This is a genomic window from Saccharopolyspora sp. NPDC003752 (assembly GCF_053605825.1).
The window spans coordinates 1-113,552 of the sequence record NZ_JBSGJZ010000006.1; the positions used below are offsets into that span (position 1 = coordinate 1).

The 113,552-nt window shown below is 71.0% G+C and carries 106 protein-coding genes, 1 tRNA gene and 2 pseudogenes (1 of these 109 running past the window's edge); 54 read left to right on the top strand and 55 right to left on the bottom strand.

Annotation, left to right across the window (positions count from 1 at the left end; translation table 11 throughout):
- Both ACWEV3_RS09600 and ACWEV3_RS09605 read right to left on the bottom strand, forming a co-directional pair.
- Positions 1-152, bottom strand: a pseudogene (locus tag ACWEV3_RS09600) (IS5/IS1182 family transposase); the annotation flags it as partial.
- 256 nt (positions 153-408) lie between these two features.
- On the bottom strand, positions 409-1,047 hold the full coding sequence (locus tag ACWEV3_RS09605) for a DUF6474 family protein (RefSeq protein ID WP_452613441.1): 639 nt from the start codon (positions 1,045-1,047) through the stop codon (positions 409-411).
- A 97-nt stretch (positions 1,048-1,144) separates the two neighbouring features.
- Here ACWEV3_RS09605 and ACWEV3_RS09610 point away from each other — a divergent pair, with 97 nt between their 5' ends.
- Positions 1,145-2,773 (top strand): TM0106 family RecB-like putative nuclease, encoded by a 1,629-nt coding sequence (locus ACWEV3_RS09610; protein WP_452613442.1) that lies wholly within the window; start codon positions 1,145-1,147, stop codon positions 2,771-2,773.
- A gap of 167 nt (positions 2,774-2,940) precedes the next feature.
- Here ACWEV3_RS09610 and ACWEV3_RS09615 read toward each other — a convergent pair whose 3' ends face one another.
- Positions 2,941-3,141 carry a hypothetical protein gene (locus ACWEV3_RS09615; protein ID WP_452613443.1) on the bottom strand — a complete coding sequence of 67 codons (201 nt, stop codon included), beginning with the start codon at positions 3,139-3,141 and terminating at the stop codon, positions 2,941-2,943.
- 81 nt (positions 3,142-3,222) lie between these two features.
- Positions 3,223-3,390, bottom strand: a complete 168-nt coding sequence (locus ACWEV3_RS09620) for a hypothetical protein (protein WP_452613444.1) — start codon at positions 3,388-3,390, stop codon at positions 3,223-3,225.
- Between the two features lie 209 nt (positions 3,391-3,599).
- On the opposite strand from ACWEV3_RS09620, the gene ACWEV3_RS09625 reads away from it, so the two are divergent.
- Positions 3,600-4,457 (top strand): helix-turn-helix domain-containing protein, encoded by an 858-nt coding sequence (locus ACWEV3_RS09625; RefSeq protein ID WP_452613445.1) that lies wholly within the window; start codon positions 3,600-3,602, stop codon positions 4,455-4,457.
- A 16-nt stretch (positions 4,458-4,473) separates the two neighbouring features.
- Complete coding sequence (locus ACWEV3_RS09630) at positions 4,474-4,671, top strand: DUF397 domain-containing protein (RefSeq protein ID WP_452613446.1); 198 nt, start codon at positions 4,474-4,476, stop codon at positions 4,669-4,671.
- 90 nt (positions 4,672-4,761) lie between these two features.
- Here the strand turns inward: ACWEV3_RS09630 and ACWEV3_RS09635 are convergent, their stop codons facing one another.
- The 4 genes from ACWEV3_RS09635 to ACWEV3_RS09650 all read right to left on the bottom strand — a co-directional run bounded on the left by ACWEV3_RS09635 (position 4,762) and on the right by ACWEV3_RS09650 (position 8,132).
- A complete protein-coding gene (locus tag ACWEV3_RS09635; protein ID WP_452613447.1) occupies positions 4,762-5,847 on the bottom strand; it encodes an NAD(P)-dependent alcohol dehydrogenase in 1,086 nt (361 codons plus the stop codon).
- Positions 5,848-5,947: 100 nt separating this feature from the next.
- A complete protein-coding gene (locus ACWEV3_RS09640) occupies positions 5,948-6,706 on the bottom strand; it encodes an SDR family NAD(P)-dependent oxidoreductase (protein ID WP_452613448.1) in 759 nt (252 codons plus the stop codon).
- A gap of 104 nt (positions 6,707-6,810) precedes the next feature.
- Positions 6,811-6,933 carry a hypothetical protein gene (locus ACWEV3_RS09645; protein WP_358568070.1) on the bottom strand — a complete coding sequence of 41 codons (123 nt, stop codon included), beginning with the start codon at positions 6,931-6,933 and terminating at the stop codon, positions 6,811-6,813.
- A 236-nt stretch (positions 6,934-7,169) separates the two neighbouring features.
- Positions 7,170-8,132, bottom strand: a complete 963-nt coding sequence (locus ACWEV3_RS09650) for an aldo/keto reductase (protein WP_452613449.1) — start codon at positions 8,130-8,132, stop codon at positions 7,170-7,172.
- A 156-nt stretch (positions 8,133-8,288) separates the two neighbouring features.
- Here ACWEV3_RS09650 and ACWEV3_RS09655 point away from each other — a divergent pair, with 156 nt between their 5' ends.
- Positions 8,289-9,599 (top strand): UDP-glucose dehydrogenase family protein, encoded by a 1,311-nt coding sequence (locus ACWEV3_RS09655; RefSeq protein ID WP_452613704.1) that lies wholly within the window; start codon positions 8,289-8,291, stop codon positions 9,597-9,599.
- A gap of 248 nt (positions 9,600-9,847) precedes the next feature.
- Entirely contained in the window at positions 9,848-11,650 is a 1,803-nt protein-coding gene (locus ACWEV3_RS09660; RefSeq protein ID WP_452613450.1) for a gamma-glutamyltransferase family protein, read from the top strand.
- Positions 11,651-11,768: 118 nt separating this feature from the next.
- On the opposite strand, the gene ACWEV3_RS09665 is transcribed toward ACWEV3_RS09660, so the two are convergent.
- The 3 genes from ACWEV3_RS09665 to ACWEV3_RS09675 all read right to left on the bottom strand — a co-directional run bounded on the left by ACWEV3_RS09665 (position 11,769) and on the right by ACWEV3_RS09675 (position 15,534).
- Positions 11,769-12,914, bottom strand: a complete 1,146-nt coding sequence (locus ACWEV3_RS09665; RefSeq protein ID WP_452613451.1) for a glycerate kinase family protein — start codon at positions 12,912-12,914, stop codon at positions 11,769-11,771.
- Between the two features lie 25 nt (positions 12,915-12,939).
- Positions 12,940-14,442, bottom strand: coding sequence for an SLC13 family permease (locus ACWEV3_RS09670; RefSeq protein ID WP_452613452.1), 1,503 nt, complete (start codon positions 14,440-14,442; stop codon positions 12,940-12,942).
- Positions 14,443-14,634: 192 nt separating this feature from the next.
- A complete protein-coding gene (locus ACWEV3_RS09675; RefSeq protein WP_452613453.1) occupies positions 14,635-15,534 on the bottom strand; it encodes a DMT family transporter in 900 nt (299 codons plus the stop codon).
- A 333-nt stretch (positions 15,535-15,867) separates the two neighbouring features.
- On the opposite strand from ACWEV3_RS09675, the gene ACWEV3_RS09680 reads away from it, so the two are divergent.
- On the top strand, positions 15,868-16,986 hold the full coding sequence (locus ACWEV3_RS09680) for a baeRF11 domain-containing protein (protein ID WP_452613454.1): 1,119 nt from the start codon (positions 15,868-15,870) through the stop codon (positions 16,984-16,986).
- A 102-nt stretch (positions 16,987-17,088) separates the two neighbouring features.
- Here the strand turns inward: ACWEV3_RS09680 and ACWEV3_RS09685 are convergent, their stop codons facing one another.
- From ACWEV3_RS09685 to ACWEV3_RS09695, 3 genes are read right to left on the bottom strand one after another with little or no spacing between them, the layout of a single operon-like run.
- Positions 17,089-17,751, bottom strand: coding sequence for a response regulator transcription factor (locus ACWEV3_RS09685; RefSeq protein ID WP_452613455.1), 663 nt, complete (start codon positions 17,749-17,751; stop codon positions 17,089-17,091).
- Entirely contained in the window at positions 17,748-19,238 is a 1,491-nt protein-coding gene (locus ACWEV3_RS09690; RefSeq protein WP_452613456.1) for a sensor histidine kinase, read from the bottom strand. The genes ACWEV3_RS09685 and ACWEV3_RS09690 overlap by 4 nt, the downstream gene beginning before the upstream one ends.
- A complete protein-coding gene (locus ACWEV3_RS09695; protein ID WP_358568050.1) occupies positions 19,216-19,464 on the bottom strand; it encodes a hypothetical protein in 249 nt (82 codons plus the stop codon). The genes ACWEV3_RS09690 and ACWEV3_RS09695 overlap by 23 nt, the downstream gene beginning before the upstream one ends.
- A 229-nt stretch (positions 19,465-19,693) precedes the next feature.
- On the opposite strand from ACWEV3_RS09695, the gene ACWEV3_RS09700 reads away from it, so the two are divergent.
- Positions 19,694-22,936: a glycosyltransferase gene (locus tag ACWEV3_RS09700; RefSeq protein WP_452613457.1), complete on the top strand. Its 3,243-nt coding sequence runs from the start codon at positions 19,694-19,696 to the stop codon at positions 22,934-22,936.
- Positions 22,937-23,057: 121 nt separating this feature from the next.
- Here ACWEV3_RS09700 and ACWEV3_RS09705 read toward each other — a convergent pair whose 3' ends face one another.
- Complete coding sequence (locus tag ACWEV3_RS09705; RefSeq protein WP_452613458.1) at positions 23,058-24,506, bottom strand: hypothetical protein; 1,449 nt, start codon at positions 24,504-24,506, stop codon at positions 23,058-23,060.
- A gap of 216 nt (positions 24,507-24,722) precedes the next feature.
- Here ACWEV3_RS09705 and ACWEV3_RS09710 point away from each other — a divergent pair, with 216 nt between their 5' ends.
- Together ACWEV3_RS09710 and msrA are read left to right on the top strand one after the other, a co-directional pair.
- Positions 24,723-26,528 carry an acyltransferase family protein gene (locus ACWEV3_RS09710; RefSeq protein WP_452613459.1) on the top strand — a complete coding sequence of 602 codons (1,806 nt, stop codon included), beginning with the start codon at positions 24,723-24,725 and terminating at the stop codon, positions 26,526-26,528.
- Positions 26,529-26,549: 21 nt separating this feature from the next.
- Positions 26,550-27,218 carry a peptide-methionine (S)-S-oxide reductase MsrA gene (gene msrA / locus ACWEV3_RS09715; RefSeq protein ID WP_452613460.1) on the top strand — a complete coding sequence of 223 codons (669 nt, stop codon included), beginning with the start codon at positions 26,550-26,552 and terminating at the stop codon, positions 27,216-27,218.
- Between the two features lie 66 nt (positions 27,219-27,284).
- Here msrA and ACWEV3_RS09720 read toward each other — a convergent pair whose 3' ends face one another.
- Positions 27,285-28,331 carry an alpha-hydroxy acid oxidase gene (locus ACWEV3_RS09720; RefSeq protein ID WP_452613461.1) on the bottom strand — a complete coding sequence of 349 codons (1,047 nt, stop codon included), beginning with the start codon at positions 28,329-28,331 and terminating at the stop codon, positions 27,285-27,287.
- Between the two features lie 264 nt (positions 28,332-28,595).
- Between ACWEV3_RS09720 and ACWEV3_RS09725 the strand changes: the two genes are divergently transcribed.
- The gene (locus ACWEV3_RS09725; protein WP_358568033.1) at positions 28,596-28,805 is read left to right on the top strand and encodes a dodecin; all 210 of its coding nucleotides are present in this window, start codon (positions 28,596-28,598) and stop codon (positions 28,803-28,805) included.
- A gap of 59 nt (positions 28,806-28,864) precedes the next feature.
- On the opposite strand, the gene ACWEV3_RS09730 is transcribed toward ACWEV3_RS09725, so the two are convergent.
- The gene (locus ACWEV3_RS09730) at positions 28,865-29,791 is read right to left on the bottom strand and encodes an NADP-dependent oxidoreductase (RefSeq protein WP_452613462.1); all 927 of its coding nucleotides are present in this window, start codon (positions 29,789-29,791) and stop codon (positions 28,865-28,867) included.
- 73 nt (positions 29,792-29,864) lie between these two features.
- On the opposite strand from ACWEV3_RS09730, the gene ACWEV3_RS09735 reads away from it, so the two are divergent.
- Positions 29,865-30,248 carry a winged helix-turn-helix transcriptional regulator gene (locus ACWEV3_RS09735; protein ID WP_452613463.1) on the top strand — a complete coding sequence of 128 codons (384 nt, stop codon included), beginning with the start codon at positions 29,865-29,867 and terminating at the stop codon, positions 30,246-30,248.
- 378 nt (positions 30,249-30,626) lie between these two features.
- Here the strand turns inward: ACWEV3_RS09735 and ACWEV3_RS09740 are convergent.
- Positions 30,627-30,699 (bottom strand) — tRNA-Gly (locus tag ACWEV3_RS09740).
- Between the two features lie 72 nt (positions 30,700-30,771).
- A complete protein-coding gene (locus ACWEV3_RS09745; RefSeq protein WP_452613464.1) occupies positions 30,772-31,182 on the bottom strand; it encodes a PPOX class F420-dependent oxidoreductase in 411 nt (136 codons plus the stop codon).
- Between the two features lie 113 nt (positions 31,183-31,295).
- Between ACWEV3_RS09745 and ACWEV3_RS09750 the strand changes: the two genes are divergently transcribed.
- The 10 genes and pseudogenes from ACWEV3_RS09750 (at position 31,296) to ACWEV3_RS09795 (ending at position 41,856) form a co-directional block, all read left to right on the top strand.
- Positions 31,296-31,895 carry an RNA polymerase sigma factor gene (locus ACWEV3_RS09750; protein WP_452613465.1) on the top strand — a complete coding sequence of 200 codons (600 nt, stop codon included), beginning with the start codon at positions 31,296-31,298 and terminating at the stop codon, positions 31,893-31,895.
- Positions 31,896-32,079: 184 nt separating this feature from the next.
- Positions 32,080-32,517, top strand: a complete 438-nt coding sequence (locus ACWEV3_RS09755; RefSeq protein ID WP_358568024.1) for a DUF983 domain-containing protein — start codon at positions 32,080-32,082, stop codon at positions 32,515-32,517.
- A gap of 78 nt (positions 32,518-32,595) precedes the next feature.
- Positions 32,596-33,447, top strand: a complete 852-nt coding sequence (locus tag ACWEV3_RS09760; RefSeq protein ID WP_452613466.1) for an Fpg/Nei family DNA glycosylase — start codon at positions 32,596-32,598, stop codon at positions 33,445-33,447.
- A gap of 158 nt (positions 33,448-33,605) precedes the next feature.
- Positions 33,606-34,868: a GAF domain-containing sensor histidine kinase gene (locus ACWEV3_RS09765; protein ID WP_452613705.1), complete on the top strand. Its 1,263-nt coding sequence runs from the start codon at positions 33,606-33,608 to the stop codon at positions 34,866-34,868.
- Between the two features lie 9 nt (positions 34,869-34,877).
- Entirely contained in the window at positions 34,878-35,786 is a 909-nt protein-coding gene (locus ACWEV3_RS09770; RefSeq protein ID WP_452613467.1) for a S49 family peptidase, read from the top strand.
- Between the two features lie 484 nt (positions 35,787-36,270).
- Complete coding sequence (locus ACWEV3_RS09775; protein ID WP_452613706.1) at positions 36,271-37,047, top strand: LytR/AlgR family response regulator transcription factor; 777 nt, start codon at positions 36,271-36,273, stop codon at positions 37,045-37,047.
- 16 nt (positions 37,048-37,063) lie between these two features.
- A complete protein-coding gene (locus tag ACWEV3_RS09780) occupies positions 37,064-37,471 on the top strand; it encodes a hypothetical protein (protein ID WP_452613468.1) in 408 nt (135 codons plus the stop codon).
- A gap of 48 nt (positions 37,472-37,519) precedes the next feature.
- The gene (locus ACWEV3_RS09785; protein WP_452613469.1) at positions 37,520-39,262 is read left to right on the top strand and encodes a sodium/solute symporter; all 1,743 of its coding nucleotides are present in this window, start codon (positions 37,520-37,522) and stop codon (positions 39,260-39,262) included.
- Between the two features lie 324 nt (positions 39,263-39,586).
- Positions 39,587-39,913, top strand: a pseudogene (locus ACWEV3_RS09790) (DUF485 domain-containing protein); the annotation flags it as partial.
- 419 nt (positions 39,914-40,332) lie between these two features.
- Complete coding sequence (locus tag ACWEV3_RS09795) at positions 40,333-41,856, top strand: solute symporter family protein (protein ID WP_452613707.1); 1,524 nt, start codon at positions 40,333-40,335, stop codon at positions 41,854-41,856.
- Positions 41,857-41,934: 78 nt separating this feature from the next.
- On the opposite strand, the gene ACWEV3_RS09800 is transcribed toward ACWEV3_RS09795, so the two are convergent.
- The gene (locus ACWEV3_RS09800; RefSeq protein ID WP_452613470.1) at positions 41,935-42,153 is read right to left on the bottom strand and encodes a hypothetical protein; all 219 of its coding nucleotides are present in this window, start codon (positions 42,151-42,153) and stop codon (positions 41,935-41,937) included.
- A 240-nt stretch (positions 42,154-42,393) separates the two neighbouring features.
- Between ACWEV3_RS09800 and ACWEV3_RS09805 the strand changes: the two genes are divergently transcribed.
- From ACWEV3_RS09805 to ACWEV3_RS09820, 4 genes are all read left to right on the top strand, one after another.
- On the top strand, positions 42,394-42,753 hold the full coding sequence (locus ACWEV3_RS09805) for a rhodanese-like domain-containing protein (RefSeq protein ID WP_397527370.1): 360 nt from the start codon (positions 42,394-42,396) through the stop codon (positions 42,751-42,753).
- A gap of 32 nt (positions 42,754-42,785) precedes the next feature.
- Complete coding sequence (locus tag ACWEV3_RS09810; protein ID WP_452613471.1) at positions 42,786-43,670, top strand: DUF4328 domain-containing protein; 885 nt, start codon at positions 42,786-42,788, stop codon at positions 43,668-43,670.
- Positions 43,671-43,849: 179 nt separating this feature from the next.
- Positions 43,850-44,701 (top strand): glycerophosphodiester phosphodiesterase, encoded by an 852-nt coding sequence (locus tag ACWEV3_RS09815; protein WP_452613472.1) that lies wholly within the window; start codon positions 43,850-43,852, stop codon positions 44,699-44,701.
- A 21-nt stretch (positions 44,702-44,722) separates the two neighbouring features.
- On the top strand, positions 44,723-45,673 hold the full coding sequence (locus tag ACWEV3_RS09820; protein WP_452613473.1) for a DUF5926 family protein: 951 nt from the start codon (positions 44,723-44,725) through the stop codon (positions 45,671-45,673).
- 78 nt (positions 45,674-45,751) lie between these two features.
- Here ACWEV3_RS09820 and ACWEV3_RS09825 read toward each other — a convergent pair whose 3' ends face one another.
- Positions 45,752-46,087 (bottom strand): winged helix-turn-helix transcriptional regulator, encoded by a 336-nt coding sequence (locus tag ACWEV3_RS09825; protein WP_452613474.1) that lies wholly within the window; start codon positions 46,085-46,087, stop codon positions 45,752-45,754.
- Between the two features lie 136 nt (positions 46,088-46,223).
- Between ACWEV3_RS09825 and ACWEV3_RS09830 the strand changes: the two genes are divergently transcribed.
- The 3 genes from ACWEV3_RS09830 (at position 46,224) to ACWEV3_RS09840 (ending at position 48,321) form a co-directional block, all read left to right on the top strand.
- Entirely contained in the window at positions 46,224-47,126 is a 903-nt protein-coding gene (locus ACWEV3_RS09830) for an NAD(P)-dependent oxidoreductase (RefSeq protein ID WP_452613708.1), read from the top strand.
- 194 nt (positions 47,127-47,320) lie between these two features.
- Complete coding sequence (locus ACWEV3_RS09835; RefSeq protein ID WP_235883265.1) at positions 47,321-47,821, top strand: SigE family RNA polymerase sigma factor; 501 nt, start codon at positions 47,321-47,323, stop codon at positions 47,819-47,821.
- Positions 47,818-48,321, top strand: a complete 504-nt coding sequence (locus tag ACWEV3_RS09840) for a hypothetical protein (RefSeq protein ID WP_452613475.1) — start codon at positions 47,818-47,820, stop codon at positions 48,319-48,321. Before ACWEV3_RS09835 ends, ACWEV3_RS09840 begins: the two co-directional genes overlap by 4 nt.
- A gap of 9 nt (positions 48,322-48,330) precedes the next feature.
- Here the strand turns inward: ACWEV3_RS09840 and ACWEV3_RS09845 are convergent, their stop codons facing one another.
- The 3 genes from ACWEV3_RS09845 to ACWEV3_RS09855 all read right to left on the bottom strand — a co-directional run bounded on the left by ACWEV3_RS09845 (position 48,331) and on the right by ACWEV3_RS09855 (position 51,367).
- Positions 48,331-48,891, bottom strand: coding sequence for a ferritin (locus ACWEV3_RS09845; RefSeq protein ID WP_452613476.1), 561 nt, complete (start codon positions 48,889-48,891; stop codon positions 48,331-48,333).
- 297 nt (positions 48,892-49,188) lie between these two features.
- Positions 49,189-50,391: an arginine deiminase gene (arcA, locus tag ACWEV3_RS09850; RefSeq protein ID WP_452613477.1), complete on the bottom strand. Its 1,203-nt coding sequence runs from the start codon at positions 50,389-50,391 to the stop codon at positions 49,189-49,191.
- 166 nt (positions 50,392-50,557) lie between these two features.
- Positions 50,558-51,367: a CPBP family intramembrane glutamic endopeptidase gene (locus ACWEV3_RS09855; protein WP_452613478.1), complete on the bottom strand. Its 810-nt coding sequence runs from the start codon at positions 51,365-51,367 to the stop codon at positions 50,558-50,560.
- A gap of 112 nt (positions 51,368-51,479) precedes the next feature.
- Between ACWEV3_RS09855 and ACWEV3_RS09860 the strand changes: the two genes are divergently transcribed.
- A complete protein-coding gene (locus ACWEV3_RS09860; RefSeq protein ID WP_452613479.1) occupies positions 51,480-51,830 on the top strand; it encodes a hypothetical protein in 351 nt (116 codons plus the stop codon).
- A 166-nt stretch (positions 51,831-51,996) separates the two neighbouring features.
- Here ACWEV3_RS09860 and ACWEV3_RS09865 read toward each other — a convergent pair whose 3' ends face one another.
- A complete protein-coding gene (locus tag ACWEV3_RS09865; protein ID WP_397527376.1) occupies positions 51,997-52,776 on the bottom strand; it encodes a DUF2470 domain-containing protein in 780 nt (259 codons plus the stop codon).
- Positions 52,777-53,071: 295 nt separating this feature from the next.
- On the opposite strand from ACWEV3_RS09865, the gene ACWEV3_RS09870 reads away from it, so the two are divergent.
- The 4 genes from ACWEV3_RS09870 to ACWEV3_RS09885 all read left to right on the top strand — a co-directional run bounded on the left by ACWEV3_RS09870 (position 53,072) and on the right by ACWEV3_RS09885 (position 56,916).
- The gene (locus ACWEV3_RS09870) at positions 53,072-53,938 is read left to right on the top strand and encodes a hypothetical protein (RefSeq protein ID WP_452613480.1); all 867 of its coding nucleotides are present in this window, start codon (positions 53,072-53,074) and stop codon (positions 53,936-53,938) included.
- Positions 53,935-55,140, top strand: coding sequence for a fumarylacetoacetate hydrolase family protein (locus ACWEV3_RS09875; protein WP_452613481.1), 1,206 nt, complete (start codon positions 53,935-53,937; stop codon positions 55,138-55,140). The genes ACWEV3_RS09870 and ACWEV3_RS09875 overlap by 4 nt, the downstream gene beginning before the upstream one ends.
- Positions 55,141-55,180: 40 nt before the next feature.
- On the top strand, positions 55,181-55,837 hold the full coding sequence (locus ACWEV3_RS09880) for an IclR family transcriptional regulator (protein WP_452613709.1): 657 nt from the start codon (positions 55,181-55,183) through the stop codon (positions 55,835-55,837).
- 374 nt (positions 55,838-56,211) lie between these two features.
- Entirely contained in the window at positions 56,212-56,916 is a 705-nt protein-coding gene (locus ACWEV3_RS09885) for a CAAX protease (RefSeq protein ID WP_452613482.1), read from the top strand.
- 180 nt (positions 56,917-57,096) lie between these two features.
- Here ACWEV3_RS09885 and ACWEV3_RS09890 read toward each other — a convergent pair whose 3' ends face one another.
- Complete coding sequence (locus ACWEV3_RS09890; protein ID WP_452613483.1) at positions 57,097-58,257, bottom strand: trans-sulfuration enzyme family protein; 1,161 nt, start codon at positions 58,255-58,257, stop codon at positions 57,097-57,099.
- A gap of 64 nt (positions 58,258-58,321) precedes the next feature.
- Here ACWEV3_RS09890 and ACWEV3_RS09895 point away from each other — a divergent pair, with 64 nt between their 5' ends.
- Positions 58,322-59,758 (top strand): aminotransferase-like domain-containing protein, encoded by a 1,437-nt coding sequence (locus tag ACWEV3_RS09895; RefSeq protein ID WP_452613484.1) that lies wholly within the window; start codon positions 58,322-58,324, stop codon positions 59,756-59,758.
- On the opposite strand, the gene ACWEV3_RS09900 is transcribed toward ACWEV3_RS09895, so the two are convergent.
- The 5 genes from ACWEV3_RS09900 to ACWEV3_RS09920 form a co-directional block, all read right to left on the bottom strand.
- Complete coding sequence (locus ACWEV3_RS09900; protein ID WP_452613485.1) at positions 59,710-61,266, bottom strand: ArnT family glycosyltransferase; 1,557 nt, start codon at positions 61,264-61,266, stop codon at positions 59,710-59,712. The genes ACWEV3_RS09895 and ACWEV3_RS09900 overlap by 49 nt on opposite strands.
- 198 nt (positions 61,267-61,464) lie before the next feature.
- Positions 61,465-62,685: a hypothetical protein gene (locus ACWEV3_RS09905; protein WP_452613486.1), complete on the bottom strand. Its 1,221-nt coding sequence runs from the start codon at positions 62,683-62,685 to the stop codon at positions 61,465-61,467.
- Positions 62,682-63,407: an ABC transporter ATP-binding protein gene (locus ACWEV3_RS09910; protein WP_452613487.1), complete on the bottom strand. Its 726-nt coding sequence runs from the start codon at positions 63,405-63,407 to the stop codon at positions 62,682-62,684. Before ACWEV3_RS09910 ends, ACWEV3_RS09905 begins: the two co-directional genes overlap by 4 nt.
- A 3-nt stretch (positions 63,408-63,410) precedes the next feature.
- A complete protein-coding gene (locus tag ACWEV3_RS09915; protein WP_452613488.1) occupies positions 63,411-64,214 on the bottom strand; it encodes an anti-sigma factor family protein in 804 nt (267 codons plus the stop codon).
- Positions 64,211-64,750, bottom strand: coding sequence for an RNA polymerase sigma factor (locus tag ACWEV3_RS09920; protein WP_452613489.1), 540 nt, complete (start codon positions 64,748-64,750; stop codon positions 64,211-64,213). Before ACWEV3_RS09920 ends, ACWEV3_RS09915 begins: the two co-directional genes overlap by 4 nt.
- A 219-nt stretch (positions 64,751-64,969) precedes the next feature.
- On the opposite strand from ACWEV3_RS09920, the gene ACWEV3_RS09925 reads away from it, so the two are divergent.
- From ACWEV3_RS09925 to ACWEV3_RS09940, 4 genes are all read left to right on the top strand, one after another.
- The gene (locus ACWEV3_RS09925; protein ID WP_452613490.1) at positions 64,970-66,475 is read left to right on the top strand and encodes a cytochrome ubiquinol oxidase subunit I; all 1,506 of its coding nucleotides are present in this window, start codon (positions 64,970-64,972) and stop codon (positions 66,473-66,475) included.
- 15 nt (positions 66,476-66,490) lie between these two features.
- Positions 66,491-67,504, top strand: coding sequence for a cytochrome d ubiquinol oxidase subunit II (cydB, locus tag ACWEV3_RS09930; RefSeq protein WP_452613491.1), 1,014 nt, complete (start codon positions 66,491-66,493; stop codon positions 67,502-67,504).
- A gap of 98 nt (positions 67,505-67,602) precedes the next feature.
- Entirely contained in the window at positions 67,603-71,133 is a 3,531-nt protein-coding gene (cydD, locus tag ACWEV3_RS09935; protein ID WP_452613492.1) for a thiol reductant ABC exporter subunit CydD, read from the top strand.
- Between the two features lie 320 nt (positions 71,134-71,453).
- Positions 71,454-72,611: a GAF domain-containing protein gene (locus ACWEV3_RS09940; protein WP_452613493.1), complete on the top strand. Its 1,158-nt coding sequence runs from the start codon at positions 71,454-71,456 to the stop codon at positions 72,609-72,611.
- Positions 72,612-72,615: 4 nt separating this feature from the next.
- Here ACWEV3_RS09940 and ACWEV3_RS09945 read toward each other — a convergent pair whose 3' ends face one another.
- The 6 genes from ACWEV3_RS09945 to ACWEV3_RS09970 form a co-directional block, all read right to left on the bottom strand.
- Complete coding sequence (locus tag ACWEV3_RS09945) at positions 72,616-73,395, bottom strand: NAD(P)-binding domain-containing protein (protein WP_452613494.1); 780 nt, start codon at positions 73,393-73,395, stop codon at positions 72,616-72,618.
- 40 nt (positions 73,396-73,435) lie between these two features.
- A complete protein-coding gene (locus tag ACWEV3_RS09950; protein ID WP_452613495.1) occupies positions 73,436-74,857 on the bottom strand; it encodes an L-lactate permease in 1,422 nt (473 codons plus the stop codon).
- Between the two features lie 85 nt (positions 74,858-74,942).
- Positions 74,943-75,626, bottom strand: a complete 684-nt coding sequence (locus ACWEV3_RS09955; protein ID WP_452613710.1) for a helix-turn-helix domain-containing protein — start codon at positions 75,624-75,626, stop codon at positions 74,943-74,945.
- A 126-nt stretch (positions 75,627-75,752) separates the two neighbouring features.
- Positions 75,753-76,394, bottom strand: a complete 642-nt coding sequence (locus ACWEV3_RS09960; protein ID WP_165967919.1) for a response regulator — start codon at positions 76,392-76,394, stop codon at positions 75,753-75,755.
- A gap of 70 nt (positions 76,395-76,464) precedes the next feature.
- Entirely contained in the window at positions 76,465-76,977 is a 513-nt protein-coding gene (locus ACWEV3_RS09965; RefSeq protein ID WP_452613496.1) for a DoxX family protein, read from the bottom strand.
- 104 nt (positions 76,978-77,081) lie between these two features.
- Positions 77,082-77,693: a macro domain-containing protein gene (locus tag ACWEV3_RS09970; protein WP_358567929.1), complete on the bottom strand. Its 612-nt coding sequence runs from the start codon at positions 77,691-77,693 to the stop codon at positions 77,082-77,084.
- A gap of 205 nt (positions 77,694-77,898) precedes the next feature.
- Here ACWEV3_RS09970 and pheA point away from each other — a divergent pair, with 205 nt between their 5' ends.
- Together pheA and ACWEV3_RS09980 are read left to right on the top strand one after the other, a co-directional pair.
- Positions 77,899-78,822 carry a prephenate dehydratase gene (gene pheA, locus ACWEV3_RS09975; protein WP_452613497.1) on the top strand — a complete coding sequence of 308 codons (924 nt, stop codon included), beginning with the start codon at positions 77,899-77,901 and terminating at the stop codon, positions 78,820-78,822.
- The gene (locus tag ACWEV3_RS09980) at positions 78,819-79,466 is read left to right on the top strand and encodes a histidine phosphatase family protein (protein ID WP_452613498.1); all 648 of its coding nucleotides are present in this window, start codon (positions 78,819-78,821) and stop codon (positions 79,464-79,466) included. Before pheA ends, ACWEV3_RS09980 begins: the two co-directional genes overlap by 4 nt.
- 128 nt (positions 79,467-79,594) lie before the next feature.
- Here ACWEV3_RS09980 and ACWEV3_RS09985 read toward each other — a convergent pair whose 3' ends face one another.
- Positions 79,595-79,945, bottom strand: a complete 351-nt coding sequence (locus ACWEV3_RS09985) for a metallopeptidase family protein (RefSeq protein WP_452613499.1) — start codon at positions 79,943-79,945, stop codon at positions 79,595-79,597.
- Positions 79,946-79,970: 25 nt separating this feature from the next.
- A complete protein-coding gene (locus tag ACWEV3_RS09990; RefSeq protein ID WP_452613500.1) occupies positions 79,971-80,972 on the bottom strand; it encodes a septum formation family protein in 1,002 nt (333 codons plus the stop codon).
- 138 nt (positions 80,973-81,110) lie between these two features.
- Here ACWEV3_RS09990 and ACWEV3_RS09995 point away from each other — a divergent pair, with 138 nt between their 5' ends.
- The 3 genes from ACWEV3_RS09995 to serS all read left to right on the top strand — a co-directional run bounded on the left by ACWEV3_RS09995 (position 81,111) and on the right by serS (position 84,336).
- Positions 81,111-81,782: a hypothetical protein gene (locus ACWEV3_RS09995; RefSeq protein ID WP_452613501.1), complete on the top strand. Its 672-nt coding sequence runs from the start codon at positions 81,111-81,113 to the stop codon at positions 81,780-81,782.
- Between the two features lie 3 nt (positions 81,783-81,785).
- Positions 81,786-82,955, top strand: a complete 1,170-nt coding sequence (locus tag ACWEV3_RS10000; protein ID WP_452613502.1) for a glutathionylspermidine synthase family protein — start codon at positions 81,786-81,788, stop codon at positions 82,953-82,955.
- Positions 82,956-83,073: 118 nt separating this feature from the next.
- Positions 83,074-84,336: a serine--tRNA ligase gene (serS, locus tag ACWEV3_RS10005; RefSeq protein ID WP_452613503.1), complete on the top strand. Its 1,263-nt coding sequence runs from the start codon at positions 83,074-83,076 to the stop codon at positions 84,334-84,336.
- 101 nt (positions 84,337-84,437) lie between these two features.
- Here serS and ACWEV3_RS10010 read toward each other — a convergent pair whose 3' ends face one another.
- Entirely contained in the window at positions 84,438-85,073 is a 636-nt protein-coding gene (locus tag ACWEV3_RS10010; protein WP_452613504.1) for an endonuclease, read from the bottom strand.
- Between the two features lie 96 nt (positions 85,074-85,169).
- On the opposite strand from ACWEV3_RS10010, the gene ACWEV3_RS10015 reads away from it, so the two are divergent.
- Positions 85,170-85,760, top strand: coding sequence for a helix-turn-helix domain-containing protein (locus tag ACWEV3_RS10015; protein WP_452613505.1), 591 nt, complete (start codon positions 85,170-85,172; stop codon positions 85,758-85,760).
- Here the strand turns inward: ACWEV3_RS10015 and ACWEV3_RS10020 are convergent, their stop codons facing one another.
- Both ACWEV3_RS10020 and ACWEV3_RS10025 read right to left on the bottom strand, forming a co-directional pair.
- Positions 85,761-86,318, bottom strand: coding sequence for a hypothetical protein (locus ACWEV3_RS10020; RefSeq protein WP_452613506.1), 558 nt, complete (start codon positions 86,316-86,318; stop codon positions 85,761-85,763).
- Positions 86,319-86,363: 45 nt separating this feature from the next.
- Positions 86,364-87,236 carry an LLM class flavin-dependent oxidoreductase gene (locus ACWEV3_RS10025; RefSeq protein WP_452613507.1) on the bottom strand — a complete coding sequence of 291 codons (873 nt, stop codon included), beginning with the start codon at positions 87,234-87,236 and terminating at the stop codon, positions 86,364-86,366.
- A 126-nt stretch (positions 87,237-87,362) separates the two neighbouring features.
- Here ACWEV3_RS10025 and ACWEV3_RS10030 point away from each other — a divergent pair, with 126 nt between their 5' ends.
- The gene (locus ACWEV3_RS10030; RefSeq protein WP_452613508.1) at positions 87,363-88,175 is read left to right on the top strand and encodes an HAD family hydrolase; all 813 of its coding nucleotides are present in this window, start codon (positions 87,363-87,365) and stop codon (positions 88,173-88,175) included.
- A gap of 31 nt (positions 88,176-88,206) precedes the next feature.
- Here the strand turns inward: ACWEV3_RS10030 and ACWEV3_RS10035 are convergent, their stop codons facing one another.
- Positions 88,207-89,238, bottom strand: coding sequence for a peptidoglycan recognition protein family protein (locus ACWEV3_RS10035; protein WP_452613509.1), 1,032 nt, complete (start codon positions 89,236-89,238; stop codon positions 88,207-88,209).
- Between the two features lie 486 nt (positions 89,239-89,724).
- Positions 89,725-90,966 carry a glycosyltransferase 87 family protein gene (locus ACWEV3_RS10040; protein ID WP_452613510.1) on the bottom strand — a complete coding sequence of 414 codons (1,242 nt, stop codon included), beginning with the start codon at positions 90,964-90,966 and terminating at the stop codon, positions 89,725-89,727.
- Positions 90,967-91,251: 285 nt separating this feature from the next.
- On the opposite strand from ACWEV3_RS10040, the gene glf reads away from it, so the two are divergent.
- The 6 genes from glf to ACWEV3_RS10070 all read left to right on the top strand — a co-directional run bounded on the left by glf (position 91,252) and on the right by ACWEV3_RS10070 (position 98,300).
- Positions 91,252-92,442, top strand: coding sequence for a UDP-galactopyranose mutase (gene glf / locus ACWEV3_RS10045; RefSeq protein WP_452613511.1), 1,191 nt, complete (start codon positions 91,252-91,254; stop codon positions 92,440-92,442).
- Position 92,443: 1 nt separating this feature from the next.
- Positions 92,444-94,405 (top strand): glycosyltransferase, encoded by a 1,962-nt coding sequence (locus ACWEV3_RS10050; protein ID WP_452613512.1) that lies wholly within the window; start codon positions 92,444-92,446, stop codon positions 94,403-94,405.
- 22 nt (positions 94,406-94,427) lie between these two features.
- Complete coding sequence (locus ACWEV3_RS10055; RefSeq protein WP_397527406.1) at positions 94,428-95,000, top strand: phosphatase PAP2 family protein; 573 nt, start codon at positions 94,428-94,430, stop codon at positions 94,998-95,000.
- A 280-nt stretch (positions 95,001-95,280) separates the two neighbouring features.
- Entirely contained in the window at positions 95,281-96,297 is a 1,017-nt protein-coding gene (locus ACWEV3_RS10060) for a decaprenyl-phosphate phosphoribosyltransferase (RefSeq protein ID WP_452613711.1), read from the top strand.
- A gap of 190 nt (positions 96,298-96,487) precedes the next feature.
- A complete protein-coding gene (locus ACWEV3_RS10065; protein ID WP_452613513.1) occupies positions 96,488-98,074 on the top strand; it encodes an alkaline phosphatase D family protein in 1,587 nt (528 codons plus the stop codon).
- A 7-nt stretch (positions 98,075-98,081) separates the two neighbouring features.
- The gene (locus tag ACWEV3_RS10070; RefSeq protein ID WP_452613514.1) at positions 98,082-98,300 is read left to right on the top strand and encodes a hypothetical protein; all 219 of its coding nucleotides are present in this window, start codon (positions 98,082-98,084) and stop codon (positions 98,298-98,300) included.
- 41 nt (positions 98,301-98,341) lie between these two features.
- Here ACWEV3_RS10070 and ACWEV3_RS10075 read toward each other — a convergent pair whose 3' ends face one another.
- On the bottom strand, positions 98,342-99,166 hold the full coding sequence (locus tag ACWEV3_RS10075) for a helix-turn-helix transcriptional regulator (RefSeq protein ID WP_452613515.1): 825 nt from the start codon (positions 99,164-99,166) through the stop codon (positions 98,342-98,344).
- A 100-nt stretch (positions 99,167-99,266) separates the two neighbouring features.
- Here ACWEV3_RS10075 and ACWEV3_RS10080 point away from each other — a divergent pair, with 100 nt between their 5' ends.
- Both ACWEV3_RS10080 and ACWEV3_RS10085 read left to right on the top strand, forming a co-directional pair.
- A complete protein-coding gene (locus ACWEV3_RS10080) occupies positions 99,267-100,037 on the top strand; it encodes an SDR family oxidoreductase (RefSeq protein WP_452613516.1) in 771 nt (256 codons plus the stop codon).
- A gap of 20 nt (positions 100,038-100,057) precedes the next feature.
- Positions 100,058-100,822, top strand: a complete 765-nt coding sequence (locus tag ACWEV3_RS10085; RefSeq protein WP_452613517.1) for an SDR family NAD(P)-dependent oxidoreductase — start codon at positions 100,058-100,060, stop codon at positions 100,820-100,822.
- Between the two features lie 20 nt (positions 100,823-100,842).
- Here ACWEV3_RS10085 and ACWEV3_RS10090 read toward each other — a convergent pair whose 3' ends face one another.
- The 6 genes from ACWEV3_RS10090 to ACWEV3_RS10115 all read right to left on the bottom strand — a co-directional run bounded on the left by ACWEV3_RS10090 (position 100,843) and on the right by ACWEV3_RS10115 (position 107,714).
- A complete protein-coding gene (locus ACWEV3_RS10090) occupies positions 100,843-101,112 on the bottom strand; it encodes a hypothetical protein (protein WP_452613518.1) in 270 nt (89 codons plus the stop codon).
- A 137-nt stretch (positions 101,113-101,249) separates the two neighbouring features.
- The gene (locus ACWEV3_RS10095; protein WP_452613519.1) at positions 101,250-101,402 is read right to left on the bottom strand and encodes a hypothetical protein; all 153 of its coding nucleotides are present in this window, start codon (positions 101,400-101,402) and stop codon (positions 101,250-101,252) included.
- 98 nt (positions 101,403-101,500) lie between these two features.
- The gene (locus ACWEV3_RS10100; RefSeq protein ID WP_452613520.1) at positions 101,501-102,769 is read right to left on the bottom strand and encodes an NAD(P)/FAD-dependent oxidoreductase; all 1,269 of its coding nucleotides are present in this window, start codon (positions 102,767-102,769) and stop codon (positions 101,501-101,503) included.
- Positions 102,766-103,173 carry a GtrA family protein gene (locus ACWEV3_RS10105; protein WP_363899998.1) on the bottom strand — a complete coding sequence of 136 codons (408 nt, stop codon included), beginning with the start codon at positions 103,171-103,173 and terminating at the stop codon, positions 102,766-102,768. The genes ACWEV3_RS10100 and ACWEV3_RS10105 overlap by 4 nt, the downstream gene beginning before the upstream one ends.
- On the bottom strand, positions 103,160-104,173 hold the full coding sequence (locus ACWEV3_RS10110; protein WP_452613521.1) for a glycosyltransferase: 1,014 nt from the start codon (positions 104,171-104,173) through the stop codon (positions 103,160-103,162). The genes ACWEV3_RS10105 and ACWEV3_RS10110 overlap by 14 nt, the downstream gene beginning before the upstream one ends.
- Positions 104,174-104,540: 367 nt before the next feature.
- The gene (locus ACWEV3_RS10115) at positions 104,541-107,714 is read right to left on the bottom strand and encodes an arabinosyltransferase domain-containing protein (protein ID WP_452613522.1); all 3,174 of its coding nucleotides are present in this window, start codon (positions 107,712-107,714) and stop codon (positions 104,541-104,543) included.
- A gap of 187 nt (positions 107,715-107,901) precedes the next feature.
- Here ACWEV3_RS10115 and ACWEV3_RS10120 point away from each other — a divergent pair, with 187 nt between their 5' ends.
- On the top strand, positions 107,902-109,377 hold the full coding sequence (locus ACWEV3_RS10120; RefSeq protein ID WP_452613523.1) for a hypothetical protein: 1,476 nt from the start codon (positions 107,902-107,904) through the stop codon (positions 109,375-109,377).
- A 184-nt stretch (positions 109,378-109,561) separates the two neighbouring features.
- On the opposite strand, the gene ACWEV3_RS10125 is transcribed toward ACWEV3_RS10120, so the two are convergent.
- From ACWEV3_RS10125 to ACWEV3_RS10140, 4 genes are all read right to left on the bottom strand, one after another.
- The gene (locus ACWEV3_RS10125; RefSeq protein ID WP_452613524.1) at positions 109,562-110,863 is read right to left on the bottom strand and encodes a hypothetical protein; all 1,302 of its coding nucleotides are present in this window, start codon (positions 110,861-110,863) and stop codon (positions 109,562-109,564) included.
- Between the two features lie 317 nt (positions 110,864-111,180).
- Positions 111,181-112,011 carry a hypothetical protein gene (locus ACWEV3_RS10130; protein WP_452613525.1) on the bottom strand — a complete coding sequence of 277 codons (831 nt, stop codon included), beginning with the start codon at positions 112,009-112,011 and terminating at the stop codon, positions 111,181-111,183.
- Positions 112,012-112,282: 271 nt separating this feature from the next.
- Complete coding sequence (locus ACWEV3_RS10135) at positions 112,283-113,044, bottom strand: decaprenylphospho-beta-D-erythro-pentofuranosid-2-ulose 2-reductase (RefSeq protein ID WP_452613526.1); 762 nt, start codon at positions 113,042-113,044, stop codon at positions 112,283-112,285.
- Positions 113,041-113,552, bottom strand: partial view of an FAD-binding protein gene (locus ACWEV3_RS10140; protein WP_452613527.1) — the 3' portion only. 850 nt of this gene lie beyond the right edge of the window; the window shows 512 of its 1,362 coding nt (coding positions 851-1,362); its start codon lies off the right edge, out of view — the gene reads right to left on this strand; the stop codon is at positions 113,041-113,043. The genes ACWEV3_RS10135 and ACWEV3_RS10140 overlap by 4 nt, the downstream gene beginning before the upstream one ends.

Consider the following 113,552-nt stretch of genomic DNA (forward strand, 5'->3'; position numbering starts at 1 on the left):
TTGCGCAGGTGGGCCAGTGTCAGCAGCGCCTGCTGGTGTGCGGGAAGTTTGCGCCAGCGGGAACCGATCTTCTGGTGATGCGCCCGCAGCGCCTCGGCGACATACCGCAGGGTCGTGCTGGACAGATCGATCGCCGAGGGATACAACAACACGCGAGGCTCCTGGTGGCTCCTGGGTTGATCTTGGTCGACGATCCATCTACCAGGAGCTTCACCATTTCCCCCGCAGCGACACGCCTTCCCGCCCACCTCACCTGCAAAGATCAGGATGAAAAAGGCTCAATGGAAATCAGAGGTTCGATTTCCATTGAAATTGCGGAAGGTGACCCGAGCGGGGGTCACCCGCATCCACGCCCAAGCCCCGCGCATGCCGGGAGCCGGAACAGGCTTGCGCGATGCGGCAGGGGGTTCAGCGCCGGGGCCTGGCGACGCCGAAGCGGCTGAGCAGGTCGTCCTCGATCCGCCCGAGCTCCGCGTCGACCGCGCGGTGCGCGGACTTCCGCCGCTGCGCGGGCATCCGCTCCGCGGCCCGCACGGCGCTCGTCAGCTGCGCCAGCCGCGTCGCCGTCCGCTCCGCGTACTGCTCCGCGACGGCAGCCTCCTCGCCGCTCGCCGACTGCTCGCGGAGCTCGCGCAGCGCTTCGCCGTCGCCGGCGATCCGCGCGTGCAGCGCCGCGCCCCGGCCGGTGAAGCTGCCCAGCTGGTCCACCGGCACGCCGAGCCGATGCGCACGCATCCGCTCGTAGCGCTCGCGCGCCACCGACACCGCGTGGATCGCGAACGGCGCGATCACCGGGCCGACCACCTTGGCCACCCCGATGATCTTCTTGGCGTTGCCCGGGGTGATGCGCCCGTGCTCGCCCTTCTCGATCGCCTTGGCGGCCTTCTTGTCCGCCTTCTTCGCCGCCTTGACGGCCTTGCGGGAGCCCTTCGTGCCCGTCTTCCGGACCCCGCGTCCGGTCGTGCGCTTCCTCACCGCGGCCGACACCTCCCCGTCCTGCGCTGGCGTTGCGATCACCTTAAGACCGGACCTCGGGCGGCACGACATCGAGCTGCGCCCGTTCGGGCACGGTGGGTAGTCGCCTCAGGGACGTGTCACCGGGGTGATGGGCGCGTCTGTCGGAGCGACGGCATACGCTTCACACGTGAAGGAGAAGGTGCTGCTCGACGCGGGCGTCGTAACACGGTGCCGTCGACGCGTGCACCTCGAGAACGATCCGGCGCAGGACGAACCGCCAGCGCAGATGGATCTGGGCATCGAGCAGCGCATCGCCGATGCCCAGGAACACCGCCGGTACGTCGCGAAACTGCTGGGCAACGCGTTCGGCGAGGACTGGGTGGAGATCCCGCGCGGGGCCGCAGCCGGTCGCGAGGAGCTGACGCTCGCCGCGATGCGCGCAGGCACGCCCTACATCTCCGCCGCCCAGCTGCCCGCCGACCCCACCGGCGGCCGTCGCGGCTCGGTCGACCTGCTGGTGCGCAGCGGCGACGGTTACGTTCCGGTGCTGGTGGTGCGCCACAAGATCACCGATCCGGGCAGCGGTGCCCGGGTGTCGCCGATCGACCGGCCGGTGCCGGCGGCCGCCCGCATCGACCAGGCCCGCAAGGTGCGGGCGCAGCCCCGCGACCAGTTGCGCCTGGCGCACGCCCTGCGGCTGCTGGAGGCGTGCGGGATGAGCGCGGCGCCGAACCTCGGCGGCGTGATCGGCGTCGAGGCCGACGTGGTGGTCTGGCACTACCTGGACGTGCCGAACTGGCCTGGCGGCCGCACCGCGATCGCCGAGTACGAGGCGCGGTTCGCCGATCGCCTGGCGGTGGCCTCGGCGGCCGCCGCGGAGGCGGAGCCGCTCGCGCTGCCTTCGCGGATCAACGAGTGCAAGGGCTGCCCGTGGTGGCCGACCTGCGAGGCCCAGCTGCGCGAGGGCCGGGACGTCAGCCTGGTCGTGCGCGGCGAGGACGCGGTTGCGCTGCGCGAGGTCGGCGTGTCCACAGTGGATGAGCTGGCCGCGATGCCGCTTTCGGAGGCGGAATCGCTGCCGCTGACCGGGGTCCGCAACACCGACGCGATCCTGCTCGCCAAGGCGTGGCTGCGGAACCTGCCGCTGGTGCGGCGCGTCCGCGACCTGTCGGTGCCGCGCGCGGACGTGGAAGTCGACGTGGACATGGAGAGCTACGCCGACGCCGGGGCCTACCTGTGGGGCTGCTGGCTGTCCGGCGCGGACATCGGCGAGGAGCCCGGCTACCGGGCGTTCGTCAGCTGGGAACCGCTGCCGTCCGACGACGAGGCGCGGTCCTTCGCGGAGTTCTGGACGTGGTTCGGCTCGGTGCGCCGCCGCGCGTACGAGCGGGGCCTGAGCTTCCGCGCCTACTGCTACAACGAGCTCGCGGAGAACCGCTGGATGCTCGCCTCGGCCGAGCGGTTCGCCGGCAAGCCGGGCGTGCCCTCGGTGGCCGAGGTGCGCGAGTTCATCGGCTCGGCCGAGTGGGTCGACCTGTTCGCGTCGGTGCGGGAGCAGTTCCTGTGCCCGAACGGCAAGGGCCTGAAGGTGATCGCGCCGAGCGCGGGGTTCGGCTGGCGGGACGCGGAGGCCAGCGGCGAGAACTCGATGCGCTGGTACCGCGACGCGGTGGGCCTCGGCGGCGGTGTGCAGGTGCTGTCCCAGCGCGACCGGATCCTCGACTACAACGAGGACGACGTCCGGGCGACCTGGACGATCCGCCGCTGGATGACCTCCGAAGCATCCAACGAGATCCCCTACGCAGCCGACCTCTGACGGCTTCGGTGCGGTAGTCCGCAATTTCCATTGAAATCGAACCTTCGATTTCAATGGAAATTGCGGCGGAACCTGGATCGGGGCGGTGGGCCGGACAGGGGGAGGGGTTGCCCGGCCCACCTCGACGGTCTGGCGCCTGAGGTCGGGGAGGGGGCGTCAGACCGGGTTCAGGGATGCGGCCGCAGGTGGTGTCGGCCGGTGGTCGCGACTTCGCGTTGTCGTTCCGCCTCGACGGCTTCGATCAGCTGCCAGACGTTCAACGCGCCATCGCCCGCACCGGCGTGCTGCGCGCGCGGAGCGCGGACCAGCAGCATGCTCGCGATCAGCACGTTGACCAGGACCAGAGTGCTCACCTGAAGCCAGAACATGGGTTCTCCTTGCCTTGAAGTTGACGTTTCCGCTGCTCAATGCCCGTGAGTGTTTTGGGGTGCCATAGCGCCCCAAAACACTCACGGACCCGGGGCCCACCGGGCGCTGATGCGCCGCCAGCAGTCCATGCAGGTGTCCTCGTTGATCCACTCCAGCTCCCGTGGCAGCCGCTGCACCTGCCACGCTTCGACCTCCACGCCGCAGAAGGAAGTCACCGCCGCATGCGGCCCGGCCCGCTTCGCGGTCACGCCGAACGCATGCCGCCCAACCCCCACCGGCCGCCAAAACCAATCCACCAGGGCAAATTCCGACATCGCATCCTCCGAGTCAAAGGACCGACAACCGCTTCTCGAGATCTGATCATGGCATTGAGGAACGGTCATGGTTACCGGTAACCGATACTGTTCGTCACATTGTGTGATCCATTGATCGAGACCGGTGCGGCAAGATTCGATCCATGTCTGAGAGCCCGACTGCACGTCGCCGAGCCCAGGGCCAAGCCCTGCGCGAACTTCGAGAGGCCGCCGGAAAGTCCGCAAAGGACGCTGCCGACGAGCTGGAGTGCTCCGAGTCGAAGATCAGGAAGATCGAGCTCGGAGACGTGCCTACCAAGCGGGCCGAACTCGATGCGCTGCTCCGGTTCTACGAGGCATCGCAGGAAGACGTCGACGAGGTCAAAACACTTGCGAAGGGCGCGAATCAGCGCGGTTGGTGGCAGGCCTACCGGGGTGCCGTGCCGCGATGGTTCCGCCGCTACGTCGGACTTGAATCAGCAGCCGTCGAGATCCGGACTTTCGAAACCGAGTTGATTCCGGGGCTGCTGCAAACCGAGGCCTACGCAACGGCCATCATCGAGGCCTTGAACCCGGAACTCTCCGACGACGAACGCGATCGCCAGGTCAAAGTGCGCGCGGAGCGGCAAGAACGGTTGCTGGCCGACGGGCAGACCCGGCTCTTGGCGGTGATCAGCGAAGGAGCGATCCGACGTGTCGTCGGCGGCCCCGAGATCATGGGCGAACAGCTTCGCTTCCTGCTCAAAGTCAGGCGGCCCGCGCAGCTTGAGGTCCAAGTCGTCCCGCACGAAGCAGGTGCTCACCCGGCGACCGGCTTCCCGTTCGTCCTACTCAGGTTCCCGAACGACGCAGCACCGACGCTCGCCTACACGGAGAGCCTCACATCCGCCGCTTATCACGATCGCCAATCGGACGTTGACACTTATACCCTCACCTTTGACCGCTTGCGGGCCGCAGCCCTGAGCCCAGCCGACAGCTCGGCCCTCATCGAGCAGGCGGTCAGGGAGTTGCAGAGCGACTAGCGGAAAGGGGCGCGGTATGGACGAGTTAGACCGCGTCGTTTGGCGGAAGAGCAGCCGAAGCGGGGGAAACGGTGGCAACTGCGTCGAGGTCGGTTTTGTGCCCGGTTCGATCGGCGTTCGGGATTCGAAGGACCGCGACGGCGGTCGGTTGACCGTCTCGCCCGCTCAGTGGCGTGCCTTCCTACTCGCGCTCGCCAACGATCGGATCGGTTGATGTGGGGGCGCCTCGGCCGTATTGACGCTGGTCAGTGACCGTGTGTGCTTTGTGTTGCCATAGCAGCACAAAACACACACGGTCCCAGGGCTACGGGACGATGACCGCCCGGCCCTTGATCTGGCCGTGGTGGAAGCGCTCGTAGACCTCCGGCGTCTCGTCGAGGCCGAAGGTCTCCACGTGCGCCCGCAGCGCGCCCTGCCGCGCCAGGTCGAAGACCTCGATCAGCTCCGCGCGGGAGCCCCAGTACGGCGACGCCACCGAAACCTCGTGCGGCAGCAGGCCGAAACCGACCGGCAGCGGCGCTCCGGCGATCCCGACGATGGTGATGTCGCCTTCCACCGCGACCGACTGCGCCGCGATCTGCACCGTCGGCGCGATGCCGACGAAGTCCAGCACCACGTCCGCGCCCGACCTGCCGGTCAGCTCGCGCACGCGCTGCGCCGCGTTCTCGTCCGAGCGGGCCACGTCGTGCGCGCCGACCTCGCGGGCCAGCGCCAGCTTGTCGTCGGCCACGTCCAGCGCGATCACCCGCGCCCCGGTGGTGGCGCGCAGGATCTGCACCGCGAGGTGCCCGAGGCCGCCGGCGCCGATGACCACCGCGGTGCTGCCGCCGACCAGCTTCGGCAGCGATCGCTTGATCGCGTGGTACGGGGTGAGCCCGGCGTCGGTCAGCGGCGCGGCCTGCACCGGGTCCAGCCCGTCCAGCGGGACCAGGTGCCGGACGTCGTCCACCAGCAGGTACTCGGCCATCGCGCCGGGACTGCCGAGGCCGGGCGGGCGGATGCCCAGCTCGGCGGCGCGGGTGCAGTAGTTCTCCTTGCCCTGCGCGCACTTCCAGCACACCCCGCAGCCCCACGGCCCGTACACCGCGACGGAGTCGCCCTCGGCGACGCCCCGCACGCCCGCCCCGAGCTCGGCGACGGTGCCGACGCCTTCGTGCCCGAGGGTGAGCGGCAGGTCGAACGGCAGCTTGTCGGCGGGCCAGCTCATCACCCCGATGTCGGAGTGGCACATCCCGGCGGCGGCCACCTTCAGCAGCACCTGCCCGGGGCCCGGCTCGGGTTTCGGGACCTCGACGACCACCGGCGCCTCCCCGACCTGCTGGTACTGCACGGCTTTCATGACCCCGCCCATGACCGAGCTCCCTTCGGCGTTCACCTGAACGGTGCTCATCCTCCGGCGGATCGGCTCCCGGCGCACCTCTCGGTGCGCAACGGGTCGTGAGTGCTTTTGGCCGCCATGGCAACCAAAAGCACTCACGACCCCCTGGTCGTTACCGCGGCGCCATCCGCAGGGCACCGTCCATCCGGATGACCTCGCCGTTGAGGTAGTCGTGCTCGACGATGTCCAGCGCGAGCTTCGCGAAGTCCTCCGGCGTGGCCAGGCGCTTCGGGAACGGCACGCTCTCGGCCAGCCCGGTGCGGAACTCCTCGCTGATGGTCGCCAGCATCGGCGTGTCCACGATGCCCGGCGCGATGGTCATGACCCGGATGCCCGACGACGCCAGGTCGCGCGCGGCCGGCAGCGTCAGGCTCGCCACGCCGCCCTTGGACGCCGAGTACGCGGCCTGGCCGATCTGCCCGTCGAAGGCGGCGACGGAGGCGGTGTTGATCACCACGCCGCGCTGGCCGTGCTCGCCGGGGTCGGTCTGGCCGATCGCCGCGGCGGCCAGCCGCAGCACGTTGAAGGTGCCGATCAGGTTGATCTCGATGACCTTGCGGAACAGGTCGAAGTCGTGCGGGCCCTTGCGGCCGACGATCCGCGCCGACGGCCCGATGCCCGCGCAGTTCACCACGATCCGCAGCGGAACCCCGGCACCGGCGGCCTGGTCGACGGCGGTCTGCACCTGGTCCGCGTCGGTGACGTCGGCGGCCGTGTAGGTGACCCCGTCAACGACCGGCGCGTTGGCCACCGAGTCCGGCAAGTCCACCGCGAAGACCTGCGCGCCGCGCGAGGCGAGCGCTCGTGCGGTGGCCGCGCCAAGGCCGGAAGCCCCGCCGGTGACGATCGCCGCGGTGTCGGTGATCAGCATCTGCTCGTTCCTTTGCGTTCGTTGCTGGTGTCCCGGCATGTCTAACACCTGGGAACGGTCGTGCCCAGCACCTGACGCGGAACGGACAGGCGGCGAACCCGCGCTCAGTGATGGCGGCGCACCCGTCGTTGCGAACTCATCTCGACGAACGCCAGCAGCGCGACCAGCGGCAGCGCGGCCAGCAACGCGAGGCCGGCGAACAGTGTGGCGATCCCGATCAGCTCCATGTTCAGAGCCTGGTCCGCTGGCCGGGCCCGCCGCGTCTGCCACCGGTGCGATTCTCGGGTCCGTCCGAGCGAAAAGCCGGTCACCGACGGTGTCGGAAGCCCCGCGAAGTCGTGGCTGGAGCGCGATTCCGCGAGAAATCGACGTTCACCCGATGGCGGCCGGCTTCTCGCGAAACCGTCCACCACCTGCGGAAACGAAGGCGGTGGTGACGGAGCGCCACCACCGTCGTCAGGACCTAGCGCTCGGTGGGCGGGCAGATCGCGTCGATGGCGTCCAGATCGGACTGGGTGGGGCGCCAGGCGCCCGCCACCGCGTTCGCCTGCACCTGCTCCGGCGTCGTGGCGCCGGTGATCACCGAGCCCACCACCTCCTGCGCCGCCAGCCAGCCGACCGCCACCGCGGTCATCGGGATGCCGCGCTCCTCCGCGAAGGCGCGCAGCTGCTCGATGCGCTCCCACGGGGCGTCGGCGAGCATCTGGTTCCGGTTCGCCAGCCGGCTGCCCTCCGGCGGCTCCTGGTCCTGCCGGTACTTGCCGGTGAGCAGCCCGTTGGCCAGCGGGAAGTACGGGATGATCCCGACGCCGAACCGCTTGCAGGCCGGCACGACCTCGCGTTCGGCCTCCCGCGCCAGCAGCGAGTAGTGGTTCTGCGCCGACACCGGTGCGGCCAGCCCGGCCGAGGACGCCGTCCACGACGTGTCGGCGAGCTCCCAGCCCGCGAGGTTGCAGTGCCCGACGTAGCGGATCTTGCCCTCGCGCACCAGGTCGTCCAGCACCGAGAGGGTTTCGTCGATCGGCGTCAGCCGGTCCGGCCGGTGCAGCTGGTACAGGTCGATCCAGTCGGTGCCCAGCCGCCGCAGCGACGACTCGACGGCGCGCCGCACGTAGCGGCGGGAACCGCGCGCCGCGAAGTCGGGCCCGTTGCCGCCCTGCATGTCCATGCCGAACTTGGTGGCGATGATCGCGTGCTCGCGGCGGCCGGACAGCGCCTGCCCGAGCAGCTCCTCGCTGCGCCCGCGGGGCGAGCCGTACACGTCGGCCACGTCGAAGAAGGTGATCCCGGCGTCGAGCGCGGTGTCCACCACGGCTCGAACACCGGACAGGGATTCGGTGGCCGTGCCGGGGCGGCCGAGGTTGTTGCAACCCAGACCGACCGCGCTGACCACCAGGCCGGATTCGCCCAAACGTCGCTGCTCCACGGCCGGTGAGCCTAAACGCCGGTTCACCGGCACGTCACGCAGGACGTACGGCGCGTGAACGTTTGGCGATCCAGGTTCCGCTGTGCGGGCGATGTGCCACGATGCCGAAGGGGCCCGCGACCGAACGGTCGTGCGAGGTGAAGGGGTGTGGGGACTGTGTTCGCCCGTCGAATCGTCGTTGTTGGCACCGGGTACGTCGGCTTGACGACCGGCGCGTGCCTGGCGTCGCTGGGGCACCGGGTGGTGTGCAGCGATGTGAACGCCGCGAAGGTCGAGCAGCTCTCCCGCGGCGAGGTGCGGATCCACGAGCCCGGGCTGGCCGAGCTGGTGCAGGAGGGCATCGCGGCCGGGCGGCTGGAGTTCGTGGTGGGTTCGGCGGCCGCCGTCGCCGAGGCCGAGGTGGTCTTCCTGTGCGTGCCGACGCCGATGGGGGCCGGCGGCAAGGCGGACCTGGCCGTCGTGGAGGCGGTGGCGCACGAGGTGCGCGAGCTGCTGCCCGCGGGATGCGTGCTGGTCACGAAGTCGACGGTGCCGGTGGGCACGTCGGCGCGGCTGCGCGAGCTGGTCGGCCGCGAGGACGTCGCGGTGGTCAGCAACCCGGAGTTCCTGCGCGAGGGCTCGGCGGTGCACGACTTCCTGAACCCCGACCGCATCGTGGTCGGCTCGGACACCCAGGACGCGGCCGAGCGGGTGGCCGCCCTGTACGCGCGGCTCGGCGCCCCGACGGTGCTCACGGACGCGGCGAGCGCGGAGATGGTGAAGTACGCGGCGAACTGCTTCCTGGCGACCAAGCTCTCGTACGTGAACGCGATCGCGGAGCTCTGCGAGCGGCTGGGCGCGGACATCTCGGACGTCACCGAGGGAATGGGCTACGACCGCCGGATCGGGCAGTCGTTCCTGCAGCCGGGGCCGGGCTGGGGCGGTTCGTGCCTGCCGAAGGACACCGCGGCGCTGCTGCAGGTGGCGGAGGCCGTCGACTTCGAATTCCCGCTGCTGCAGGCGACGATCTCGTCCAACACCCGGCAGCGCGAGCGGATGGTGGCGAAGGTCGCCGACGCCTGCGGCGGCTCCCTCGACGGGGTGCGGCTCGGGCTGCTGGGCCTGACGTTCAAGGCCGGCACCGACGACCTGCGCGATTCGCCGGCGCTGGAAGTGGCGCGGCTGCTGGCGGAGCGCGGCGCGGAGCTGGTCGCCTACGACCCGGGGCTGCGCGGCGACGAGCCGGCGCTGCCGCCGGAGGTGGAGCTGGTGGACGACCCGTACCAGGCGGCGAAGGAGGCCGCGGCGCTGGTGCTGCTGACGGAGTGGCAGGAGTTCCGGACGCTGGACTGGAACCGAGTGGCCGAGGCATTGCGCGGCCCGGTGGTGGTCGACACCCGGAACCACCTCGACCCGGACGTCCTGCGCCGAGCGGGCCTGTCCTGGCGAGGCGTCGGCCGAACCCCGGTCGCGGGCGCGCCCGCCTGAGAGCTTCCCGGTTTCAGGCGTCGATCCAGGATGGTGCGCGGGGCGTGGCTGGCTGAGGCGTAGGGCGCCGGTTTCGCGCGAAACCGCCAGCGGTGCCGGGAACCGGGCGAGCCGGGCGGAGCCATTCTGGAACGACCATCGGGAGCCCTCCTGCCCGGCTCGGGCCTCGGGCGGCTGGTGCTGGGCGCGGGGGATGCCCTCGCTTCGACTATCGCTCGGACGGGTGGCGTCCGCTTAAGGTGGTTGACGTGTTTACGACTCGCCCGGAACTCGCCGGCACGCACGGGATGGTCGCTTCCACGCACTGGCTCGCCTCCGCGGCGGGCATGGCGGTGCTGGAGGACGACGGGAACGCCTTCGACGCCGCGGTCGCCGCCGGGTTCGTCCTGCAGGTCGTGGAACCCCACCTCAACGGCCCGGGCGGTGAGGTCCCCGCGCTGTTCACCACCGCCGACGACCCGCGCCCCCGCGCGCTCTGCGGCCAGGGCCCGGCGCCCGCCGCGGCGACCATCGGCCACTACCGCGACGAGCTCGGCCTAGAACTGGTGCCCGGCACCGGATTCCTGGCCACCACCGTGCCGGGCGCCTGGGACGGCTGGCTGCTGTTGCTGCGCGATCACGGCACCAAGCCGCTGCGCGACGTGCTGAAGTACGCCATCGGATACGCCCGCGACGGGTTCCCGATCGTGGAGCGGATCAGCACGACCATCGACACCGTCCGCGCGATGTTCACCGAGCACTGGCCCAGCTCGGCCCAGCTCTGGCTGACCGACGGCGCCGCGCCGAAGCCCGGCAGCGTGCTCAAGAACCCGGTGCTGGCCGACACGTGGGAGCGGCTGCTGGCCGAGGGCGAGGCGGCCGGGCCCGGCCGCGAGGCACAGATCGACGCGGCCCGCCGCGCCTGGTCGCACGGCTTCGTCGCGGAGGCCGTCGAGAAGTTCGTGCGCACGCCGCACCGCGACAACTCCGGGCGGGACCACGCGGGCGTCATCACCGCGCAGGACATGGCCGAGTTCGAGGCGGGCTACGAAACCCCGCTCACCGTCGACCTCCCCGGCGACTGGACCCTGGCGAAGTTCGGCATCTGGTCCCAGGGCCCCGCGCTGGCGCAGCAGCTGCGCCTCCTGGAGGGCGACCGGATCAACTACGTCGACGGCGTCGCCGACGCGGACACCGTGCACGTCGCGGTCGAGGCCGCCAAGCTCGCCTTCGCCGACCGCGAGGCCTGGTACGGCGACTCCGCCGACCCCGGCGTCCTCGCCGACCTGGTGTCCCGCGACTACGCCGCCGCCCGCCGAGCGCTGATCGGCGACCGCGCCTCGCTGGAGCTGCGCCCCGGCTCGCCGGGCGGTCGCGACGCGATCCTGGCCGCGCACGTCGCCGAGGGGCGCGGCGTGGACGGCGAGAAGGACCCGAGCGGCGTCGGCATCGGCGAGCCCACGGTGTCGGCGACCGGTGAAAGCCGCGGCGACACGGTGCACATCGACGTGGTCGACCGGTGGGGCAACCTGATCTCGGCGACGCCGTCCGGCGGTTGGCTGCAGTCCTCGCCGACCATCCCCGAGCTGGGCTTCTGCCTCGGCAGCCGGGCGCAGATGTTCTGGCTGGACGAGGGCCTGCCGAACTCGCTGGCGCCGGGCAAGCGGCCCCGGATCACGCTGAGCCCGTCGCTGGCGCTGCGCGGCGGCGTGCCGACCATGGCCTTCGGCACCCCCGGCGGCGACCAGCAGGACCAGTGGCAGCTGTGCTTCTGGCTGGCGCACGTCCACGGTGGACTGAACCTGCAGGCGGCGATCGACGCGCCGGCCTGGCACACCGGCGCGTTCCCCGGCTCGTTCTACCCGCGCGCCTGGGAGCCCGGCCGGGTCGTCGCGGAGTCGCGGCTCGGCGCGGAAACCCTCGCCGAGCTCCGCCGCCGCGGCCACGACGTGCTCGACGCCGGGCCGTGGGCGCTCGGCCGCCTGTCGGCGGTCTCGCGGGACCCGGACTCCGGCCTGCTGCGCGCGGCGGCGAACGCCCGCGGGGCCCAGGGCTACGCCGCCGGCCGCTGACGCCGGGCCGCTGACGCCGGGTCGCGGCACCAGGGATCCGCAATTTCCATTGAAATCGAAGGTTCAATTTCAATGGAAATTGCGGGCCGGGGAAGGTGACGTGCCGATCGACCCCGCGTCAGGCCGCTCGTAAGGTGCGGCCGACGAGGAGCATGCGGAGGGTTCGGGCGGTGGCGTCCGCGATGAGCTCCGGGGCGCGGGTGATCGCGTCCGCCAGGTCCACCGGTTCCGTCAGGATGCCGGTGATCGCGTCGATCCCGTGGTCGTAGCTGGCGTCCGCGCCGGGGCCGATGGTGCCGCACAGGGCGATCACCGGCTTGCCGTGCCGCTTCGCCCGCCGCGCCACCTCGGTCGGGATCTTGCCGAGCGCGGTGGACGCGTCGATCGCGCCCTCGGCCGTGATCACCAGGTCGGCGGCCCGCAGCCGCTGGTCCAGGTCGCTGCTCTCGAGGAACACGTCGAACCGCGAGGCCAGCCGCGCCCCGAGCACTCCCGCCAGCCCGGCGCCGAGCCCGCCCGAGGCGCCGCCGCCGGGCAGGTCGGTGAACCGGGTTCCGCTGTGCCGGCGCAGAACTTCCGCCCAGATCTGCATCGCGGCGGCGAGCTGCTCGACGCGTTCCGGCGCGGCGCCCTTCTGCGGCCCGTAGCGGCGCGCGACGCTGTCCGGCCCGCACAGCACGTTCGTCGGGTTCACCGCGACCACGAGCTCCACTTCGGACAGTCTCGGGTCCAGCCCGGTCGCGTCGAGCCGCCGGGCGCGGACCAGTTCCGCGCCGCCGTCGCCGATCTCCGCCCCGTCGGTGTCCAGCACGCGAACGCCGAGCGCCCGCAGCGCACCGGAGCCGCCATCGCAGGTCCCGGAGTCGCCGCAGCCGATGACGATCTTCTTCACGCCCGCGTCGAGCGCGGCGGCGATCAGCTCGCCGACGCCGCGGCTGGTCGTCGCGCCGGGATCGCGCCGGCCCGGCGGCACCAGGGAAAGCCCGGCGGCGGCGGCCATTTCCACGAATCCGGTGTCGCCGACCAGCGCGAAGTGCGACTCCACCGGTTCGCCGACCGGGCCGGTGGCGGTGACCGGCACCAGCTCGCCGTCGGTCGACCGGGCCAGCAGCCGCGCCGATCCCTCGCCGCCGTCGATCAGCGGGATGGTGTCGATGGCCGCGGCGGGCACCACCCGGCGGATGCCGGCGCGGATCCCGTCGGCGACGGCCTCGGCGTCCAGGCACTCCTTGAACCCGCTCGGGGCGACGGCGAAGCGCAGCATGATGTTCTCCTCCACTGTGGACTTGTCAGGTGAGCGGCAGGCCGAGAGCCGGCCAGACGAACAGGGCGAACAGCACGACGAGCGCGCCCAGCACGGGGCCGAGCAGGGCGGACAGCTTGAGCAGGTCGCGCGGGGTGCAGGCGTGGTCGAGCCGGGCGAACATCGCGACCGGCTTGGCCGAGGACGGCAGCGTGTGGCAGAAACCCGCCGCCGCGGTCGAGGCGAAGGCCAGCGCGACCGGGTTCATGCCGACCGCGAAGGCGGCGGGCACGATCAGCGGGATCAGCACCGCCGACCGCGCCGACCGCGACTGCACCAGCAGGTGCGCGGCGACGCTCAACGCGACGACGGCGATCAGCACGGCGCCGGTGCTGTCGCCGACGAGCGCGTTCGCGGCGACCCAACCGGCGGCCCCGGACTCGGTCAGCGCCGCGCCGAGCGCCGTGGTGGCGGCCATGAAGAGCAGCAGCGACCAGGGAATTTCGGAGATCGCGGCACCGATGCGCACCGTCCCGAACCGCGGCGAGGCGATCAGCAGCGCCCCGGCCAGCGCGATCAGCGCGGGCGACAGGCCGTGCAGCGGCTCGGTGCTCCAGAGCAGCACGACGGTGCCGAGCAGGCCGATGGCGCGGATCTCGGTGCGTCGCATCTGCGGCGGCACGTCGAGCTGCTCGCGCAGCGCGGCGGCGTCGACCCGCAGCCGCGCCCGGCGCTCCGCGCGGCCGGTGAACAGCAGCAGCACCAGCTCAGCGGCCAGGTGCGAGCTGACCACGGCGAACGGCAGTCCCCACAGCAGCCACTGGCCGAAGCCGATGCCCGTGCCGATCGTGCTGTCCAGGACCTGGCTGGTGATCAGGTGCGCCCCGGCGCCGACCAGCGTCGCGATCGCCGATAGCAGCACGACGGTCGGGAACAGCACGACGAGGGCCCGGACCAGGCGCGGCTGGTGCGCGAACGCGTCCGCCAGCGCGAGGAAGATGGGCAGCACCAGCGCCGCGCGCCCGCTCGTACTCGGCACCAGCAGCGCGGTGATCACCAGGCCCGCGGTGATCAGGTGCACCAGGCCGCGCGCCGCTCGGGCGCGGCCGACCAGCGCGATCGCCAGCCTGGCGGGCAGGCCGGTCCGGTTGATCCCGGCGGCCAGCACGAACGCCGCCACCAGCAGCCAGATCTGGTCCGCGCCGAGCGACTCGAACAGCTCCTCGGCGTCCAGCGCGCCCAGCACCACCAGCACGGCCGCCGCGGACAGCGCGACGAAGGTGTCGTCGAGCCGGTTGCTCATCCAGCCGGCCACGGCGGCGGCGAACACCAGGATGGTGATCAGCCCGGACCGGCCGAGCTGGTCGGCCCCGGCGTCCTCCGGCGCGGTCAGCACCGCCATCAGCCCGAGCAGGCCGAGCGCGCCGAGGGTGATCCCGACGGCCCAGCCGCGCCCGGCGCTCGGGTCGGACGCCACGCGGGTGGTGCGCACCGGGCTCGTGGCGAACTCGGTGCGCACCACCCGCGTGGTGTCCTCGTGGCTGTTCACGCCACAAACGATCTGTCCTGCGGCTGAACCGCGCGTGAACCGCCCATGAGGAGCACTTCATCTTTGCCGCGCAGTTGTCCACAGCCCTGTGGACAACTTTGTCAACAGGTCGCTCAGCTGCGAAAACACCTGGTTGAGCGACCGGTTTGTGCACAGCTGTGGAGAAAGTTATCCACAGCTGTGCACAGGTTCTCAGCGGCGCGTGCTGACCAGCACCAACCCGACGCCGATCAGCGCGACGCCGAACCACGCCGCGATGCCCAGCCGTTCCCCGACGACGAGCACGCTCAACAGCGCCGCCACCACCGGCTCCAGCAGGCTCAGCGTCGTCGCGACGCTGGCCGACGTGCGGCGCAGCCCGGCCCCGAACAGCAGGTACGCCAGGCCCATCGGGATCACCGCGAGGTAGCCCGCCACCAGCAGCCCGGACGGGGAGCTCAGCAGCGGACCGCCGGTGAACGCCAGCACGGGCAGCAGCACGACGGCGCCCGCACCGAACATCGCGCCCATCACCGCGCGCGAGCCGTGGCCGCCGCGCATCATCCGCGCGGCCGCCCACGAGTAAGCGACGTATGCGGCGCCGCCGAGCAGGCCGAGCAGGGCACCCACGATGACGTCCGCGCCGACGCCGCTCTCGCCGCCGACGGTGATCAGCAGCAGGCCCAGCACCGAAACCGCGGCGGCCAGCGCCCACCGGCGATCCAGCCGGACGCCGTCGACGACGCGTTCCAGGATCGCGGCGAACACGGGCGCCGAGCCGAGCGTGATGACGGTGCCGATGGCGACCCCGGCGAGTGCCATCGACGAGTAGAACGCCAGCGGGTAGACCGCCACGGCCAGGGCGCCCACGAGCAGCAGCCCGGTCCTGCCGGACCGCAGCACGTCGAACGCGGACCGCCCCGCGATCACGAGCAGCAGCACGCCGCCGACGCCCATGGTGGCGGCGCCGATCGACAGCGGGCTCGCGGCGGCCGGGGCGAAGCTGGCGGCCGTTCCCGTGGTGCCCCACAGGAACGCCGCGAGCAGCACCGGCAGCGGGCCGGCGACGAAGCTGCGGGCAGGAGCGGGTGCGATGAGCAGTTGATCAGTCAAGGTGAACTCTTCCGTTCGCGAACCGTCAGGACTCGTCGAACGGGCGCGCGTCAACCCCGGTGGTTGCGTGCAGTTTCAATTGAAACTGCGTGGGAGGACCCGGACCTGGCAGTTTCAATTGAAACTGCGCCTTCGGGGTGTTGGAGGTTCGCCGCCCGTCAGCGGGACGGGGGCGGCAGAACGCGGTGCCAGTGCGAGTTCACGCCGATCACCTTAACCGCAGGTAGGGGCCCGTCGGAACGGGCGAAGCGGGGTGAGCTCCGTCGCCCTGCCGGTTCGCCGGGACCTCGGTAGCGTCGCCGGTGCCGGACGTTCCGCCTGGGGAGGGCACCGATGGCGATCTTGCACACCGACATCCCGACGCGGGCGCAGGTCGATGCGCTGCTGACCGCGCGCGAACCGATCAGCGTCTCGCTGTACCTGCCGACCAGTCCGGCCTCCGGTGGCGATGCCGAGCGCATCGAGCTGAAGAACCTCGCCGGGCAGGCGACCGACCAGCTCCGCCGGGCGGGCGCCGCCAAGGAGGACGTGGCCGGCATCAGCGGCCAGCTGGCCGACCTGGCCGAGGACGAGGAGTTCTGGCGCTTCCAGGCCCGCAGCCTCGCGCTGTTCGCCACGCCGACCTCGCTGACCACCTTCCGGCTGCCCAACCGGCTGAACGCGGTGGTCGAGGTGTCCGACCGGTTCCACCTCAAGCCGCTGCTGCGCTCGATCACCTTCCCGCAGACCGCGCTGCTGCTGGCGCTCGCGCAGAACTCGGTGCGGCTGCTGGAGGTCGTGCCCGAGATGGATCCGGTCGTCGTCGACGTGCCGGGGATGCCCGCGGACCTGGCGAGTTCGGTGGGCAAGGAGTCGGTCACCGACCGCCTGCCGCGCCGCCGGTTCCAGGGCGGTGAGGGCCCGAAGGTCCGGATGGGCCAGTTCTCCCGCCAGGTCGACCGGGCGCTGCGGCCGGTGCTGCGCGGCGACGTGCCGCTGGTCCTGGCGGCGACCGAGCCGCTGGCGAGCATCTTCCGGTCGGTCAGCACCGCCTCGGAGCTCGCCTCGGTCGGCCTGACCGGAAACCCGGAGGAGAGCAGCGACCGCGAGCTGGCGTCGGCGACGCGCGAGGTCCTCGACGACCTGCACGCCGACCGGCTGCGCGAGCTGCGCGAGCTGTTCGAGCAGCGCACCGGCCAGGGCCGGGCGGTCACGGACATCGCGGACGTGGCCCGGCACGCGACGATGGGCGCGGTCGACACGGTGTTCGTGGACATCGACGACGTGGTCCCGGGCTTCATCGACGAGGCGGGTGCGGTGACGTTCGAGCAGGCCGACGACGCGGTGTCCTACGGCGTGGTGGACGAGATAGCCCGCCGCGTCTGGCTCACCGGCGGCCGGGTCATGGCGCTGCGCAGCGAGGACATCCCGGGAGGCGGCGCGACCGCGGCGATCCTCCGCTACGCCCCCTGACCTGAGCCTCGCCCCGGCTTCGGTGCGCGCCGCTTTCGCGCGAAACCGGCACCGCCCCTCACGCGGAACGGCGGTTTCGCGCGAAAACGCCGCCGCCGGGCTTCAGGCGCCCAGCCGGTAGCCCATGCCGCGGACGGTGCTGATCCGTTCGGTGCCGATCTTGCGGCGCAGCGCCCGCACGTAGACGTCCACGACGTTGGAACCCGGGTCGAAGTCGTAGCCCCACACGTGCGACAGGATCTGCTCGCGGGAGAGCACCTGCCCGGAGTGCCGCAGGAACAGCTCCAGCATCGCGAACTCGCGCGCCGTCAGGTCGACCGTGCCCTCCGGCACCTGCGCGCGCCGTGTGCGCAGGTCCAGCGAGAGCTCGCCGTCGCGCAGCACCGTGATCTCCGGGACCCGGTCGACCGGCCCCAGCCGCAGCCGCACCCGCGCCAGCAGCTCCTCGAACCGGAACGGCTTGGTCATGTAGTCGTCCGCGCCGCCCTCCAGCCCGGCGACCGTGTCGTGCACGCCGTCCCGCGCGGTCAGGATGATCACCGGCACGGTCACGTGCTGGGCCCGCACCGCCCGCAGCACCGAGAAGCCGTCCTTGCCGGGCAGCCCCAGATCGAGCACCACCAGGTCGAAGTCGCCGGTCAGCAGGTAGTCCTGGGCGGCGTCGCCGTCGCCGACGACGGTGGTGGTGAAGCCGTTGGCCCGCAGTCCCTTCTCGATGAACGCCGCGATCCGCGCCTCGTCCTCGGCGATCAGGATCTTGCTCATGCAGTGGTCTCCTCGGTCGCGTTGTGGGGTGGGGCGGCGGGCAGTTCCAGGGCGAAGGTGGCGCCTTCGCCGGGCCGCGACACGACCCGCACCCGCCCGTGGTGCGCGTCCGCGATGGCCTTGACGATCGCCAGCCCGAGCCCGGCGCCGCCCTTGCCGTGGCTGCTGCCGTGGGTGAAGCGGTCGAAGATCTTCGACACCTCGGCCGGATCGATGCCCGGGCCGTGGTCGGTCACCCACAGCCGCACCGCGCCGTCGGCGAGGGAGGAACCGATGCGGATCTCCGAACCCGGCTCGGTGTGCTGCACGGCGTTCTGCGCCAGCTGCACCATCGCCTGGGTGATCCGCTGCTCGTCGACCAGCACCTCGCCCTCGCCGATGTCGTCGAGCACCCAGCGGCGGTCCGCCAGCGACCGCACCTTCGCCTCGATGTCGCTGGTCAGCTCGGCCAGCGAGACCGGCGCCGCGGTGACGAAGTCGGGCCGGTCGGCCTTGGCCAGCATCAGCAGGTCGTTGACGATGCGGGTCATCCGGTCCAGCTCGTCGGTGCACAGCCGCACCACTTCTTCCCGCTCCGCCGGGTCGTCGCCGAGCAGCTCAAGGTTGCCGCGCACGATCGTGATCGGCGTCCGCAGCTCGTGCCCGGCGTCGTCGACGAACTGGCGCTGGATGCGGAAGGCGTCCTCCAGCCGGTCGAGCATCGCGTTGAACTGGTCGGCCAGCGCGGCGATGTCGTCCCGGCCTTCGACCGGGATGCGCCTGGTCAGGTCGTGCTCGCTGATCTCGGCCGCGGCCTGCCGCACGGCCCGCACCGGCGCCAGGATCAGCCCGGCCACCACCCACGACGACAGCGCCGCGATCACCACGCCGAGGCCGCTGACCAGCAGCAGCACCTGCACGGTCCGGTCGGCGTCGGCCATCGCGGACGCGGTGTAGCGCTCGACCACGAACCAGGCCGGGCCGCCCTGCTCGGACTCGGTCCGCACCTTGAGCCACTGCATCCGCCCGGCGGGCGTGTCGAGCCAGCCGTAGCTGTTCGGGGCGGCCACGATCTGATGCAGCAACGCCTGGTCCTTGGCGAACCGGTCGATCTCGTCGTCCTGCTCCTGGGACAGCGGCCGCAGGCCGGTCGGCGTCTCCCACACCCCGATCAGGGCCTCGTCGCGGTCCGGGTACTGGCGCGACAGGTAGGAGTTGAACAGCTGTTCCGGCGCGGTGAACAGCTGCCCGGTGGCAGGGTCGCGGCCCCGCTCGGCGAACGTGACGAACTCGTGCGCCTCCTGCTCCATCGACGCGGTCACCTGGTCGTTCACGTCGTTGTGCAGGAACGAGCGGACGATCAGGATCACCGCCAGCAGCACCACGACCAGCACCAGCAGCAGCCAGCCCATGATCTGCGCGCGCGCCGGGACGCGGGTGCCGCGGCGGCCGGGGAGCTTGGCGAACGACCTGGTCGGGGTGGGCTCAGTCGTCGTCGTGGTCGTCATCGTCGTCATCGTCGTCGGGGGCCGGCGGCGGGAGCTCGGTAGGCACGACCGTCGAGGCCGGTGGCGCCGGCCGACTGGGTTCGGGGCCCGGTGAGCTGCCGACCTGCACGGTGGCCGGCACCTGCGGGGTGCGCGGCCCGTCGGTGAGCGCGAAGCTCACCAGCACGGCGGCGATCGGCAGCGCTAACGCCGCGATCAGCAGAACCGCCTTGGGAACCGACCTCATGGCACCACTCTCGCCGCCCGCCGGGAGCCGGGCATGAAAACAAGATGAGAGGTTTTTCATCTCCCGGCCCGCAGTTTCAATTGAAACCGCACGCGGGTGCCCAGTTTCACACGCAGGTGCCCAGTTTCAATTGAAACTGCCGGATGCGTCGCGATGGCCGAACCGGCGACGAGTTACCCGATCGGGGCGCTAGCCTGCTGTGGGACTCAATCACGTCGTAAGGGACCGGATGGACAAGCGGCTGATCGACTGGACCGGCGAGCGCTGCGTGCCGTGGACCGATGACGTCCAAGTCATCTACGAGCACTACCACCGCTACGCGCTCGCGGCCCGCTTCGTGCGCGGCAAGCGGGTGCTCGACCTCGCCTGCGGCGAGGGCTACGGCGCGGCGCTGCTGGCCGCCGAAGGCGCCGAGGTGGTCGGCGTGGACGTCGACCCGGCGACGGTCGAGCACGCCCGGCACAACTACGGCGGCCGCGACGTCAGCTTCGAGGTCGGCTCGATCACCGACCCCGAGCTGCTCGCCGACGCCAAGCCCTTCGACGTGATCGTCTGCTTCGAGGCGATCGAGCACGTCGAAGACCACGACGCGGTGCTGGCCCTGGTCAGGTCCCGGCTCGTCCAAGGTGGACTGTTCCTGAGCAGCACCCCGGACACGGCGGTCTACTCGCACGAGCACGGCAACGAAAACCCGTACCACGTCAAGGAACTCACCGCGGACCAGTACGAGAAGCTGCTGGAGGACGCGTTCCGGCACGTGGCGGTGCTGAAGCAGAACGTCACCGTCGGATCGCTGCTCACCCCCGCCGACCACGGCGACCCGGACACCGCGATCGAGGGCGTCCGGCTGCAGACCATCCAGGGCCGCGACGGCGAGTGGTCGGTCCGGCAGGGCGTGCCGCACACCTACCTGCTCGGCATCGCCTCCGACAAGCACCTGCCGAAACTGCCCGCCGCGGCGCTGCTGACCGACGCCGACCTCACCCTGATCCGCCGCGGCGGCGACGTCGCGCCGATCATCGAACAACGCGACGTGGCGGTCGCGGACGTCGCCAAGCTCAACGAGCTCTACCAGCGCAACCGCGCCGAGGCCGAAGAGCTCAAGAACTCGATAACGCGGCTCGAAGAGCTGCGCAAGAAGGAAGAGCGGCGCGCCGACCAGGGCGTCCGCGAGCAGGCGCGGCTGCGAGCCGAGCTGGATCGCATCGGCGGCGAGCTGCAGGAGAGCCAGCAGAGCGCGGAGCGCGACGCGGCGCGCATCGAGTGGCTGCGCGACACCGTCGCGCGGCTCGAAGGACGCGTAGCGGACGCCGAGCGGCAAGCGGCGGAGCTCGGAGCCGCGAACGCGGAGCTCGCGGCGCAGAACTCCGCGCTGGTGCAGCGCGCGGTGACGAAGTACCGGAAGGTCATCGAGCGCGTAGCGCCGCGCGGCACCGCGCGGCGCGACGCGTACGAGATCGCGCTCGGGCGCAAGCCCGGCGTGCCGCAGGCCGGCGACGTCGTCGAGACTGGGCCGCTGCCGGTGCCGCACAGCGACAAACCGCTGGTCAGCGTGATCGTGCCGGTGCACGGAAAGTGGCCCTACACCCGGCAGTGCCTGCGGTTCCTCGGCGGGCACCTGGTGTCCGTGCCGTTCGAGGTGATCGTCGTCGACGACGCCTCGCCGGACGACAGCGCCGAGAAGCTCGCCGCCTGCGAGGGCGTCCGGCTGGTGCGCGCCGAGCGGAACCTCGGGTTCATCGGCGCCTGCAACCTCGGCGCCGAGCACGCGCGCGGCGAGTACCTGTTCTTCCTGAACAACGACGCCGAGGTCACCGAGTCCTGGCTGGACATCCTGATGGACACCATCCGCGGCGACGAACGCATCGGGCTGGTCGGCGCCAAGCTGGTCTACCCGGACGGCCGGCTGCAGGAGTGCGGCGGCATCGTGTGGGCCGACGGCAACGGCTGGAACTACGGCCGCAACACCACCAACGGCGGCGCCGAGTTCGACGTCGTGCGCGACGTCGACTACTGCTCCGGTGCGGCGATCCTGGTTCGCACCGAGGTGTTCCGGCAGGTCGGCGGCTTCGACACCCGGTACGCGCCCGCCTACTACGAGGACACCGACCTGGCGTTCGCGGTGCGCGCGGCCGGCTACCGCACCGTGGTGCAGCCGAAGGCCGTCGTCGTGCACCACGAGGGCGTGTCCAACGGCACCGACCTCAGCACCGGCGTGAAGAAGCACCAGGAGCTCAACCGCAAGGTGTTCGTGGAGAAGTGGGCCGACACGCTCGCCGCCGAACACCTGCCGGAAGCCTCGCCGCGCAACCTCTGGCTCGCCCGGCAGCGCGGCACCCGCGGCCACCACGGGCCGATCGTGCTGGTCAAGGACCACCAGGTGCCGCGCCCGGACTTCGACTCCGGCTCGGTGCGGATCCGCCGGGTGCTGGAGCAGTTCGTCCAGCTCGGCTGCCGGGTGGTGTTCTTCCCCGGCAACCACGCGCGCCTGGAGCCCTACACCACGCAGCTGCAGCAGCTCGGCGTCACGGTGCTGCCGGAACCCGAGCTGCAGCAGGCGTTCCTGCACGAGGCGGGCTCGGAGATCTCGCTGGCCCTGCTGTCCCGCCCGCAGGTCGCGTGGAGCCTCGTCGAGGAGCTGCGCACCTGCGCGCCGCAGGCCGTGATCGCCTACGACACCGTCGACGTGCACTTCCTCCGGTTGGAGCGGCAGGCCGAGGTCGCCGAGCAGCAGGGCGATGCGGCGCGGGCGGAAGCGTTGCGGCGCAAGGCCTTCGCATCGCGGCAGATGGAGCTCGGGCTGACCCGATCCTGCGACGTCACGCTGGTGGTGTCCGAGGCGGAGCAGGTGCTGCTGCGCGAGCTGGTGCCGGATGCCGACGTGCGGGTGCTGTCCAACGTGCACGAGGTCGACTGGAGCCCGGCGAAGCCGGAGGGGCGCAAGGACCTGCTGTTCGTCGGCAGCTTCGACCACCCGCCGAACATCGACGCGGTGCGCTGGGCGGCGTCCGAGATCATGCCGCTGGTGCGGGAGAAGTGCCCGGACGCGGTGCTGCACGTCGTCGGCAGCAACCCGACCGACGAGGTCCGCGAGCTGGCCGGGCGCGGCGTGCAGGTGCACGGCTGGGTCGCGGAGCTGGAGCCGCAGTACGCGGCGAGCCGCGTGACCCTCGCACCGCTGCGGTTCGGCGCCGGCGTCAAGGGCAAGGTCGGCGAGAGCCTCAGCCTCGGGGTGCCGGTGGTCGGCACGTCGGTGGCGACCGAGGGCATGCACCTGACGAACGGCGAGGACGTGCTGGTCGCCGACGACGCGGCGGGGCTCGCGGAGGCGGCGGTCCGGCTGCTCACCGACGACGACGCCTGGCGGCGGATGTCGGAGGCTGGCAAGAAGGGCATCGCGGCCCAGTTCGGCCCGGACGTCTCCCGCGCGGCCCTCGAAGGCCTCCTCGACACCACCGACTACGAGGCCTGACCCGACAGGGCTGGGCCCGACACACCCCGGTGTGTCGGGCCCAGACACGCCGAACCCCCGCAATTTCAATGGAAATCAGAGGTTCGATTTCCATTGAAATTGCGGGGGACGGCGGGTGAGGTCAGTCGCGGACCGTCGGGGGCAGGTGGTTGACCTGCTGGTCGAGGGTCGACTTGAAGGACTGCTGGACCGCCGACTTCTGGTCCGACGGGCCGGTGACGTCCATGATGATCGCCCAGTTGTGCGCGACGTAGGCGGTGCGGTAGACGCCGCCGGCGTTCACCACCTTGACGCCCTGGTACGATAGGTCGTCCACTTCGGACAGACCCTGCTGGGCGCTCAGGTACTGGTCCACCACCTGCTTGGCGGCGTTCGCGTCGGGCAGCTGCAGCGCGAGCATCGTCGTCCTCGGGGTGCCCTCGGCGCCGTTGAACCAGCCGTCGATCAGCCCGCGCTGGATCGCGGAGTCGAGCACCGCCTTCGGCTGCAGCAGACCGGCCTTGGCGCCCTGCAGGCTCGGCAGGTCGAGCGGCCCGGACCACGGGTGCGCCGGGCCGGGCGCGGCGACCAGCACCTCCTGCGGGCTGGCCGGGGGATTCGGGTGCGCCGGCGGCGGCGCGGGCAGCTCCTGGGTCTGCACCGGGGGCGGTGGCGGCGGAGCGGCGGTCGTCTCGGTCGGCGTGGTCCCGCCGCCGGAGGTGAAGTAGAAGATCCCGGCGACGATCAAGCCGACCAGCAGCACACCGCCGATGGACAGCCCGGCGATCAGCTTGCCCTTGCCGGGCTTGCTCGCCGTCTCGAACACCTCGGGGCCCTGCCGCATCCACGACGCGTCGCCGTGCTCCGGCGTCCCCGGCAGGTCGTCGCCCCATGGCGTACCGGTGCTCTCGACGGGACCCCAGCCCTGCTGCGGGCCCCACTGCGGCTGCGGCGGACCCCACTGCGGCTGCTGGCTGAGGCTGACCACCTGGGTGCTCTCGGAGTCAGACTGCGGCGGCGCCTGCTGCTGAGGCTGCTGCTGCTGAGGCTGCTGCGGCTGAGCCTGCTGCGGCTGGGCCTGCTGTTGCTGGGCCTGCTGCTGCGCGAGCGGGTTGGGCACGACCTGCGTGGCCTCGCTCGGCGCCCCGCCCTGCTGCTGCGGCGGCTGTTGCTGCTGCTGAGAAGCGGACTGGGCGGCGTCTCCCCAGCTGAACGCCGGGGGGAACGGGCTGGACTGCTGCTGTTGCGGCTGCTGCTGCGGGAACCCACCCGAGGACGGCCCCGTCTGCTGGGGGAATCCGCCGGACTGCGGTCCGGCCTGCGGGTCCTGCTGGGGGAATCCGCCGGAGGACGGTCCCGTCTGCGGCTGCTGCTGGGGGAAGCCCCCGGACTGCGGTCCGGCCTGCGGCTGCTGCTGGGGGAATCCGCCGGAGGACGGGTCCTGCTGCGGGAACCCGCCGGACGAGGGTCCGCCCTGCCCGTTCTGGGCCCGACCTAGCACGGCGTCGCGCCGCTGGCGGTACTCCTCGGCGGAGATCCGCCCCGCCGCGAGTTCGGCGTCGAGATTTTGCAGCTCGTCTTGCCAGGTCACCGATGCGCCCTTTCCCAGAATTCGCTCGAACGCCCCCATTGCGATCGACCGCCATTCTGGCACCCGCAAGGGGGAACGCGGGGCACCGGCCGGATAACGATCCGAGGCGTGGTCTGGCCCGACCGGGTCGCGAAGAGGTAATGGGTCCACAACCCTCAGGTCGCGGGCTAGGCTACGCAGCGTTGACTTCGGCGGCCGGGGACATGACTTGATGGGGTGATCTGGGTGGATGACGCGCGGGTCGTCCACGCTCGCCCCGAGTGGTTCGCCGAGCCGCACCACGGGTTCGCCTGGATCCGCATGATCGGCGCGCTCGTGGTGATCTACGGGCACAGTTCACCACTGGCCGGAACGGGCGACCTGTTCCCGTCGGACTGGCCGTTGCAGCCCGACGAGGGCGTCCTCATGGGCTTCTTCGCGATGAGCGGCTTCCAGATCACGGAGAGTTGGGTCCGGGACCCCCATCCGGGCAGGTTCGCCGCGAAGCGGGTCCTGCGCCTGTGGCCGCCCATGCTCACGGTCTCGTTCGCCATGGCGCTGATCGTCGGCCCGATGATCACGACCCTGTCCGTCGGCGAGTACTTCGCGGCCAACGGCACCTGGGGTTACGTCGTCAACAACGCCGGCCTGCTCACGCTGAAGCACGAGCTGCCGGGCGTGTTCGTGGACAACCCGTGGCCGAACGCGGTCAACGGGTCGCTGTGGACGCTGCCGATGGAGCTGATCGCCTACGCGGGCCTCTACGCGCTGCTTCTGGTCGGCGCCGCGAAGCACCGCTACCGCTGGGTGATGGCGGTGGCGCTGATCGGGCTGATCGCGTGGGACCGGCACCTGGAGCAGCTGCCGGGTTCGGAGTCGGCGGGCTCGTTCTTCAGCGTGCCGGTCGAGTCGCTGGTGGCGTTCCTGGTCGCGTTCGCCTTCGGCGTGCTGCTCAACCTGTACCGGATCCCGCTGTCGCCCTTGGCGGCCGGCGCCGGGCTGGCGGTGCTGGTGCTGATGCCCAACAGCATCACCGGCTCGTTCTGGATGACCTTCGCGGTCAGCTACGCGGTGGTCGTGGCCGGGCACTTCTGGCCGTCGCGGCTGACGGTGCCGGGGGTGTGGGTCAACGGCAGCTACGGCGTGTACGTGTGGGGATTCCCGATCCAGCAGCTGCTGGCGATGGCCGGGATCCACAACCAGTGGCTGATGCTGATCTGCGCCGCCCCGCTGGCCTACTTCATCGGCACGCTGTCCTGGAAGTTCGTCGAAGAGCCGACGTTGAAGCTGCGCCACTACTTCACACCGGCGCCGAAGAAGGAGGAACCCGAGCCGGTCGAGGACGATCTCGAAGACCTCGACGAGGAGGACCCGGAAGACCTGGACGACCTGGAACCGGAGGAGCCGGAGGCGGTCACGCCCGCGCACGAGGCGACGACGAAGCGCCGCCCGCTGCCGCGCCCACCGGCGCCCGGCCCGGAGCCGCCCCGCGCCCGCCCCGGCCGCCCGGGAGGCCGGCCCGCGAGCGGTGCCTCGCGGCCGAGCACCCCACCCGGCGGCACTCCGCGCCCCGCCGGATCCCCGGGCGATGCCGCACGTCCGGGCAGCGGCACCCCGCGCCCAGCCGGACCGCCGAGCGACGCCCCGCGCCCGGGAGGCGCTCCGAACGGCGTCGACAGGCCGCGCCCCGGCACTCCGCCGAGCGGTACGCGGATCGACGGCGCGCCCAGACCGGACGGCCAACCCCGACCGGACGGCCCGCCGCGCGCCCGGCTCAACGGCCTGCCGATGAACGGCACCCCGCTGCCGCCCGCGCGCACCCGCCGCTCGGCGGAGCAACGGCCGGCCCGCCTGCCCGCGCCGCCGCCGGACGAATCGGTGCTGGCCAAGCGGTTGTCCGGGGATCTGGACTCCGGGCCTCCGCCGGCCCGGCCGCCGGTCCGCCGCGCCGGCGGCCGGCATGCCCGCCCCGAGCCGCCGCCCGCCCCGGCGGAGGAAACCCGGCCGGTCCGGCCGTATCCCAAGCGGCAGGACGGTCAGTGAGCACCGCGTACCCTCGGATGCATGGCGCTTTTCGGTGACAAGACCAGGCTGATCGACCCGGCCGAGGCCCTGCCGGGCCGGTCCACCCCGCTCCCGGTGGCGGCGGAGCACGCGGTGTTCCCGGACCGCCGGATCGTGCCGCCGTTCCCGGAGGGCTACGCCACCGCGGTGGTCGGCATGGGCTGCTTCTGGGGCGCGGAGCGAACCTTCTGGCGGACCGACGGCGTGTGGTCGACGGCGGTCGGCTACGCCGGCGGCTTCACGCCCAACCCGACGTACGAAGAGGTGTGCTCGGGCCTGACCGGCCACACCGAGGCGGTCCTGGTGGTGTTCGACCCGGCGGCGATCAGCTACCAGCAGGTCCTGAAGGTCTTCTGGGAGAACCACGACCCGACGCAGGGCATGCGCCAGGGCAACGACATCGGCACCCAGTACCGCTCGGCGATCTACTACGCGGACGAGGCCCAGAAGGCGGAAGCAGAAGCCAGCGCGGCGGCGTTCCAGGAGGCCCTGACGGCGGCGGGCCTCGGCGAGATCACCACGGAAATCGCCCCGCTCAAGGACTTCTACTACGCGGAGACCTACCACCAGCAGTACCTGAGCGACGCGAAGAACCCCAACGGCTACTGCGGCCTGGGGGGCACGGGAGTCTCCTGCCCGATCGGCCTCAACGTCCCGACCGAGAGCTGATCAAGGCCGACGAGTTCCGGACCGGCGAGAACCCGCGCAGGTCCGGAACGCCGTCACGAACTCGGATCAGGCGTCGAGGACGTGCGGGTGGAGGTTGGTGGCCTCGGCCGGGGTCGCGCAGCCCGTCATCATCAGGGTTTGGGCGAACTCCGCCGTTATCCGGCGCAGGACGCTCAGGACCCCTTGCATTCCGCCGCGGGCCAGGCCGTAGAGGACCTGGCGCCCGATCAGCACCGACGACGCGCCCAGCGCCAGCGCCCGGACCACATCGGTGCCGGTCGTGATGCCGCTGTCGACCACCACGTCGAAGCCGCGGTCGGTCGCGTGCAGCGCGCGGTTCACGCGCGGCAGGGCCAACGCGGTCGGCAGCGCGCACTCCAGTTGCCGCCCGCCGTGGTTGGACACGACCACCCCGGCCGCGCCGGCGGCCTGGGCCCGCTGCGCGCCCTCGGCCGACAGGATTCCCTTGACGTACACCGGCAACCGCGTCGAAGCGATGAGCTCTTCGATGTCCGGCCAGCTCAGCGAGGGATCGATCTCGGCGCTACCGGCCATGACGGGTTCGACGTCGGCCCCGGGCCGGTAGCCGACGAGCCGCTCCCGCTCTGAGCCCCGCCGAACAGGAGCGTCCACGGTGATCAGCAGCGCGACGCACCCGGCGTCCTCGGCGCGCGCGACCAACTGCCGCCGCAGAGCGGCGTCCCGCAACCAGTAGAGCTGAAAAGCGCAGCGCGCCCCGGACTTGGCGATGTCCTCGATCCGGGCAGAAGCCATGGTCGACACGGCGACGGGAATCCCGGCCTCGGCGCAAGCGGCGGCGATCTCCAGATCCCCGTGCGGCCAAACCTGAGCGGGGATCCCCATCGGAGCAACGGCGATCGGAGCCTCCGAAGCAACCCCGAACACGACGGAACCGCTGGACCGGCGAGAAACGTCGGCGGGCAACCGGTGTTCGAGGAAGACGCGGTCCCAAGCCCGCCGGTTGGCGACCTTCGAGGTCTCCTCAGCCCCGGCTGCCCCGAAGACGAAAGCCCAGGTGGGCGAGCTGAGCACCGCCCGAGCGGCGGCCTCTTCGCCAGCAGGGGTGAAAGGCGCAGGTGGTTCCTCCGCCATCGCAACGACCTTCCTCCCACCGAAACCGACGAAACCATGATGACCCCCACCCCTCACCCCAAAAAGGTCCATTCAGCTGCTTGCCGAACGAAAAACCCGACCCGGACAACCAAAACCCAGAACGAACCCCGAGGAGAAGACCGGGAAACCCACCCCACGGCCGAAGGCAGGCGAACCAGCACGTCACCACCGACACGGCCGGAGGCCGACTGACCAGGACAACATCGGCTTGCGAACGACAGCGCCGACCCCAACCATCGACCCATGACGGACCACGTGTACCGAGTAACCGAAGTAGTGGGCTCCTCGAAAGAGGGAGTGGACGACGCAATAAGAAAAGCGGTGAAAAGAGCATCACAAACGCTGAGAAACGTGGACTGGTTCGAGGTGACGAACGTGAGAGGCCACGTGGAGAACAACGAACTGGCCCATTACCAGGTAACCCTGAAAATAGGGTTCCGCCTCGAAACCTGAAAGAAGCCCCAAAGCAAAGCAAGACGGGTCTCCGCAGCACGGGCCGAACGCACTGGGGATCAGACGGTGAGGACGAGCTTGCCCCGGAGGTGTCCGCCTTCAAGCAGCCGGTGCGCGTCGGCGACGCGCTCGAACGGGAACGTCTCGTGCACGTGGACCCGGAGGCTGCCCTGCTCGACGAGTTCGACGAGACGGCGCAGGGCGACCGGATCGGGGTCGACCGCGATGCCGCTGAAGCGCATGCCGGCCGCCTCGTACTTGGCGGCGAGCTCCGAATCCTCCTCGGCGACCGCTGTTACCAGGTGACCTCCGGGGCGGAGCACGTCGAGCGAGCGCTCGACGGTGTCGCCGCCGAGCGTGTCGAGCACCACATCGATGTCGCTGACCGCCTCCGTGAAGTCGACCGCCGTGTAGTCGATCACCTCGTCGGCGCCGAACCCCTCGACGAACTCCCGCTTGCTCCCGCTGGCGGTCGCGATCACGTGCGCGCCGAGAGATTTCGCGATCTGAATCGCGACGTGGCCGACCCCGCCACCACCGCCGTGGACCAGGACGCGGTCGCCCTCGGTCACACCGCCGAGGTCGACGAGGCCCTGCCACGCCGTCAGCCCGACGACCGGCAACGCCGAAGCCTCGACGTGCGAGAGCGACGCCGGCTTGCGAGCCAGGTGCAACGCCGGCGCCGACACGAACTCGGCGTACGCGTTGGCCGCCCGCGGGAACAGCGGCATCCCGAACACCTCGTCGCCGGGCCGCAACCGCCACGTCTGCGCCGCCTCGACCACACCGCTGATGTCCCAGCCGAGAATGAACGGCGGCTGGCCGAGCAGCGGGAATTCGCCGGCGCGCAGACGCGCCTCCAGCGGGTTCAGCCCGATCGCTTTGACGCGGACCAGGACCTCGGTCGGAAGTGGTCGGGGATCGGGTGCGTCCACGATGGTGAGCACCTCGGGACCTCCGAACGTCTGCTGGGTGATGACTCGCATGACTCTCCTGGCTCTGGGTGGGAGAACCCAAGATTAGGTTTCCGATAGGAACCAGCAGGTACCCTTCGGCGCCATGAGCGAGTTCGGTCCCGGTGGTTCCTTCCTCGCCGACTGCCCGGCGCGTCTGGCGGTCGAACTGATCGCCGACAAGTGGACGGTGGTCGCGCTCTCCGGCCTCAGCAAAGGCCCGGTACGCCATGGCGAGTTGGTCGAGCTGATCGGCGGCGGCATCTCTCGCAAGGTGCTCACCCAGACGCTGCGTCGGCTCGAGTCGCACGGACTCGTCCGCCGCCACGCCTACGCCGAGGCGCCGCCCCGCGTCGAGTACGAGCTCACCCCACTCGGGGTGACACTGATCGAGCCGATCCACGTGCTGACCGAGTGGGCGAAGACGAACGGCGAAGCGGTCCTCGACGCGCTCGACGCCGGTCTAGGGCCGGTCGCCAGCAAGGGCTGAGGCCCGCTTTCATCGAAGCCACCCAGAACCCCAGTCCCAGCCAACGACGAAATGCTCCACACGGTGCTGCGCGCCGCGCGAACGGCGAGTCCTTCTTGCTGATCAGGACATATCCGCCCGATTTCCCCGAGCCTGCGAAGACCCCAAGAGGCACCCCCGGTGCCAAGGCGATCCTGATGCGAAGGCTGAGATGAAGGCGGCCGCAGCGAAGCGAGGCAAGAGAAGCTGGTCTCTGACCAGGCCGGGAACACCACCCCACGCAAGGAGCAAGCGAACCCGGATCACCGCACCGCAGGGGGTTTTGGGGGGATTCGATCCCCCCAATGAAATGACGAGGAGCCGAGGTCGAACGAAGTCGACACACGGCTCCCAGCTCCGAGCGGATGACGGGACTCGAACCCGCGACCCTCACCTTGGCAAGGTGATGCGCTACCAGCTGCGCTACATCCGCGTATTCAGCGCCCTGTTGGGCTGTTGACGACTACTTTAGCCCATCGTTTCAAGCCCGTTCACCGGGGGTCCCTCAACCGCTCGGAGAGCTGATCGCGCGGGTCGGGGTGATGCGCAGGAGGACGCGGTGTTCCTCCTGCATGGTCCGGCGGTAGGCGGCCCAGTCCTGGTGTTCGCCGGAGATGCTGCGGTAGTACTCCTCCAGGAGGGGGAGGGCGGCCGGAAGCCCGACGATCTCGACGGTGCCTTCGACCTGGATCCAGCGGCCGAAGAACTGGTCGGGCAGGACGCACAGCCAGGCGCGCGGGTCGCGGCGCAGGTTGCGCACTTTGGCGGCGCCAGCGACAGTGCTGACGGTGACGTGTCCGGCGCTGTCCGTGGTGGTCAGCACCGGTGTCATCTGGGGTGTGCCGTCGGCGCGGAGCGTGCTGAGCACGGCGCGGTGCTGGTTGCCGATCACTTCGCGGGCTTCGTCGAGATCCACTCCGACCTCCCGTGCGGTGCCTGGTGACAGCCGTGGCCTTGGGGGTCCACGGTAGCGATCGCGCTGGTCGCGCGGTATTCGCCGCGGCTGTTCGTTGGGGGGAGTTCATGGGGATGCGTGAGGATGTCGCCGGGGGTCCGCAGCCGGATGACCGGGTGCTGCTGGCGCGGTTGCGGGCGGGCGATGATCTCGCCTACGGCGATCTGTACCGGCGGTATGCGCCTGCGGTGCGGCGGTTCGCGTTGAGCATGCCGCGGCCCGGGATCGACGTCGACGACGTTGTCGCCGAGGTGTTCTTGCGCACATTGCGCGCGGTTCGGGGCGGCTGCGGGCCGCGGGATGCGATCCGCACCTACCTGTTCACGGTGGTGCGCCGGGTGCTGGGGGAGTGGGCGGCCGCTCGCCGGGACGAGCCGATGAATGCCGACGAGCTGGGCGAGCACGCGCCGCGGCAGCGCGATCACCAGTTCGTGCAAGCCGAGGGCGAGTTGCTGGCCCGCGCGTTCCACCGGTTGCCGGCGCGCTGGCGCGAGGTCCTGTGGCGGACCGAGGTGGAGGGGCATCGGCCCGCCAGCCTGGCCGATCAGCTGGGGCTGACGCCGAATGCGACGGCGGTGCTGGCGCACCGGGCGCGGCGCGGGTTGCGGGAGGCCTACGAGGAGGCGGCCGCGGTGTCCGGCCGCCGGGCTGCGGGGTGTTCGCGCCGCGGTTGATCGGTCGCGTCCGGGGTTGGCCGGACGCCGCTCATGATCGACAATGGGCCTGGTTCGGGGACGACTATCACCCGTCGGGCCCATGACGTACGCGGTACCGTTGCTTCACGCTCGGTGACCGACGGGATTCGAGTGGCGAGACGATGTTCCGAAGCGACCAGCCCGGGTGGGCGGGGAGGCGACGATGAACCGGGTGGTGCGGGGTTCCGACGGCCGTGAGTGGACCATCAAGGCGAACCTGGAGTGGTCCAACCCGATCGCGGCGGACGAGTTCGAGCACGACGTGAACGGGGGCTCGGCGCCGGCGATCCTGATGGGCGCGGTGTTCCTGTTCCTGGTCGTGATGTTCGTGGTGTGGACGCCGGACGAGGTGTACGTGCCGAGCTGGTTGATCTTGCTGCTGATCGCGGCCGTGCTGTTCTTCCCGGTCCGCTGGGTGCTGCGGCGCCCGTGGACGGTCACCGCCGCCACCCCGGGTGACCACGACGAGAACCCGCCGGAGACCTGGGTGGGCGTGGTGCGCGGCTTCGTCGACGTGCGCCAGGAGGTTTCGTCGGTGTCCCGGCACATCGAGCTGTACGCCGAGCCGGACATGAACGGCAGCCTGCAGCCCGTCGAGTAGTCCCGCCACCCGCACCGCCACGCGAGATGAGTTCTCGAACGAACTGCTTTTCGCGGGTTCTGTCTGCACACTGGACCGGTGCCGGAACTTCCCGAGGTGGAGGCGTTGGCCCAGCACCTCCGTGACAACGCCGTGGGCCGGACCGTCGAGCGCGTCGACGTCGCGTCGATGAGCGTGCTGAAGACGGCGAGCCCGCCGTGGACCGAGCTGCACGGTCGTGCCGTCACCGACGCGGTGCGGCACGGCAAGTACCTGGATCTCGACTGCGGCGGGCTGCACCTGGTCTGCCACCTGGCGCGGGCCGGCTGGCTGCGCTGGTCGGACAACCTGTCCCCGGCGCCGCCGAAGCCCGGCAGGGGGCCGATCGCGCTGCGGGTGCACCTGGGCGGCGCGGGTTTCGACCTGACCGAGGCCGGCACCCAGAAGAAGCTGGCGGCGTGGGTCGTCGCGTCGCCGGCGGAGGTGCCGGGGATCGCGAAGCTGGGTCCGGATGCGCTGGGTCTGGATCTGGCCGGGCTGACCGAGGTCTTGGCGGGGCGCACCGAGCGGATCAAGACGCTGCTCACCGACCAGTCGGCGCTGGCCGGGATCGGCAACGCCTACTCCGACGAGATCCTGCACGCCGCGAAGCTGTCGCCGTTCGCGACGGCGGGCAAGCTCGACGCCGCCGCGGTCGAGCGGCTGCACGGCAGCATGCAGGAGATCCTGCAGGACGCCGTGGCGCGTTCGCTGAAGCAGGACGCGGCGCGGCTGAAGGCGGAGAAGCGGTCGGGGATGCGGGTGCACGCGCGCACCGGATTGCCGTGCCCGGTGTGCGGTGACGCGGTCCGGGAGGTGTCCTTCGCGGACCGGTCGATGCAGTACTGCCCGACCTGCCAGACCGGTGGCAAGCCGCTCGCGGACCGCCGGTTGTCCCGTCTGCTGAAGTAGTTGTCCACAGCCTGTGGACAGATCGGCCGGTTGTGCACAGGCCGTTGCCGCTGGTTGGACGCATCATTCCCGCTGAACGGAATAGTAAGGTACCGCTTACCGATGGAAACGGTGCACTGAGCGTAGCCGTCTTGATTCCAAGCGTGGCGGGCGTGAAGATTGATGTTGTGCCCGAGATGTTGACTGAGCGGTCGGTCCTGACCACGCTCGCCGCACTCGCCGTGCTCGGCATGTTCGTACTGCTGTGCCGGGCGCGCCGGGTGAGCACGTCGGTGGAGGACGCCACGCTGGCGGCGCTGCACCGGGTGACCAGTGCGGCCCCGCACCTGCGGGCCGGGCTCACCCAGGAATCCGCCGACAAGACCGCGCCGCACCTGCGCGAGCTGCTGGCGTGCGTCGCCGTCGGCATCGTCGACGCCGACGGCACGCTGCTGAGCTGGGACGGCGAGGCGAACTACCACTACGCCGACCTGCGGACCAAGATCGAGCAGGTCCTGCGCACCGGCAAGCGCGAGTTCCTCGACCACGGCGACGTGACCTGCGACCACCGGCCCTGCCCGATGCGGCACGCCGTGGTGGTGCCGCTGGAGGTCGAGGGCGAGAACCGCGGCGCGCTGACCGTCATCGCCGGCGGCGACCGCAAGCGGCTGCTGCGCGCGGCCGCCGAGGTCGCCAACCACGTGTCGACCCAGCTGGAACTGGCCGAGCTGCAGGAGTCCAAGGAGCGGCTGGCCAAGGCCGAGGTGCGGGCGCTGCGGGCGCAGATCTCGCCGCACTTCATCTACAACGCGCTGAACACCATCGGCTCGCTGATCCGCACCGACCCGGAGCACGCGCGCGACCTGCTGCAGGAGTTCGCCGACTTCACCCGCTACTCGTTCCGCACCAGCGGGCTCTACACCACGCTGGCCGACGAGATCCGCAACATCGACCGCTACCTCACGCTGGAGAGCGCCCGCTTCGGCCCGGACCGGCTGAACGTGCAGCTCAAGATCGCCCCGGAGGTGCTGCCGGTGGTGGTGCCGTTCCTGGCGCTGCAACCGCTGGTGGAGAACGCCGTCCGGCACGGCCTGGCGACCAAGCCCGGCGGCGGCACGGTGTCGGTGATCGCCGAGGACAACGGCACCGAGGCGCTGATCAGCGTGGACGACGACGGCATCGGGATGGATCCGGAGCTGCTCGACGCGGAGCTGGCCAACGCGCACCTGACCGGCGCGCACGTCGGCCTCGGCAACATCAACAACCGGATGCGGGCCACCTTCGGCAACGACTACGGGCTGGTCGTGGAGACGGAGAAGGGCGCGGGCATGAAGGTCATCATGCGGGTGCCGAAGTTCGCGCCGGGCGTGCGGCCGGTGCCGCCGCAGTCGATCGACGAGCCGAGCGTCGGGTTGGCGGCCGGGCCGCAGCTCAGCCGGTAACGTCGAGGTATGAACGAGAAGGCGCCGCAGAAGTTCACCGACATGTTGACCGGGAAGCTGTCCGCGAAGCTGCCGGGCAAGCTCGCCGAGCGCGCCGAGCGCGGCCCGGTGGTCGCCGTGGTGAAGCTGCACGGCGTCATCACGCCGACGGCATCGCCGATGAGCCGGCCGACGATCTCGCTGCAGAACGTGGAATCCGCGCTGACGCGCGCGTTCGGGCACGACCGGCTCAGCGCCGTGGTGCTGTCGATCAACTCGCCGGGCGGATCGCCGACCCAGTCGGCGCTGGTGGCGGACCGGATCCGGGGCCTGGCCGAGGAGAAGCGGGTGCCGGTGCTGGCGTTCTGCGAGGACGTCGCGGCCTCGGGTGGCTACTGGCTGGCCTGCGCGGCCGACGAGATCTACGCGCACTCGACGTCGCTGGTCGGTTCGGTCGGCGTGGTCAGCTCGGGCTTCGGGCTCACCGGCCTGCTGGAGAAGCTCGGCGTGGAGCGCCGGGTGCACACCGCGGGAACGCACAAGGTGCGGCTCGACCCGTTCAGCCCGGAGAAGGACGAGGACGTGCAGTGGCTGCGCGGCCTGCAAGACGAGCTGCACGAGCAGTTCCGCGCCTGGGTGCGCAAGCGCCGGGGCGAGAAGCTCGACGGCGCCGACGACGACCTGTTCTCCGGCGAGATCTGGACCGGCGTGAAGGCCGAAGAGCTCGGGCTGGTCGACGGCTTGGGCACCCTGCGGGGCATCGTGAAGGACAAGTTCCCGGACGCGCACCTGCTGACGGTGGAGCCGCGGAAGCCGCTGCTGGCCCGGCTCGGCATGTCGTCCTCGGTCCGGCTCGGCGGCAGCGGCGGAGCGGACACCGTGCTCGCCGCGGTGGAGGCGCTGGAGCACCGCGCGATGTGGAACCGCTTCGGGCTCTGAGGATCAAAGCCGTTTTCGAGCGGCTCGATCGAGCTTCCCATGATTTGAAGCCGGATCAGTGCCCGTGAGCGTTTTGGGGTGCCATAGCGCCCCAAAACGCTCACGGGCCCAGGCGGACCCGTTTCCGGGACTGGCGATTCCCTTGCGAACACAGGGTAATCGGCGCAGTTGCACTGAGTAGATCTTGTTGCCGATGGATCACTCGTTCAGCCTCATGCAATAGGCCGATCAGGCTAAAAACATTGCCGCTGAGCGGATTTCCGCACTGCATACCCCCTGGTGTCCAGCGCGCTCTGTTAGCAACTAGTTTGGTTGGCAGGCGTGACTGACCTCACTCGTCGGCTCGGGTGGCACGAGGCTGCGCCAGTGGGTGGGGCCGACACTCGATCATGGACAGTGCGCCGTGGGCGCGGCAGGATATGGCGTTGCAGTGAGTACACGAGAGAATCCAGCGGGTCTCGTCGTTCTGGCCGTCGATGACGAGATGGCCGGGTTGGACGAGATGAAGTACCTGCTCGGCAACAACGGGCGGGTCGGACGGGTGTTGACGGCGTTCGACGCCGCCGAAGCGCTGCGGCTGCTGCGCAGCGACGATCCCGAGCTGCTCGGCAGGCGCGACGGCGACGAGTCCATTGTGGACGCGGTCTTCGCGGACGTGTCGATGCCCGGGCTCAGCGGGATGGAGCTGGCCAGGGTGCTCACCGCGTTCCGCAATCCGCCTGCCCTGGTGTTCATCACCGGGCACGAGGAGAACGCGCTGGAGGCGTTCGAGGTCGGCGCGCTGGACTACATCATGAAGCCGGCCAACGCCGAGCGCGTCGATCGCGCGCTGCGCACCATCGAGAAGAACAAGGCCCAGGCGGCCAAGGGCTCCCGCGCGCTGGAGGCGCCCGCGGCCGACGACGACGAGGTCATCCCGGTCGAACTCGCCGGCACCACCCGGATGATCCCGCGCAAGGACGTGCGCTGGGTCGAGGCGCAGGGCGACTACGCCCGGCTGCACACCGCCGAGGACTCGCACCTGGTGCGGATCCCGTTGGCGCAGCTGGAAGAACGCTGGGCGGAGGCCGGTTTCCTGCGCATCCACCGGTCGTTCCTGGTGTCGCTGCCGCTGGTCACCGAGCTGCGCATGTCGTCGTCCGGGTACTCGGTGGTGCTCGGCGGCGGGCCGTCGAAGGAGCTGCCGGTCAGCAGGCGGCACACCCGCGAGCTGAAGGACCGGCTGGTCCGGGCGCCGCGGCAGGGCTGGGGCCAGCAATGAACCGCGGTTCGGCGGGATGAGCCCGGACCACGGCTTCGACATCCGCGCGCGGCTGGGCGATTCGACGCCCCGCCCGCGCCGCAAGCGCGTCGTGCTCGCCGACCGCCGGACCCGGCAGGTCGCGCGCACCATCATGGAGCTGGAGGAGCAGACCAGCGTCGGCGAGGTGCTGGTCCGGCACCTGGTGAAGGTGCAGCTGCGCAGCGCGCTGGTGCTGACCGGCGTGGTCGCCGTCGTGCTGCTCGGGCTGCCGGTGCTGTTCTGGGCGGTCCCGTCGATCGGCGACTTCGAGGTGCTCGGCATCCGGCTGCCGTGGCTGCTGCTCGGCGTGCTGGTCTACCCGTTCCTGCTGCTGATCGGGTACCTGTGCACCCGCAGCGCGGAGCGGCACGAGCGGGACTTCATCCACATGGTGGAGCAGTGACCGCATGATCGACGACGGGTTTCGACACACCAGGGGCGGCGCGGTGCGATGGTTTCGAATTCCTGGTCCCTGCTAGGGATCGTGCTGATCGTCGCGGCGACCCTGGGCATCGGGATCTGGGCTTCCCGGTCGGCGCGCACCACCTCCGACTTCTTCGCGGCGCGGCAGCTGGTGCGCGAAGAGCGCAACGCGGTGGCGATCTCCGGTGAGTACCTGTCGGCGGCGTCGTTCCTGGGCGTCGCGGGTCTGGTGATCAAGGACGGGGTGGACGCGCTGTGGTACCCGATCGGCTTCGCGGCCGGGTACCTGGCGCTGACGCTGTTCGTCGCCGCGCCGATGCGTCACTCCGGCGCGTACACGCTGCCCGATTTCGCCGAGGCCCGGCTGGGTTCGCTGCGGTTGCGGACGCTGTGCACCGCGCTGGTGGTGCTGATCGGCTGGCTCTACCTGGTGCCGCAGCTGCAGGCCGCCGGGATGACGCTGGCGGCGATCGTCGGCTTGCACTACTGGGTGGGGGTTTTCGCGGTCGCGGTGATCGTGCTGCTGACCGTGGCGACCGGCGCGCTGCGCGCCGTCACGTTGGTGCAGGGCTTCCAGTACTGGGTGAAGCTGTTCGCGATCACGGTGCCCGCGTTCGCGTTGTTCGTGGTCTTCGTCAACGCGCCGCCGCACCAGGCGCTCGACGAGCCGCTGCCGCCGGTCTTCCCGCGCGACACGACGGTGCACATCGACACCGACGTGCAGCTGCGGGTCAGCGAGCCGGTGTGGGCGGCCGAAGGCACCGGCTCGATCTACCTGCAGCCCGGCGAGTACTCGATGTCGGCGGGCACCGAGCTGCGGTTCCCGGCAGGCGCGGCGGTCCCGGTCGTCGCGGCGGCCGAAGCCGACAACGCGACCTGGCTGCGGCCGCACGGCGACGGCGCTTCCGGTCTGCTCGAAACGTATTCGGTGCTGATCGCGACGTTCCTCGGCACCATGGGCCTGCCGCACGTGCTCGCCCGCTTCTACACCAACCCGAGCGGGTCCGGCGCGCGCCGCACCACGCTGTTCGTGCTGGCGCTGCTCGGCGCGTTCTACCTGTTCCCGACGATCTTCGGGATGCTCTCCCGGCTGTACGTGCCGCACTTGCTGGTCACCGGCGAGACCGATGCGGCGGTTCTGCTGCTGCCGCAGGCGATGCTGGACAACTGGGTGGGCGGGCTGCTCGCGGCGATCACCGCGGCCGGGGCGTTCGCCGCGTTCCTGTCGACCTCTTCCGGCCTGGTGGTGAGCGTGGCCGGGGTGCTGTCCTCGCGCGACGCGCTCCGCGGCCGGACGCTCGACTTCCGGCTGGCGGCCGCGCTGGGCTGCCTGGTGCCGACGCTCCTGGCGCTGCCCGCGGACAACCACGACATCGCGCGCAGCGTGGGGTTGGCGTTCGCGATGGCCGCTTCCACGTTCTGCCCGGTGCTGGTGCTCGGGATCTGGTGGCGCGGGCTCACCGCGGTGGGCGCCGCCACCGGCATGGTGGTCGGATGCTGCCTGGTGCTGATCGCGGTGGCGTGCTCGCACTTCGTCGGGGACGGGGCGGGCTGGCTCGTGACGCTGGTCAGGCAGCCCGCGCTGGTCACCGTGCCGATCGCGTTCGCGGTGACCGGACTGGTCAGCTTGGCTACCCGGGCGCGGGTGCCGGCCGGGGTGGGCCGGGTGATGCTGCGGCTGCACGCGCCGGATCGGCTCGGCTTCTTCGACGGCCGGCTCAGCGCGGAGCCCGCGGAGCAGGCGCCGACCGAGGGTCGCCACCAACGCTGAACGTGATCATCCGTCGCGTTCTTTGAACTTTTTGGGTGGATTCCGAGACGAATGCAATCACCTTTCGTGTTTGCTGGTATAAACCAATAGAAAATCAATAGGCTGAACGGGTGAAATCGATCTGGTGAGACGCAATTCAGCGCGTCCGCTTGGCCTCGAATAACTTCACTCGATCGTTAGCTTGCGTACTCCCAACGGGGCTTCACAGCGGTGGTCGAACTACGTAGCGTTCCCGCGTTGAACTGATTCAGCAGGCTCCCGTACCGGCGGCACCCGGGACGGAGCCTTTTCTTGTGGGAGGACACCGTGAGCACCACGGACCAAATCGGGTCCGGGTCCGGTATCGACGCCGAAACCTGGGCCGCTGCCCATAGCAGCCCCGAATTCACCACCCTGCGACGCAGACTGCGCAACTTCGTCTTCCCGGTCTCGGCACTGTTCCTGGCCTGGTATCTGGTCTACGTGCTGCTCGCCGACTACGCGCACGGCTTCATGAGCATCAAGCTGGTCGGCAACATCAACGTCGGCCTCGTGCTGGGCCTGCTGCAGTTCGTGTCCACGTTCGCCATCACCACCTGGTACGTGCGATTCGCCAACCGGGAGCTCGACCCGATCGCCGAGGGGATCCGCGAATCCCTCGAGGGCGGCGCGAGCGACGAGGCGGAGGACGCCGCGGGCGACGGGGCGGAGGACACCGCGAAGGACAAGGCGGAGGACACCGCGAGCGACGAGGCGGAGGACACCGCGAGCGACAAGGCGGAGGACACCGCGAAGGACAAGGCGGAGGACACCGCGAAGGACACGGCGGAGGACACCGCGAGCGACGAGGCGGAGGACACGGCGGAGGACTCGACCGACGACGCCCCGGAGAAGTCCGCAGACGACAGCGCCGAGAAGGAAGCCGCCGCCGATGACGACGGCGACGACGGCGCGAAGGACGACGGCGCGAAGAAGGACGACTCCGAAGGAGGCCAGAAGTGATCGCCGCACTTTCCCCGCTGGCCCAGGGCGAAACCGCGAACAACAGCGCGCTCAACATCGGCATCTTCGCGCTGTTCGTCGTGGTCACCATGGTCATCGTGTTCCGCGCCAGCCGGAACACCAAGACCGCCTCCGACTACTACGCCGGCGGCCGCGCGTTCACCGGCCCGCAGAACGGCATCGCCATCGCCGGTGACTACCTGTCGGCGGCGTCGTTCCTCGGCATCGCCGGGGCGATCGCGGTCTACGGCTACGACGGCTTCCTGTACTCGATCGGCTTCCTGGTGGCTTGGCTGGTGGCGTTGCTGCTGGTCGCGGAGCTGCTGCGGAACACCGGCAAGTACACGATGGGCGACGTGCTCAGCTTCCGGATGAAGGAACGTCCGGTGCGCACCGCCGCGTCGCTGTCCACCCTGGCCGTGACGTTCTTCTACCTGCTCGCGCAGATGGCCGGTGCTGGCGGCCTGGTCGCGCTGCTGCTGGGCATCACGAACAAGACCGGCCAGGCCGCGGTGATCTTCGTCGTCGGCGCGCTGATGATCGTCTACGTGCTGGTCGGCGGCATGAAGGGCACCACCTGGGTGCAGATCATCAAGGCGGTGCTGCTGATCGCGGGCGCCTTCGTGATGACCATCTGGGTGCTCGCCATGTACGGCTTCAACTTCTCGGGCCTGCTCGGCGCGGCCGCCGACGTCGCAGGCGACAAGGTGCTCAACCCGGGTGCTCAGTACGGCAAGACCGAGATCAGCAAGCTGGACTTCGTCTCGCTGGGCATCGCGCTGGTGCTGGGCACCGCGGGTCTGCCGCACGTGCTGATGCGCTTCTACACCGTGCCCACCGCGAAGGAAGCCCGCCGCTCGGTGGTCTGGGCGATCTGGCTGATCGGCCTGTTCTACCTGTTCACGCTGGTCCTGGGCTACGGCGCCGGGGCGCTGGTCGGCTCCGACGTCATCAAGAAGGCGCCGGGCGGCGTGAACTCGGCGGCGCCGCTGCTGGCGCTGGAGATCGGCGGCCCGCTGCTGCTGGGCTTCATCTCCGCGGTCGCGTTCGCGACGATCCTCGCGGTCGTCGCCGGCCTGACGATCACCGCGTCCGCCTCGTTCGCGCACGACATCTACGCGAACGTGATCAAGAAGGGCAAGGTCGACGACAAGGGCCAGGAGGTCAAGGTCGCCCGGATCACCGCGGTGGTCATCGGCATCGTGTCGATCCTGGGCGGCATCGCGGCCAACGGCCAGAACATCGCGTTCCTGGTGGCGCTGGCGTTCGCGGTCGCCGCTTCGGCGAACCTGCCGACGCTGCTGTACTCGCTGTTCTGGAAGCGGTTCAACACGGGCGGCGCGCTGTGGAGCATCTACGGCGGTCTGGCGGTCACCATCCTGCTGATCGTCTTCTCGCCCGCCGTCTCCGGTGCCGAGGACTCGATGTTCCCGTCGCTGGACTTCGCGCTGTTCCCGCTGAAGAACCCGGGCCTGGTGTCGATCCCGGTGTCCTTCCTGCTCGGCTACATCGGCACGGTGCTGAGCAAGGACTCGGCCGACGAGGCCAAGCAGGCGGAGATGGAGGTCCGGTCGCTGACCGGCGCCGGCGCGGAGAAGGCCGTCTCGCACTGACGCGCTGAACCGCTCCACCTCGAACGAGCGCCCCGTCCGGCCGAGAGCCGGGCGGGGCGCTTTCGTCGGTCGTTCGCGTCAAGCGGCGCTCAGCTCGGATTCGGCGGCCGTGAAGTGCGCTTCCCACATGTCGCCGTCGGCCCGGCGGGGCGGGACGCGAACCAGCAGGGCCTGCACGCGCGGGTCGGTCATCCGCACGAACCCGGCGAACCGCGGTGATCCGCCGCCCTCCGGAACCGTCGCCAGATGTCCCCAGTCGCTGCCGTTCGGCCAGCGGAGAATGGCTCGACGAGACATGGCTTTCCTTCCTGCCGGGCGGATCCCGCGAACGGATCTGAATCGAACAAGCACACTGTGGCACGAGGCCTCACGAAAACGGCGATATCTTCGGGATCTCCGACCGAAAGCGTGATCAACTACGAAATGGTCTCGTGTTATCGCAGGTGAAGACGGGTTTTCCCGGGGTGTGAGGCGTCCGCCGACGCGAAAGGCGAGTCTCTTACGCGGGCACCACGCGTCTCGTGGCAGCATCGGGGTGTGACTACTCCAGTTCCCGGTCATCAGGTGCCCGGCGTGCAGCCGGAGGAGCTGCCCGCGCAGCTGCCGGAGGGCAGCGTGCTGCTCGACGTGCGCGAGGCGAACGAGTGGCAGGCCGGGCACGCGCCCGAGGCCGTGCACCTCCCGATGAGCGAGCTCGTGCAACGGCTCGACGAGATCCCGGAGGCCGACCAGGTCTTCGTGATCTGCCGCTCCGGCGGCCGGTCGGCGAAGGTCGCCGCGTACCTCAACGCCAACGGCTGGGACGCGATCAACGTCGAGCGCGGCATGAACGGCTGGTCCGCCATCGGACGGCCGCTGGTCTCCGACGACGCCGACGGCGAGCCGTACGTGCTGTGACGGCCCGACCTCCCGGCCCCGGACGGCCGAGCGTGGAGTGGGTCGCCACCCCGCCCGGCGGCCCGCGGCGGATCCGGCCGCCGCGCCGACCGCACCGCTACACCGGCCCGCCGGCCTACCCGGCCGTGCCGCGCTGGGGCTTCCCGCTGCTCGCGTGGCGGTGGCCGCTGGCACTGCCGCTGCGGCCGCACGTCGATCCGATGCTGCGGGCGGTGTCCGCCGCCGGGACGGCGGTGGTGACGCTGTGGATCACCGCGGGCGTGGCGGCGCTGGCCACCTTCGCGGAGTGCTGGCGGTACGTGCTGCTGCTGATCAGCCGCAGCCAGGCGCTTCCGCGCACGCCGCTGGCGATCTCCGACGTGCTGGTCGGCACGACCGGTTCGATCCTCTGGGTGCTCGGCGTGCTCTCCGGTGTTTTCGCCGTCCTGTGGGGCCTGCGGGCGCGCGCTGCGGCCGCGGAACGCACCGAGGTGCAGAGCGCCCGGCCCGACTGGCAGGTGGTCGTCGGCGTCCTGGTGCCGGGGCTGAACCTGTCCGTGCCGGGCTCGACGCTGGCCGAGCTGGAGCATTCAGTGCTCGTCGCGGAGGGCGCGCGTCGCCGGGGCGAGCGGCCGTTCCCGACGCTGCGCGTCCGGTTCTGGTGGGCGGCGTGGGTGGGAACCCTGCTGCTCGGCTGGCTCTCGTTCGGTTGGGGATTCTTCGGCAGCGTGCAGGCCCAGGCGGACGGCGTCGTGCTGCACGCGCTCAACAACGCCCTGGTCACGACCCTGGCGATCATGACGGCACTGCTGATCAAGTACCTGATGCGGCTGCTCGCCCCGCTGGACCCGACGGAGCTCGCGCAACTCCGGGTCCGCGCGGTCCGCGCCGCGCCGCCCGCGCCCCGGGCCACCCGCCCCACCAGCGCTCCGCGCTGACCGCACTCCCGAGGTTCCGCAATTTCCATTGAAATTGGACCTTCAATTTCAATGGAAATTGCGGCGTCACGAGGACGTGGGTGGGGCGTTCGCTTCGTCACGTGGTGGTGCGGGTCCTCGGTGACGCTGTTGTTGCGGTGCGTCACAGATGCCGGAAGTGGATCTGGATCGCCCGCATAATGGGCGCCGTGCGGCAACCGACCCCCGACGTCGTCGCGCACCGAGGAGCCTCCGCGCACCGCGCCGAGCACACCCGCGGTGCCTACGAACTGGCCCTCGAACAGGGCGCCGACGCGCTCGAATGCGATATCCGGGTCAGCCGGGACGGCCACCTGGTGTGCGTGCACGACCGGCGCATCGACCGGACCTCCAGCGGCCGCGGCGTGGTCAGCGAGCTCACCGTCGCCGCGATGTCCGAAGTGGACTTCGGCGGCTGGCACCAGGAACCGCCCCAGTCGGCGGACGACCTGGTGCGCGGCCCGGCCGCGGAGCCCGAGCACGGCGTGCTGCTGCTCGACGAACTCCTCGGCCTGCTGCGGGACAACTCGCGCCCGGTCCGGCTGTTCATCGAGACCAAGCACCCGGTGCGCTACGGCGGGCTGGTGGAGCGCAAGCTGGTCGCGCTGCTGGCCCGGCACGGCTTGGCGACGCCGGTGGACCGGGAGAACTCGCCGGTGCTGATGATGTCGTTCGCGCAGTCCGCGGTGCGCCGGTTCCACGAGGCCGCGCCGGGCGTGCCGACGGTCCTGCTGTTCGACCGGTTCCGCGGCCCGCTGCGCTCCGGCGTGCTCCCGCCGTGGGCGGACCTCGCCGGGCCGGGCATCGGCCTGCTGCGCGAGGACCCGGGATTCGTCGCGCGCGCGGCCGCGCTCGGCCGCGACACGTACTGCTGGACCGTCGACGACCCCGCGGACATCGAGCTGTGCGCCCGTTCCGGAGTGCGCTTCGTGGCCACCAATGCGCCCGCGTCCACCCGCTTCCACCTGGCTGAATCGGGCCTCGCGCAGTTCGGTAGCGTCACGGCGAAGTGACCATGAGCGAGGGGATCTGCAGTGTCGAAGCGAACCGCACCCAAGCCCCAGGCGGACACCGGGATCAAGCCGCGCCAGCCCTGCCCGTGCGGTTCGGGGAAGCGCTACAAGGCTTGCCACGGCGCCGCGGGCGGTGCCGCCGACGTGATCGTGACCAGGCCGTTCGAGGGCTTGGCCGCGGAATGCGAGCTGGTCGCGCTGCGCGAGTTCGTCCCGTCGGCGACCGCGAAGCTGCCGCTGCGCGGGGAGGGCGCGGTCACGCTCGCGACCGTGCTGCCGATGGCCGCCGCCGCGCTGCGGCGCAACGACGACAAGTCCTTCATCGGGCTGCAGGTGCAGACCCACTCCGGTGACATCAGCCGGGATCTCGCGCGGGCCGTCGAGTGGGTGCAGACCGCCGAGATCGGCGAGTCGCTGTCGGTGGTGGGCCCGGAGACGGCCGAGCCCGGCACCATTCCGGCCCGCCTGCAGGACCTGCTCGACCCGGCCGCACCGCTGGAGGTCGAGCTGCACGAGGACTTCGCCTGGTGGCTGCCCGGCGACGTGGAGCCGACCGGCGAGGTCGCGCTGTCCCTGGAGCGGGCGAACGCGGCGATCATGCCCACCGATCGGCTGACCGCCGAAGGTGTGGAATCCGCGTACTGGGTCGACGCTGGCGAGAAGGCCCACCTGCGCTGGGTGCGCCCGGAGCCCGAGGAACAGCTGCTGGCGGCGCTCGCGCGGTTGTCCGCCCGGGGCGAGCTGGCGCTCGGCGAGGACAGCAAGTACGCGGGATCGTTCCGCGCGCACGGCCTGCTGGTGCCGGTGTGGGACCTCGACCGCGAGAAGCACGCGCGCGAGTGGGACGAGCCCGCCGCGGAGCTCGGGCGCCGGCTGGCCGATGCCCTCGGCTCGCTCGACTCGGAGCCGCTGAACGCGGCGGAGCGGCGCGCCCGCGATGGCCTCCGCGGCCGCCAGGTCACCATCCGCTGAGCCCGGTGTCGGGCGGTTCCGGCCGGAACCGCCCGACGTGGCTCCACAGTGGATCGATTCGTCGGCCGCTGGAATCCCCTAGTCGCGGGGAATCGCCTCGATGCGAGCCATGTTCTGCTCGCCCCATTCCCCGAGCGGCATCAGCGCCGTGATGAGCGACCGGCCGAATTCCGTCAGCGAGTACTCCACCTTCGGCGGCACCTGGTGGTACATCTCGCGGTGCACCAGGCCGCTCGCCACCATCTCCTTGAGCTGCAGGATCAGCACCCGCTCGCTGATGTCCGGGATCGCGCGCCGCAGCTCGCCCAAGCGCCGCGTCGCGAAGGCCAGCTCCCACAGGATCAGGCACTTCCACTTGCCGCCCATCACGTCGATCGCGGCATCCAGTCCGCAGGTGTACTTGTTCCGCTTCATCCCGGGCTCCCACTGACAAAAAGTTCAGTACCCGACAAAATAGTCGGTACTTGATCAAAGTTCAGCCAAGTCGCGAGGATCGAACGCGTCAACGCGATCGATCTCGAAAGAGCCGACTTTGAACTGGAGCACGAACATGGCCGGTGGCATGCGCACGGCGGTGACCGTCCTCGGGCTGGGGAACATGGGCGCGGCGCTGGCCAAGGCGTTCCTGTCTGCCGGGCACCCGACGACGGTGTGGAACCGCAGCCCGGAGAAGGCCGCGCCACTGGTCGCCGAGGGCGCAGCGCACGCCGGATCGATTGCGGACGCGGTCACCGCCGGCCCGCTGATCATCGCCTGCCTGACCACTTACGACGCCACGCTGAAGGCCCTGGCGCCCGCCGCCGGAGAGCTGGCCGGCCGCACCCTGATCACGCTGAACAGCGGAACTCCCAGCGGCGCCCGGGAAATGGCGGAGTGGGCGACCGGCAACGGCGCCCGCTTCCTGGACGGCGCGGTGAAGAACGTCCCCGAGGCGGTCGCGAAGCCGGACACGCTGCTGTACTACAGCGGCGACGAGGCCGTCTTCGACGAGTACGAGCAGACCCTGCGGGAGCTCGGCGGCGACACCCGGTACCTCGGTGCCGACGTGGATCTCGCGGCGCTGTACGAGATGGCCGTCGGCGCCACGCTGTTGCCCGCCCTCCTCGGCTTCTTCGAGGGCGCGGCCCTGGTCGCGAAGCGCGGGACGCCCGCGAGCGAGCTGGTGCCCTACACCGTCAAGTGGCTGGAGATGATCGGCTCGGTGCTGCCGAAGTTCGCGGCGGAGATCGACGCAGGCGACTACAGCGACCCGTCCTCGACGGTCGGCCTGTTCTACGCGGGCATCGCCCACGACGACGAGCTGGCGGCGGCGAACATCGACGTCAGCTGGCGCGAGCCGATGAACGACCTGCTGCGCCGGGCGGTCGCCGAGGGTCACGGCGAGCACAGCATCTCGGCGCTGGTCGAGCTGCTCCGGAAGCCCGACCCCGGTGCTGCTCGCAGTTTCAATTGAAACTGGTCCACCGTTGTCGTTGGGCCGAACGGGTGATCAACGCGCCGGTCGGGCAACCGATCGGCGCGTTGCCGCGTGTCATCCCCGGCGATACCCGACGTTTAGGGGGTGGAGGGTTGACCACGCACCTGCCTGCAGTGCCGACCGCCACCGAGGCGTCCGGTGTCTATCGCGGGCGGGCACGTCGGGGGGACATGGCGGCGGCAGAGGATGATTTCGCGGAGTTCGTCCGGGTAGCACTGCCCGGGCTGATGCGCTATGGCCACGCCCTGACCGGCAACCCGCACGATGCCGCGGACCTGGTGCAGACCGTGCTGGAGAAGGTCGGCGCCCGCTGGTCGAAGATCAGCCGGAACTGCGCGGACCCCACCGCCTACGTGCGCAAGGCGATGGCGAACACGCACGTCAGCCGGTGGCGCCGGACGCGCCGGGAAACGCTGCTCGCGGATTTCCCGGACATCCCCGCCGCCATCCAGCAGGATCGCCTGGAGCACGAGCCGCTGTGGGTCGCGCTGCGATCTCTGCCACCGAGGCAACGCGCGGTGGTCGTGCTTCGTTACTACGAGGGACTTTCCGAGCTGGAGATAGCCGACACGCTCGGCATCAGCTGCGGAACGGTGAAGAGCCAGGCCAGCAAGGCGATGGCGACGTTGCGCAAGCGGCTCGGGCCGCTGGTGGGAGGAGGTGACGCGTGATGGATCTGGAGGACGAGCTGCAGCGGGTCCTCCGGGACGACCGGCTGGACATCCCGGTGCGAACCGGCGCCGAGTGGTCGCTGGTGGCCGGGGCGCGTCGCCGCAGGCAGCGCAACGGTGTGCTGGCCGCGACGGGCAGCGCGCTCGCCGCGACGCTGCTGGTCGGCGGCGGGATCGCGCTGGTCGGCCACCAAGCGGGCGAGCCGGTGCAGCCGGCGGTGCCGCCCGTCGTGCAACCGGAGCCGAACCCGGGCTCGACCGCGCCGCTGCAACCGACGCAGCAGCCTCCGGCCCCGCCGCCGGTGCACCAGCAGCCGGGCCAGCCGCCGCAGCTGCCGAGCCTCACGACCCCGCCGACCAGGAAGCCGCTGCCGCCGGAGATCCTGCTGACGACGACCTCCGAGCCGGACCCGACGACCTCGGCGTCGCAGACCTCCAAGCCGAACCCGACCTCGTCGCAGAACCCCGCCGCCACCGAACCGAATTCGCCCGGCGGGTAGCGCGAGGGCTCAGAGGGCGCCGCCGGCGGTCCGGGGTGCCATCGCGTCGGCCCCTTCGTCGCCGACCGTTTCGCGGGCCAGGTAGTTCTCCACGTCGAAGAGGTTGCCCTTGGAGCGGTCGACCACGTTCAGCAGCGTCGACATCGCGGCGACCTCCTCGACCTGCTCCTTCAGGAACCACTGCATGAACTGCTCGCCGAGGTAGTCGCCCTCCTCGCGAGCGGTCTTGGCCAGCGTTTCGATCTCGCGGGTGACCTCGCGCTCCTGCTCCAGGGCGAGCGCGACGAGCTCGCGGGTCTCGGTGAAGTCGTTGCGCACCTGCTCGATGGCCGGGATGGCCGGCTTGATGTTGTTGTCCATCAGGTACTGGACGATCATCATCGCGTGGTTGCGCTCTTCCAGCGCCTGCCGGTAGAAGTGCGCGGCCAGCCGCGGCAGGTCCTCGTTGTCGAACCAGACCGCGACGGCGATGTACTGCTGCGAGGCGGTGAATTCATTGCGCACCTGTTCCTGCAGCAGGTGCTCGAAACGGGATTCCTTGTGCTGAATCTTCTTCGCGGTGACAGCCATGCCCCCAATATACTCTGGAATGAGTCCAGATACATTTCAGGTAAACCTAATAATCCTATGGTTAACCTTGGCTGATCGCGTTTTAGCCAAGGCAATCCTCAGATAAATAAGCCAAGCCAAACCTGTGCTGTTTTGGCTGGTGGCGACGCTGTCGTCGCTGCTGGTGGTGAATGTTTCGCGCCGTGTCACCAATTCGAGTGGCTATTGTTCGGCTAAGGGCGCTCGTGATCGGCTTTTCCGGTTGGAACGCCCTCCATTAGTCACTCGATCAAGTGATGGAATGGGAATCGGACGAGTTCACGGATTCAGCGGGGCGCGGGTGATGGGGCAGGACATGCATCGCGGGCCGCCCCGGCCGGAACCGAGTTCGGAACCGCTGATCCGCAGCACCTCGATCCCGGCGTCCTCGAGTCGCGCGTTGGTCTCGGCGTTGCGCTCGTAGGCCACCACCACGCCGGGCGCCACGGCGAGCGTGTTGTTGCCGTCCTCCCACTGCTCGCGTTCCGCGGTCACCGGGTCCAGGCCGGTGTCGATCGCCCGCAGGTGGTCGATGCCCATCGCCTCCGCCGCGGCGGTCAGGAACGGGGTCGGGCCGGACACCTTCAGCTCGCCGTCCAGCGGGCGCAGCGCGAAGGCCTCCAGCGAGTGCTGGATCGCCGGGTACATCACCACGGCGTCGCGGTCGACCATCGTGCACACCGTGTCCAGGTGCATCGAGGCCCGGGCCTGCTCGATCGGCACCGCCAGCACGGTGTGCGCCAGGTCGTCGGCGAACAGCGAGCGGGCGAGCGACTCCGCGCCGGCGGGCGTGGTGCGCTCGCCGACGCCGATGGCCACCACGCCCGGCGCGAGCAGCAGCACGTCGCCGCCCTCGACGGGCGCGGAGTGCGCGCCGTAGGCGCGGGTGGAGTGCGAGAACCGCGGGTGGTAGGCGTAGATCAGGTCGGTGAGCGCGGATTCGCGGCGGCGCGCCGGCATCGCGAGGGCCGCGATCGCGACCCGGTCGCCGATCCACACCGACGAGTCCCGGGTGAACAGCAGGTTCGGCAGCGGATCGATGGCGAAGTCGTGCGGGTGGTGCATCCGGCGCACCAGGGACTCGCCCTCCGCGGCGGGCAGCTCCTCGAACGTCATGCCCGCGATGAGGATCCCGGCCAGCGCGGAATCGTCCACGCTGGACAGGTGCGAGCGCAGCGTGTCGGCGATCTCCGTGCCCACCCTGAGCTCGTCCACGCCCGCGAGCACGGCCGCGGCCCGAGCGCGGGTGTCGCGCAGCGCCTCGGTGAGCAGGTCGCGCAGCAGCAGCACCTCGACGCCCCGGTTGCGGAGCACCTCGGCGAACGCGTCGTGCTCCTCCTGGGCGCGATCGACCCACGGGATCGCGTCGAACAGGAGTTGGTCGCTGTTGCGCGGCGTGAGCCGCTTCAGCTCCGTGCCCGGCCGGTGCAGCAGCACCGCGTGCAGCGGGCCGACCTCGCTCTGGACGTGTGGTTCGCTCACGATGAGCAGCCTAACCGCGACTAACGGAAACGTCCGTCAACGACGACGATTTCGATCAATCATTAACCAAAAAGCTCAACTGACCATCGGATCGTTGCGCAGAATGGACGATCGGTTCGTTGCCGGGTCGGCTTGCGGATTTCGCCTGGAATCGGCAGCTCCCGGGTCAGGGCAGCCAGCCGACGCGGCCGCGCAGGGCGGCGTAGCCGACGAAGGCCACCACGTCGATCAGCGCGTGGCCGACGACCAGCGGCCACAGCCGGTTCGTGCGCTGCCAGGCGCGGCCGTAGACCAGGCCCATCACGACGTTGCCGACGAAGCCGCCGAAGCCCTGGTACAGGTGGTAGCTGCCGCGCAGCACCGCCGACACCCACAGCGCCCGGTTCTCCGACCAGCCCAGCTGCCGCAGCCGGGTCAGCAGGTAGCCCACCACCAGCACCTCTTCGGCGAACGAGTTGCCGAACGCGGCCAGCGTCAGCACCGGCGCGCGCCACCACGCAGCATCCAAAGTGGATGGTTGGACGGTCAGGGCGAGGCCCAGGGAGTGCGCGACGAGGTACAGGCCCAGGCCGGGGATCCCGATCAGGGCCGCGAGACCCAGCCCGCCCGCGAAGTCCCGCCCGGGACGGGAGCGGTCCAGGCCCACCTGCCGCAGCGCCACCCCGCCGCGCCACAGCAGGTACAGCCCCAAGCCACCCCATGCGCACAGCCGCAGCACGTTCGCCAGCTGCGCGAGCATGTCGAGCAGCCCGAGCTCCGCCTGCGGCACGTTGATCGCGGCGTGCTGGTCCGCCAGCGGTTCCGGGCGCAGCAGGGCGTCCAGCAGCGACAGCAGGCTCTGCACGCCGGAGAGCCCGAGCGTCACGGTGAAGACCACGAACAGCTCGATGACGATCGCCCTGCGCTCCGACCGGTCCGCGATCGTCGCGGGCTCGCCGGGCCGGGTCGGGGTCAGCCATGCGCGCAGGGTGCTCACGCGTCGAACCGTACCCGGATCGGTGACGCCACCGGCCGGGCGCTCGAAGGTCTGGAAATACCGGGAAAACCGCGTGCGGAACTGGTCACCGCCCCCGCCGCGTCGGATCGGCATGGACGTGTTCGTGTGGGGCGCGGCGGACACCGAACGCGCGGTGCGCGTGCTGCAGGCGCTGCGCCGCTTCGACGTGCTCGACGGGCCGCTCGGCTCGGCCGACCTGTTCGGCATCCGGGACGGTGTCCTGGTCGAGATCCGGCACAGCGATCCGGGCGGGCTGCTGGTGCGGTTCACCGACGGGCGATGGCCCGGCCGATCGGCGATCGTGGCGCGCGCGTTCCTCTGGGTGATCACCCGCGACGCGTCGGTGGAGGAGGCGATGCTGGTGGGTCCGGGCGCCGATCCGCTGCGCTTCCGCGACGGCCGCATCCAGCTCCTGACCCCCGAGAACTCCGAACGCGACTGACGTCGGGGATCGGCGCGAACGGCCTCTTCGCGCCGCCTGCCGAGGTGAACGGTCCGTTCGCGCCGCCTGCCGAGGTGAACGGTCCGTTCGCGCCGCCTGCCGAGGTGAACGGTCCGTTCGCGTTGGCTGCTGAGGTGAACGGTCCGTTCGCTCCGTTCCGGCGGCGTCAGCCCTGGCGTTGCTGGGCGAGGAAGGGGCAGCCGACGAGGCGGCGGAGCTCCACGCCGAGGTGCTCGGTCGTGCTGACCGGGCGGGAGAACGCCAGTCGCACGTCGTGGTCGCCGTCGGCCGATTCCACCCGCAGCCGCAGGCCGTACTTGTCCAGCCCGAGCGGGCGGATGTGCCCGCCGCGCAGCTTCTCCGGCAGGTGCCGGGCGAGCAGCCCGACGACGTCGCGGTGCGACAGCTCCAGGTGCCGCAGCCACGCGTCTTCCTGCATGCAGAACGGATCCGGCGTGGCGGCCTGGAAGTCAGCGGGGTCCACCGAGCCGGTGCCCTCCGAATCCGCCAGCACCAGCGACGCGGATTCCAGCCGCAGGACGCTCGCGCCGTGCCCGGCGTCGAGCAGCCGCGGGTCCGGGCGCTCGTCGGCGACCGAGAGCACGGCGTCGCGGGCCTCCGCGCCGTCGAGCAGCCGCACCCAGCCGGTCAGCCACAGCAGCCCGCGCACCGGTTCGCGCAGCCGGACCGGCGTCGGGTCGGTGAGTTCCAGGACCGCGGCCAGTTCGGCGCGCGGCGCTTGCCAGGCGGCGGCGATCAGCGGGTGTTCGTCCGCCAGCAGGACGGTTGCGGAGCCATCGGCGTGCACGTGGTGCAGCAACGGCGCGATGCGCGCCGAGTTCTCGTCGGCCGGCAGGAGCGCTGCGCGGCCGCCGCGTTTGGCGATGCTCCTGGCACGTTCGGCAGCGCTCGGCGTCGCGGGCCGGCGAATGGTCGTCTCACCCACTGCTCACCTCCAACTTAGGCAAGCCTAATTTAAATGTGTCGGGTGGGGAAGTCACCTCGTCGGGCGCCACGCGGTCGCCGAAGCGGCCCCACTGCCCGCGCATCCTCTTAGTACCAGCTGGAACGGCTCCGTGGGGCGGCAACCGGAGTAGTGCCCCCAGGGGCGGTGCGAGCGCCGTCGGACCAGGGAGGATGATGATGTCCAAACCAGGCGAGGGAGGCCTACATGACCCCGCCCGACGTCCGTTTATCGGGCACCTTTGTTCACTGGCCGGTACGGCATTAGCGTGTCAGCCGTGTCAAGCGCTGTTGAGCTTCGCGCGCCCGGTCCGCGCGGCATCCCGCCCCTGTTCGCCCGATTGGTTGACGACGCGGCGCTGTTCCCGCCGGGTACCGCCGCAGTGCCGGAGGCGGTGGCCGACCACCTCGAGGCGCGCGGCGGCGCGTTCACGGGTCTGCTCGGGCCGATGCTGTGCAAGGCGTCCCGGCTGGCCGAGCTGATCACCGAACTGGCGAAGGTGAAGCCGGCGTCGCCGGTGCCGCTCTCGCTGGTGTGCGACACCGGGCTCGGCGGCGTGCCCAAGGCCCTGTCGATCATCGAGGGCCGGCAGGAGCTGCTGGCGCTGCGGATGGTCGAGATGCCCGCGCCGTCCGACGTCGACGACATCTGGCTGGAGCGCGTCTCGGAGTTCGTGCCGGAGGACATCATCCGGGTGGTCGAGCCGCGACGCGGCGGCGACGGCTGGCTGGACGGCATCCGACGGGTCGCCGAGCACGGCTGCTGGCCCAAGCTGCGCTGCGGCGGGCAGACCGCCGAATCGGTGCCGTCCATCGACGTGGTCACCGACTTCCTCGCGGTGGCGGGCACCCTCGACGTACCGTTCAAGGCCACCACCGGGCTGCACACCGCGGTGCGCGGCACCGACCAGGAGACCGGGTTCACCCACCACGGCTTCCTCAACGTCCTGGTCGCCACCGCGCGCTCGCTGTCCGGCAAGGACGTCCGGGCGGCGCTGGCCAGCACCGACGGCGCCGCGCTGGCCGAGGAGGCGCGCGCCCTGTCCGACGACGCCGCCAACGCGGTGCGCGACGTCTTCGCCTCCTACGGCTCGTGCTCGTTGCAGGACCCCGTCGCCGAACTCGAAGGATTGGGACTGCTTTGACCTGGATCGAGGACCCCGAGTTCGCCCCGGACAAGCCGTTCGGCCCGCAGACGCTGCCCTACGGGGTGCTGGTGACCGGCAGCGGCCCGGTCATCGCGGTGCGGGTCGGGCGGCACGCGCTGCTGTTGCGCGGCATCGCCGGGGAACTCGGTCCTCGACTCGCCGAGCTGGTCTCCGGCGACTCGCTCGATCCGCTGCTGGCCGCGGGCCGCGACCGCTGGCGCGAGCTGCGGGAGCGGCTCAGCGAGCTCGTCGCGGCCGATCGGGCGCCGGCGGGCGCGAGCCTGGTGCGCACCGACTGGCACACCCTGGTGCTGCCGTTCGCGGTCGGCGACTACGTCGACTTCTTCTCATCGCGGCACCATGCCGAGAACGTCAGCCGCATCTCCCGGCGCACCGTCGAGCCGCTGCCGGAGAACTGGTCGCACCTGCCGGTGGCCTACCACGGCCGCGCGGGCACCGTGTACGTCTCCGGCACCGACATCCACCGCCCGAGCGGGCAGCGCAAGGCCACCGGCGACCTGCAGCCCGCGTTCGGCCCGACGCGGCGGCTGGACTTCGAGGCGGAGGTCGGGTTCGTCTGCGGTGGCGAACCGGCCGCCCGGGTGTCCACTTCGGACTTCGCCGAGCACGTGTTCGGGCTGGCGCTGGTCAACGACTGGTCGGCGCGGGACATCCAGGCCTGGGAGTCCAAGCCGCTGGGGCCGTTCCTGGCCAAGTCGTTCGCCACCTCCGTCGCCGGGTGGATCACGCCGCTGGAGGCCTTCGAGCAGGCCAGGGTGCCGATTCCGGAACCGGCGCACGCGCTGCAGCCCTACCTCGTCGAGAAGGAGCCGTGGGGGCTGGACCTGCGGCTGGAGGTGCGCTGCAACGAGACGCTGCTGGCCTCGCCGCGGTTCGAGCACATGAGCTGGTCGCCCGCGCAGCAGCTGGCGCACATGACCGTGAACGGCGCGCCGGTGCGCCCCGGCGACCTGTTCGCGTCCGGGACCGTGTCCGGGCCCGAGCGCGACCAGCGGGGCTGCCTGCTGGAGCTGACCTGGGGCGGAGCGGAGCCGATCACGCTGCAGGACGGCGAGCAGCGGACCTTCCTCCAGGACGGGGATCGGGTGACACTGAGTGGCAGCGCGCCGGGGCCCGGCGGTTCGGTGATCGGGCTCGGCGAGGTGACCGGCACGGTGCTGGCCGCGGCTCGGAGGTGACGCGATGGCCCAACCCAGCCCCGAGTCGATTCGCGGCCCGATGCGCCTGCCGCGCGACGCCCAGCCGGGTACCAAGGAGAGCTCGCTGACGCTCGATCGTGGGCTCAGCCTGCTGCAGGCCGTGGCGGACGCGGAGAGCGAAGCGCCCACCATCAGCGACCTGGCGGCGACCGTCGGCGTCAGCCGCGCGGCGGTGTACCGGCTGCTCGGGCCGCTGCAGAGCCGTGGCCTGGTGCGCCGCGAGGGTTCGAAGGTGCGGCTCGGGCTCGGCGTGCTGTGGCTGGCCGGGCGGGTGCTGCCGCAGCTGCGCATCGCATCGCTGCCCGCCTTGCGGGCGCTGGCGGAGAAGGTCGGCGCGACGGTGCACCTGACCGTGGCCGACGGCAGCGAGGCGCAGGCCGTGGCGGTCGTCGAGCCGTCGTGGACGAGCTACCACGTGTCGTACCGGGTCGGCAGTCGTCATCCGGTGCAGCGCGGCGCGGCCGGGCGGGCCGTGGACCTGCCGCCGGGCGGGCCGGCGTGGATCGCCACCAGCGGCGACCTGCAGCCGGGCGCGTTCGCGGTGGCCGCGCCGGTGCGCGGGGTGCCGGGGCTGCGCGCCAGCGTCGGCGTGGTGGCCCTGCAGCCGCTGGCGCCGGAGGAGATCGGGCCGCTGGTGCTGGAGACGGCCGAGGCGGTCGCCGAAGCCCTGCGCTGACTTCGCGTCGCGTAACGCTGGCTCTGATTCAGCCGGTTCAGCCCCCGTATTCGCCTCCACAGTTCCACTGACGTTCGGGAGGAACGAGCCCCTCGCCGCACGGCGGTGCTGGGAAGATGCATGATGACGCGTGCCGAGCGCCGGTGGCGGACGAACTTGGCCAGGAAATAAAAACCCCCGGCGCGTACCGAAGTACTGGCTAACCGGGGGACTTCGCGATCGACCATACCACAGGAAGCCACATCACATCGCGATGTGATGTGGAATCGGGCATATCGACATCGCCTGGCGATGTGCTGAATTGCTCGCGCTGGCGTTCCTCGCGGCTCAAGGTCACGTTCGGTGGCCGGTGATCATGGTGGTAGAACACCGCAGTGGGCTATGACGCTGCGCCACCACCGGATGAGCTCGAACCGCTGCTGAGCGCCGAACGGCTGGGCACCTATCACCGGCATGCCCCGGCGTGGGGCGTCCCGCCGATCTCCCTGTACCTGCTCGGGGGCGAGCTCGCCGCCAGCTTTCACCGCGATCTCGGCGTCGCCGAGGTGGTACTGCGCAACGCGCTGAACGACCAGCTCACCGAGCGGTACGGCCCGCGTTGGTGGGCCGATGAGCAACTGCTCGACGATCGCGGCCAGGCCGCGATCGCCAAGGCATGGACCGATGCGCGGTGCACCGAGGACGGCCCGTCCGGCCGCTTGGTCGCGCAGCTGGCGATGGGGTTCTGGGTGCACCTGCTTGAATCCGGCGGCTACGTCGGCAAGAAGCCGTTCCGGCGGCGTCGGTACTACGACGCGACGCTGTGGCGGCCGGCCTTGCGGTTTGCCTTCCCGAACTCGACAGGAATCCGCAGTGAGGTGCATGCGGTGGCGCATCGGGTCTATGCCCTGCGCAACAGGATCTCCCACTGCGAGCCGATCGTCGGTGGGGTCCGCATTCCCGGCACGACGATTCGACGCAGCCCGGCTGAGATCCACGACGACATCGTGACGCTGGTTCGGTGGGTGTCCGCGCCGGTCGGCGACTGGCTCGCTGTTCGGTCCCACACCCCCGTGCTGCTCAGGGACGCGCCGAACTGATCTGGGCGGGAACGCCATGATCATGATGCGCAGCCGCGACGGCCGAGCCGGTCAGCCGCCGGGCCCGGGGCTTCGCCGAATGGACTCGGGACCACGCCGCCGACTTCCGCCCGTAGCCCGGTGGGGGTCGTGAGTGGGAACGGCGGTTCTTGCCGCAACGACTACTCACGACCCATGTGCTCACGCGGGCAGGGCCTGGTTGAGGTCGGCCCAGATGTCGTCCGGGTCTTCGATGCCGATCGAGACGCGGATGACGCCTTCGCCGATGCCGACCGCGCGCAGCTGCTCGTCGGTGAGCTGGCGGTGCGAGGTGCTGGCCGGGTGCAGCGCCAGCGTCTCGACGCCGCCCAGCGACGGGCCGAGCGATGCCAGCCGGATCGCTTGCACGAAGGCCAGCCCGGCCGCCCTGCTGCCCAGGTCGAAGGTCAGCACGCCGCCGTTGCCGGTCAGCAGCTTCCGCGCCAGTTCGTGGCCGGGGTGCGACGGCAGGCCCGGGTAGTGCACGGCGCGCACCGCCGGGTGCTCGGCGAGCCGTTCGGCGATGAACTGGGCGCTCGCGCAGTGCTGGCGCATCCGCAGCGCGAGGGTCTGCACGCCGCGCAGCGTCAGCCACGCCGCGAAGGGATCCGCCGACGCGCCGATCTCCACCAGCTCCGGCCACAGCTCGCGGTGCAGGTCGGCGTCCGCGAACACCGCGACCCCGCCCAGCACGTCGGAGTGGCCGCCGAGGTACTTCGTCGTCGAGTGCACGACGACGTCCGCGCCTTGCTCGATCGGGCGGCACAGCAGCGGGGTGGCGAAGGTGTTGTCCACGACGTTGATCAGGCCCGCCTCGCGGCCCACCGCGAACATCCCGGGCAGGTCGGCGACCTCCACCATCGGGTTCGAGATCGTCTCGGCGTAGAGCAGCTTGGTGTTCGGTCGCAGCGCTTGCCGCGCCTCCGCCGGGCCCGACACGTAGCTGACCTCGATTCCCCAGCGGTGCGCGAGGTTCTCGAAGGACGCGAACGTGCCGCCGTAGAGGCTGCGCTGGGCGATCACGTGGTCGCCGCTGCTCAGCAGCGTCAGCAGCACCGAGTTGATCGCGCCCATCCCGGAGCCGGTCGCGAAGCCGGCCTGCCCGCCCTCCAGCTCGGCGACGGTGTCCTCCAGCGCCCGCACGGTCGGGTTGCCCATCCGCGAGTAGACCGGCGCGCCGTCGGGGTTCGCCATGCCGTCGGCGAGGACCGCGGGATCGGCGAAGGCGAAGCCGGAGGTCTGGTAGAGCGGCGCGGTCAGCGGCCGCCCCACGGGGGGCTCCGGGGTCTTGACGTGGACGCAGCGGGTGTTCAAGTGGGTCATGGGAACCAGGCTTCCCCCGGCGGCGGTCCGCGGGAAGCGCCAATGCGGGTAGATTGGCTCCCCGATGGAACCAATTTCGCTGGATCGCGTCGTGGGATTGCTCGGCCGCTGGTCCGCGCAGCGCGGCGCTCTGCACGAGCTGCTCGCGGGACGGCTGCGCCAGCTGATCGAAGACGGCAGCCTGCCGCCGGACACCGTGCTGCCGCCCGATCGCACGCTCGCCGACGCGCTCGCGGTCGGCCGCAACACCGTCGTGGCCGCCTACCGGACGCTCCGCGAGGAGGGCCGGCTCGAACGCCGCCAGGGCAGCGGAACCCGGGTCACGTCGGCATGGCTCACCGCCGCCCGCAACGCCGCCGTCGAGTCGGTCGGCCCGATGTACCTGCACCTGCTCGAACCCGCCGACGGCGCGATCCAGCTGACCTGCGCGAGCCCGCTGCTGCCGCCACCGGAACTCGCCGAGCTGCTGCCCGCGGTGACCGCCCGGCTCGCCGCCATCGGCCCCGACATGGGCTACCACCCGGCCGGCGTTCCCGAGCTGCGGCAGGCGATCGCCGACCGCTACGCGCAGCGCGGCGTGCCTACCCGCGCCGAGCAGATCCTCGTCGTGAACGGGGCGCAGCAGGCCCTTTCGCTGCTGATCAGGCTGCTCGTGGCGCCCGGCGACGAGGTGCTGCTCGCCGCCCCGACCTACCCGGGATCGTTCGAGCTGTCGCAGGAGGCCGGTGCCCGGATCCGCGCGGTCCGCGCCGGTGACGGGCTGGACTTGGCTGGTTACCTGCGCGCGGTGGCGGATCGTCCGGCGCTGGCGTACGTGATCTCCGCCTTCCACAACCCGACCGGCGAACTGCTGCCGTCGTTGCAGCGCCGCAGGCTGGCGGAGACCTGCGAGCGGCACGGCGTCCCGCTGGTCGACGACGAGGTGCTGGCCGAGCTCGACCTCGACGACGCGGCCCCGGAGCCGCTGGACGGCGCGGCGGTCATCAACGTGGGATCGCTGAGCAAGCTGGTCTGGGGCGGCCTGCGGGTCGGCTGGGTGCGTGGTTCCGAGCCGCTGATCACGAGGCTGGCGCGGCTCCGGGCGGTGCACGATCTCGGCGGCCCGGTGCTGGACCAGTGGCTGGCCGCCGCGCTGCTGCCGAGGCTGGACGAGGTGCGCGAGCGGCGGATCGGCGAACTCCGCGCCCGGCGCGACCGCCTCTGCACCGAACTCGACGCGAACCTGCCGTGGACGTTCCGGGTTCCTGCGGGCGGGCAGACGCTCTGGGCCACGCTGCCCCACGGCGACGCGAGCGCCTTCGCCCAGCACGCGCTGCGGTTCGGCGTCGCGGTGCTGCCAGGTCAGTCGCTGGATCCGCAGCGGCGCAGCGAACGCTGCCTGCGCATCCCGTTCCACTACCCGCCGGACGAGCTCGCCGAGGCGGTGCGCAGGATGGCGGAGGCGTGGCGTTCCTACGACGGCACGGCCGCGGTCGCCGCGGTGAACGCGCTGGTCGTCTGAGCGCCGGGGAGTTCGGTGCCGCTGCCGGTGGTGCCGTCGAAGATGCCCATGCGCTGGAACTGCGGCCACAGCTCGGCCCACGGTCGCCGCGGCCCGCTGGCGAGCCAGATCGTGGTGCCCTCGTAGTAGGTGTCGAGCCGGGTGTCCACTGTGGTCAGCGGGCGGACGTCGCGGAAGGACCGGAGCAGGTCTTCGCGGGTGCCGCCCAGGTACACCACGTGCTCGGTGTCCTCCGGCGGGCGGCCGAGGTACCAGAATCCCCGGCTTCCGCTGTACACCTCGGGAATCCCGGCCGCGCTCCCGCAGTGGTGCAGGGCGCCGGCCGACCAGTAGTCGTGGGTGATGACGGCGGTCCGCGGGGGAGCGCGGTGGTAGGCGTCGGCCACGGCCGAGGTCAGCTGCGGCCAGCCGATGCTGCCCCGGCCGAACGTGTCGAACCGCTGGATCGACGACACCGGGAGCACCGGCAGCGCGGCCAGCGCCAGGCAAGCGGAGACCGCGAAAGCCGTGCCGGTGAGCCGGCCCGGGAACTTCGGGGCCTCCACTGCGGCAACGGCGTAGAGCAGGCCGAACAGGCCCGCGACGTAGTAGGGGCGGCCGTCCGCGAGCAGGAAGATCGCCGTGGTTCCGATGGCGGCCCAGCCCAGGTAGCGGTACGGGCGCAGGTTCGGCGAGCGCAGGAGCCGCCACGAGCCGTAGCAGGCCGCGGCCCCGCCGACTAGGCCCGCGCAGGCGACGGCCGTCGGGAGGAACAGCCAGCCGTACCAGTTCTCGGCGGCGATCGCGGCGGGCATGCGCAGCTGCGGCCAGCCGTGGGCGTGCTGCCAGAGCAGCGTGGGAACCGTGGTGAGCGCGGCGAAAGCCGCCCCGCACCAGAGCATCGGGCGGCGCAGCAGCTCGCGCGGTCCAGCCGCGAGGGCGGCGACACCGACGCAGAGCCACCACGCCGGGATCAGGAACTTGACCTGCAGCGCGACCGCGGTGATCACGCCGGCCCACAGCAGCAGGTGATCCCGGCGGCAGCGCGTCCAGCGCACCACCAGCCAGCCGATCACCGTCCACAGGAACGGATCGAACGACCAGGTCGCGAGCAGGTGCCCGGCGCTGGCGAACTGCACGGTGACCGCCCAGGCCCCGGCGGCGAGCACCTGCGCGCGGCGGTCGCCGCCCAGTTCGCGCGCGATCAGCGCCGTCACGACGACTCCGGCGGCGGTGACCAGCATCGGCGGAATCCGCAGCGACACCAGCGAATCCGGGAACAAGGTGTCTAAAGTGGACGCTATCAGCGGGATCAGCGGCGGCTGGTCGGCGTAGCCCCAGGCAAGGTGGTGCCCCGCCGCGATGAAGTAGAGCTCGTCGGCGAAGTAGCCGTAACGCGGGCTGGTCAGCAGCAACGCGATCGCGACGGCCGCGGCGATCAGCAGAGCCGGCCGCACCGCCGGCGGGAACAGCGGTTCCCGGCCGATTCCCTTCGGCTGCACGGCTTTTCCGGGATGGGTCAACGTCACGGATGAGCCCCTTTCCGGGCGCGCGGAGGCACCGGCCGGAATCGGATTCCCGGCCGACGAGAGGGTTTTCGCGATTTCGCCGGGATGTTCCGGACGAAACCCCATGGGATTCGGTTTGCGCTGGTCAGGTTCCGTGCGTGTTTTGGGGCGCTATTGCACCCCAAAACACGCACGGGTGCCTACCAGGCGAAACGTTCGCTATTCCAGCAGTGCCAACGTCGCTTTGGTGTCGCAATCGACGCGCGCCGCGAAATAGGCGGTCATCCATTCGCGATCCGGGACCCTGCCGTTCCCGAGCAGCCGCGTCGCGCCTTCCACGTCGTCGACCAGCCAGGAACCGGCGACCGAGGAAGCCCGGTAGAAGGGTTCGCCGTCGCAGGTCGGGACCGTGCCGACCAACATGCCCGCCAGCCATTCGCGCTCTTGCGCGGGATCCGCGAGCCGCCCGGTGGCGGTCGTGTTGTGCAGGTACACGGGCAGGTCCGGGTTCGCCGAGCTGCCGAACCGCAACTCTTCCGGAGCTCCCGGGATGCCGTGGAGCTTCTCCAGCATCGGCTGGCCGAGTTCGGCGAGCTCGCCGAGCACGTGCTCCTCGTAGCGAGCGACGCAGATCGTCGGCCCGCGCGTCGTGCACACCTCCTGCATCGCCACCGGATCAGCGACCACGTGCCGGTCCAGCGGGACCGACGCGATCAGCAGCGTCAGCGCGGCGACCAGTGCCGCTGGCACCAGCACGAGCCACCGTCGACGCGACACGGCCAGGACGAGGAAGCTCGCCGCGATCGCCGCGAACCACATCGCCTGCAGCGCGCTCGACGGCACCGCGTACATCGACCCGGTGGAGACCTGTGCGGAGAGGAGGATCGTGAACAGCGCGTCGTACCCCGACATCCAACTCGCCCAGCTGGCCACCGTGTACACCAGAAGTGCCAACGCCGGGGTCAGCAGGACGATCAGCCGCCACCGGACGAGCCGCCCCAGCACCATGCCGAATGCGGCTGCCGCGCCGTGTGCGGGGACGCAGACCAGCAGCGCCGCGATCCAGTCGGTGCCGCTACCGGTGGCGATCGGGAAGACGAACATCGCCGCGATCCCCCACGCCGTCGCGATGCCGAGCACCGCGCCCAGCGCGAGTGCCGCCCACGACACGAGGAACGGCTGCCAACTCGGCCGGGGCAAGGTCGCCAGGAGTTCCTCGGTGCCGCGTCGGTTCTCCCTGTTCGCGGCCCACGCGCCGGCAGTCGCCACCAACGGCCAGGTGAAGATCTGACCGCTGCGCACGACCACGGCGAGCGCGTTCCAGCTGCCCGCCCACCACGGTTGCACGAACAGCACCGCGACCAGCGACACCAGCATCGCCATCGCGAGCGGGCCCGCGGCGCCGCGGTAGAACTCGTTCCCGAAGATCCTCCTGCTCATGCCGCGCCCGCCCTGCTGCTGCCCAGCACCGCGCGGTAGCCGTCCGCCAGATCGCCGCCGTCGGCCAGCTCCGCCGGCGTCCCCCGGAAGACCGGCCGACCCGCGTCCAGCACCAGCAGCCGATCGCACGCCTCCGCATCGCCCATGATGTGCGTGGCGAGCACGACGCACCGATCCCGCCCGAGCTCGCGCAGCAGCTCGCGGAATTCGTCCTGCTGCTCGGGATCGAGCCCGGCGGTCGGCTCGTCGAGCAGCAGGAGCCCGGGATCGTTGACGATGGCCTGCGCGATGCCGACGCGGCGCCGCATCCCGCCGGAGAGGCGCTTCAGCTTCTCGTCGGCGCGGTCGCCGAGCCCGACGCGCCGCAGCGCCCGGTCCACGGCCGGCATCAGCTCCGCGCCCGGGACCTCCTTCAACCACCCGAAGTGCTCCACGAACTCGCGCGCGGTGAACCTCGGGTACCAGCCGAATTCCTGTGGCAGGTAGCCGATTTCCCGCCGCAGCGGGCGCAGGTCGGCGCCGGCCGGCGGGTGGCCGAGCAGCCGGACCGAGCCGCCGGAAGGCGCGGTCAGCGTGGCCAGCACCCGGATCAGCGTCGACTTCCCGGCACCGTTGGGACCGAGCAGGCCGTGCACGCCGGCGCCGAAGTCCGCGGTGATCGCGTCGAGCGCGCGGCGGCGGCCGAATCGCACGGTCAGGTCCTGGATCTCGATGGCGGGCATGGTTCAGCTCCTCGACGTGTGCTGGAAGTTCGTGCGGCGGAGGTAGAGCACCGCGGCGGACAGGACGATCAGCGACGACCACAGCAGCGGCAGCGGCCGGTCGAGCAGCACCGGCACCCGGGCGACGACCAGCGGGCCGCCGGCGAGCACCAGCCAGCCGGTGGCGACCGCGGCGGCCACCGGTTCGAGCCGGAACCGCGAACCGAGCGCCAGGGTCAGGCCGGTCAGCGCCAGGCACGGCAGCAGCCAGCCGACGATCGACGTCCGGCCGGTGATCGCGCCGATCAGCGCGCTCGCCGGCACGGTGGTGAGCAGGATCGACAGGGTGCGCCAGAGGACCAGCGGCAGCCCGCCCAACGCGGTGCCCGCGGTGATCTCGTAGGCCGGGTCGCCCAGCCTGCCGAAGCACAGCGCAACCCCGGCGACGGGCAGGATCGGCGCGATCAGCAGCAGCGCGGAGCCGTGCTGCGACCACCAGCCGCCGGGTTCTTCCATGCTGAGCAGGTCCATCCCGACGGCGCAGGCCAGCGCGACGAGTACGGCGAACAGCCAGGCGCCGCGCACCGCGGGGGCGGCGTTGAGCAGCACCCGCAGCCGGCGCCCACGGCTCGGCCGGGGGAACTGCGGGGGGAGCGTGGCGAGGCCGGCCTGCGCCTGCAGCACCACCGGATCGCCGGACGCCGCGTCGTTGATCAGCCGTCGGCAGGCGGCGCAGTCGAGGGCGTGGTCCTCCACCTCGTCCGCCTCCGGCAGCAGACCCGCTGCGTAGGCACGCAGGGTGGACGCGGGGAAGTGCTCGTGCGTCATGCGAGTGCCTCCTTCAGGATGTGGCGGGCTTTGCGCGCGCGGGTCTTGACCGTGCCTTCGGGAATTCCGAGCAGCTCGGAGGTCTCCCGCACGGTCCGGCCGTCGAGCACGGTGGCCTGCAGGACCGCCCGGAGCTCGGGGGAGAGCCGGTGCAGGGCGCCGGCCAGCTCGGGGCTGAAGGCCCGGGCCAGCACCTCGTCCTCCGCGGATTCCGCGGTGATCGCCGAATCGACCGGCTCTCCGACGGGCTGGATGCGGACGTTGCGGCGGCGGTGCGCGTCGATCAGCCGGCTCGTCGCGATGGTCCACAGCCAGCCGGCGGCGCTGCGCGACGGGTCGAATCCGCCCGCCGAGCGCCACGCCGTCAGGAAGCAGTCCTGCAGCACCTCGGCGGCCAGTTCGGGATCGCCGCAGCGGCGGCGCAGCCGGACCGCCAGCCAGCCCGCGTTGCGCTCGTAGAGCGCGTCGAAGGCGGCCCGGTCGCCGCGTGCGATCCGCCTGAGCAACCGCTCGTCTTCCCGCTCTTGATCGCGCACACACCTCTAGACGCACGGACGGCCGGAACGGTTTTCGGTCGGCGTGTTCACGCAGAGGTCTTCCGCGTCGCCGGATCGCTTGGTACAAGTAATCGATCCGGTGATTTCGGCTGCCCTGCGTGACCGGGACCAAGGTCCCGTCCGGGACAGGACTCTCGACCGGGCGAGATAGGGCCCTTGCCTCTGCGCATTCGCACTACGGAGCGGCAGTGTGGAGTCGTGGATCTGCTCGACATCGCCCGATGGCAGTTCGGGATCACTACCGTCTACCACTTCCTGATGGTGCCGCTGACCATCGGGCTGGCGATCCTGGTCGCCGGCATGCAGACCGCTTGGTACCGCACCGGCAAGCAGCGCTACCTGAAGATGACCAAGTTCTGGGGCAAGTTGATGCTGATCAACTTCGCCATGGGCGTGGTCACCGGCATCGTGCAGGAATTCCAGTTCGGCATGGCCTGGAGCTCCTACTCGCGCTTCGTCGGCGACGTCTTCGGCGCGCCGCTGGCCATGGAGGGCCTGCTCGCGTTCTTCGTCGAGTCGACCTTCCTCGGCCTGTGGATCTTCGGCTGGGACCGGCTGTCCAAGGGCGTGCACCTCGCCTGCGCCTGGGCGTTCTCGCTGGCCACCGTGCTGTCCGCGTACTTCATCCTGGCCGCCAACTCGTGGATGCAGCACCCGGTCGGCATCGAGGTGGTCGACGGCCGGCCGCGGCTGACCTCGATCTGGGCGGTGCTGGGCAACAACACCGTGCTCGCCGCGTTCCCGCACACCGTGTTCGGCTGCTTCGCGGTCGCCGGCTCGTTCCTGATCGGCATCGCCGCCTGGCAGATCGCCCGCCACCACCGCAAGTCCGACCCGGACGACGAGGACCGCCGCGCCTGGCACGGCTCGCTGCGGCTGGGCGCGTGGGTCGCGGTGATCGCCTTCGCCGGGCTGGCGATCTCCGGTGACATCCAGGGCAAGCTGATGTTCCAGCAGCAGCCCATGAAGATGGCGTCCGCCGAGGCGCTGTGCCACAGCGAGGCGCCCGCCAGCTTCTCGATCTTCGCGATCGGCGACGTCGCCCGCCCCGACTGCGAGAACGTCAAGAGCATCACGGTGCCCTACATCCTGTCCTACCTCGCCGAAGGCGACTTCTCCAGCGAGGTCAAGGGCGTGCAGGCGCTGATCCCGGAGTACCAGGCCAAGTACGGCACGCACTACCCGGACGACCCGCGGCTGGGCTCGTTCGCGGGGCAGCCGATCGACTACACGCCGAACCTGCCGGTGACCTACTGGGGCTTCCGGTTCATGATCGGCTTCGGCGGCCTGGCCGCGCTCGGTGCGGTGTTCGTGCTCTGGTTGACCCGCAAGCGGAAGTTCCCGCCGGGCAAGTGGTGGGCGCCGCTGGCGGTGCTGAGCATCGCGCTGCCGTTCCTCGGCAACATCGCCGGCTGGGTGTTCACCGAGATGGGCCGCCAGCCGTTCGTGGTGGTGCCCAACCCCGATGCGTCCGGCATCGACGGCGTGTGGATGTTCACCGCGTCGGCCGTGTCCTCGGGGGTGTCCCCCGGCGAGTTGCTGACCTCGGTGATCGCCCTGACCGCGCTGTACGGGGTGCTCGCGATCGTGGAGATCTTCCTGATCATCCGCTACGTGCGCGGTGGCTTCGCCGGGGTGATGCCGGCGAAACCGCCGGAGGGCGAGGAGAAGTCCGACGACGAAGCCCTGTCCTTCGCGTACTGAGAGGCTGCACCTGCGATGGATCTGCCCACCTTCTGGTTCTGCGTGATCGCCCTGCTGTGGCTGGGCTACCTGTTCCTGGAGGGCTTCGACTTCGGCGTCGGCATGCTGCTGCCGGTGCTGGGCCGCCGCAACGAGGAGCGGCGGGTGCTGATCAACACGATCGGCCCGGTCTGGGACGGCAACGAGGTCTGGTTGATCGTCGCGATCGGCGCGACCTTCGCCGCCTTCCCCGGCTGGTACGCGTCCCTGCTGAGCACGGCCTACCTGCCGCTCCTGGTGCTGCTGCTGGCGCTGATCGGGCGGGGCGTGGCGTTCGAGTACCGCGGCAAGGTGGACACCGCCCGCTGGCGGCGCACCTGGGACGTGGTGATCGTGCTCGCCTCGTGGATCTCGCCGCTGATCGTGGGGCTGGTGCTGTCCGCGAGCGTCTTCGGGCTGCCGCTGGACGCCAACGGCGACCGGATCGGCGGCTGGTGGACGATCTTCACGCTGCCGAACGTGATAGGCGCGCTCGCGGTGTGCGCGTTCTCGCTGCTGCACGGCGCGATGTTCCTGTCGCTCAAGACCGAGGGCGGGATCCGGGAGCGGGCGCGGCGGTTCGCGCTGCGGGCCGGGCTGCCGCTGCTGCTGCCGGTGATCGCGCTGGTGGTCATCGCGCAGCTCCGGGAGGGCGAGGCCTGGACCTGGGTGCCGCTGGTGATCGCGCTGGTCGCGGCGCTGGCCGGGCTGGCCCGGCTGTACCGGTGGCGGGACGGCCAGGCGTTCGCGCTGCAGGGCGTGGCGCTGGCCGGTGTGGTGGTGACCCTGTTCGGCGCGCTGTGGCCGAACGTGATTCCGTCCACTTTGGACCCGGCGTGGTCGCTGTCCATCGCGGACACCGCGTCCAGCCCGTACACGCTGACGGTGATCACCTGGGTGGCGGCCTTCGGCACCCCGGCGGTGCTGATCTACCAGGGCTGGACGTACTGGGTGTTCCGCAGGCGCATCGGCACCAAGCACATCCCGCCGGTGCACGTACCCAGTGCCTGATGGTTTCCGCTGGTCAGGGGGCCGTGAGCGCTTTGGGGTGTCATAGCGCCCCGAAGCGCTCACGGCCCGGCACCTGGCGATTCGACTAGGAGTTCGTGATGGGTCCGCTGGGAGCTCTGCCCCGGCTTTCGGGGTCGGCCCGGCGTGCGCTCGTCGTGGCCGGGCTGCTCTCCGTCGGCAACGCGGCCGCGCTGATCGTGCAGGCCTGGGCGTTGGGCAGCGCTCTCGCGGCCGTGGTGACCGGCGCCGCCTCACCGGAGGAGATCGGCGACCACCTCGTGGTGCTCGCCGGCGCGGTGGTGGCGCGGGCCGCGCTGGGCTGGGCGACCGAGTCGGTGTCCGCCCGGGCGGCGGCGGGTGCGAAGGAGGAGCTGCGCGGCCTGCTGCTGGATTCCGCGCTGCGGCGGGGCCCGGAGTGGATCCACCGGCGCGGCCCGGCCGAGCTGACCGCGCTCGCCACCAAGGGCCTCGACGCGCTCGACGCGTACTTCACCAAGTACCTGCCCGCGCTGGTGACCGCGGCGGTGGTGCCGCCGCTGGTGGGGGCCTGGATCCTGTTCTCCGACTGGGTCTCCGCGCTGGTCATCGTGATCACCGTGCCGCTGATCCCGCTGTTCGCGTGGCTCGTCGGCAAGTACACCGAGCAGCGCACCTCGCGCGCCGCCGACGCGGTGCAGCGCCTGTCCGGGCAACTGCTGGAGCTGATCCGGGCGCTGCCGGTGCTGACGGCGTTCGGACGGGCGCGGGCGCAGGGCCAGGTCGTCCGCCGCGTCAGCGACTCGCATCGCCGCACCACGATCGCGACGCTGCGCATCGCCTTCCTCTCCGCGCTGGTCCTGGAGCTGCTGTCGTCGCTGTCGGTGGCGATGGTGGCGGTCGGCATCGGCCTGCGGCTGGTCTCCGGCGACCTCGACCTGGCGACGGGCCTGCTGGTGCTGGTCCTCGCGCCGGAGTGCTACCTGCCGCTGCGCGCGGCGGGCGCGGCGCACCACGCGAGCGAAGACGGCGTCGAAGCCGTCCGCCGGGTCGACGAGATCGTGCGGGACGGTCACCCTGCCGGCGCGGGTGGTCCGCAATTTCCATTGAAATCGAACCTTCGATTTCAATGGAAATTGCGGCACCCCGAACCCGGGCGGGACGGTCCTGCGGTGCGGGGAACCGGCGAGCCCGGGGGCTCGGGCGGGACGGTGCGGGTGGCCGGGTTGCGGGTGCGGCGGCGGGACGGGTTCGCGCCGGACGGCCTGAGCTTCGTGGCGCGGCCCGGCGAGATCGTGCGGCTGGAGGGCTTCGACGGGATCGGGCCGAGCGGTAGCGGCAAGTCGACGACGATGTCGGTGCTGCTCGGCTTCGCCGCCCCGGAAAGCGGCACGATCACCTGCGACGACGTGGACGTCGCCGAGCTGGACCCGGCCGAGTGGCGCCGCCGCATCGCGTGGGTGCCGCAGCGCCCGACGTTCACCGGCGGCACCGTCGCCGACGAGCTCACCGTCGCCGCCGCCGACCAACCCGACCTGACGGCGCACGTCGGCGAAGCGCTCGCCGACGCTGCCGCCGCCCACCTCCGCGACCGCCGCATCGACGAACTGTCCACAGGGGAGCGTCAACGGGTCGCGGTGGCCCGCGCCCTGCTGAGGCTGCGCGGTGACGCGAAGATCCTGCTGCTCGACGAGCCGACCGCGCACCTGGACGCCGCGACGGCCCACCAGGTCAGCGAGGCGATCCGCCGCGCCGCCGAAGCGGGCGCGACGGTCGTGCTCGCGAGCCACCGCCCGGAGACGGCCGAAGCCGAACCCGAAGCGGCCACCGCGGCCCTTCCGGCCGCTCCGCCCGACCTGCCGGCGGCGACCGGTCGCATCCGCGACCTGATCACGCCGCGAACGCTCCTCGGCGTCGGCCTCGGCGCGCTCTCGCTGCTCTCCGGCCTCGCGCTGACCGCGACGTCGGCCTGGCTGATCGCCCGCGCTTCGCAGCAGCCGCCGATCCTCACGCTCTCCGTCGCGGTCGTGGGCGTGCGCACCTTCGCGCTGTCGCGCGCGGTGCTCCGCTACGCGGAGCGGCTCGTCACGCATGACGCCGCCTTCCGGCTCTCCGGCCGCCTCCGGCGGCAGCTGTGGGATGCCCTCGTGCGACTCGGGCCGGTGCGCACCGCCGGGCTCCGCCGCGACGAGGGCGTCGCGCGCCTCGTCGACGATGTCGACTCCGTCCGCGATCTGGAGCCGCGCGTGATCCTCCCGCCGCTGGTCGCGGCGGTCGTCGTGGTCGCTGCGGTGGTGCTCCAAGCGCTGGTGCTCCCCGAAGCGGGCGTGGTGCTCGCAGCTGCGCTGCTCGTTGCCTTCGTCGCGAGTCCGCTCGCTGCGCTCGCCGCGGAGCGCCGTGCGACCGCTGCCGTGGCGGAAGGGCGCCGCCGCGTCGCGGCTCGTGTCCTCGCGCTGCTCGACGGCTCGGCGGAACTGCTCGCCTTCGGCGCGCACGAGGAGCGTCGAGCCGAACTGGCCGCCGCCGACGAGCGCCTCGCCGCTCGTGCCCGCCGAGCGGCCTTCGGTGCGGGCGCCGCGACGGCCGTCAACACGCTCCTCGTCGGGATCGCGGTTCTCGGCGGAGCGTGGTTCGGGGCGGCGGCGGTGGCCGAAGGCCGGTTGGCGCCGGAGCTGGCTCCGCTGCTAGGGCTGGTTCCGCTCGCCGCGGCGGAAGCCGTCGCGTTGCTGCCGCCCGCGGCGCAGCAGTGGAAGTCGTTGCGCGCAGCGCAAGCACGTCTGGCGCCGTTGCTGGCGGTCGCCTCGGGCGGCGGAGCCGTTGGTGCTTCTGCTGATCGGGTGGCGTGGTCTGTCGAGCTGGTCGGTGGTGATGTCCAGCGACAGGGCTCGGGTGTTGATGTTCCTGCCGGTTCGGGACGTCAGGTGGCGCCGTCCGGTGGTGATGCCCAGCAGCAGGGCTCGGGCGGCGAACTTGCCGATCCGGAGCGCCGCGCAGCTGATCCGGCGGCGCGGTCGGGTGTCGAGCTGACCGGCGTCGATGTCCGGTGGCCGGGTTCGGGCGGGATCGCCTTGCGGGGCGCGGACTTGCGGGTGCCCGCCGGGGCGCACGTAGCGGTGGTCGGGCCGTCCGGCGGCGGGAAGTCGACGATCTTGGCGCTGCTGCTGGGATTCCTGGAGGCGGAGCGGGGCGACGTGCAGGTGCCGCGGAAGGTCGCGTGGTGTCCGCAGGAGCCGCAGCTGGTGTCGACGACGGTCCGGGAGAACCTGCGGCTCGCCGCGCCGGAGGCGGACGACCGCGAGCTCGGCGAGGCGCTGCGGGTGGCGGGGCTGCCGGGCTGGGAGGAGCGGCTGGACGCGATGGTCGGCAGCGGCGGCACGGCGATGTCGGGCGGCGAGGCGCAGCGCCTCGCGCTGGCCCGGGCCCTGCTGGCCGCGGACGCGGAGCTGGTGCTGCTCGACGAGCCGACCGCGCACCTGGACGTGCCGACCGCGGAGGCGCTGCTCGCCCGCCTGCGCCACGCGCTGCGCGACCGCACCGTCATCCACGTGACGCACCGCTGGTCGGAGACCGAACACGCGGACATCGTCCTGCGCGTCGAGGCCGGCGAGATCGCGGTCGTCCGCGAGGCCCAGCGCGAAGGCGCCCTCCCGTGACCGCCGCTGTTCACGGGGCCATGAGTGCGGCGGGGCGTTGCAGGTGCTGTTCGAGATGTGGTGGCGTGGGGTCGTGCTAGAGCGCGTTCGGCTTCGAAGCGGTGCAGCGACCTGTCGACCGGAGCTGGTGAGGCGAACAGTCCGTTCACTCCGCACCGGCAGTGCGCACCGGCGTCGGGTGGAGGAAGCGAACGGCCTGTTCACCTCGTCCATCGGGACGAACGGTCCGTTCACCTCGCCGACCACGTCCCGGATGGGCTGTGACCTGCGTCGTCCGGACCGGCCTTCGCGCTCGCGGGAGCTATAGCCTCGTGCATGACATGGATTCCACCCTCGCCAAGCGCATGCTGGCGGCGTCCACCGAGATCACCCGGCTGGCGCTGTCCGCCGAAGATCCGGAGGCCGTCCTCCCGTTGGTCGTCCGCCGCGCCGCCGAACTCGCGGAGGCCGACCTCGGCGTCGTCACCGTGCGAGCCGACGACGGCCGCCTGACCGTCGAGGCCGCCTACGGCGCGCCCACCGCGACCGGTCCGCTCGGCGACCCGGTCGGCACCGTCCTCTCGTCGCGTTCGGCCGCGGCGCGGGTCGCCCGCAGCGGCGTGCCGGTCGTCGTCGACGACCTGATCGACGACCCGCTCACCGCCCCTTACGTCCCCGCTGCGCTGCGGGTTTACGGCCCGTTCGCGGTCGCGCCGTTCGGCACCCGCGAGCGGCGGCTCGGCGCGCTCGCCGTGTACCGGCGGCGCGGCGCCAGCACCTTCACCCGGGTCGCGGTGGACGTGCTGACCTCGTTCGCCGCGCAGGCCGGGCTCGCGCTGGTGCTCGCGGAGGGCTCCACTGCGCGCCAGCGCATCGCCGTCTACCAGGAGCGGGAGCGCATCGCGCGCGACCTGCACGACGTGATCGTCCAGCGGCTCTACGCCACCGGTGTGCAGCTGGAGGTCCTGGAGCGGCGGCTGTCCGGCCGCCTCGACACCGCCGACGCCGCCCGCCTGTCCGAGACGATGGAGCAGATCGACCAGGCGATCGCCGAGGTTCGCGCCACCGCCCGCACGCTGCGCTCGGCGGACCCGGAGGACCCGGCGCACGCGCCCGCGCTCGACGATTCGATGCGTTCCGAGGTGCAGATCGCCGGGGAACTGCTGGGCTGGCCGCCGCGGCTGGAGATCGAAGGCGACCTCAGCGACGTGCCGGTTCCCTTGGCCGACCACGCCCGGGCCGCGCTCCGCGAGGCGCTGTCCAACGTGGTCCGGCACGCCGGCGCGAAAACCGTGCTGGTGCGGGTGCGGCGCTCGGAATCGGGGCTGTTGCTGCAGGTGGTGGACGACGGCTGCGGAATTCCCCGCGACGTGAGCAAGCGCGGCCTGCGCAACCTCGAAGAGCGCGCGGTCGCGGCGGGCGGCCGCTGCGTGATCACGTCCTCGCCGGACAGCGGCACCACGGTCACCTGGGAGGTGCCGCTGACGGCGGCCACCTGAGGCGTCAGCGCCGCGGCGACTTGAAATCGGCGAGGAGCGCGTCGAGCGCCGCGCTCAGCGCGCCGACGTTCGCCGCGTCGAACCAGGTGGTGCGGATTCGCTGGTTGGTCCCGTTCGGCGTCTCGTGATCGGCCGCGATCCGGGTCAGCGGCCGCGACTCGTCGCCCAGCGCCCGGCCGGCGGCCTGGAACAGGCCGCGGACGTACCGGTCCGCGTCATCCGCCGGAATCCCCTGCCGGGCAGCCCATTCCGCGATCGTGACCAGGTACCGGTAGTGCGAGGTGATGGTCGCCGTCATCGCGGAGAAGACGTTGAACGAATCCTCGTCCGTCGCCGGGAGCGCCCCGCCGAGCCGGTCGAAGAGCGCCGCCGCGGCCGGGTGGGTCGGGTAGATGACGGTGACCGACTTCCGCTCGCGCGCGGCGGGCAGCGGGATCGCGCGCACGATCGGCGCTTCGGTGCCGAGGATCCGGCGCACCTCGTCGACGTCCACGCCGGCCATGGCGCTGACCACGACCTTGTCCGCGGCGACCGCCAGCCCGCCGAGGGCCTCGCCGCGGTCGGCGGAGCGGACCGCGACGATCACCACCGCGGCGCGGTCGACCACGTCCTGGTTGCCGGCGCACACCCGAACGCGCGAGAAGCGCTGGGCCAGCTCGGCGGCCGCGTCCGCGCCCCTGGGGGAGAGGAAGATCTCCGGCGGGTCGTCCACGCCCGCGCACAGGCCTTCCACGATGGCGCGGGCGATCTCGCCGACGCCGATGATCCCGACGCGATCGGTCATCGCGAACCTCCGCTTCTTGGGTCGGTCAGGGGAGCAGCAGTCACGCAACCAGGGCCACCGCCATCACCGCCAGGGCCGCGTACACCGCGACCGCCACCCGCAGGCCGAAGCGCAGCAGGGCGTGTTCCGCGACGCCCGCGCCCTTCGCGCGGTCGCCCGCCACGGCCAGGACCAGCATGATCATCGGCAACGAGGTGAAGACGGCATGGCCCGCCGCGCTGTTCTGCAGGGCCGCGAACCACACGTCCAGGCCGCTCGGGGCGAGCTGCTCCTGCAGCGGCATCATCAGCGCGTTGCCGCCGACGTTGGAGCCGGTGAGGAAGCCGCTGAGCATGCCGAGCGCGGGCGCGGCCAGCGCGATGACCAGCGGTGGCGCCGTGGCGACCGCCGCGCCCAGCTGCTCGATCATGCCGCTGTCCGCCATCAGCCGGCCGAGCACGACGAAACCGGTAAGGGCCAGCAGCGGACGTCCGACGCGAGCCAGCGCGGCCTGGGCATCCGGGGCGTGCGGGCGGCCGCGGTCCAACAGCAGGGCGGCGGCCAGCAGCGGGAGGCACGGCGAGGACAGCAGCGCGAAGCTCGCGTTGCCCGCGTGCAGCTCCAGGGGAGGAACTCCGGCCGCCTTCGCCGCGCGGGTGAGGGCGATGCCGCCGAGGACGAGGCCGTAGGCCCGCAGGACCGCCCGCGGCGGCAGCAGCCGACCGCCCGGCCCGGTGCGGCGAACCGCGCACACCACCAGCCCGATCGCCGTGGTCAGCAGCCCGGCAAGCACGCCCGCCGGCTGGACCACGCCCGCCAGGTTGAGCCCCAGCAAACCGAGCGAGAGAGACCCGCCCGCGAGCACCGCCGCGATGGCGGCGCGGAGCCGGCGCTGCGGGCGGGCCAACAGCGCCGCCCACGCGGTGACCAGCGGGAAGACCAGGCAGCTGGTGACCGCGGTGGCGGTGCCCAGGACTGCCGCGTCCGTGCCTGCGAGCGCGGCGCCGATGACGGTCGCGAGCCCGAGAGTGCCCCACGGCATGATGTTCATGCCGAGCATGGCCTGCCGCAGCGCGGTCTCGGGCGGCGCGAGGGCGAGCAGCACCGGCACGGTGACCAGCAGGGACACCCCGAAGCCGGTGAGCGCCTCCACCGTGGGGGCGATGCCCGCCACCACGAGGGCGATCTTCGCCGGGCCGGGCAGCGGCAGCCCGCGCACCCATTCCTGCAGCGATCGGTGCACGCCCCGGCGGGTGAGCACCTGGCTGAGGTAGACGCCGGGCAGCATGACCGCGGCGGCGTTGAGCACCAGCAGGCCGGCCCCGCCGGCTCCGTCGGTCAGCGCGTCGTCCGGCAGCGCGAAGTCCGGCAGCCACCAGGTCAGCAGCACGGCCAGCACGGCGCCCGCGACCGCCGCCCAGTGCGCCGGCCGGCGCAGCACCGTGATCATTCCCAGCACCATGACGAGCGGGGACACCGCCATCGCCCACACCATCGTTCCGCCTTTCGCTCCGCACCGGCTCGGACCCAGCCTCGCGGCGCGACCGGCGGCGGTCTTGAACGAAAGTTCAGGGGCGGATCGCGCCGGGCGTGACCCCGAAGTACCGCTTGCAGACGCGGGTCAGGTGGGCCTGATCGGCGAAGCCCGTGGCGGCGGCGACCTCCGCAGGCCGCTGCCCGGCCAGCAGCAGCCGGCGGGCGCGGTTGGCGCGCAGCCGCAGCAGGTAGGCGTGCGGCGGCAGCCCGTACTCCCGGCGGAAGGCGGTGATGAGCGAGGCCCGCGGCATGCCGGCGGCGGCGCTGAGCTCCGCCACGGTGACGGGCTCGGTCCACCTGTCGTGCAGCAGTTGCCGGGCAAGCGCCGGGCCGCGGCGCCCGCCGGACGCGGGGGAGGCCGCCCGCCCGGTGCGGGCGTGCCGGTGCAGCACCGCACCCAGGCCGCCGAGCAGCAGGGACTCCGCGGTCAGCGGGTCGCCGGCGTGCTCCTGCTCCCGGTGAACGCGGCGCAGCCGGTCGAACAGCGCGGCGTCCCGCACGGCGGTGTCGGGGAACCAGACGTCACTGGTGCCGAGGTGCTCGCGGGCCAGTTCGGCGACCATCGCGGTGTCGAAGTAGAACATCCGGTACCGCCAGCCGGTTTCGTCGGCGGCGAAGCCGGTGTGCACCTGACCCGGGTTCAAGACGACCAGCTGCCCGGCCGGGATCACCACCTTGCCGCCCGCCATGTGCAGCCCCTCCGCGCCCTGCTCGATGACGCCGACGGGCGAGTTGCTCGTGGCTGTGCCGGTCGAAGGCGAAGCGCTGGAAGCGGGCGGCCAGCAGCTCCACCTGCGAACCGCCGGGCGCGGCCCACAGCCGCGCGTGCTCGCCTTCCGCGGTCAGCTCTGGCCCTGGCGGCGGGCGACCCAGGCCGCGGCCTGGGTGCGGCGTTCCATGCCGAGCTTCGCCAGCACCGAGGTCACGTAGTTCTTCACCGTCTTCTCCGCCAGGAACAGCCGCTCGGCGATCTGCCGGTTCGTCAGCCCCTCGCCGATCAGCTCCAGCACCTTGCGCTCCCGCTCGGTCAGCGCCGCGAGCTCGTCGGGTTCGGGGCTGGTGGACTTGCGCAGCCTGTCCAGCACCCGGCCGGTGGTGACCGGGTCCAGCAGCGACCGCCCGGCCGCGACCTCGCGCACCGCGTTGACCAGGTCCTGCCCGCGCACCTGCTTCAGCAGGTAGCCGGACGCCCCGGCGTTGATCGCGCCGACCAGCGCGCTCTCGTCGTCGAAGGCGGTGAGCACGAGGCAGTACGGCGGCTCGGGCAGGGCGCGCAGCTTGCGGCACAGCTCCAGGCCGTCGCCGTCGGGCAGCCGCATGTCGATGACCGCGACGTCGGGCCCGGTCGCCTGCGCTCGCACCAGGGCTTCGCCGACGCCGCCGGCCTCCGCCACGATCTCGACGTCGTCCTCGGTGTCCAGCAGGTCGCGGAGCCCGCGCCGGACCACCTCATGATCATCGACTAGCAGGACCCTCACTGGCACGCACCCCACGCTACGTACGTGCTCGGCGGGCGGTGAGCTGAGGGTTGCCTGACAAACCGGGAATTCGCGGCTACTTCTTGACCTTCTTCGCGCCCTTGATCGCGCCGACGGTCTGGTGGGTGTGCGCGGAGACCTTGCGCGCGCGGCGCTTGGCCCGGTAGCCGACGGACGGCTTGCCGCCGGTGTCGACCGCGGTGATCAGCAGCCCGCCGAGCAGCCCGACGTTCTTGAGGAAGTGGATCTGCTGGTTGGCGCGTTCCTGCGGGTCATCGATCTCCCAGAACGCGTGCGCGGCCAGCGTCGTGGGCACGACGCTCCCGGCGAGCAGCATCGCGGCCAGCCGGGGGAACCTGCCGATCGCCAGCAGGGTCCCGGCGCCGATCTTCACCGCCCCGTCGATGCGCACCAGCGTTTCCGGATCGGTCGGGAAGTGCTCGGGAAGCGAGTCCTTGAGCGGTGCCGTCGTCTTCTCCAACAGCGGCGCGGCGGCCTTCGCGTGGCTCGGCGCATCGCGCAACGCCCCGATCCCGCCGTAGATGAAGATCGCGGCGAGCATCGGCCGGGCCAAACGGCGAATGAGCATCTGGGACCTCCTGGGTGGTCGGCCGGTGCGCCCGACGGTACTCACTCGGATCGCGCTCCGCCTGATCGTCCGCACCGCCGGGCGAATCACTGGGGACCGGCTCGTCAGAGCTGCTCGACGCGGGCGAAGACCTCGTCCCACGCCGCGGCGACCTGCCGCGCGCACAGCTCCGGCGACACCCCGCCGACGCCGGTGCCCAGGCCGGGCATCGCGACGGACCGGGCCACGTGCCGGACCGGCGTGCCGTTCTCCAGGACCGCGCTCGCCCAGAGCCGCAGCACGGCCCGCGCCGCGAGGTACGGGTGCACCGTGTCGGCGGGCAGCCGCTCGCCGGGTTCCCGCATGGTGGGAGCGCTGATCAGCCAGATCGGGTTCGGGGCGCCGGTGGGCACCAGCAACGCCTCGCCGACCGGCAGCTCGCCGCCGTGGTAGGCCAGCACCGCGCTGCGGACCTGCTCCTCCACCTCGGGGAAGGTGCGGGCGTACACCGCGTCGATGCCGCCGCGCATCCAGCCGTAGGAGTTCGCCGGGCTCACCACCGCGTCGACCTGCAGGTCGAGGACCGATCCCTGGTGCACGGAGAGGCCGGCTCGGCTGTCGGCGATGTCGTGCCAGGCGGCGGCCAGCGGCTCGTCCAGCGCGCAGAGGACGAGCTGCAGCTCCGGCTTCGCTCCATCCGCTGAGCGCCCCGAATCTGCGGTCACGCCCCACAGCATCGCAGGAATGCACGGCGCGGTGGCATCGGGTAGGTCACACCTGGCGCCGATTCCGGCCGCCGGTCCCTCGGGTGCCGCAGGACGAGGAAGGTCGACGCAATCCAGCCGCGCATCCGGACGATCGTCGAGTACGTCTTTCGGGGGTCTCGATTGCGCCATCGGAACCTGCACGCGTGCCGGGGGCGTCTCCTCTTAGTCTGGGCGGGTGCCACAAATCGCGTATCTCGGCCCGCCGGGCACCTTCACCGAACAGGCCACCCGGCAGTTGACCGGTGGTTTCGACGCCGAACTCGTGCCCTTCGAGACCGTGCCGCTGGCGCTGGCCGCGGTGCGCGCCGGCGACGTGCTGGCCGCCGGGGTGCCGGTGGAGAACTCGGTCGAAGGCTCGGTGCCGGCCACGCTGGACGCGCTGACCACCGACGATCCGCTGGTCGCGGTGCAGGAGGCCGTGCTGCCGGTGCAGTTCGACCTGCTGGCCCGGCCCGGCATCGCGCTGTCCGAGATCGCCACCGTCGCGAGCCACCCGCACGCGCTCGCGCAGGTCCGCGGCTGGCTGGCCGAGAACCTGCCGGGCGCCAGCGTCCACGCCGCCAGCTCCACCGCCGCCGGGGCGGCCGCGGCGGCGGCCGGCGAGTTCGACGCGGCGATCTCCGCGCCGGTGGCCATCGAGCACTACCCGTCGCTGGTGCGGCTCGCCGGCGGCGTCGCCGACGTGCGCGACGCGGTCACCCGGTTCCTGCTGGTCCGCCGCCCCGGCGCGCTGCCGGAGCCCACCGGCGCGGACCGCACGTCGGTGTGCGCGGTGATCAGCGACGAGGTCGGCACGCTGGCCGACATGCTGGCCGAGCTGTCGCTGCGCGGCATCAACCTCAGCCGCATCGAGTCCCGGCCCCTGCGCGAGCGGTTCGGCGAGTACCGGTTCTTCCTCGACTTCGACGGGCACGTCGCGGACGCCCGGATCGGCGACGCGCTGGCCGCGCTGCACCGCCGCTGCAGCACCGTCTGGTTTCTCGGCTCCTACCCGAAGGCGGACCGCTCGCCGGCCGGCGTCCGCCCGTCGGCCTCGGAGCAGGCGTTCGAAGTCGCGGCGAAGTGGCTCGACGACGTCCGGGCGGGGCGGTTGGCATGACCGAGTTGCTGCTGGAAGCGCCGACCGGATTGCGCCTGATCCTCGCCCGCCACGGGCAAACCCCGGCCAACGTGGCGCACCTGCTCGACACGCTGCCGCCGGGCCCCGGCCTGACCGAGCTCGGCCAGCAGCAGGCGGCCCGGCTCGCCGAGCGGCTGGCCGACGAGAAGATCGTCTCGGTGCACGCGAGCCGCGCGGTGCGCGCGCAGCAGACGGCGCAGCCGCTCGCGCAACGGCACCGGCTGCCGCTTGAGGTCGTCGACGGAACGCACGAGGTCTACGTCGGCGAGCTGGAAGGCCGCGGCGACCAGGAGGCGCTGCAGATCTTCGACGACGTCTACGAGAGCTGGCACGCCGGGCGGCTCGACGTGCCGATGCCCGGCGGGGAAACCGGCCGCGAGGCGGTGACCCGGTTCGTCGAGGGGGCCCGCAACGCCATCGACGGAGCGGGTGACGGCGCGGTGGCGCTGGTCAGCCACGGCGCGATGCTGCGGCTCGCGGCGTGCGCCCTGGCGGCGAACGTCGACGGCGCCCACGCCAACGCGAGGTACCTGCCGAACACGGGCGTGATCGTCCTCGAAGCCGACCCCGACGCCCGGACGGGCTGGCGCTGCCTCTCCTGGGACGGCCTCGACGCGCCCTGACCCCAGTTTCAATTGAAACTGCAGGTCGGAACCCCGGAGGACCCGATACCAGTTTCGATTTGAAACTGCGGTTTCGGGGGTCTCGGGTGTCCAGTTTCAATTGAAACTGGACACCACCGGTGGTGGGCTCAGCCCCAGCCGAGGGCGTGGAGCTTCTCGTCGTCGATGCCGAAGTGGTGCGCGATCTCATGAACTACCGTCACGGCCACCTCGTCGACCACTTCGTCCTCGTCCGCGCACATGTCCAGCAGCGGTTCGCGGTAGATCGTGATCCGGTCCGGCAGCACGCCGCTGTAGGTGCTGTCCCGCTCCGTCAGCGCGATGCCCTCGTACAGCCCGAGCAGCGACGGGTCCTCGGGGTTGGCGTCCTCCACCAGCACCACGACGTTGTTCATCGCCGCCGCGAACTCCGCGGGCAGCAGGTCGAGGGCGTCGCCCACCAGCTCCTCGAACCGAACGCGGGTCATCTCCACCGGCATGACCCCGTTCTACCGCACCCGGGCGTCAGCGGGGCTCGGTCGCGGGCACACCCGGCTCGATCGGCGCGGTGTCCTTCTGCGCCGGTTCCCTGCCGACCTGCACCTGCCCCTTGACGCCGCCGGTCACCGGCGCGAGCCCGCTGCCGTCCGGCAGCTGCGCGCTGACCTTGCAGTTGACCTGCCGCGATCCGGCGTCCCAGCTCTCGGGCGCCAGCGTGTCCCAGTAGACGATCAGGCCCTTGTCCTTGGCGACGGTCGGGCCGCCCGCGTACTGGCCGGTCAGCTCCTCGCACCTGGTCGCCAGGAAGTCGTCCTGCGGCTTCTCCTCCGGGTAGCCGCCGGGGAACTGCGCGCCCAGGTCGACCAGGCCGGTGATCTCCACCGCGTGCGGCCGGGCGCAGTCCACCGGGTCCCACACGGCGGTGCCGTTGATGCCCAGGCAGCGGCCGACCGGGTAGACGTTGGACTGGTCCGTGTTCGCCGCGCTGCCGGTGATCGGGTAGAGCTTGCCGGACGGCCCAGGCTGCTGGATGCCGCAGTGCAGCGTCCGGTCGGCGTCGCCCCAGCCCTCCTCGCTCGGCGTGAACGCGCCCACGTTGAACCTGCCGTGCGGGTCGAACCGGTTCGACAGGAACTGCTTCGACACCTCGGTGCAGTGCTGCTGCTTGAGCTGCTGCCACTGCTCGGTGTCCGGGAACGGGGCGGCGGGGCCGAACTCCTGGCCCAGCTCCGCGCTGCCGGTGACCTGGAAGAGGTGGGGCTCGTTGCAGGTGACCTTGCGGATGTCGGCGGCGTCGGGCTCGGTCCAGTTCAGGCAGTCGCCCGCGGCGGCCTCGAAGACCACCTCCGGCGCCGGTGCCGAGCCGATCCTGCCGGACCCGCCGACGCCGGGTCCGCCGCCGGTCGGCCAGTTCAGCGCCGCGCTGACCACCAGGATCAGGAGGGCGCCGATGGCAGCCGAGATCATCACGAGCCGGGTGTTGGGCTTGTTCCGGCCTGGTCTGGGAGGGGAATCGGGCGCTGCCATCGATCACATGATGCCTCGCCGCGTGGCGGCGTGCGCGGCGCCATCGCAGATGTTCGGAACCGATTCGTTGCCGGACACGTCGCCACGGTAGGTAATGTTGCGTTCGGGAGTGGGGCTATGACGGAAGATGGCAAGCCAGTGGCAGACGACGACCGGCAGCAGTGGGGCGGGGGGAACCCGCCGGGCAACCCGGAGCAACCGGAGCAACCGGTGTCGCCCGACGCGGCGGGGCGCGGCCGGATCCGGTACCAGGACGAGAACACGACGCCGCGCGAGCCGACGCTGGCCGAGCAGCGCGCCCGCATCGCCGCGGAGAAGCGCCGTGAGGAGCAGCACAACGCCGAACTGGCGGCTGCCGAGGCGAAGACGAAGAGGCGGCGCCGCATCATGATCGGCGGCGGTGCGACGGTCGGCGTCGTTGCGCTGGTGGCCGCGATGTACTCCGCGTCGGAGATCAGCAACGAGGCCAACGCCTCCCAGGAGTACTGCGCCACGGACCAGTCCGGCCAGCCCGGAGTCCGCGACCAGGACCAGTTCTGCGACGAGAACTACGTGAACACCCACCAGGGCTATCACAGCGGCGGCATGTTCTTCATGCCGATCTTCCTGCCTGGTGGTGGGATCGGCGGCTACAACTCCTACCGGTACGCCTACACGCCCGCCGGTGTGTCGGCGCCGCCGGTCGGCTCGCCCGCGTCCGGGTCGTCGTTCACCAAGCCGTCCGGCTCGACGATCAAGGACAGCAGCGGCAAGACCATCCAGCGCGGTGGGTTCGGCATCAACAACAAGAGCGGCAGTAGCGGGAGCTGACGAGTGCAGCGCAGGACCACGGCACGACGACCGGACTGGCAGGCCAAGGTCGAGGAGCTCGGGCTCGTCTTCGGCACGCCCGCGCGCGCGGCCGACGGCTCGGCCCGGCCCTACTGGGACGAGGGCGTGCACTACGAGTTCAGCCTCGACGAGGTGCTCTCGCTGGAGGCCGACGTCGAGCTGCTGCACTCGATGTGCCTGGACGCCGTCGACCACGTCGTCACCACCGAGCGCTACAAGGACTTCGGCATCCCGGAGTGGGTCTGGCCGCACATCGCCGAGTCCTGGAAGCGCCACGACCCGCACCTGTACGGCCGGTTCGACCTGCGCTACGACGGCACCGGCCCGGCGAAGCTGCTGGAGTACAACGCCGACACCCCGACGTCGCTGCTGGAGGCGGCGGTCGTGCAGTGGCACTGGCTGACCGAGTGCCACGAGGGCGACGACCAGTGGAACTCCATCCACGAGAAGCTCGTCGAGCGCTGGGGCGAGATCAAGGATCAGCTGGCCACCAGCGAGGCGCACTTCACCTGGTCGTCCGCCGACGTCACCGGTGAGGACAACATCACCGCGGCCTACCTGCAGGAGACCGCCGCGGAGGCCGGGCTGGACACCGTCGGCCTGCCCATCGAGGAGATCGGCTGGGACAGCCTGCTGGAGCGCTTCGTCGACCTCGAAGAAGCGCCGATGAACTCCGTCGTCAAGATCTACCCCTGGGAGTGGATGGTCGACGACGACTTCGGCAAGCACGCCGTCAAGACGCTGCCGGCCACGCAGTGGATCGAACCGCTGTGGAAGATGCTGCTGTCCAACAAGGCGCTGCTGGCGATCCTGTGGGAGATGCACCCGGGGCACCCGAACCTGCTGCCGACGTTCCTCGACCAGCCCGGGCTGCTCACGGAGTACGTGCGCAAGCCGCGCCTGGGCCGCGAGGGCAACAACATCCAGGTCGTCGCGCCGGGCTGGGAGACCGAGACGAGCGGCGTGTACGGCGAGGAGGGCTACGTCTACCAGGCGTTCGACCCGCTGCCGGAGTTCGACGGGATGCGCCCCGCGCTCGGCGCCTGGGTGGTCGGCGACTCCTCGGCGGGCCTGGGCATCCGCGAGACGGCGGGCCTGATCACCGACGACGGCGCGGCCTTCGTCCCGCACCGCATCCCCCGCACCGCCTGACACCTACGAGCCTCGCGACCCGCTGAAACCGGGTGCCTCGCACCCGTGCGCGCAGGCGACGGCGTTGAGCGCACCCTGCGGGTCGGTACGTCGGCGGCGCGGACTACGCTGACCAGCTGTGATCGACCTGAAGACGCTACGCGATGATCCGGAAGCGGTGCGCGCTTCGCAGCGCGCGCGAGGAGAGGACGCGTCCCTGGTGGATGCGCTGCTGTCCGCCGACGAGCGTCGCAGGTCCGCGGTGTCCCGGGCGGACAACCTGCGCGCGGAGCAGAAGCAGCTCGGCAAGCAGGTCGGCAAGGCCAAGGGCGAGGAGCGCGACGCCCTGCTGGCCCGCGCCAAGGAGCTCGCCGCCCAGGTCAAGGAGGCCGAGGCGGAGCAGTCGGCCGGTGACGAGGAGCTGCTGCGGGCCCAGAAGGCCGTCTCCAACATCGTCGAGCCCGACGTGCCGCCGGGCGGCGAGGACGACTACGCCGTGCTCAAGCACGTCGGCGTCCCGCGGGAGTTCGACTTCGAGATCAAGGACCACGTCGAGCTGGGCACCGCGATCGGCGCCTTCGACATGGAGCGCGGCGCGAAGGTCTCGGGCGCCCGGTTCTACTTCCTGACCGGCATCGGCGCGCAGCTGGAGCTGGCGCTGCTGAACATGGCCGCCGCGCAGGCCGCCGCCGCCGGTTTCACGCTGGTCGTGCCGCCGGTGCTGGTGCGCCCGGAGATCATGGAGGGCACCGGGTTCCTCGGCGCGCACTCCACCGAGGTGTACCGGCTGGAGGAGGACGACCTCTACCTGGTCGGCACCTCCGAGGTCCCGCTGGCCGGCTACCACGCGGGCGAGATCGTGGACTTCTCCGCCGGGCCGCTGCGCTACGCGGGCTGGTCGACGTGCTTCCGCCGGGAGGCCGGGTCCTACGGCCGGGACACCCGCGGCATCATCCGCGTGCACCAGTTCAACAAGCTGGAGATGTTCGTCTACTGCCGGGAGGACGAGGCCCGCGACGAGCACGAGCGGCTGCTGGCGTGGGAAGAGGAGATGCTCGCCAAGATCGAGGTGCCCTACCGGGTGATCGACACGGCGGCGGGGGATCTCGGTGCCAGCGCGGCCCGCAAGTACGACTGCGAGGCGTGGGTGCCGAGCCAGCAGACGTACCGCGAGCTGACCTCGACGTCGAACTGCACCACGTTCCAGGCGCGGCGGCTGAACACCCGCTACCGCGACGAGGACGGCCGCCCGCAGATCGCGGCCACCCTCAACGGCACGCTGGCGACGACCCGCTGGATCGTCGCGATCCTGGAGAACCACCAGCAGCCGGACGGCTCGGTGCGAGTGCCCGAGGCGCTGCGCCCGTTCCTCGGCGGCCGCGAGGTCCTCGAACCCAAGTGATCGACCACGGGCAGGGCCGCAGTTTCAATTGAAACCGCGGCCCTGCCCGTGTCCGGCCCGCAGTTTCAATTGAAACTGCGGAAACCCGGTGACCAGCGGCGTCATGCCGCCTTGGTGATCTCCGCGGCGAGACCGCGGTCCAGCGTCGCCCGCACCAGGGCCGCCGCCAGGCGGGCGAGTTCGTGCCCTTCGACGAGCTCCGCGAGCTCGTCCGGATCGGTCGGCAGGCCCAGCTTCTCCGCGCCCGCCAGCGCCTTCTTGTCGAAGAACGGCCGGAGTTCCGGCCACACCAGCTGCACCTCGCGGCAGAAGATGTCCGCGCCCACCGGGCCGAGCCGGGGCAGCTCGGTGAGCCTCTCCTGCAGCACGTCGATGTCTCCGTCCGCTTTCGCCTGGATCCGCCGGAGATCCCCGTGGTACCGGTCGATCAGCAGCTGCGCGCCCTTGCCGAGCGCCGTCGCGGTGCTCTCGTCGTACCGCGCGTAGTGCCCGCGGTCGAGCGCATCGACGCGCTGCTGCCAGGTCGCATCGCACATCTTCTGCGGCGTCCCGAACTCCGCGAGTTCCCGCGCGGCCGACACCGCCAGCTCGGCCTTGATCCGGGTGGACATCAGCACCGCCAGCACCAGCAGCCGGTACAGGGGGGCGGGCTTGTTCGCCAGCGAGATCCCGGCCTGGGCGGCGTAGGTGGTGCCCGCCTCGTCCAGCAGGCGTTGCACGACGTTCTCCGCCGACATCGTCACCACCTCCTGCCGCGCAAGGCCTACCCGGCGACCGCCGGGGGCACACCTGCGAGCACGGCGAGCCCGCGGTACCCGACTTATGGTGGGGGCGTGTCGGACACTCCTTCGCAGGCCCGCGCCCTGGCCGGTCTCGGCGACCGGATCCGCCGGCTGCGGGCGACGCACGGGCTGGACCAGGCGCACCTGGCGGAGCGGGCCGGCCTGGGCGTGGCGCTGCTGGGGAACGTGGAGCGCGGTGACGCGACACCGTCCCTGGACGTGCTGGCCCAGCTGGCGACCGCGCTGGGCGTCGGGCTGTCCGAGCTGTTCACGGACAACAAGCCGGGGCCGGCCGTGATGGTGTCGCGCGGCGACGAGGTGCCGACGGTCGACACCGACGGCATGGCCTTGCAGGTGCTGACGCCGCGCGCGGTGATCCCCGGGCTTTACGCCGCCCGCTACCGGATTTCGCCGTCCAGCGAGGGAGTGCGGCCGGTCCGGCACGAGGGCCACGACTGGCTCTACGTGCTCAGCGGGCAGCTGCACGTCGAGTTCGACCAGGGGACGACGACCTTGCGGGCCGGCGACAGCGTCAGCTTCAGCTCCCGCGTCCCGCACCGTCTCTCGGCGCTCGGCGGCAAGCCCGCGGAGTTCCTCGCGGTCGGGGCGACGCTGCAGACGTCGCCCCGCGGCGAGGCTTGATCACTCCTGCCAGATCTCCTTGACCTCGACGATGTTGTCGTCCGCGTCGACCTTGAACTCGGCGTAGATGGTGTCCGTGTTGAACCGCAGCGCCGTGCCCATCTCCTTGCCGGTGCAGCTCTGTTCCGCCATGGCGTGCTCGTCGGAGCAGAGCCCGTACACGGCGTTGACCTTCGCGTCCTGGGACAGGTGCAGCTGGCGGGTCTTCGAGTCGGCCGGGTCGGGCGCCAGGAACTTCTTGTCCTTCACCGCGTCCGGGCCCGGGTCCTGGTACTTGGCGACCTTGAACTCCAGCATGCCGCTGTCGCGGTCGTAGTGGCCGACCTCGGCGTAGAAGGTCGTGTTCGGGAAGCGCTTCTTCTGCGTCGGTTCGGTGGATCCGGTGTTCTCGTCCGATCCGGTGCTCGGCTGGCTCTGCTCGGTGCCCGCCGCCGGCTGCGGTGCCGCTGCCGTGGTGCCGCCCGGTGTCTGCCCGCAGCCCGCGGTGACCAGCGCGGTCAGCGCGAGCGCGGCGAACGGCAGAACGGCGAACCGGCGGGAGCGTGTGGTGCTTTGCATGCCCCGTGAGATGCGCCGGAGCGTGCTCGAGTTGTCACGGGGAGGTCACAACTCGGGGAGGACCTCCGAGGCGATCTCCTCGACGGTGGACTCCTTGCCCGCGTAGGGCTCATCGGCCCGCGGCCAATGCGTGATGACGTCGGTGAAGCCGAGCTCGGCGGCCCGGCCGACCACGTCCCGGAAGTGGTCCACACTGGACATCGAGTACACCGGACCGGCGTCCACCTGCAGGTACCGGTCGACCTTCGCCGGGTCCCGGCCCTGCTCGGCGAGCACCTCGGCGAACCGCAGCGACAGCTCCCCGACCGACCGCCACCAGGCCTCCGGGTCGTCGGCCTCCCGCCCGGTGGTCACCCAGCCCTGGCCGTACCGGGCCGCCAGCCGCATCGACCGCGGCCCGTTGGCGGCGATCACGAACGGCATCCGGGGCAGCTGCACGCAGCCGGGCGCCCGGTGGGCCTGGACGGCCGTGTAGTACTCGCCGGAGTGGTCGGTGCAGTCGCGGGTGAGGATCTGGTCGAGCAGCTCGACGAACTCGGTGAACCGGTCGACGCGCTGCCCGGCGGTCAGCTCCGGGCGGCCGAGCACGTGCGCGTCGAAGCCGACGCCACCGGCGCCGATGCCCAGGGTGATGCGGCCGTCGGCGATGTCGTCCAGCGCGGTCAGCTCCCGCGCGAAGTGCGCGGGGTGCCGGAAGTTCGGCGACGCGACCAGGGTGCCCAGCCGGATCGTCGAGGTGACCGTGGCGGCCGCGGTCAGCGTCGGAACCGCGTCGAACCACGGTTTGTCCACAAGGGACCGCCAACCGAGGTGGTCGTAGGTCCACGCGTGGGCGAAGCCGTACTCCTCGGCCATCCGCCACAGCGGCTCGGCGGCCCACCACCGGTGTTCGGGCAAAATCACGATCCCAACTCGCACGCCGTCGACCGTACTGGTACCGCCCCGCCCTTATCGACCCGATCAGGTGATGCGGAAACGTGGCCCGGGTCGCGGCGGCGGGTCCTCGGCTCCTGAGCGGCGACCGGGACCAGGCAGGATGGCGGCGTGCGCAAACCTGGCCTGGTGGCATCGGACGTGGACGGAACCCTGCTCGACCCGATGGAGCGGGTGAGCCCGCGAACCGCGCGGACGGTGCAGCGGGTGGTGGCGTCGGGAACGCCGTTCGTCCTGGTCACGGGGCGTCCGCCGCGCTGGGTGCCGATGGTGGTCGAGGGCCTGGGCGTGTCCGGGGTGACGGTGTGCGCGAACGGCGCGGTGCTCTACGACGCGGCCGCCGACCGGGTGCTGCAAAGCCACGTGATCGACCCGGTGCTGCTGCACGACGTGGCCCGCGAGCTGCGGCACGAGCTGCCGGGCTGCGCTTTCGCGGTGGAGCGGACCACCGACAGGGCGCGGGACCGGCTGCACGAGCAGTTCCTCGCCGAGGTGGGCTTCCGCCGGGCGTGGCCGAATTCGGACATCCGGGTGGCCGGCACCGACGAGCTGACCGGCAAGCCGGCGGTGAAGCTGCTGGTCCTGCACGAGCACATGACCAGCGCGGAGATGGCCGCGGCGGCGGGCGAGGTGCTGGGCTCGCAGCTGCAGCTGACCTACTCGACCACGGCGGGCCTGATCGAGCTCTCGGCGCCGGGCGTGGACAAGGCGACGGGGCTGGCGGAGGTGGCCGAGGAGCTCGGCGTGGCCCAGGCGGACGTGATCGCCTTCGGCGACATGCCCAACGACGTGCCGATGCTGGAGTGGGCGGGCCACGGCGTGGCGATGCGCAACGCCCACAAGGAGGCCCTGGCGGCGGCCGACGAGGTCACGATCACCAACGCCGAGGACGGCGTCGCGCACGTCCTCGACCGCTGGTGGTGACCGCAGTTTCAATTGAAACTGCGGTCACGGGTTACGGCCGGTGGTCGCGTTGCATGGCCGTCGCGCGGGCGCGGATCTCGTCGAGTCGCTCGTAGCCGCGCTGACCCGGGCAGGCCGTCCTGCTGACGTCGCGGTGGCCGAAGATCGTCGGTAGCGGGACCGTCGCACCGGCCGGGAAGTGCGAGTTGTTGGCGGGCCCCGCGATCAGCTCGGTGCGGCCGTCCGCGGCCACCCGCGCCGTGCCCAGCCTCCACGCGCTGATCGCCGCGACCGACTCGATGGTGTCGGGGGACGGCACGACGCCGTCGTAGTTGCCCATCATCGACACGCCGAACGTGCCTTGGTTGAAGCCCCGCGCGTGCCCGCCGACGATGGCGTCGCGCAGCCCGCCCGCGCGGCCCTCGAAGATCGTGCCGCACTTGTCGACCAGCGCGTGGTAGCCGATGTCGCCCCACTTCAGCTCGACGGCGTGGTAGCGGTAGATCGCCCGCACGATGGCGGCCGACTCGCGGCAGCCGTAGTCGTTGGTCCCCGCGGTGTGGTGCACCACGACGGCCTTGGTCTCGGTGCGTTCCGGCGGCCAGGTCATCTGGCCTTCGTCGGCGCCCCACTGCGCGCGGCCGACGACCGGCGGCTGGCCGGGAGCGGTCGAGCGAGGCGCCGCGGCCGGTGCCGTGCCCGGGTCGATCGCGACGAGCTCCAGATCACCGGTCACGTCGACGCCGCCCCGGCTGGCCCGCACCTGCGCGGTGTCGGCGCGGCCGGTCCACAGCGGTTCGCTGCCCTGCGGGGTGTCGCGGTCGGGGGCCGAGTCGATCGGCTCCAGCGGCGTCCACGGGGTCCAGCCGGAACCGGTCCGGGTGCGCACCTCGATGTGCTCCGGCGCCGGCCCGCGCCAGGTCAGTCCGACCAGGTCGAAAGCGCGGTCGGCGTGCACCTCCCGCGTCGCGTCGCGGGTCAGCGGCGCGTCGCGCAACGCGATCCGGGTGCTGGTGGTCTCGGGGGGCTCCGCCGAGGCGGGCAGAGCGGTGGAGGCGAGCAGCAGTGCGATCGGAACGCTCAACCGGAGACGCATGGTCGATACCTCGCTTCCGCACGGCGATCTGGGCTGTGCGAGGCGAGTATGCGGTGGGCGCCGATCAGCCGCCGCTCCAACTGCTCTGGACGAGTGACCACCCTCCGCCGTCCGATGTGGACAACGTCCGCAATTTCAATGAGGTTTTTCCAACCTCGTTCTGCGTGGCGGTGCGGGTGGCGGAACCTCAGAGGCTCCCTGGTCTGTGGGTGCCCTGACTTATGTATGTCCAATACACGGCGTCAGGGCCGTCCTCGCCAGGAAGCCTCTGAGAACCCGCGGCGGTGCGAGCTGCGTAGGTGGGCTATGCGCCTGCGGCGCATGCGACACCTCATCGACGTACGGCTTCGCGGGCCGCGGCTGCGGGCCGACCAGGATGAAAAACGTTCAATGGAAATCAGATCTTCGATTTCCATTGAAATTGCGGGACATCGGCGTGTCGGGACACGACACGCCGGAGGATGTGGACAACTTCTACGGTTTCAATGGAAATCGGATCTTCGATTTCAATGGAAGTTGCGGGGCGTCCGGGGGCGGGCGGAAGCGGAGGTAGGCGACCGCGGCGGCGATCAGGAAACCGATGCCGATCAGCGTGTAGGCGTTGCCGACGACCTGCTGCGCGAACGTCCAGTCCAGCTCGCGGTCCTCGGTGTTCGGCAGGTACCACTGCGGACCGACGAGCACCGTCAGCGCGCACAACCCGACCGCGAGCAGCACGCCGTACCAGCGGTGCCGCAGCGACATCGCGAACAGCAGCGCCAGCGCCGGCCCGGCCCAGACCCAGTGGTGCGACCAGGAGATCGGCGAAACCAGCAGCACCAGCACGGCGTTGAGCACCAGCGCCAGCGGCACGTTGTCCATCCGCAGCGCGTACCGCATGCCGAGGACCGCCAGCACGAGCAGCAGCACCGAACCGAGCAGCCACAGCGAGTTCAGCTCGAACCCGGTCAGCGACTGCTTCGCAAGCAGGCTCCGCAGCGTGAGGTTTCCGGCGTAGACGGTGCCGAAGGAGTCCCCCGTGGACAGCATCTTCTCCAGCCACCAGTCGGCCGAGTCCTTCGGCGCGGCGATCCACCCGATCAGCACGGTGGCGGCGAAGGTGGCGCCGGTCACGGCCATCGCCCGGTAGTCCCGGCGCAGCAGGAGCAGCAGCAGGAAGCCCAGCGGTGTGAGCTTGATCGCCGCCGCGATGCCCACCAGCAGCCCGCGCGGCCACCGGGTGCGCGGCAGCAGGCAGTCGGCCGCGACCAGCGCCATCAGCACCAGGTTGATCTGCCCGTAGTTGATCGTCTCGCGGGACGGCTCGATCAGCGTGAACCACGGCATCAGCACCGCCGTGGCCACCGCGACCTGCCCGGCGCGCGGCGCGAGGTAGCTGGACGAGCGGGCCAGCGAGTAGGCGGTGACGAGGATCGCGATGTGCGACAGCACCGCCACCAGCACCACCGCGCCGTCCACCGACAGCCAGGTCAGCGGGATGAACAGCAGCGCCGCGAACGGCGGGTAGATGAACGGCAACGTGCCGTAGTCCGGCGTCTCCGGCGTCAGGTCGGCGCCGTACACCTGGTAGCCATTCAGCCACGCGCGGGCACCGAGCCGGTAGATCTCGGTGTCCATGTAGCCGCGGGTGTCGATCCAGTGCACGAACCAGATCGCGAGGATCTCGACGATCACCGCCGCGACCAGCAGTACCCGCCCATCACGTGCGCGTGCCAAAACCGATGCTCACCGCCCCCTGGAATGCGGCGCGGCGCACTCGCGTCGCGCCGGGCGCGATGTTATCGAAGGCACGACACGCCGGTCGGGTCGCCTGACGAGTAATAACATTCGGGAATAGCTGCGAACGGTACTGCCGAAATCACCCGCTGTTGTGAAAAATGCCTGATCAAGGGCGAAAATGCGTCCCGCAGAAGCGATATCGACACGCCCCGTAGCCATGCGTAGCCTGGAACGTCAACGCGGTTTCGGGCCGGTGGTTCGTCCCCGCTACCCTCGACGGCTGTGAGCTTCGCAGGCTATGACCTGATCGTTGTTGGTTCCGGATTCTTCGGCCTCACGATCGCAGAGCGCGCCGCCACCCAGCTGGACAAGCGGGTGCTGGTGCTGGACCGACGTGACCACATCGGCGGCAACGCCTACTCGGAGGCGGAGCCCGAAACGGGTATCGAGGTGCACCGCTACGGCGCGCACCTCTTCCACACCTCGAACAAACGCGTGTGGGACTACGTGAACCAGTTCACCGAGTTCACGGACTATCAGCACCGGGTGTTCACCAAGTACCAGGGGCAGATTTACTCGTTCCCGATGAACTTGGGCCTGTTGGGCCAGTTCTTCGGCCGCTCGTTCACCCCGGACGAGGCCAAGGCGCTGGTCGCCGAGCAGGCGTCCGAGATCAACACGGCGGACGCGCAGAACCTGGAGGAGAAGGCCATCTCGCTGATCGGCCGCCCGCTGTACGAGGCGTTCGTGCGCGGGTACACGGCCAAGCAGTGGCAGACCGACCCCAAGGAACTGCCCGCGGCCGTCATCAGCCGCCTGCCGGTCCGCTACAACTTCAACAACCGGTACTTCAACGACAGCTTCGAGGGCCTGCCGGTCGACGGCTACACGGCCTGGCTGCAGAAGATGGCCGACCACCCGAACATCGAGGTCCGGGTGAGCACCGACTTCTTCGACGTGCGCGCCGAGCTGCCCGCCGACGTGCCGGTCGTCTTCACCGGCCCGCTGGACCGCTACTTCGACTACGTCGAGGGCGAGCTGGGCTGGCGCACCCTGGACTTCGAGACCGAGGTCGTGCCGACCGGGGACTTCCAGGGCACGTCGGTGATGAACTACGCCGACCAGGAAGTCCCGTACACCCGGATCCACGAGTTCCGGCACTTCCACCCGGAGCGCGACTACTACCCGAAGGACAAGACGGTCGTCGTCCGCGAGTACTCGCGGGCCGCGGAGAGCGGCGACGAACCGTACTACCCGATCAACACCCCGGAGGACCGGCGCAAGCTGGAGGCCTACCGCGAGCTGGCCAAGAAGGAGGCCAAGGAGCGGAAGGTCGTCTTCGGCGGGCGGCTCGGGACCTACAAGTACCTGGACATGCACATGGCCATCGGTTCGGCGCTGAGCATGTTCGACAACAAGATCGCCCCGTACTTCACCGAGGGGCGCTCGCTGGACGGCTCGCTGGAGGACTGACGTGACCGACCGGACCCCCCGAGAGGACCGTGCCGCCGCCGCGGGCGAGAGCAAGCTCAGCGACGTGACGTCGGTGCGCGAGGGAACCGCTGACGCGGCGCCCGAGCAGGTGCTGCAGCGCGTCGTGTTCCCGCGCGGCGAGGACCCGCTGGACGTGCGCCCGCTGTACATCGACGAGCCCACGGCGCTGAACAGCTCCGCGACCGTCGTGTCGCGCCGCCGCCTGGTGGTGCCCGCGAACAGCAAGATCTCCCTGGCCTCCTACTTCAACGCCTTCCCGGCCAGCTACTGGAAGCGTTGGACCAAGGTCGACGAGGTCGTGCTGCGGCTGAAGGTCAAGGGGGCCGGTCGGCTCGACGTCTACCGCTCGAAGGCCAACGGCGACAGCGTCCACCTGCAGGGCAGCCCGGTCGACAGCCCGGACTGGACCTCGCTGGAGTTCCGGGTGGCGCTGACGCCGTTCGAGGACGGCGGCTGGATCTGGTTCGACCTGTTCACCAACGACGCCGCGCTGGAGATCGACGAGGCGGCGTGGACCACCGACGTGCCGCTGCCCAAGCAGAAGGTGCTGATCGGCACCACCACGATCCGGCCCGCCGACTGCGTGCTCGCCCTGCAGACGCTCGGTGAGGACCCGGACGTGATGGCCGTCGTGGAGCGGGTCGTGGTGGCCGACCAGGGCCCGCAGAAGATCCGCGACACCGAGGGCTTCGACGAGGCCGCCCGCCGGATCGGCGACAAGCTGCACGTCATCGAGCAGGACAACCTCGGCGGCTCCGGCGGCTTCACCCGCGTCATGTACGAGGGCGTGCACAACTCGGACGCCGAGCAGGTCATGGTCATCGACGACGACATCGCGCTGGAGCCCGACGGCGTGCTCCGCGCCAACGCGTTCGCGCGCGCGGCGTCGAACCCGGTGATCGTCGGCGGCCAGATGCTGAACCTGCAGGCCCGCTCGCGGCTGCACACCATGGGCGAGGTCGTCGACCTCGCGCAGGGCATCTGGCGGGCCGCGCCGGGCGCGGTCATCGACCACGACTTCGCCAAGAAGACGCTGCGCAAGACGGCCAAGCTGCACCAGCGCATCCACTCCACCTACAACGGCTGGTGGATGTGCCTGTTCCCGCGCGAGGTCATCGAGCGCACCGGGCTGCCGCTGCCGCTGTTCATCAAGCACGACGACTCCGAGTACTCGCTGCGCGCGGGCGGGCACGGGTTCCCGACGGTGACGCTGCCGGGCGCGGCGATCTGGCACATGCCGTGGACCGACAAGAACGACGCCACGGACTGGACCGCGTACTTCCACACCCGCAACCGGCTGATCCTGGCCGCGCTGCACAGCCCGGAGGAAGTCAAGTCCAACATCGTCAAGCAGGGCCTGAAGCTCACGCTCCGGCACCTGCTGTCGATGGAGTACTCCACGGTCGCGGTGCAGCAGAAGGCGATCGAGGACTTCATGGCCGGCCCGGACGGGCTGTTCGAGACGCTGCGCACGGCGTTGCCGGAGGTCCGCGAGCTGCGCAAGGACTACGACGACGCCAAGACGCTGCCGTCGGCGCGCGAGTTCCCGCCGCCGTCGGCGGACCCGATCATGGCCGAGGGCCTGCTCAAGCCGCCGGTGAACCCGGCGGTGATCGCGGCCCGCGCGTCCAAGGCGCTGCTGCACAACCTCAAGGAGCCGACGAAGGCGGCCTCCGACAGGCCCCAGCTGAACGTGCCCGCTGCCGCCGCCCGGTGGTTCCTGCTGGGCAACCTGGACAGCGCGACCGTGTCGAACGCCGACGGCAGCGGCGTGGCGTTCCGGCGCCGCGACCCGGAGGAGTTCCGCCGGCTCGGCCTGCGCGCGCTGGCGAACTACAAGCGGCTGGCGCAGGAATGGGGCCGGCTGCGGTCGGCCTACCGCGCCGCGCTGCCCGAGCTGACCAGTGCGGAGTCCTGGAAACAGGTCTTCGACAAGAAGTGACCCCGACTCACCCGGAGACGATGTGGCAGAGCTGACGACGGCGACCGCCCCCGAAGAACTCGCTGAAGAGGCATCGGCGGCGGCGGTCACCCCCGAGACCGTCGCGCTGCGCAAGGTGCAGGGCGCGCTGGCGAAGCCGGCGGTGGTGAAGACCGCGCGGGCGATGTCGCTGTTCGGCGAGCACGCCGGCGGCTGGCTGGCCATCGGCGCGGTCGGCGCGCTGGTGGACCGCAAGCGCCGCGGCGAGTGGCTGACCGCCGCCGCCGGGGTCGCCGCCGCGCACGCGGCGTCGATCGCGGTGAAGCGGGTGGTGCGGCGCCGGCGGCCCGCCGACCCCGAGGTGCAGGTGCTCGTGGGCACGCCGAGCAAGCTGAGCTTCCCGTCCTCGCACGCGACGTCCACGACGGCCGCCGCGGTGCTCTACGGCGGGATGACGGGCAAGAAGCTGACCCCGGTGCTGGTGCCGCCGATGATGGTCAGCCGGCTTGTCCTGGGGGTTCATTATCCGAGCGATGTGGTCGCCGGTTCGGCGCTCGGCGGTGCCGTGGCGTGGGGCGTTCGGCGATTCATGAGACGGCGGAGGAACCGTGGCTGACAAGAACGAAACCGAGGTCGACACCGGGAAGCCCGATGCCTCGGCCGAGGCCGACGCGGAAGGCAGCAACGGTGCCGCCGTCGGCGACGCGCTGCTGACCGGCGTCGAGAAGCCCGGCACCGACGAGTCCGGTGCGGACGAGTCCGATGACGGCAAGGCCGCGAAGGCCGAGCCGGCCGAGGTCGAGGCGGACGCGGACGGCACGATCGGCAGCGACAAGTCCGATGACGGCAAGTCTGGTGCGGACGAGTCCGATGACGGCAAGGCCGCGAAGGCCAAGCTGGCCGAGGTCGAGGCGGACGCGGACGGCACGATCGGCGCCGAGTTCGGCGACGAGGTGCTGGAGGCCGCTCCGGTCAAGTCCGATGACATCAAGGACAAGTCCTCGGACGCCTACCACGCGAAGGTGACCGCGAAGGCGGGCACCACGGCGGGCCTGGTCACCGGCCTGATCAAGGAACTGCGCCCCAAGCAGTGGGTGAAGAACGTCCTGGTGCTGGCCGTGCCGTTCGCGGCGGGCGAGATCCTCAACCCGGGCGTGCTGTGGCACTCGGTCGTCGCGTTCATCGTGTTCTCGATGGCGGCGTCCGGCATCTACTTCGTCAACGACGCGATCGACGTCGAGGCGGACCGGCAGCACCCGACCAAGCGGAACCGCCCGATCGCCGCCGGCCTGATCCCGGTGCCGATCGCGTACGTGGTGTGCGTGCTGCTGCTCGGCGGCTCGCTGCTGATCTCGGCCGTGACCAGCATGCAGCTGTTCGCGGTGATGGCGGTCTACATCGCCGTGCAGCTGGGCTACTGCTTCGGCCTGAAGCACCAGCCGGTGATCGACCTGTGCATCGTGGCGTCGGGCTTCCTGCTGCGCGCCATCGCCGGTGGTGCCGCCGCGCACCTGGTCATCACGCAGTGGTTCTACCTGATCGTGGCGTTCGGTTCGCTGTTCATGGTGGCGGGCAAGCGCTACGCCGAGGTGAAGCTGGCGGCGGAGACCGGCGCGAAGATCCGCAAGTCGCTGAAGGCCTACTCGCCGTCGTACCTGCGGTTCGTGTGGGCGATCGCGGCGGCGATCACGATCATGTGCTACGCCCTGTGGGCGTACGCCATCCAGGAGGACGAGGCGTCCCGCTGGGGTCTGATCTCGATCATCCCGATGGTGGTCGCGATCCTGCGGTACGCGGTGGACATCGACAAGGGCGTGGCCGGGGAGCCGGAGGAAGTGGTCCTGAAGGACAAGGTCCTGATGGTCCTCGGCGTGATCCTCGCCGGCTGCCTCTTCCTGGCGTTCTACCTGTAAGAAGACGAACACAGCGGTGCCCCCGACCGAACCAGGCCGGGGGCGCCGCTGCATTTCGGCGTCCACCACGTGGCTCGCCCGGTCGACCGTTGATCCTGTCGCGGTGAGGCGTTGGTTGTTCATTTGCTGATCACCCGGTGGGCAGGGTGCCTTCATCGTTCGGGGCGAGAGTTGGGGCGTTTCCCGAACGATGGAGGTCGTCTTGTCTGAACCCACCGGCGTCTCGCGGCGCAGCGTGTTGCTCGGCGGTACCTTGGCGGGTGCCGCCGCACTGTCCACTGTGGCCACGTTGCCGGCGGTCGCGCAGCCGGGTGCCGGCGTCGCCCGGCGGGGCGAGGTCTTCGCGCTCGGCGTCGCGTCCGGCGACCCCGCGCCCGACGGTGTCGTGCTGTGGACCCGCCTGGCGGTGAACCCGCTGGCCGAGGACGGCATGGGCGGCATGCCGAACCGGACCTTCCCGGTGCAGTGGGAGGTCGCCGAGGACGAGAGCTTCAAGCGCGTCGTGCAGCGCGGCGAGGCGCAGGCCGCGCCGGAGCTGGGGCACAGCGTGCACGTCGAGCTGTTCGGGCTGCGCCCGGACCGCGAGTACTTCTACCGCTTCCGCGCCGAGGGCTCGCTCTCGCCGACCGGCCGCACCCGCACCGCGCCGCTGCCGGGCGCGCTGACCAGCCTGTCGATGGCGTTCGCGTCCTGCGCGCAGTACGAGCACGGCTACTTCACCGCCTACCGGCACCTCGCCGAGGAGCACCCCGACCTGGTGCTGCACCTCGGCGACTACCAGTACGAGTACAAGGCCGGCGTCTACGTCGCGCCGGGCGGCAACCCGCGCGATCACGCCGGACCGGAGACCGAGACGCTGGCCAACTACCGGCAGCGCCACGCCCAGTACAAGGCCGACCCGGACCTGCAGCAGGCGCACGCGGTGGCCCCGTGGGTCGTGGTGTGGGACGACCACGAGGTGGACAACAACTGGGCCGACGAGATCCCCGAGAAGCCGGAGATCCCGCAGCCGAACTTCCTGGAGCGCCGCAAGGCCGCCTTCCAGGCCTACTACGAGAACATGCCGCTGCGCCGCGCGCAGATCCCGCACGGCATCGACCTCCGGCTGCACCGCCGCGTCCAATGGGGACGGTTGGCGACGTTCCACATGCTCGACACCCGGCAGTACCGCGACGACCAGGTCGGCGGCGACAAGTTCCCGACCCAGGACCCGGCCCGGCTGGATCCGAAGCGCAGCCTCACCGGCGCCGAGCAGGAGCGCTGGCTGCTGCACGGCCTGCGCAGCTCCAACGCCAAGTGGGACGTGCTCGGCCAGCAGGTCATGTTCGCCGAGATCGACTACCTCAACGGCCCGGACAAGGCCTACAACCCGGACGCCTGGGACGGCTACGTCGGCTCGCGGACCCGCGTCATCAAGGGCTGGGAGCAGGCGAAGACCCGGAACCCGGTGGTGCTCACCGGTGACGTGCACACCAACTGGGCCAACGACATCCACGACGGCGACGAGGTCGTCGGCACGGAGCTGACGACCACGTCGATCACCAGCGGCGGCGACGGCTCGCCGAACCTGACGAACAAGGAGAAGGGCTACCTGGCGGAGAACCCGCACGTCCGCCTGTACAACAACCAGCGGGGCTACATCCGGACGAAGTTCACGGCGGGCGAGCTGCGGGCGGACTACCGGGTGGTCCCGTACGTCTCGAAGCCGGGCGCCCCGGTGGAAACCCTGGCGTCGTTCGTGGTCGAAGACGGCAAACCCGGCCTCAACAAGGCCTGATCCGGAGGTGGCGCGCAGTTCCACCGAGCTGCGCGCCACCTTCACCAGCCGGCTCAGGCGTCTGATGCCCGTCGCCGCGCATCAAGGCAACGCGAACGCCGCCGGCCGGGTGATGCCGCAATTTCAATGGAAATCAGAGGTCCGATTTCCATTGAAATTGCGGGAGTTGTCCACAGGTTCCGGCGTGTCGTGGCCCGACACGCCGGAGGAGCCCAGTTTCAATTGAAACTGGGCGAGGCACGCAAACCGATCCTGCACCCTTCTTCGTCAGCCGCGTTGGGTGGCGGCGAGCGTGCCGAGCAGGGTGAGGGCTTCGCTGCTCGGCGAGCCCGGCTCGGCGTGGTACACGACGAGCTCCTGCCCAGGGCTGGATCGAACGTCGAAGGTCTGCATGGTCAGCGTCAGCTCTCCGACGTCGCGATGCTCGAAGCGCTTGCGCTCCAGCGCCTTGCCGCGAGCGTCGTGGCTGCGCCACAGCTCCGCGAACTCGGGGCTCTCGGCCAGCAGCTCCCCGAGCACCTGCTGGATCCGCGGGTCGTCCGGGGCTTTGCCGTGGCCGAGGCGGAAGCCGGCGACGGAGTTGCGGGCGACTTCGTACCAGTCCCGGTAGAACGTCCGCGCCGCCGCGTCGGTGAACACGACGTGCATCAGGTTGCGCGAGTGCGTCCAGTCGTGGAAGAGCGCGTCCGCGATCGCGTTGGACGCCAGCACGTCGTAGGCCCGGTTGTAGACGATGGCCGGGTTGTTCGGCCAGGCCGACATGAGGGTCAACAGGCTCGGGTCGACGCGGTCGGGCACCGCGGCGACCCGGTCGCGCGGGCTGAGCCCGGCCAGGCGGAACAGGTGCTGGCGGCCGTCTTCGCCGAGCCGGAGAGCGACGGCCAGGGCGTCGACGACCTGCGCCGAGGGCGTTCGCTCCCGCCCCTGCTCCAAGCGGATGTAGTAGTCGACGCTCATGCCTGCCAGCAGGGCGACTTCCTCGCGCCGCAGGCCGGGGACCCGGCGGGGCCCGGTGCTGGCGAGGTTCACCTCGTCCGGGCCGAGCTGCGCCCGCCGGTCGCTGAGGTAGGCCCCGAGTTCGGATCGTGCCACGCCAGCAGCGTAAAGGCCGCGCCAGGCGATGTCGTGGGTGCAGCGCTCCCATGAAGACAGCGCCCTCCCACCGGGATGCCGCGACGGCCATCGTCGTGGCATGTCCACCAACGAGTCACCGGACCGCGATCCTGCCGAGGGCAAGGTCGTGCTCGTCACCGGTGCCAGCAGCGGGATCGGCGAGGCCATCGCGTCCCGCTTGCTCAACCGAGGCCACCACGTGGTCGCGGGTGCACGCCGGGAAGACCGGCTGCAGGCGCTGGCCGAGCGCACCGAGCAGACGGCCCGCAGTTCGGGCGGCAGCCTCCACCCGGTGCGGCTGGACGTCACGGACCGGGCCGACGTCGAAGCATTCGTCGCGCTGGCCCGCGAACGGTTCGGGCGCATCGACGTCCTCGTCAACAACGCCGGCGTCATGCCGCTGTCGCGGCTGGACAGCCTGCTGGTCGACGAGTGGGACCGGATGGTCGACGTGAACGTCCGCGGCCTCCTGCACGGGATCGCCGCCGCCCTGCCGCACTTCACGGCTCAGGGATCGGGCCACTTCGTGACGATCGCGAGCATCGGAGCCCACCAGGTCGTGCCCACCAGCGCCGTGTACTCCGGCACGAAGTACGCGGCCTGGGCGATCACCGAGGGGCTGCGCCAGGAGTCAGACCCCACGATCCGTGTCACGACCATCTCTCCCGGGGTGGTCGCCTCCGAACTCGCGGACTCCATCACCGAGAGCGGCGCGGCCGAGGCGATGCGCACCTACCGCGCGCACGCGATCGGCGCGGACGCCATCGCCGGAGCCGTGTCGTACGCCCTGGACCAGCCGCGCGACGTCGACGTGAACGAGATCGTCGTCCGCCCGGCCCGGCAACGCTGACCCATCACGAGAAGGAATCCATGACCACCGCTCTCCCCACCGCTTGGGACCTCACCGGCCGCGTCGCGGTCATCACCGGAGCCGCTCGCGGCATCGGCCGCGCCACCGCCCTGCTGCTGCGCGAGCGCGGCGCCCGCCTGGTCGTCACCGACCGCTGCGAGGCCGTCGAGGAGCTCGCCGCGACCGACCCGGACCACGTGGCCGCGCTCGTCGGCGACGTCGCCGACGAGGAGCTCGCGCGAGAGACCATGAAGTTGGCCGCCGATCGGTTCGGACGGCTCGACATCCTCGTCAACAACGCGGGCCGAACCCTGAACAAGCCGATCACCGAGACCACCGTGGAGGACTTCGAGGCCATCCTCCGCGTCAACGCGCGCGGCAACTTCGTGCAGGCACGCGAGGCGTTCCGCGCGATGGAAGCGGCCGGAGGCGGAGCCATCGTCTCGATCGCGTCGGTCTCGTCGGTCGTCGCCTTCGAGACCCAGACCGCTTACGCCGCGTCGAAGGGAGCCCTGGCCCAGATCACCCGCGTGCTCGCGATCGAAGGCGGCCGCAAGGGAATCCGCTCCAACGCGGTGCTCCCCGGGGTGATCGACACCGACATCATGGAAGGCGTCGTGGCGAACGGACGCGAGATGCTCGCCTCCTTCGGCGGAGCGCACCCGATCGGCCGCATCGGACGCCCCGAAGAAGTGGCCGAGACGGTCGCATTCCTCGTCTCCGACGCGGCGAGCTTCATCACCGGCGCCCTCATCGCCGTGGACGGCGGATTCACCGCCCAGTAAGCGCCCCCGCCCGCCACCGTTCAGGTCTCGTGCGTGTAGATGATCAGCCAGGCGTCGTCGCGTTCGGTCAGTTCGAGCCTGGCGCGGTAGGAGTTGCCGGACGCGTCACCGGCGATGTCGGCGGTGGCCTGGTAGTTCGCCACGCCGGGATGCACCGCGACGGTGTCGATCCGGATGTTGCGACCGCCGTCCCGCAGCAAGCGGTCCGCGACGTTGCTCCGGGCCGCCGAGGTGTCCACAACGGACAGACGAAGCAGGGTGTCGCGGTCCCGTCCGTTCAGAGCAGCCACGTAGCGCTGCGCTGTTTCGCCGGGAGTTGCCCCACCGACGGCGCCCGGCCGCGCCGGGCGCCGCCCCGGATCCCCGAAGTCTGCCGGCGCCAGCACCACAACGGCGGCAGCGACAGCGAGGCAGACCGAACTCCAGATCAGAACGTGTGCAGGGCGAACCATCGGTCCTCCGGCTGAGCGTCCGGGCGGTTCAGCATCGAGGTGAGCGGCACGTCCTTGCGGTCGTTCGAGTGGTAGGTCAGCAGGATGTCCTCGGCGTGCGGTGCGGTCGGGTCCGAGTCGTTGGGCACCCTTCCGGTGACGATGAACGAGTGACGTCGGGGAAGTTGGTGCCAACGGACGTGCGTTCTGGCGATCGACAGGTGGAGGGGTGTCCTGCGCCCGGCCGTCAGCCGTGGTTGAGGCCGAGGTGGCGGGTTACCTCGTGGGCCATTGCGATGGCGTAGGACTGGCCTCGGTCCTGGGGGTAGATCTGGGACATCGTCGCCAGGGTCACTCCCGGCATCGTCGTCCGGTGGCCCGGGATCAGGGCGCGGTACTGCGGCGTCACGATCGGTTGGGCGAAGCCCGCCTTGGAGAAGTGCCAGTCCAGGATCCAGGAGCGGTCGAAGTCCGGGTTCAGCTTGCGCAGCCACGGGATGTAGCGCTCCAGCAGCTCGGCCGGATCGGTGGTGAACCGCCAGTCTTCGCGCGGTACGTAGTTGCCGACGTACACGACGTGCCGGCCGCCGTACTCGCTGCGGTCGACCATGTTCGTGTGCTCGACGACCGCCAGGAACGGGAACGCGGTGTCGTTGATGTTCAGCCAGTAGTGCGGGATGACGCTGCGGTCGCACTCCAGGATGAAGCAGGTCGCGCCGAGGTACTGGTTCTGCCACAGCACGTTGTCGGCGTCGATGCCCGCCGCCTTCGCGAACACCGGCTGCGGGACCGTCACGATCAGCCGGTCGAACTCGTAGCTGCTGCCGTCCCGGGCGCCCACCAGCACCGTCGCCCCGGGCTGGCGGATCGTCTCGACCGGCTTGCCGAACTCGACCTTCCCGCCGCGCTCGGTCACCGCGTCCAGCAGCGCCCGGTACACCCGCTCGAAACCGCCGTGCACGTAACCGAGTTCGAAGGTGCGGTAGTGGATCCGCGCCCACAGCCAGGCCATCGAGATCTGCTCCGCGTGGCCGCCGAACTTGCCGGTCAGCAGCGGTTCCCAGATCTTCTCGGTGACCCGCGGCCCGGCCCAGCGGCGCATCCAGTCCAGCGCCAGCACCGAGTTGAACCGCTGTCCGTTCCGGACGAACTTCAGCGCCGCCGAGGACGCCCCGAAGCGGAACCGGTCCAGCAGCGAGAACTTCGGGAACCGCAGCATCTCCTGCGGCGTGCCGAAGTCGTGCAGCTCCCCGTCGACGTACACGCCGGTGCTGGGCCGGTGGAAGCGCAGCAGGTGCCCGAGCCCGAGCTCCTCGACGAGCTCGATCATCGCGCGGTCGGTCCGGAAGCTGTGGTGGTAGAAGCGCTCCAGCGGCGTCCCGCCGACCTCGATCGACGCCGCCAGCCCGCCCAGCTCCGCCGACGCCTCCAGCACCGTCACTTCGTGCCCGGCCTTCACCGCGTCGAACGCCGCGGTCAGCCCGGTCGCGCCCGCCCCGACGATGCCCACCCTCATCCGAAGCTCCACTTCTTGTTGATCGAGTACTGGAAGATCAGCACAACCGGCAGCGAACCGGCCTTGACCAGGTTCGGGTCGATGCCCAGCCAGCCGGAGAACACCTGGAGCAGCACGAACGTCAGGCCGATCCCGGCGACGCCGACGGCGTAGAACCGCAGGAACCGAACCGCGATCCGGTCCCGCTTGCGGAAGTTGAACAGCGTGTTGAGCACGAAGTTGTTGGTGATCCCGGCCGTCGTGCTGATCGCGTTCGCGAGCTGCTCGTGCAGCCCGGCCGCGTTGAACAGCAGCAGGAACAGCAGGTAGTCCAGCAGCACGCCGCTCGCGCCGATCACCGCGTACAGCAGCAGCGACCGGCTGATCAGCCGGTCGCGGGCCTCGACGTGCTCAGTCTTCGTCATGCGATATCACGTTCCGCACGATGTAGAGGGGGCGCTGCTGCACCTCGTGGTAGATCCGGCCGACGTAGCTGCCGATGACGCCCAGCGACACCATCTGCAGCCCGCCGAGGAACAGCATCGCGACCATCAGCATGGTCCACCCGGAGACGGTGATCGCGGGGAAGAACAGCCGCAGCGCCACCGCGTAGACGATGCCGAGCATCGCCAGGACCAGGGTGATGAAGCCGATCCGGGTGATCAGCTTGAGCGGCACCGTGGAGAAGCTGGTGACCCCGTCGGCCGCCAGCCGCAGCATCTTGCGCATCGGGTACTTGGTCTCGCCCGCCACCCGCTCGTCGCGGTCGAACAGCACCTCCTGCTGCTCGAAGCCCATCGACGCGACCATGCCGCGGATGAACCGGCTGCGCTCCCGGAAGCCCCGCAGCTCCTCGGCGGCCCGCCGGTCGAGCAGCCGGAAGTCGCCGGTGTCGACCGGGATGTCCACCTCGGCGCAGCGCCGCAGCACCCGGTAGTAGGTGTGCGCGGTGGCGCGCTTGAACGGCGTGTCGCGGCGGGTGCGCCGCCGGGCGGACACGATCTCCGCGCCGTCCAGCCACGCGTCGATCAGCTCCAGGCTGACCTGCGGCGGGTCCTGCAGGTCGGTGTCCATCACGATCACCGCGTCGCCGCCCGCGTGGTCCAGCCCGGCGGTGATGGCGATCTGGTGGCCGAAGTTGCGGGCGAAGTCCACCACTCGCACCCGCGGGTCGTTCTTGGCGACGTCCTTCAGGACGCCCAGCGAACCGTCCGAGGAGCCGTCGTTGACGTAGACGAACTCGTAGTCGAACTCGGCCCGGGTGGCGGTGGCCGCGGTGAGCTCCTCGTGGAACCGCTTGATGCCCGCGACCTCGTTGTAGACCGGCAGCACGTACGAGATCAGCGGCGGCGCGCCCTCGCCGGTGGCTCTCCGCCGCTGTTGCGGGACCGGAACCCGGACCCGCTGGTGCATCGTGTCGGCCATGGTCACTCCCCTCGCCAACCCCACCGTGGAACAGGAACGCTCCGCGCGCCGAGGTCGTTGCCCTGCAACGGGTAATCCACCCCGATCAGGTGGTCACGTTCGGCGTAGTCGAGGGTTCTTCCGGTCTCGGACGGCCCGCTCACGGGCGCTTCGGTGGAATTGCCGTCGGCCGGCCGGAGAGACGAGCAGATCGAGATCGCCACCGCTACCCCCAGTGATCCTGCGCCGATCACGGTGCGAAAACCGCCGCAAGGGTAACGGCCTCGACGCAGCCCGGCGCGCCGAAACGATGCGCCCGATCGGGCGGTGTCGATGCCATTGGAGTGATCGTGATCGACGGCTCCCGGGGCCTGACCAGCTGAAACGGTCAGTGCTCCTCGAAGGGGTAGGCCGGATCGCCTGCGGCGCCGCCGATCCGCTCGCGGTGCTGCGTCGTCGCGTACGCGTCGCGTTCGATCGGGTAGCGGGCGTAGAGGACGTGGCCCCAGGTGTTGCCGGGGGCGTCGCGCAGGCGGCTGGGCAGCTCGTAGCGCTGGGAGAGCATCGGAACCCCGGCGAACACGCCGCCGATGTCGGGCCCGAACGCCATCGAGCCCTCGCCGAGGGGCGGCGTGATCAGCATCCGCGGGGCGCCGGCGACGCCGTGCGACACCCGCGGGTAGTCGGACAGGCAGGGGAACACGAAGCTCATCGTCCAGTCGATCAGCACCGGTTCCCGCTGCGCGAGCGCCTGCCGCAGCGGCACCACGTCCCGCACCGCCGGGCCGCTGACCGTCAGCCAGCCCTGCTGGTCGGTGGTGCGGTCCTCGGCGAGCACCCGGATCCGGTCGGCCCCGGCCGGGATCTGCCCGGGCTCGACGGTGAGCAGCCGCCAGTCGCGGAAGTTCCGCCAGTCGATCGGCCTGCCGTGGCGCGGGTCGTCGAACGGCAGCTCGGTGGGCGGCGGATCGCGCAGCTCGCGCGTCGCCACCGTCCCCGCCGCGGTGCCGAACTCCAGGGCCAGCGAGTTGCCCTGCTCGGGCCGGCCGGACACCCACACCGACAGCGTCTGGTCGGCGGTGAGGCCGGGCAGGCCGAACCAGGCCGAGGTCAGCGAGCCGGTCGTCTGCGGCCCGCCCGCCGTGCTGGTCCAGGCGAACTGGCTCGCCGCCGTCGTCGCCACCTCGCCCTCGGGGGCCTTCGGGTCGTCGGGCCGCTTCGCCAGCAGCGGCTCGCCGGGGTGCTCTTCGCGCAGGTCGGGCTCCTGCGGCGGCCCACCGGCCGAGGTGAAACCGTCGAGGTCGGCGGTCCCGGCGATCGGCGCGAGCCGTTCGGCGATCGGCAGCGCCTCGATCTCGTTCTCCAGCCCGCAGTTGCTGCCCCGGATGCTCTGCGAGTTCATCCGCGCGATGGAGAAGCGGTCGCCCATCGTCTGCGGCGCGGTGATGAACGATCCGATCAGCACCGCCACCGAAGCCAGCGCCGCCGACCCGAGCACCGACATCGGCATGACCGTCCACATGAGACCGCGAGGGGTGGGCCGCGACAGCCTCGCGCGGATCCGGACGAAGCAGAAGGCGAGCACGCCGACGGACGCGCCGGTGGCGAGCCAGAGCGCCGGGCTGTCCAGCGGCAGGCCCGGCCGGACGGGCGTGTCGGACCACGGCATCGCCAGGTCGGACTGCATCGGCCACACGTTCGGCCCCATGAACGCCAGGGCCGCGGCCACCGATGCGGCGATCCCGCCGAACACGCCGACCAGCCGCGCCTCGCGCCTGGCCCGCTCTATCCTGCCGATCCGCCCCAGCAGCACGACGGTCACCGCGAGCAGCGCCGAGCCGACCCCGGCGAGCGCACCGAAGTGGTGGGTCCACTTCGACGGCGTCAACCACATCGCGACCAGGACCGCGACGACGGAGCCGAGCACCATCGGCAGGTCGGGCAGCTCGGTCCAGCGGTGCACCTGGCGCATCGCGCACGCCGCCGCGATCAGCACGCCGGCCACCACGAGGAGCACGACCAGCCGCTTGGTGGCGGTGCCCCAGATGTTGGTGCCCAGCAGGTTCGCGTACCGGTCGATCTCCTGGTACCAGCCGAGGCTCGGCCCGAACTCGTCGTGGATCGCGGTCGCGCTCCGGACGCCGTTGAGCGTCGAATCGGCGAACATCGCCACCAGGCCGACCGCGCCCACGCAGCCGAGCAGCACGACGCGCGTGGGCAGGCTGACCCACCGCGGCAGTGCGCCGCGCTGCGCGAGCACCCGCCAGATGCGCGGCGCGAACACGAGCACGGTGAGCAGCGCGCTCACGCCGGTCGGCGTGACGGACACCGTCAGCCCGGCGATCAGCGCGGCGACGCCCAGCCAGAAGTGCGGCGCGCGCGTCCGGCCCATCTTCAGCAGCGCCGCGACCAGCGCGGACGTGCCCAGCGCGACGAACGGCTCCGGCCGGATGCCCAGCCCGAACGGCAGCCAGCAGGCTAGGAAGAACACCGCGGTGAGCAGGTGCAGCGGCAGGCGCCGGGTGCCCCGGCACACCGGCAGGACGATGCCGCGGCTGACGACGAGCCAGGTCAGCAGCCCGGCGATCGCGCTGGGCACGCGCAGCCAGGCGGGCGCGAGGCTCTCCTCCGACACCCACCGCATCAGGTGCTGGACCAGCGTGAACGGCGTCTCGGAGGCGTTGAACCAGCGGTAGTAGTTGCCGATGTCGCCGGCGTCGTCGTAGTTGCGGACGGTCATCATCGCGAAGCCGTCGTCGTCGGTGAGCGGCCCGATCACCAGCCAGCCCGCCAGCACCGCCGCGACCAGCGCGTCGACCGGTAGGAGCAGCGGCGACACGCGGATCCGACCGAGGGCGGGCGGGGCGTGGACGAACAGCAGGGCCAGCGACACGAGCGCGAGCACCAGCGCGGTCGTGATCAGGGCGCTCTTGATGTCGGTCGGCGAGGTGTCGAACCAGGAGAAGGTGCGCGCGGTGACCGAGATCCCGGCGAGCTCCTCGGGTTCGAGGTCGGTGGCGAAGGTGAAGATCTCCGGCGCCGCCATGCCGGGCAGCACGATCGGCGGGCGGCCGCCCGCGGTCACCGCGGAACGCGTCGAGTCCGCGTGGATCGACAGCTCGCAGGTGCCGGGCGGCAGCGGAACCTGGTGCTGGTCGAGGACGAGCTCCGGCTTCCCGTCGCGGGTGGTCAGGACCAGGCCTTCGCGGTCGCTGCCCGGCGGCAGGGTGGTCAGCACGGTCGTCCGCCCCGGCCGGTCGAGCGCGGCGCGCAGCACCGGGCACGGCACGGACGCGTCGAACGACGCGGGCCGGTAGGGCGCGAAGAACGCCGTGGTGGACCGGGCCTCGGCGGCCGGCCAGCTCACCTCGGTGCGATCCACCCAGACGGGCGCGAACGGCAGCGCGAGCGCGCAGCCGAGCCCGACGATGCCGATGCAGCACGCCAGGAGGTGCACCACCCACAGGCCTGCGCGGGAGCGCCGCGGGCGGTCGGCACCTGTTCCGCCGGTCTGCGGCTCGGCCGGCGGATCGAGCTGTGCCGGACTGCTCAAGTACTTCACCGCGCACCTCGCAGATCGGAATCTTCCTCGCCTGCTCAATCCTGGCCAACGCGGCGCGCGACGCATGGCGGCGGCGCGCCGAATTCGTCCAGCCGATTGACGATCGGGGCGCCGCGCAGGTTGCCCGCGGCGGGCAACCCGTCGCCCCGCTCCGGCGTGCACCTGTCGGACAGACAGGAGCGGGCACATGGTGGGCGTTGCGGAAGTTGCGATCGCGGAGGAACAGCGGGAGCGGACTCGGTCCGCGGGCTGGTTATGGATGCCGCTGGTGGTCGGCGTCGTGGCCGGCGCGCTGTTCTGGGTCGTCCACAGCGCACTCATCGACGACAGCTACATCACGCTGAGCTATGCCCGGAACCTGGCGTTCCACGGCCACTGGGGACTGATCGGCGCCGAAGTCTCGAATTCCGCGACCGCGCCGCTGAACGTGCTGGTGCTCGCCGCGGTCACGGAGGTGGTGCGGCAGCCGGTCGTGGCGCTGGGCGTGGTGTTCGTGCTGGCCAACGTCCTGCTCGCGGTGTCGCTCCGCAGCGCGGCGCGGACCAGTGGTTTCCCCGGTTGGACGGGAGCTGTGGGGGCGCTGCTGGTGGCGGCGAATCCGCTGGTGCTCTCGACGGTGGGCCTGGAGATGACGCTCGCCTCGGCGCTGCTCGGCGTGCTGCTGCTGGCGGCGGTGCAACGCCGACCGGTGCTGTTCGGCGTCGCCGCCGGGCTGCTCGCCCTGACTCGGCTGGACCTCGGCGTGTTCGTGCTGGTGGTGCTGATCGGCCGGCCGGGCCTGTGGCGCGGCTGGTGGCGCTGGTTGTCGGCGGCCGCGGCGATCGTGGTGCCGTGGTTCGCGTTCAGCTGGCTGTACTTCGGCTCGGCCGTGCCGGACACGCTGGTGATCAAGCAGCTGCAGAAGTCCTGGGGCGACTGGGACTTCAGCAACGGCCTGGAGCTCTACCACGGGGTTTTCCCGACGGCCGTGGTGGTTTCGCTGATCCCGGCCGTGCTCGGCCTGGTGTGCTTACCGATCGCGTGCGTGCTGCGGGCGTTCCGCCGCGCCGTGCCGCTGTGGCCGTGGGCGCTGATCGGGCTCGGCGCGGTCGCGCACTACTACGTCTACACGCTCATGGGCGTTCCGCCGTACCACTGGTACTACGCGCCGAGCCTGATCGGCCTGTCGTTGTTGCTGGCCGGAGGCATCGGCGCGGTTGCGGCCCGGTGGTCGTTGGCGGGGTTGGCCGGGTGCGCGGTGCTCGCGGCGCAGCTCTGGTTCGCCGCCCAGCACGGCCTGCCGTGGCGCGAGGCGGCGATCATGACGAACTGGGCGACGGCGGCCGAGTACGAGCGGATCGGCACCGACCTCGGGCGCCTCGTCGGCGACCGCACGGTCACCAGTCCGGGCGAGATCGGCGCGCTCGCGTACTTCTGCGACTGCGCGATCGTCGACACCTTCTCCGACCGCGGTTACCTCGCGCCGCAGATCGAGCAGCGGCTGGCCGACGCGACGCCGTTCGTCCGCGCGCTGCTGGAGTTCAACTACCGCCACTTCACCCCGACCGAACCGCGCCCGATCGACGTGGTCCTCCGCCGCGAACCCGGCCCGGGCCCGGACCCGCGCTGGGACATCGGCTCGACCTGGGCGGAACACGCCCACCTGGTCCTCGAACCCCGCTGACACCGGTCACGTCGTCCGCGCCAGAACGACGATTTCGCGCGAAATCGCCGTTCCTCACGCCTGTGAATGGCGATTTTGCGCGAAATCGCCACCCGCACGGCACGTCGGAATGGTGGTCTCGAAGTCGAGCACGCGTGCGGGCAACCGGAAATCGCCCCGCCGATCCCCGGTTGCCCGCCCCTGCTCAGCCCTTCGGGATATCGACGACCGCGCCGGAGTCGCGGTGCCACTCGATGAAGCCGTGCTCGAACTCGCTCGCCCGGCCCTGCGGGACGTCGTGCTCGCCCGTCACCGGATAGCCCAGGTAGGAGCGTTCCCAGCCGAGCTGCGACCAGCGGGCGCGGATGCCGCCGTACACCTCGTGCGCGCCGGTCTGCGGCGTCCAGTAGATCGACGCCCCGCCGGTGCCGGTGAAGTGGTTGAAGCGGCCCCGCCCGTCGGGCGTGCCGAGCTCATCGGTGGTCGGGTAGCCGAGCACGCCCGCCGGGCCGCTCAGCTCGATGTAGCGCTGCGCGATCACGCCCTGCACCGAGTGCGCGCCGGTCTGCGGGCTCCACACGATCCCGGCCGGGAAGGTGCCGTCGCCGTTGAACCGGTTGTAGCGCCCCACACCGTCCGGTGTGGACAGTTCGTCGGTGACCGGGAAACCCAGCGGGCCGCGCTCCCAGCCGGTGGCCGCCCACTTCTCCCGGATCGCGCCCTGCACCGCGTTCGCCCCGGACGGCTGCGTCCAGTAGATCGACGCGTCCTCGTGCTGGGCGTTCGGCGTCAGGAAGTGGTTGTAGGCGCCGAAACCGTCCGGCGTGAGCCGCGTGTCGGTCGCCGGGTAGCCGAAGCGGGCGTCCTCGCCGAGCTCGCGGAAGTGCTCCAGGATCGGGCCCACGACCAGGTGCCCCCCGGTGCGCGTCGACCAGTAGATGGCCGAGTGGATCACGCCGTCGCGGGTCAGGAAGTCGCTGTACCGGCCGCCGCCGCTGCTGGCCAGCTCGTCGGTGATCGGCACGCCCAGCGCGTCGTGCCCGCCGCGTTCCAGGAACCCCAGGTAGATCATCCCGCGCACGACCGTCACGTCGGTGTCGGGAGTCCAGTAGAAGCGGGCGTTCTCGAAGTCCTGCCAGCGCAGGCCCTCGTCCTCGACGACCTCCTGGCCGGCGGGCGCGCCGACCTGCGCCTTCTCCTCGGCGGACATCGATTCGTAGCGCTGCTGGATCGCGCCCTCGCCCGGATCGGCTTCGCCCGGCGCCGAGGTCGTCGGCTCAGCAGGAGCCGATGTCGTCCGCTCGGACGGCGCGGAAGTCGTCGGCTCGACAGGTGCGGACGTGGTCGGCTCGACGGGTGCCGAGGCGGTCGGCTCGCTCGGGACCTCGGCGGACGTGCTCGGCGCCGAGGTCGTCGGTTCGGTCTGCGCGACCGCCGGCGCGGCGGTGGCCAGCCCGGTGATCGCTGCGGTGGCGGCCACGGCCGCCACGAGTCGTTTGACGTTCACTCGCAACCCTTTCGGTCAGGTCATCTGGTGATCGCCGAAAGACCCCCGCAGGTTGCCCGGAATCGCGGTTTTCCCCTGAACGGACCGACGGGCAGAATCGGTGCGTTCCGTGGGTCCTCCAGACGTTATGGGCAGGTGGAGGACCCACGGACACGGGCACCCGATGAACCCCACTTCGCCGGGCATCCGCGCTTCCTCTGCGCGAAGCGCGTCGGGAAGTCACATATCGGACGGAACGCCTTAACAGCGCCGTCACATCGATGATCGCCGGAGCACCTCGAAACGTTGCCTCCGGAGCGAAATTTCTGCGCCTATCGTTACCGTCCGGCCGGCTCCGTTCCATCCAGGTGCGCTGGCGCGGCCACCGGCCGCGGTCCACCGCGGAACCGGTAACCGGTCAACCAGGCGTGCCGGTACTCGAAGACGGAGAGCACCAACGTCGAGGCCACCCCGCAGAGGTTCAGCCCGAGCCACAGCTGAGCGGGCACGCCCTTGGTGTCGAGGCTGATGAGCTCCTGCCCGGCGATCAGCAGCACGAAGAACGACGAGGCGACCGGTGCTAGCAGCGGGTGGATCTCGCTGATCCAGAAGCTGGTGCGAGCGGCCCAGTAGAGCGTGCAGAGGCAGAAGGCCGCGTACCAGCCGATCACGGCCACCACGATCAACGCGACGAGCAGCCCGGCCAGCGTGGTGACCTCGTATCTGCCGCCGCCGGTGGCGAAGAGCAAGGCCAGCGGCAGCGCGAATACTGCCAGTGCGAGCGCCCCTCGACCCAACATGCGCCGGCCGCCCGGGAGGAGTTCGTAGCGGTACCCGGATCGGGTCACGGCGAGCAGTACCAGGAACGGCAGCGGCGCGGCCAGCATGGCGAATGCCGCGGTGCGCAACGCCTTGGCGTAGTTGTCGCCCAAGACCATGAACGGCGAGAGGTAGGCGTTGGTCGTCACCAGCACGACGAGCAGGCCGACCGCCGACCGCCAGAACGCCAGCCGATCCAGCACGCGGTCCCGTCGTTGCCGCCCGACGCGCGGTTTGTACACGAACCTGGCGGCGAGCCACGGGAAGACCAGGTGCGCGATCACGCGGAACGCCAGGATCACGTGATCGGGCTTGATCTCGCGGGAGTGTCTCGGTTGTTCGGCGGACATCTCGCCCCCGTGCGGCGCGGAATCGGGTTGGCGGTGCCATCGTGGTGCGCACCCGTGCTGATTCCCGATTCTTCACGACGGCCACCCTGCTTTCGCGCACAACGGGGAATGCGCGGGATAACCCTCGGAATCGCAGGGGCCTCCCTTCCCCCGAATGCTGCGGTTTCACTCGGACGGCCCACTGCGGAAGCCGAATCCCCGTGCCACCCAACGCTCCCGCAATGCCGAAGGGCCGCCGAGGCGTTGCCCCGGCGGCCCCGTGGAAAACCGATCAGATCGGCAGGCGGCGGAAGATGGCGCGCGGCACGTGCCGCAGGATCGACATCACGAACCGGAACTGCGCGGGGGCGTACACCAGCGGGCTGCCCTTGCGGACGCCGTTCACGATCACCTCGGCGACGCTTTCCGGGGTGTTCGCCATCGGGGCGGCCTTCATGCCCTCGGTGAGCTTGGTGTGCGTGAAGTTCGGCCGCACGACGGTCACCTTGACGCCGTGCTCCTCCAGCGCGTAGCCCAGGCCGGAGAAGAACACGTCCAGGCCGGCCTTCGAGGAGCCGTAGACGAAGTTCGACCGCCGCGCGCGCTCACCGGCGGGGGAGGACATCACCGCGACGTTGCCGTGGCCCTGCTTGCGCAGCTTCTCGGCCAGCAGCACGCCCAGCGACACCGGGGCCAGGTAGTTGATGTCGGCCACCGCGCGGGCCGCCTCGACATCGGTCCAGCCCTTCTCGTTGTCGCCCTGGATGCCGAAGGCGATCAGCGTGACGTCGACGTCTCCGTCGGCGAAGGCCTTGTCGATGACCTCGGCGTGCGTCTCCGGCTTGCGCGCGTCGAACGTCAGGATCGACACCGTGCTGCCGGTCTTGCGCAGCTGCTCGGCGGCCTCGTCCAAGCGCGCCTGCTCCTCCGGGCGGTCCGCGAGGATGATGCGCAACGGGCGCTGCTCGGCGTACTTCCGCGCCGTCGCCAAGGCGATGTCGGAGGTGCCGCCGAGCACGAGCAGGGACTGGGGGTTTCCAACGGCGTCGATCACAGCTCAAGCCTCCGGCTCATGTCTGAAGCGAAAATGCCTTCGGGGTCAACGGATTGGCGAATCTTGCGGAACTCGTCGACTCGCGGATACATCTGGTGGAACGTCTCCGCCGTGGTCCGCGAGTCCTTCGCGGTGTAGAGCCGACCGCCGATGCCGAGCACCATCTCGTCGAGATCGGAGCACAGGCGGGAGAGGCCCGGCTTGATCGGGAAGTCGACGCAGACCATCCAGCCGGGGTGCGGGAACGACAGCGGCGCCCGGTTGCCCTCGCCCATCTGCTTGAAGACGTTGAGGAACGAGTAGTGCCCGGAGTGCGCGATCCGCAGCAGGATCCGGCGCAGGTCCTCGTGCGCGTTCAGCGGCGTGCTGAACTGGTACTGGAGGAAGCCCTTGGAACCGTAGGCACGGTTCCACTCGCCGAACATGTCCAGCGGGTGGTAGAAGGCGGTCAGGTTCTCCACCACGCCGAGCTTGCGCTTGGGCGACTTGCGGAACCACGCCTCGCCGA

Excerpts from the sequence above, each read along its gene's own strand:
- ACWEV3_RS09685 (WP_452613455.1), bottom strand. The coding sequence starts at position 17,751 with ATGAGCAAGATCCTGATCGCCGAGGACGAGGCGCGGATCGCGGCGTTC.
- ACWEV3_RS09980 (WP_452613498.1), top strand. The coding sequence starts at position 78,819 with ATGACCGAGTTGCTGCTGGAAGCGCCGACCGGATTGCGCCTGATCCTC.
- ACWEV3_RS09795 (WP_452613707.1), top strand. The coding sequence starts at position 40,333 with ATGGTCATCGTGTTCCGCGCCAGCCGGAACACCAAGACCGCCTCCGAC.
- ACWEV3_RS09665 (WP_452613451.1), bottom strand. The coding sequence starts at position 12,914 with ATGCTGCGCTTCGCCGTCGCCCCGAGCGGGTTCAAGGAGTGCCTGGAC.
- ACWEV3_RS09800 (WP_452613470.1), bottom strand. The coding sequence starts at position 42,153 with ATGTCTCGTCGAGCCATTCTCCGCTGGCCGAACGGCAGCGACTGGGGA.
- cydB (WP_452613491.1), top strand. The coding sequence starts at position 66,491 with ATGGATCTGCCCACCTTCTGGTTCTGCGTGATCGCCCTGCTGTGGCTG.
- ACWEV3_RS10065 (WP_452613513.1), top strand. The coding sequence starts at position 96,488 with ATGGAGGTCGTCTTGTCTGAACCCACCGGCGTCTCGCGGCGCAGCGTG.
- ACWEV3_RS10080 (WP_452613516.1), top strand. The coding sequence starts at position 99,267 with ATGTCCACCAACGAGTCACCGGACCGCGATCCTGCCGAGGGCAAGGTC.
- ACWEV3_RS09985 (WP_452613499.1), bottom strand. The coding sequence starts at position 79,945 with ATGCCGGTGGAGATGACCCGCGTTCGGTTCGAGGAGCTGGTGGGCGAC.
- ACWEV3_RS09735 (WP_452613463.1), top strand. The coding sequence starts at position 29,865 with ATGAGCGAGTTCGGTCCCGGTGGTTCCTTCCTCGCCGACTGCCCGGCG.
- ACWEV3_RS09730 (WP_452613462.1), bottom strand. The coding sequence starts at position 29,791 with ATGCGAGTCATCACCCAGCAGACGTTCGGAGGTCCCGAGGTGCTCACC.
- ACWEV3_RS09785 (WP_452613469.1), top strand. The coding sequence starts at position 37,520 with ATGGTTTCGAATTCCTGGTCCCTGCTAGGGATCGTGCTGATCGTCGCG.
- ACWEV3_RS10010 (WP_452613504.1), bottom strand. The coding sequence starts at position 85,073 with ATGTCGGCGGAGAACGTCGTGCAACGCCTGCTGGACGAGGCGGGCACC.
- ACWEV3_RS09905 (WP_452613486.1), bottom strand. The coding sequence starts at position 62,685 with ATGAGCAGGAGGATCTTCGGGAACGAGTTCTACCGCGGCGCCGCGGGC.
- ACWEV3_RS09895 (WP_452613484.1), top strand. The coding sequence starts at position 58,322 with ATGGAACCAATTTCGCTGGATCGCGTCGTGGGATTGCTCGGCCGCTGG.
- ACWEV3_RS09990 (WP_452613500.1), bottom strand. The coding sequence starts at position 80,972 with ATGGCAGCGCCCGATTCCCCTCCCAGACCAGGCCGGAACAAGCCCAAC.
- ACWEV3_RS09815 (WP_452613472.1), top strand. The coding sequence starts at position 43,850 with ATGGGCGCCGTGCGGCAACCGACCCCCGACGTCGTCGCGCACCGAGGA.
- ACWEV3_RS09695 (WP_358568050.1), bottom strand. The coding sequence starts at position 19,464 with ATGAGGTCGGTTCCCAAGGCGGTTCTGCTGATCGCGGCGTTAGCGCTG.
- ACWEV3_RS09910 (WP_452613487.1), bottom strand. The coding sequence starts at position 63,407 with ATGCCCGCCATCGAGATCCAGGACCTGACCGTGCGATTCGGCCGCCGC.
- ACWEV3_RS09700 (WP_452613457.1), top strand. The coding sequence starts at position 19,694 with ATGGACAAGCGGCTGATCGACTGGACCGGCGAGCGCTGCGTGCCGTGG.
- ACWEV3_RS09755 (WP_358568024.1), top strand. The coding sequence starts at position 32,080 with ATGAACCGGGTGGTGCGGGGTTCCGACGGCCGTGAGTGGACCATCAAG.
- ACWEV3_RS09775 (WP_452613706.1), top strand. The coding sequence starts at position 36,271 with ATGGCCGGGTTGGACGAGATGAAGTACCTGCTCGGCAACAACGGGCGG.
- ACWEV3_RS10130 (WP_452613525.1), bottom strand. The coding sequence starts at position 112,011 with ATGTCCGCCGAACAACCGAGACACTCCCGCGAGATCAAGCCCGATCAC.
- ACWEV3_RS09940 (WP_452613493.1), top strand. The coding sequence starts at position 71,454 with ATGGATTCCACCCTCGCCAAGCGCATGCTGGCGGCGTCCACCGAGATC.
- ACWEV3_RS09630 (WP_452613446.1), top strand. The coding sequence starts at position 4,474 with ATGGACGAGTTAGACCGCGTCGTTTGGCGGAAGAGCAGCCGAAGCGGG.
- ACWEV3_RS10120 (WP_452613523.1), top strand. The coding sequence starts at position 107,902 with ATGGTGGGCGTTGCGGAAGTTGCGATCGCGGAGGAACAGCGGGAGCGG.
- ACWEV3_RS09680 (WP_452613454.1), top strand. The coding sequence starts at position 15,868 with ATGGCGATCTTGCACACCGACATCCCGACGCGGGCGCAGGTCGATGCG.
- ACWEV3_RS09890 (WP_452613483.1), bottom strand. The coding sequence starts at position 58,257 with ATGACCCACTTGAACACCCGCTGCGTCCACGTCAAGACCCCGGAGCCC.
- ACWEV3_RS09605 (WP_452613441.1), bottom strand. The coding sequence starts at position 1,047 with ATGTCGTGCCGCCCGAGGTCCGGTCTTAAGGTGATCGCAACGCCAGCG.
- ACWEV3_RS09945 (WP_452613494.1), bottom strand. The coding sequence starts at position 73,395 with ATGACCGATCGCGTCGGGATCATCGGCGTCGGCGAGATCGCCCGCGCC.
- ACWEV3_RS09830 (WP_452613708.1), top strand. The coding sequence starts at position 46,224 with ATGGCCGGTGGCATGCGCACGGCGGTGACCGTCCTCGGGCTGGGGAAC.
- ACWEV3_RS09750 (WP_452613465.1), top strand. The coding sequence starts at position 31,296 with ATGCGTGAGGATGTCGCCGGGGGTCCGCAGCCGGATGACCGGGTGCTG.
- ACWEV3_RS09860 (WP_452613479.1), top strand. The coding sequence starts at position 51,480 with ATGGACGTGTTCGTGTGGGGCGCGGCGGACACCGAACGCGCGGTGCGC.
- ACWEV3_RS09635 (WP_452613447.1), bottom strand. The coding sequence starts at position 5,847 with ATGAGCACCGTTCAGGTGAACGCCGAAGGGAGCTCGGTCATGGGCGGG.
- ACWEV3_RS10110 (WP_452613521.1), bottom strand. The coding sequence starts at position 104,173 with ATGGCCGACACGATGCACCAGCGGGTCCGGGTTCCGGTCCCGCAACAG.
- ACWEV3_RS09615 (WP_452613443.1), bottom strand. The coding sequence starts at position 3,141 with ATGTTCTGGCTTCAGGTGAGCACTCTGGTCCTGGTCAACGTGCTGATC.
- ACWEV3_RS09880 (WP_452613709.1), top strand. The coding sequence starts at position 55,181 with ATGCGCCTGCCGCGCGACGCCCAGCCGGGTACCAAGGAGAGCTCGCTG.
- ACWEV3_RS09845 (WP_452613476.1), bottom strand. The coding sequence starts at position 48,891 with ATGGCTGTCACCGCGAAGAAGATTCAGCACAAGGAATCCCGTTTCGAG.
- ACWEV3_RS09645 (WP_358568070.1), bottom strand. The coding sequence starts at position 6,933 with ATGGAGCTGATCGGGATCGCCACACTGTTCGCCGGCCTCGCGTTGCTG.
- ACWEV3_RS10105 (WP_363899998.1), bottom strand. The coding sequence starts at position 103,173 with ATGACGAAGACTGAGCACGTCGAGGCCCGCGACCGGCTGATCAGCCGG.
- cydD (WP_452613492.1), top strand. The coding sequence starts at position 67,603 with ATGGGTCCGCTGGGAGCTCTGCCCCGGCTTTCGGGGTCGGCCCGGCGT.
- ACWEV3_RS10085 (WP_452613517.1), top strand. The coding sequence starts at position 100,058 with ATGACCACCGCTCTCCCCACCGCTTGGGACCTCACCGGCCGCGTCGCG.
- ACWEV3_RS09950 (WP_452613495.1), bottom strand. The coding sequence starts at position 74,857 with ATGGCGGTGTCCCCGCTCGTCATGGTGCTGGGAATGATCACGGTGCTG.
- ACWEV3_RS09690 (WP_452613456.1), bottom strand. The coding sequence starts at position 19,238 with ATGACGACCACGACGACGACTGAGCCCACCCCGACCAGGTCGTTCGCC.
- ACWEV3_RS09915 (WP_452613488.1), bottom strand. The coding sequence starts at position 64,214 with ATGACGCACGAGCACTTCCCCGCGTCCACCCTGCGTGCCTACGCAGCG.
- ACWEV3_RS09625 (WP_452613445.1), top strand. The coding sequence starts at position 3,600 with ATGTCTGAGAGCCCGACTGCACGTCGCCGAGCCCAGGGCCAAGCCCTG.
- ACWEV3_RS09725 (WP_358568033.1), top strand. The coding sequence starts at position 28,596 with ATGACGGACCACGTGTACCGAGTAACCGAAGTAGTGGGCTCCTCGAAA.
- ACWEV3_RS09780 (WP_452613468.1), top strand. The coding sequence starts at position 37,064 with ATGAGCCCGGACCACGGCTTCGACATCCGCGCGCGGCTGGGCGATTCG.
- ACWEV3_RS09640 (WP_452613448.1), bottom strand. The coding sequence starts at position 6,706 with ATGCTGATCACCGACACCGCGGCGATCGTCACCGGCGGGGCTTCCGGC.
- ACWEV3_RS09835 (WP_235883265.1), top strand. The coding sequence starts at position 47,321 with ATGGCGGCGGCAGAGGATGATTTCGCGGAGTTCGTCCGGGTAGCACTG.
- ACWEV3_RS10100 (WP_452613520.1), bottom strand. The coding sequence starts at position 102,769 with ATGAGGGTGGGCATCGTCGGGGCGGGCGCGACCGGGCTGACCGCGGCG.
- ACWEV3_RS09965 (WP_452613496.1), bottom strand. The coding sequence starts at position 76,977 with ATGCTCATTCGCCGTTTGGCCCGGCCGATGCTCGCCGCGATCTTCATC.
- ACWEV3_RS09970 (WP_358567929.1), bottom strand. The coding sequence starts at position 77,693 with ATGCTGTGGGGCGTGACCGCAGATTCGGGGCGCTCAGCGGATGGAGCG.
- ACWEV3_RS10020 (WP_452613506.1), bottom strand. The coding sequence starts at position 86,318 with ATGCAAAGCACCACACGCTCCCGCCGGTTCGCCGTTCTGCCGTTCGCC.
- ACWEV3_RS09770 (WP_452613467.1), top strand. The coding sequence starts at position 34,878 with ATGAACGAGAAGGCGCCGCAGAAGTTCACCGACATGTTGACCGGGAAG.
- ACWEV3_RS09720 (WP_452613461.1), bottom strand. The coding sequence starts at position 28,331 with ATGGCGGAGGAACCACCTGCGCCTTTCACCCCTGCTGGCGAAGAGGCC.
- ACWEV3_RS09825 (WP_452613474.1), bottom strand. The coding sequence starts at position 46,087 with ATGAAGCGGAACAAGTACACCTGCGGACTGGATGCCGCGATCGACGTG.
- msrA (WP_452613460.1), top strand. The coding sequence starts at position 26,550 with ATGGCGCTTTTCGGTGACAAGACCAGGCTGATCGACCCGGCCGAGGCC.